Here is a 115,343-nt window from a genome sequence, read left to right as displayed (position 1 = left end):
GGCAATGATCACCAGGCTGGTCAGTAGCTCGACCTGACGGCCGAAGCGCTTGCGGAAGAAGTCGCCGATGGTCATCAGGTTGAGACGATAGAGCGGGCGGGCAAACACCAGGCCCACCAGCATCAGGCAACCGAAGGAACCGAACGGGTCTTCGACGATGCCGGCAAAGCCTTCCTCGAGGAACGTCGCTGGAATGCCCAGAATGGCCTCGGAACCGAACCAGGTGGCGAACACCATGGCGACCACCAGCGGGAACGACATGCTGCGCCCCCCGGAAGCGAAGTCCCCGGCATTCTTGACCCGGGTCGATGCGTAGAAGCCTACGAAGACGGTGATAAGCAGGTAGATCGCGACAAACCAGATCAGCATGTGTTTGTTCCGTGTGTTCGGCCGGTGCAACTGGCCGAGGCCGGTGCACCGCGAATGGCTGTTTATTTTTGTTGGCACGCGGCGAGGCTTGCGAGGCACTGGCGGCACGGAACGGAAGTCTGCCAACCCTGTAAAATATGTCAAACGATATTCGGTAACACAGCTTAAAAAAATAGACAGCCAGGGAGGGGTTCGCTGCCTTGGCCTATGACGACACAGGTGGACGAACAGCGCGAGCGGGGACATGTCCTGACGTCAGGTCACGTCGTCCATCGCAATATTGTTATCCTTCGCGCTTTTGCATCGCCACACGGACGTGGGCCTGATACGAGACCGCCATCGCCATGTTCCCAAGCAGCGCAAGTCCCACCTCGCTCACCCGCGCCGATCACAAGACTCTGGCCCTGGCGGCGCTGGGCGGCGCGCTTGAGATCTACGATTTCATCATCTTCGTATTTTTCATGCTGACCCTGTCGACCCTGTTCTTTCCTCCCGAAATGCCCGAGTGGCTGCGGGTGTTGCAGAGCTTCGGCATTTTCGCCACCGGCTACCTGGCCCGCCCTCTGGGTGGCCTGGTCATGGCCCACTATGCCGATCGCCTCGGGCGCAAGCGGATGTTCAGCCTCAGTATCCTGATGATGGCCGTGCCCTGCCTTTTGGTCGGGATCATGCCGGTCTATGCCGACATCGGCTACCTGGCGCCGTTGGCCTTGCTGGCGTTGCGAGTGTTGCAGGGGGCGGCCGTGGGCGGCGAGGTGCCCAGCGCCTGGGTATTCGTTGCCGAGCATGTCCCCGTCGAGCGCCGAGGCTATGCCCGGGCTTCCTGCAGGCTGGATTGACCTTCGGCTACCTGCTCGGAGCCTTGGTCGCCACGGCCCTGGCACGCTCGCTTACAGCCGAGCAGATGCTCGATTACGGCTGGCGCCTGCCGTTCCTGCTGGGCGGCCTGTTCGGCGTGCTGGGCGTGTGGTTGCGACGCCTGCTCAGCGAAACCCCGGTGTTCCTGGCCATGCGCGAGCGCCGTGAGGCCATGGCCGGGCTGCCCTTGGCCCAGGTGCTGCGGGGGCATCGGGCGAGCCTCCTGCCTGCTGTTCTGTTGACCTGCGTACTGACCACCGCGGTGGTGATTCTTGTGGTGCTGACGCCCACCTTGATGCAGCAGCGCTTCGGCCTGGCGGCGGCGGATACCTTCGCCTTGAGCAGCCTGGGCATTGTCTTTCTGAACATCGGCTGCGTCCTGGCCGGCCTGCTGGTGGACCGGGTCGGGCCGCGCCGTGCGCTGCTGCTCTACAGCTTGTTGCTGCCGCTAGGCACTCTGGCCCTCTATGGCGACCTGATCCTGGATTGGGGCTTGACCGGGCCGGCCTATGCATTGGCCGGTTTGTGCAGCGGGGTGGTGGGGGTGGTGCCGTCGGTGATGGTAGGCCTGTTCCCCGCGCAAGTGCGGGTATCCGGTATTTCTCTGACCTACAACCTGGCCTATGCGCTTTGGGCGAGCCTGACGCCCCTGGCTGTCTTGGCGTTGGTACCCGACAGCGCCTGGGTACTGCCGGGCTACAGCCTGCTCATGGGACTCGTAGGGATCGCCTGCGCCCTGGCCTGGCGCAGCGCCATACTCCCCCAGGCTGAGTTTCAATGAGGCCAGCCGTCGCTGACCAGGAACAACCGTTGAGCCTCGTAGGCGAACTCTCCTTCCGGAACCATGCGAACGAGGAGCTGGGCGGGCGCGTCGGCGGGTAGTGCCTCCAGCCAATGCTGAAGGCTGAACGCATCGGTCAATTGGGCGGTAGGGCAGCGCGCCGGCGCCAGCCAACTGGCCCGAGGGAGCGGCTGCCAGTATCCCCTTGCGGTAGCCGCCACCGCTGGCCACTGGCAGCGGTGCAGCCACTCTCCACGCGCATGCTGCGCATTGGCCCCAGCGGGCGGTTCGCCATGGGCATGCCAGGGGTAGAACAGGTAGCCACCCAGCCAGAGCCAGGGCTGCGGCGCATCCAGGCCGAGACTGTGCAAGCGCTGGCGGGCGGCCGGATGCCTGGAAAGCGTCAGTTGATGGCTGCTCAGGTGCAGCAGCTTGCGGTCCAGGCGATCATCGCGTCCAGGGCCGAGCCAGTGCCAGGTGTCTTCGCCGCTGGCATCGTCGCGGCCCAGGTAGAACTTGACCGCCAGCTCGAGGTGGTGAACCCCGTCGCGGTCGCGCAACAGGGCATCCATCTCCCCGAGGGTCTGGTTGCCGTTGCGCACGGGCAGATTGGCCGCCAACAGCTCCACCCCGGGGGCTTCGCGCAAGGCGAACTGCCAGAGGCGTTCGTAATAGACGCCGAGCCGGTGCGTCGAACTCAGCGCCAGCCAGTCACTCAAAAGCCTGTCGTCGTTGTCCAGCAGGCACACCCAGTGGGCCAGCCGTTCAGGGTCGCGCGCCCAGTCACTGCCCTGCAGCGGGTGGCGTTGGGCCCAGGGAGCCTGGCTGAGTATCGCTGGCGACGTCAGCACCCAGGCCAGGTCCCGTACGGCGGGCCGACGCAGGGCGCGAGGCAAGTGGGCGAGTTCGGAAAAAGGGTTCATTCGGGCAGCATAGCCGCTCGAGCCGGGTTTATCCGCCTCGTCGCTTTTTGTCTGGGATGCCGCTTTGGCTCATAATCGAGGCCTTTGCCTCACCTGAAAGCCCGGGAGCCCCATGGAGCAGTTTCGAAATATCGGTATCATCGGCCGTCTCGGTAGTACTCAGGTGCTGGACACCATTCGGCGCCTGAAGAAATTCCTCGTCGAACGGCATTTGCATGTGATCCTGGAAGACACCATCGCCGAGGTGTTGCCCGGCCATGGCTTGCAGACCTCCACGCGCAAGATGCTGGGGGAGGTGTGCGACCTGGTCATCGTGGTAGGCGGCGATGGCAGCCTGCTGGGCGCGGCCAGGGCGCTGGCGCGGCATCATATCCCGGTGCTGGGGGTCAACCGCGGCAGCCTCGGCTTCCTTACCGATATCCGCCCGGACGAGCTGGAAACCAAGGTGGCGGAGGTTCTGGCCGGGCACTATCTGGTGGAAAGCCGTTTCCTGCTCGAGGCCGAGGTGCGCCGTCACGGCGAAGGCATCGGCCAGGGTGATGCGCTCAATGATGTGGTGCTGCACCCGGGTAAATCCACTCGCATGATCGAGTTCGAAATCTACATCGATGGCCAGTTCGTATGCAGCCAGAAGGCTGACGGCCTGATCGTCGCGACTCCCACCGGCTCCACCGCCTATGCGCTCTCCGCTGGAGGGCCGATCATGCATCCCAAGCTCGATGCGATCGTGATCGTACCCATGTATCCCCATACCCTGTCCGGGCGGCCCATCGTGGTCGATGGCAACAGCGAGCTCAAGATCGTGGTGGCCAAGGACATGACCATCTATCCCCAGGTGTCCTGCGATGGCCAGAACCATTTCACCTGCGCGCCGGGCGACACTGTCACGGTCAGGAAAAAGCCGCAGAAGCTGCGCCTGATCCACCCTCTGGACCACAACTACTACGAGGTCTGCCGCACCAAGCTGGGTTGGGGTAGCCGGCTCGGCGGCGGGGGCGAGTGATGCTCGACCCGTCCCGAAGTTACGACCTGATCGGCGACGTGCATGGCTGCGCCCGCACACTGGAGCATCTGCTCGACACCCTGGGCTACCGGCGCCAGGGTGGGGTATGGCGCCATGCACAGCGTCAGGCGGTTTTCCTGGGCGATATCATCGACCGCGGGCCGCGTATCCGCGAGGCGCTGCACATCGTGCATGACATGGTCGAGGCGGGACAGGCGTGGTGCATCATGGGTAACCACGAATTCAACGCCCTGGGCTGGATCACCCCGGCCCTTCCGGGCTCGGGCAAGGATTACGTGCGTGAGCACACACCTCGCCACCAGCGCCTGATCCAGGAAACACTGGACCAGTTTGCCCAGCACCCGCGGGACTGGGAAGACTTTCTCGAGTGGTTCTATCAGTTGCCGTTGTTCGTGGATGCGGGCCGCTTCCGCCTGGTCCACGCCTGCTGGGATGGCGACCTGATCGCATCGCTGCGCCAGGCGTTTCCGGATGGCCGGGTAGACCCTCATTTCATCCAGGCCTCCAGCGTGGCGGCGAGCTTCGCAGCCAGATGTTTCGACCGGCTGCTGCGCGGCACCGACATGCGCTTGCCGGGCGGGCAGGCCATCGTCGGGCGTGACGGCCTGAGCCGGTCGTTGTTTCGTACCAAATTCTGGGAAGACGACCCGCAAACCTATGGCGATGTAGTCTTCCAGCCGGACGGCTTGCCCGAGGACGTCGCCAGGTTGCCCCTGAGCCCCAGCGAGAAGCAGGCCTTGCTGCGCTACCGGCCAGACGAGCCACTGTTGTTCGTAGGGCATTACTGGCGCAGTGGCCGCCCCGCCCCCATACGTCCCAACCTGGCCTGCCTGGACTACAGCGCGGTGCTGTACGGGAAGCTAGTGGCCTATCGGCTGGATGACGAGACGGTGCTGGACCCGGCCAAGTTCGTGTGGGTGGATGTGGGTCGCCCGGAGCATGGGCAATGAAGCCCACCGCGGCATTACGGCTTCCGGTGGCCGAAAACCTGGCAGGCTTCGTCAAGCTGTTGCGTCGCTTGCAGGTGCCGCACCGTGTCACCGAGGAAGGGCCGGAACAGGTGCTCTGGGTGCCCACCCCACAATTGGCCGAGCAGGTGCGAGCACTGCACCAGCGATATCCGGAAGGGGACAACACCCCAGGCATGGCGCCCGCGGCGCTTCCCGCTCCCCGCCAACCATCCGGCTTGTGGCGGCAATTGCGAGCGAGCCCGGTGACTGCCGTGGTATTGCTGGCGTGCCTGCTGGTGGGCGGTATCAGCCTGCTGGGGGACAACCTGGCGCCGCTGCACTGGCTGACCTTCGTGGATTTCCACCTCGAAGGCGACTACGCCTGGTTCGTGCCCTGGTTGCCGACTCTGGAGGCAGGGCAATGGTGGCGCCTGGTCACGCCGATGTTCATCCATTTCGGGGTCCTGCACCTGGTGATGAACGGGCTCTGGTACTGGGAGCTGGGCCGCCGGATCGAATGGCGCCAGGGGTCGCTGGTCCTGGCCGGGCTCACCTTGCTCTTCGCGACCGTCTCCAATCTCACGCAATACCTGTGGAGTGGCCCTGCCTTGTTCGGCGGGCTCTCCGGAGTGCTCTATGCGCTGTTGGGCCATCTCTGGCTTTTCAACTGGCTCGCGCCCTCGCCTCTGTACCGAATGCCCAAGGGCGTGCTGATCATGATGCTGGCCTGGCTGGGCCTCTGCCTGCTGGGTGCCGCCAGTGCGCTGGGCTTTGGCGAGATCGCCAATGGGGCGCACCTGGGCGGGCTATTGATCGGTTCTATCACTGGGCTCTTGGGTGGGGCGCTCGCGCGCCGTAAAATGGGCTGACTTTCCAATCGCCGGATGCCTCGATGACCACCTTCGCTGACATGATCGAAAACATTACGCCTGAAATCTACGAAAGCCTAAAACTGGCCGTGGAGATCGGAAAATGGTCCGATGGGCGCAAGCTGACCCAGGAACAGAAGGAACTGTCGCTACAGGCGGTGATCGCCTGGGAAGCGCAGAACCTTCCTGAAGAACAGCGCACCGGCTACATGGGGCCGCAGGAGTGCAGCTCCAAATCCGTGCCCGTGGCCAATATCCTGTTCAAGTCGGATGCCATCCATTGATCGAGCTCGGACGTGGTTCCGTCAGCAAAATGGCCGTTCGCATCGAGAACGAGCAGGCCTGCTATGACCTGCGCCTGGGCGAGACGCGGGTGCCCCTCAACCCGCTGATCGGCCGCACGCTCAAGCTGGAGTATCTGGGCGCCATCCATTGCAGTCACTGTGGCAAGCGCACCAAGAGCAGCTACAGCCAGGGGTATTGCTACCCCTGCATGATCAAGCTCGCCGCCTGTGACCTGTGCATCATGAGCCCGGAGCGCTGTCACTACGAGCATGGCACCTGCAGAGAGCCATCCTGGGGCGAGCAATTCTGCATGACCGACCATATCGTCTATCTTGCCAATAGCTCAGGTGTAAAGGTAGGCATTACCCGCGCCACCCAGGTGCCCACCCGCTGGCTTGACCAGGGAGCCAGCCAGGCGCTGCCGATCCTGCGAGTGGCCACCCGGCAGCAATCGGGCCTGGTGGAAGATCTGTTCCGCACCCAGGTGCCGGACCGCACCAACTGGCGCGCGCTGCTCAAGGGCGATGCCGAGGCCGTGGACCTGCCCGCTTTGCGCGAGCAACTGTTCGACAGTTGCGCCGCGGGTATCAGCCTGTTGCAGGAGCGTTTCGGCCTGCAGGCGATCCAGCCGATCCCGGACGCCGAAGTGGTGAACATCCGCTATCCGGTGCAGGCATATCCGGGCAAGATCACCAGCTTCAACCTGGACAAGGCCCCGGTGGCCGAAGGCACGCTGACCGGCATCAAGGGTCAATACCTGATATTCGACACCGGCGTGATCAACATTCGCAAATACACGGCCTACCAGCTCGCCGTGCACCAGTAGAAGGACGAGGCCATGCGCACCGAACAGCCAAAGACGATCTACCTGAAGGACTATCGGGCCCCCGACTACCTGATCGACGAAACCCACCTGACCTTCGAGCTTCACGAAGATCACACCCTGGTACATGCCCAGTTGGTGATGCGGCGCAACCCCGCGGCCGGTCCGGGCCTGCCACCCCTGGTGCTGGACGGCCAGGAACTGGAGCTGCTGGCCTTGAAGCTCGATGACCGGGACCTGGGCAGCGACGAATATCAGCTCGACGACGCACACCTGACCTTGCATCCCAGGGCCGAGAACTTCGTGGTGGACAGCAGCGTGCGCATCCATCCGGAAACCAATACCGCCCTGGAAGGGCTGTACAAATCCGGCAAGATGTTCTGCACCCAGTGCGAAGCGGAAGGCTTCCGCAAGATCACCTGGTACTTGGACCGCCCTGACGTGATGAGCCGGTTCACCACCAGCCTGAGCGCGGACAAGCAGCGTTACCCCATCCTGCTTTCCAACGGTAACCCTATCGCCAGCGGGGAGGGCGAGGACGGCCGTCACTGGGCCACCTGGGAAGACCCTTTCAAAAAGCCCGCCTACCTTTTCGCTCTGGTGGCCGGAGACCTTTGGTGCGTGGAAGACAGCTTCACCCGCGCCTCCGGACGGGACGTGACCCTGCGCATCTATGTCGAACCGGAGAACATCGACAAGTGCCAGCACGCCATGACCAGCCTCAAGAAATCCATGCGCTGGGATGAAGAGGTGTATGGCCGCGAGTACGACCTGGACATCTTCATGATCGTGGCGGTCAACGACTTCAACATGGGCGCCATGGAAAACAAGGGGTTGAACATCTTCAACTCCAGTTGCGTCCTGGCGCGGGCCGAGACCGCCACCGATGCCGCCCACCAGCGCGTGGAGGCGGTGGTTGCCCACGAATATTTCCATAACTGGACTGGCAACCGGGTAACCTGCCGTGACTGGTTCCAGCTATCCCTGAAAGAGGGCTTCACGGTTTACCGCGACGCCGCGTTTTCCGCCGACATGAACTCGGCCACGGTGAAACGCATCGAGGATGTCGCCTACCTGCGCACTCACCAGTTCGCCGAAGATGCCGGCCCCATGGCCCATCCGGTGCGCCCGGCCAGCTACATGGAAATTTCCAACTTCTACACCCTTACCGTGTACGAGAAAGGGTCGGAAGTGGTCGGAATGATTCGGACCCTGCTGGGCGCCGAGGGCTTCCGCAAGGGTAGCGACCTGTTCTTCGAGCGCCATGATGGCCAGGCAGTCACCTGCGATGATTTCGTAAAGGCCATGGAAGACGCCAATGGCGCCGACCTCACCCAGTTCAAGCGCTGGTACAGCCAGGCGGGTACCCCGCGCCTGACGGTAAGCGAAGCCTACGACCAGGCCGCGCAAACCTACACCCTGACTTTCCGCCAAAGCTGCCCGGCCACCCCGGAAAGCGCCGAGAAGCTGCCGTTCGTCATTCCTGTCGCGCTCGGATTGCTGGACGCCCAAGGCCGCGATCTGGAGTTGCGCCTGCAAGGCGAGGCCGTGGCCACCGGCACCGAACGCGTGCTGGCAGTGACGGAAGCCGAGCAGTCCTTCACCTTCGAGGGCGTGACCGCCAAGCCTTTGCCGTCCTTGCTGCGCGGATTCAGCGCGCCGGTGAAGCTGAGCTTCCCGTACGACCGTGACCAGTTGATGTTCCTCATGCAGCACGACAGCGATGGTTTCAATCGCTGGGACGCCGGCCAGCGACTGGCGGTACAGGTGCTTCAGGAGCTTGTGGGCCAGCACCAGGCTCATCAGCCCCTGAACATGGACGAGCGCTTGATCACGGCGCTGGGCACGGTATTGGCCGATACGAGCCTGGATCAGGCCATGGTCGCCGAAATGCTGTCCTTGCCTGGCGAAGCCTACCTGATGGAGCTCAGTGAAGTGGCCGATGTGCAGGCCATTCATGCCGCTCGCGAATTCGCCCGCCAGCGCATTGCCGAGGCCCTGTTCGACGGGCTCTGGAAGCGCTACAGCGCCAACCGGGAGGTTTCACGGGGCACTGTCTACGAAGCCAGTGCCGCGCATTTCGCCCGCCGCAGCCTGCAGAACATCGCCCTGTCCTACCTGATGCTCAGCGGGCGCCCTGAAGTGCTGCAGGCTACCCTCGAGCAGTACGACCATTGTGACAACATGACCGAGCGCCTGGCTGCCCTGGCCGTGCTGGTCAATTCCCCGTTCGAGGCAGAGCGGGCCAAGGCTTTGGAGGCTTTCGCCGAGCATTTCAAGGACAATCCGCTGGTCATGGATCAGTGGTTCAGCGTGCAGGCGGCCAGCACGCTGCCCGGTGGCCTGGAGCGCGTCAAGGCCCTCATGCAGCACCCGGCCTTCAGCCTGCGCAACCCCAACAAGGTACGCGCCCTGGTCGGCGCCTTCGCCGGGCAGAACCACATCAACTTCCATGCACCGGATGGTAGCGGCTATCGTTTCCTGGCAGACCTGGTGATCCAGCTCAATGCCTTGAACCCGCAGATTGCCGCCCGCCAACTGACGCCACTGACCCGCTGGCGCAAGTTCGGTGGCGCCAGCCAGGCGTTGATGAAAGGTGAACTGGAGCGCATCAAGGCCAGCGGGCCGCTCTCCAGCGATGTGTTCGAAGTGGTGAGCAAGAGCCTGGCCTGACGCAGGCAGGCGCCCCGGCGCCTGTCGGACCCTCGAGGGGCACCAGACGCCATGCGATGGGCCACACCTGCTTCATTGCTGGCGTGAATGGGGCCTCCCATGGCCCCTGACTTCGCTATAACCTCTCTCCAGCAGCCACCGATAACAACACAACAAGGGAAGGCTCCATGGGGAAACCCCTTTTTCTTGCCCTGGCACTGCTCGCAGCCTGCGCCTTGCCAATGTGGCCCGCGCAGGCCGAGCTGGCTCCTACAGCAGCGCAGCGCGCGCTGCGGAGCCTATTGGTAGACGTAGCCACGGCGGGCAACCGCCTGGTAGCCGTAGGTGCCCGCGGGCAAATCCTGTATTCCGATGACCAGGGACGGAACTGGCAGTTGGCGGATTCGCCTACCCAGGTCTTGTTGACGGCGGTGTTCTTTGCCGACCCTCAGCATGGCTGGGCCGTCGGCCACGACGCCCAGGTTCTCGCCACTGTCGACGGCGGCAGCCACTGGACGCTTCAGCGGCAGGCACCAGAGCGCGAGGCGCCCTTGCTGGATGTCTGGTTCGCCAATGCCCAGCGTGGCATCGCGATCGGTGCCTATGGAGAACTGCTGGCTACCGAAGACGGTGGAGCACATTGGGAAGAGGCCGGGGCTCGACTCGACAATCCCGATCAGTTGCACCTCAACGCCATCTCCGCCAGTGGCGATGGCAACCTGTTCATCGTGGGCGAGCAGGGCGGATTGTTTCGCTCGCGTGATCAAGGTCTGACCTGGGAACGGCTGGATAGCCCCTATCAGGGGTCGTTCTTCGGCGTACTGGCGACCCATGCTCCTGGCACCCTGCTGGTGTACGGGCTGCGGGGCAATGTGCTGCGCTCGACCGACAGCGGCGACTCCTGGCAGGCGGTGACCATCGTAGGCGGCCAAGGGGCCCTGGACAGTGGCCTGGCGGGAGGGGCGCTGCTGGCTGACGGGGCCTTGGTGATTGTCGGCAACGGCGGCACGGTGCTCTACAGCCAGGATGACGGCGCTACCTTCAGCAGCCGCACTCGACCGGACCGCCAGGCGCTGGCCGCGGTAGCCCAGGCACCAGGTGGCAACCTTTGGCTGGTCGGGCAGGGCGGCGCCCGTCAGGCCCAGCCCACAGAGCTTACGGAGCGCATGCGATGAACCAGGCCCTGGTACCACCCCCGGCGGAGTCGCAGCGTGTCGGTGTGCTCGAGCGCTTGATCTTCAATCACCGCCCCGCGGTCATCGGGCTGTGCCTGCTGACCAGCCTGCTGTTGTTCTGGCAGGCGCTGCAGATCCGGCCGTCGACCAGTTTCGAAAAGATGATCCCCCTGAGTCATCCCTACATCCAGAACATGCTCGCTCACCGCAACGACCTGGCGAACCTGGGAAACAGCCTGCGAATTGCGGTGGAAAGCACGGAAGGGGATATTTTCCAGGCGGGATACATGGAGACCCTGCGCCAGATCAACGACGAACTGTTCTACCTGCCAGGTGTGGACCGGGCCGGGCTCAAGTCATTGTGGAGTCCCAGCGTACGCTGGACCGAGGTCACCGAGGAAGGGTTCGCGGGGGGTGAAATCATCCCGCCAGGGTATGATGGCTCGGCCGCAAGCCTGGCGAGGTTGCATGACAACGTACTGAAGTCGGGCCTGGTCGGGCGGATGGTAGCCAATGATTTTCGCTCCAGCATCATCGAGGTACCTTTGCTGGAACGCTATGCCGACCCGCAAGATCCCGGCTCGGTGACACAGCTGGATTACCGCGCGCTGTCCCATGCCCTGGAAGCCCAGGTACGCGAGAAGTACCAGGCCCAAAACCCGCAGGTTCGCATCCACATGGTGGGCTTTGCGAAAAAAGTGGGCGACCTCATCGATGGCCTGGTCATGGTGGTGATGTTCTTCGCCATAGTGCTGGTGGTCACCCTGGTACTGCTGTTGGGGTTTACCCGCTGCCTGCGAGGCACCCTCGCGGTGCTGTTGGCGACCCTGGTCGCAGTGGTCTGGCAACTGGGCCTGATGCATGTGCTTGGTTTTGGGCTGGACCCGTATTCCATGCTGGTGCCGTTTTTGATCTTTGCCATTGGCATCTCCCATGGCGTTCAGAAAATCAATGGCATCGCCTTGCAGTCCGGTGAGGCCGACAATGCGCTGACGGCTGCCCGGCGCACCTTCAGGCAGCTCTTCCTGCCCGGGATGATCGCCATCCTCGCGGACGCGGTAGGCTTCATCACCTTGCTGGTGATCGATATCGGCGTCATCCGCGAGCTGGCCATCGGTGCCTCGGTGGGAGTGGCGGTGATCGTGTTCACCAACCTCATTCTGCTTCCGGTAGCGATCTCCTACGTTGGCATCAGTCCTAGCGCCGTGGCACGCAGCCGGCGGGACGCCCATCGTGAGCATCGTTTCTGGCGCCTGTTGTCGACGTTCGCCAGCCCGAAGGTAGCGCCGGTTTCGCTGCTGCTGGCATTGATCGCCTTCGGGGTCGGCCTGTGGTACAGCCAGCGCCTTCAAATCGGTGACCTGGACCAGGGCGCGCCGGAGCTGCGGGCGGACTCACGTTACAACCAGGACAACGCCTTCATCATCGGGCATTACTCCACCAGCTCGGACGTACTGGTGGTGATGGTCAAGACCGGTGCAGAGCAATGCTCCAGCTACCCGGTGATGGCGGCCATCGATGAGCTGAGCTGGGCCTTGGAGGGCACGCCGGGGGTGCAATCGGCGGTGTCCCTGGTTACCGTTTCCAAGCAGGTGATCAAGGGCATGAACGAGGGTAGCCTCAAGTGGGAGGCCTTGTCGCGCAACCAGGATGTGCTCAACAACTCCATTGCCCGGGCCGACAGTCTGTATAACGCCAACTGCTCCCTGGCCCCGGTACTGGTGTTCCTCAATGACCATAAAGCCGAGACCCTAAAGGCGGTCACCGCGGCGGTGCAGGCTTTCGCCGCCGATCACGACCGGGACAACCTCAAGTTCCTGCTGGCGGCCGGCAATGCCGGGGTCGAGGCAGCTACCAACGAGGTGATCGCCTCGGCTGAGCGGACCATTCTCGCGCTGGTGTACCTCTGCGTGGCCGTGATGTGCTTCATTACCTTCCGCTCGGTGGCGGCCACGCTCTGTATCGTGTTGCCTCTGGTGCTCACTTCCGTGCTGGGCAATGCCCTGATGGCGGCCATGGGCATCGGTGTGAAGGTGGCGACCTTGCCGGTGATCGCGCTAGGGGTAGGCATCGGGGTGGACTATGGGATCTACATCTACAGCCGATTGTCCACTTTCCTGAAAGCCGGTCTGCCGCTACAGCAGGCCTACTATGAAACCCTACGTTCCACCGGCAAGGCCGTGCTCTTCACTGGCCTGTGCCTGGCGATAGGAGTGGCGACCTGGATGTTCTCGGCCATCAAGTTCCAGGCAGACATGGGGCTGATGCTGACCTTCATGTTGCTTTGGAACATGTTCGGCGCCCTGTGGCTGTTGCCAGCGCTGGCCCGTTTCCTGGTAGCCCGAAGGTCTGAACTTCGGTAGGCCCTTGCCATGCTACCCAGCGCAAGCTGGGTATCCTTGCCGATCACCTAATGATCGAGCCGGGTATCGCTCCTGCCAGGCTCGCCCGCAGTGGGGGGATGGGCAAGGCCGAGCTGTTGGCCCAGCACCACGTTCAGCGCTGTGCGGGCATCGTCCAGTTGAACAAGGGCCGCATGCTGGGCGCCAAGGGGGTCGCGGTTTTCGATGGCGGTGAGAATCGCCTTGTGTCGAGGCAGGGCCAGCTCGTGAAGGTTCGGGCGCTGGTTGGAGTGACGCAGGGCCTCGCGCAAGGCCATGGCCAGCATGTCGCACAGGTGAGCGAGCAGAGGGTTGTGGGTGGCATCGGCGATGCGGCTATGAAAGTCCAGATCCGGCTGCAGCACCGCATCGGGTGTCCTGGCCGCCTCCATGCGCTGATAGGCCTCGCTGATGCCCGTCACATCCTCGTCCGTGGCGTTCTGCGCCGCCAGGGCCGCCGCCGCCGGCTCGATGATGGCCCGTACGCTGGTGAGCAGGGCGAAAAATTCGTTCTGTGGCGTGGTCTGCATCACCCAGTGCAGAACGTCCGGGTCCAGCAGGTGCCATTCCTTGCGCGGCTTGACCACGGTGCCAACCCTGGGGCGCGAGTACACCAGCCCCTTGGCCACCAGCACTCGGGTGGCTTCCCGGAGCACCGGCCGGCTGACGGCGTATTCCTCGCACAGGGTCGCTTCAGGCGGCAGCTTCTGATCCGGTGGAAACCGGCCAGACACAATATGCATGCCCAGTTCCTGGACGATTCGGGCATGCATGCTCTTGCGATCTGAAGGTTTGCGGTAATCCATGGGGTGGGGCGAGACCTGAAACGGGCGAAGCCAGCATGATAGCGCAAGCGGCTTGAGGGCTGTACCAGGGTTTGCCTTGATGTCCAAGCGCTTCGCTGTTCAAACTTCCCGATCGAATACTGAAAGCCATGTAGGCACTGGGAGGCTAAGTATGGAGCATTGTTAACGTCGCCCGTGACCTTCTAAACTTTCGGCCAATCAGCCGCTGCCAACAATAGCGGTAGAAAGTATGCTCGACCCATTTCGAAGTATCTCGATAACGTGTGAACAGGCTGAAATGGCCCACCACATTGTCAAAGCAACTCAGCGCCTGGGTACCCTCATTGCGGAGTGCGTCGTAACGGGTGTCCAGCAGAAAAAGCCCAGTAACCCTTCATGACGGGTTCTGCGCAGGCTGGCATAGCTGACCACTTGGCAGTTGAATCCAGCAGGCGGTAGATGTCTTCACAACTTTCCCTGGCCCCGAGCATCCGTTGAATTTCACGGTTGGCGACCAGTTGGGCTAGTGCCTTGTCCTTCAGGGACGAAGAAGTATTTTCAAGATATATTATTGAATCGCCCCCGGTTTTCTAGACAGCCTCCAAGCTCAGAAAATGGCGTTTCTCATACTCTACCGGCGACAGCTTCATAGCGCTGCCGTGTCGGCGTTTAGGGTTATAGAACATTTCGATGTAATCGAAGATATCACTCCGGGCCTCGTCACGAGTCGCGTAGATTCTTCGTCGGATTCGCTCCCGTTTCAAAAGCTGGAAAAAGCTTTCGGCTACCGCATTGTCATGACAGTTTCCGCGTCGGCTCATGCTGCTGATCACATTGTTGGCCTTAAGGAAGCTTTGCCAATCTGAGCTACTGAACTGACTGCCTTGGACGCCCTTCTAAGCGTCAAGTGGATATCGCGTTTTGATTGATGATGCAATTGCGCCTTTGGATGATGTCGTACACCTCGCGCGCAATGTAGCGCTTGAGGCACCAGATAACCTCCCGCTTCGAATGCCCTTCAGCGATACGTCGGCTGACATAAGCCTGCGTACGGGCGTCTGTCCGAATACGTCCTATGGCGATGATATGCAAAGGACTGTTCGCGGCACGGTCACCACCTCGATTCAAACGGTGTCGCGTTACCTTTCCTGAAGAGGCCTGGACCGGACTCACGCCACAAAGGGCCGCGAAGCTTGACTCTGAGCGAAAACGATCGCTGTTGTCCCCCGCCGTCAACAGAAGCTGGGCAGCTGTCTCGTAACCAATGGCATTGCGGGAAACCAACTCTGGTGCGAGCTCGTCAACCAAGCCAGCAATCATCACATCCAGGTCTGCGATCTCGTCATGCAATTCAAGATAACGTCGACCCAGCGTCTTTAAAGCGATCCGATAGGCAGGTGCAACCTGACGATAGCTTGATAAATCTGGACGCCAGGCTGCCAGTGTGCGGATTAATTGCATACGCGTCAGTTTGCGTAGCGGCTCACGAACCTCATCAGGTGCGCTGACAATGATGTTCTGGATGAGTTGCAACGCAACGCGGCGAGCTTGTATGGCGGTCTTGCGGCAAACCTTGAGCACACGCAGCGATTCGACCATTCCATCTCGCTTTTTGGGAGTCACCGTACGAATACCTGCAAAGGCCGCATGTGCAGCATTCCCGGCATCCAATGTGTCGTCTTTGCCGCGTTTACGCCTATCGCTTTTATCAGGCGCGGTCACTTCGAGAACAGTGATGCCGGCCTGCTCCAGGTAGCGCAGCAGGCCGGCGCCGTACGTTCCGGTACATTCGATGCCAACGCGCGTCAGCTCACCAAACGAGCGCATCCACGTCAGCATTTGCTTGTAACCTTGACGGGTGGTGGCAAAGCTTTCACTGGCCAGGATACGATCCTGTTCGTCCACAACTGCGGCCACGTGCAGATCTTTGTGGGTATCCACACCGCCTACGATTTTCGTCGAAGTATTGCCGGTCTTGACGTCGCCCATGGTTGGTCGCTCCGGTTCTGTAGTCACAGATTGATTCGCTCGAACCGAATACCTGGACAAGACAGTAAAGTGACGTGGCGTCAGGCCCTTCTTGAGTCACACGTATCGGCGAGGCGGTCACCTCAACGTGCAGTGTTCCCGGTTGGCCGACAGATCCAAGGAAAGACACAGAGTCGATCAGAGTGTGGGTCAGACCAGCCGAGACACTTCACGACCAGATCATCCATCATTGGTCCATCGCTGTGTGAGTCAGACCATCCGGAAACACTGGCCATGACATTCTTACTATCTGAGTGAATCATCACTTGCTGCTGAGGCTTGCGTCGCCAAACGGCCATCAACATCGCGTCGATCGCCAGGTCACTGCACATCCTGGGCTTCATTGACCAACCAATCACTTGGCGGGAGAACAGATCCAGCACGACTGCCAGGTACAGCCAGCCTTCATAGCTGCGGACATAGGTGATATCGGTTACCCAGACCTTATTCGGCTCACTGACCTTGAACTGCCGCGCAAGGTGGTTGGGCGAGGCTACTGTTTGTTTTCCGCCGTAAAACCCTGGGCGCCGTCGATAGCCCGTTTGCGAACGCAGCCCCTGCGCCTGCATCAAGCGCCCGACCCGATTTCGCCCACAGGCCTCTCCCAGCTCACGCAGGTCATCGTGAATTTTGCGGTAGCCGTACACGCCTCCGCTTTCCAGCCAAGCATGTTTGATCAAGCCAAGCAGGCGCTGATCTTCCTTTTCGCGGGGCAGATTGAGGCTCGGCCAGCCAGGCGTAGTAGCCGCTGGGGTGCACCCTGAGGGCTTGGCAAAGGCGCCGAACTGGGTAATCAATCGAGTGCTTCTTGATGAAGGCGTACTTCAGCCGCACTCCTTGGCAAAGTACGCGGCGGCCTTTTTTAAGATATCTCGCTCTTCGGTCACGCGCTCGAGTTCAGCGCGAAGCTGACGCAGCTCGGCTTGCTGGTCATCGTTTTGCTGACGCTGCTCCTGGGGCTTGCTATAGCGCTTGATCCAGGCGTAGAGGCTGTGAACGGACATGCCTAGGCGCTGGGCCACATCGGCGACAGGTCTGCCTTTCTCGGTCACTTGCTTGACCGCTTCGATCTTGAATTCTTCGGTATAACGCTGACGACTCATGGCGCCTCCTTTTGGACCTCATTATGAGGCTTGGAGGTGTCTATGAAACCAGGGGCGATTCAGGCCGCTTATCGAACTGGTTGAGCCACAGCTGAGTTTTGTCCTGTTCCCGAAGAGGGGGCTGCATCATCCTGATCCCTTAAATTGCTGGGTGCGTTGGTCAAGCAGGGCTTTGCGCGCCCTAGCATACGCCAACGGCATCGGACTGGTATGAGTTGGCCGTTCTGGTGACAGGAAGAGTTCTGTGATGGCACATTGCAATTTTTGGCAGAGGGCTTAATCTCGGAATCTCTGCGTGCCACGGACAGCCCTTGTGATTGAGAATCTGCTCATACGCGGCGTATCAAGCTATTCGCCTAACGCCCCGACCCTCATCGGCCCTCTAAAGCGTGTGAGCATGCTTTATGGGCAAAATGGCACCGGTAAGAGCACGATTGGCAACTACCTGCAAATGCCAGGCAAGGCGTGCTACCAGAGTTGCAGCATGGCGCCTGCTGACCCCGAACGCGAAATTCTGGTCTACAACCACACCTTCATGGAGATGAATTTCCATGAAGACGTAGCGCAGCCCGGGGTGTTTACACTCAACGCAGGCAACATCGAGGCCGAGAATGCTCTGAATGCTGCGCAGGCCGAAATCAAGTTGCTGTCGACCCAGCAAGAAGAGGAGATGGCCAAGGGCAAGGCGAGTAAGGCGGCCCGAGACACTGAGAAGCAGGCATTGAAAGACGGCCTGTGGAAGCTCAAAACACCATTCGATGGCTCGCCCTTGGCTTACTGCCTTCAAGGTGTGAACACCAAAGAGCGCCTGCTGGATAGGATCCAGGCCACCTCTGAAGTGTCGGATATTGTTACCACTGCCGAATTGATGGCGGAGGCCACTGAGCTTCAGGCGGCAACGGACGCGCAGTTGCCCTCTATTTCGCTTGTCGGATTCCCAAGCTCCGAGCTTGAGCCCAACCCTATTTTCAGGGAGATCATCACGGGCACAGACAACTCCTACTTGGCAGGTCTCATCCACGCGCTCGGCCATTCGGACTGGGTTCAGCATGCGCTGACATTCCCCCCCATAGACGATGATTTATGCCCCTTCTGTCAGCAGCCGTTACCGGAAGGTTTTCATGGCGAGATTGCTAAGATCTTCGATAAGACCTACGAACAGCGCATACGTGACCTAACGAACCTGCAACGCCGTTACGTCGGAGCTGTTGAGCAAACGCTGCAGCGCCTGCGTAGTCCGAGCTATCAGCAACCTTCGTTTCAACTGGCCATCTCAAACCTAACTGCAGCGCTTCAGCGCAACATTCAGACTATCGAGAAAAAGATAGCTAGCCCGTCGATCGTGGTTGAGCTTGAGTCCAGCGCAGGGTTGTTTGAAGCCTTGAATGAGTGCATTGCGGTCGAACAGGAAAAAATCGACGCCTTCAACCTCAAGGTCAAAAACAAGCAGGTTCATCTGGCCCGGATCAAGGATCGATTCTGGAGCGTGCTCAGAACTTCAGCTGGTGCATTGCTGGATCATTATGCTCAAGTGGATCAGGAACTTGCCGAGGCTCAGCAAAAAGCCAGGGACACCATTGAGGCGCTACGGGTCAAGGCCAGGGCTCAACGCGAAATCATCGACCATTCCAGGGCAGCCATAACGAATATTGACCAGTCGGTTGAAAGCATCAACCGCTGGTTGCGCGTCCTCGGCCTCAAAGGTTTTGAGCTGACCAAGGAGGAAGCAGATGTCCCTCAATACAGGTTGCAGCGCCCCGAGCAACGCGCGGGTGTCTTCGAGACGTTGAGTGAGGGTGAGAAAACGCTCATCTCCTTTTTGTACTTTCTGGAAGTCTGTAATGGGGAGCTGAACGCGACTGCGGGAAGGTTGATCAGCGACCGCATCATCGTGATCGATGATCCTATCTCAAGCTTGTCCCACAATTACGTGTATGACATTGCCTCCCTGATCAAGCGCCATGTGATTAGCCCGAGTACCCGCTTCAAGCAGGTGATCATCCTGACCCACAACCTGTTTTTCTTTCACGAGATGGTCAAGCTCATGAATGAAGACGGAGGGCGTGGCCGGGGGAGCGGTGGTCAGCAGGAAGGCCAGTTGGCCCTATTCCGAATCACCAAGTCCGATTTCAGCGCAGTGGTCGCGATGCAACCCAAGGAGATCCAGAACGACTACCAGGCTTTCTGGCAGGCCATCAAGGACGCCTTGAGTGGACGCACATCGGCCACCGTCATCCCGAACATGATGCGAAATATCCTGGAGTACTACTTCACGTTCGTGCACCGCCAGGACAGGCTCGCCAAAGCGCTCGAAGACCTGAGCGATGAAGATCCCCAGTTCCGCTCGTTGTACCGCTACATCAACCGCGAGTCCCATGCTGATGCTGTGAACATCACCGATTTTGGTGAGATCGATCCGGCGGTGTACATCGAGCGCTTCCGCCAGGTTTTTGTCAGAACGGAATTTCAGGAGCATTACGACAAGATGATGGGGTAGCGCTCGCATGCATCCTGATCTAGGGCATGGGAACGACGTGCGTGGCCCCTTGCAGCGGTTTTTTTAGATCGACAGCTGATCCAAGGGCTCATTTGCTGAGAATGCGCCGAGAGTGCATCGTTTTACCCTTTCGCTTGGCTTTCCAGGCCGAGGTTGCACTGATAGCATTGCGCCTGCAGCTACCACCAAGGACTGTCCTTCCTGCCTGTCATTCATCTGCTCGCTTTGCACGTGATGTAAAGGCTATCAGCGGCCCGCTGAGATCAGATGGAGAATACGCCATGAACAATCATGGAAAAGTTGTCCTGGTTCGCCAGTACAACCGGTTCCGGTTCGGGCAGTGGGAGACCGTGTGCATGCACATGCGATCCCTTCCGCGCCGTTAATTTGAACGTACCTAGGTGGTAGCTGCACCGCCCATTCTCATCTCTTCATTGCCAGGTTGCAGCTACGTCAGTCCACACCTACCGCTGCAGCAGGTAGGTGGTGTTGGGGCAGGTTATGGCATGGACTTGCCCCTACCAAACCGGACACCAATTCCCCGTTAAATTGATGCTGCTGCCAAGCGCCTAAATTCTCTCGGCGACCGATATTTCAGAGCGCTGTGCGGATGCTGCTCGTTGTAATGTTCGAAGGCAATCGTCAGATTGCGCAGCGCCGTTTCTCGATCCGGTTTGGGTATGTGCGCCACGTAATCACGCTTGATCGTCTTCACGAAGCTCTCTGCCATGCCGTTGCTCTGCGGACTGCGCACCGGTGTAGTCACCGGCTGCAAGCCGATCTGGCGAGCAAACAGACGCGTCTGCTCGGCGACATAGGCCGAGCCGTTATCACTCAACCATTGCACTGGCGTGCTCGGTAGTAGATTGCCAAAACGCTTCTCCACGCTTTCCAACATCAAGTCTCGAATGTCATCGCCGCTGTAGCCTGTCGGGCTGGCAACCCAGCCGATGGCTTCATCGGTCGCAGCAGTCCAGGGCAAAAGTCACGCTCAACTTTGCACCATCGTCGCAGCGGAACTCGAAGCCATCAGAGCACCAGCGGGTATCGCTGGTGGTAACGGCGATGCGGCCCTCGTGGCGGCGTGGTACGCCCGGTTGCTTGATGCGTCGCGCCAACAGCAGGTTGTGGTCGCGCATCACTCGATAAACCCGCTTCACATTGATCGGGGCCAGCGACTGGACTTCCCGCTCGCGGCGCAGCAAACCCCAGACGCGACGGTAACCATAGCTCGGCAACTCGCTGACCTGTTGCTTGATCTCTGCGACCAATTCTGTATCGTTCACGAGCCGGCGGCGCCGTGCCTTGGGCGATACCGATTGCTTGATTCGAACCGTTAATTGCGAGCGCGACACACCGAGACATTTGCTGACCAGTTTCACTGGTCGTCCCCTTACCGGGCCTCCCCGGCAACAAGGGTGAGTGCGCAATCCATTTTCGCGAGCGAGCGATCTCCACGGCCTCTTTGAGGACTTCCGCTTCCATCGTTTTCTTGCCTAGCATGCGTTGCAATTCGCGGATCTGCTTGAGCGCATCGTTCAGTTCAGATGCCGGTACCACGGCCTCACCAGCACTGACCGCCGACAGGCTTCCATCCTGGTACAGCTTGCGCCACAGGAACAGCTGGTTGGCGTTGATGCCGTTGCGCCGGGCCACCACGGAAACGCTTTGTCCGGGCTCAAGGCTCTCGCGAACCATGGCCAGCTTCTGGTCGGTGCTCCAGCGGCGACGGCGTTCATGGCCGAGCAGCTCACCACCCTTATCGTTGCTGTTAGTCATAAACATACCCGTTTGCCTATCCCTTATCTTAAGGGGGGAACGGTGTCCTGTCTTTCATGGGGCTCGTTCATGGCAACCGACTGCATTCCCTAGCGACTTTCGCTCAGCTCCTCTCGATGATCACCGAGCTCCGGCTTCACGATAGCGCGAATTTGGTAGAGCTTGAGACTCACCTCATGAAGCTTGCTGATGAACTTGTCCAAGAGTTCATTTGTGACGTCGAAGTATCGATTTTTCTCGTCCAGTCGACGGTGCAGTATTTGCTGGTTGGCATCGTCGGTGATGGGGTAGGCATGCACGATGTCTGATCGCCTGGTGTTCAGCGCCTGGAACATGTCGGCGGCGACCCTGCCAATGGGCCCCACCGCCGGCAGTGTTTTTTTGGCTTTTTTAAGGCTAGCGCGGAAACCGTCTAATATGTGGCCGCCGGTTTTCGCTTGAAGCTCCGTACGATCTACGCACGGATCCATATGGTGGGCGACCTCGGCCATGAAGCTGCTCAGCGAAGCGAAACCATACAGCGCGACACCCAGTCGGTAAATGTATCCATCGTCAGCAGGTAGCGCGAGACGGGTGAGCCCTCTGATGCTGTGAATGTTAAGCTCGGTTGTCATGGTCGTATTTCAACTGCCTGATCAGGTACGGTAGAAGCCGGGTTCGGTGCTGCGAGCTCGGACTGTGTATTGCCGGCGGACGACGGGAGTTATTTGAGCTTACTGCGCAGCCAGCTCATCACATCGATCAAGATTTTCAGCTTGCGGTAGAAGTTGTCCGCGTCGATCAGGAAACCCAGCTCCTTGCGAAGCTGCGCTATCTCGCTCATTAAGGCCTTATGCGTATCGGTACCAGCCTGGCCTGCGGCAACCATCTCCTGATCAACCTCGCACAGCCGACGATGCCAGGCAATATCGACTGCGTGGCGCTCGAAATAGCGGCGGTTCAATACCCGGTGCTTGCCGAGCAAAAATAGGTAGGCCCCCAAGCCTGCCAGAAAGACCTGCAGCGTACTGATTTCAAGCCCTTGACCGTTCAGGAACTGGGCGATCTGTGGCGTTTGCCAGCAGCCGACCGCGAACAGCACTGGCCATATGGCAATGGCGAACAGGGCTTCGTTCGTGTGTGGGAAACGTGTAGGTTGACTGGGAATGAATCGGATATGGGTCATAGCAACTCCTGTTGGAAGGCTGTCCTAGCCGAGGGGCCAGGACTCACTCAAGCTTCCGGTTTTGTGTGGGGGCGTTGCAACTCCTGTCGTTGCAGTTGCTACTAACCTCACTCCTGGCTTCTGCTGGTGTGACGATGAAAAAGGGGCGTTCGTGAAATCAGCCGCCTAGACCCCTATTTGGAAGGACTGGAGGACTGGCAGCGGCAGGAGCTGACTGACCAGGGGCTTTGCTTCGAGGTGTTATTTGGTGGATGTGCAACTCCACTCGCCTGACTTGAAGGCTTTTAAGGGGTTGCGACCGGTGGAAAACAGCGATAGGTGCCCCGGAAGAACGGCCTACTATGGCCGTCTGGGGGGCGGCGGCCTTGCAGCCTAGATGGCAGAAAATCAAGGAGTTTCGTCAGGGCTTGAGCAAGGTCACATAAAATGCTCTGGGTACATGATTTTGTTCAACAAATTATCCACTTCGATGTAGAAGAAGTCCTCGTATGATACTCGTCCACCGCTCATCAGTCCAAAGCTGTGGTCAGTTAGTATCTTCTGAAAACACTGAACAACACCTATCAGTTCATAGATGCTTACAGGGTAATCTTCGTCCAGTTTATCCCTGTTCAGAAAATATTGCTTATCGGAATGCGCTAAGAATTTATCCCGGCGTACAGTGATCCGCTTTATGATCTCTTGTTTTTCAGTGATAAGCTCATTGTGTTTCGTTGTTAACTCTGCCGGAATGTTTCCGGTTTTCCACTTTATCGCTAGGCGGTTGCTGTCACTAAAATTAATAAATTTAATAATGTTTCTGTCGGATCGGTTGCCGTCCAGTAGTTTTGCCATGAGCAAAAGGGTGTCGACTTCTAGTGACTGTATTGCGTATACGAGGATGCCGGCTTTGTCGAGAAAGACCTCGTTGTTCTCTTCGTATTTCTTACATAATGAATGGTAAAGAGCAAGTTTGGGAGTCAGGTCGTCGAAGACAATTTGCTGATAACCTTTCAATAAGCTTTCGTACGTCTCTTGCACATCCATGGGTTAGCCTTAATTTTGCAATTTCCCGGTTTCGGAGTCCATCCCGTCTACCTCCCAATGCGGTGTAGGTCGGGCCTAGCCTTTCTATGGATTGAAATGATGGGATGGGTCGAGCCGTACTATGAAGATCGCTGTAATCCCGCGAGCTTCGCCAGATACCAAGTCGGTACTGGGTGACGGTGCAACCTTGCTGAAGGTGCAATTAATACTTCCCAGGGAGTGCCATGCCAAGAAAAATCTTCGGGAAGCGCGGCCTTTTCAGGTGCCTTCAGAGATGCTTCCAGCTCCTCAGCTGACGATGGCTGAAAGCCGGTAAGGCCTCGTGATATCCCAACACCATTCACGTAAGCATCGGAGCAAACCAATGTCTCCAGCGCTCTTTGGGGGTACCAGCGCTCCTTGGTCACACCTTCCAATCTCGGGATGATCTCGTCAGACAGCTGGGTGAGGCTGTCCTGATCACCCAGCACGGCTGCCATGGTTCCTAGCATTGGCACGAGCGTCGTGGTTTTGAAGAATCGTGCCTTGTCAGGCTCCTTTCCGTAGTACAACGCCAATGCGTCTTCCAGGTCATCAGTGTCTACAGGCATGACTCTGTTCTGCCTTAGAGCTGTGTCGAAGCGATCTATGCATTCCTGAAGCATAGAGCGTGCGCTGGTGTGGTCACCAGTTGCCAGGATCGCCCCCATAGCAAGCGAGAGATCGATGGCCTGTCCGTCATAGGCCGGCAGGAGACAGCCATTGTGTTCGTTGACGAGGGACACCAAACAACCATGCGCGGCCACTACGATTTTCCGATCGGACTTCAGAGTTAAGAGCAAAAGAATCGTGGTGCCCAACCGGCCCAGCTCTTCGCAGATCAAGTCCAAATAGAGCACATGATCAGGGCGGTACCGGAGGATGTTCCGGCGGTTGAGAAGTGACGGCATTACGCGTTCGTAGTACCGCAGCAGGGCATCGGCGTGGAGCTGGGCAAGCGTTTCAAATCTCTTGGTGAATTGAGCCTCATTTTGCACCCCCAGCTTGACCGATTCGCCCCACAGGCGGAGTAAGAGGTATTCACCGGCGAGAACACCTGGCTTTTGGTTGCCTTCGCTCTCGCCCCAAACCAGCAGCACTGCCCATCCCACCGCCGCCGCAGCCGCCCGTTTATAGAAGCGGTTCCGACGAGAATTGCCGGATACGTCTTGGTCATCTTCCTTGGCGCTCAAGCAATCATCGACGAACCGCACGAACCTGGAGAATGAGGCCTGCGTGTCTTCTAGGCCTGCCAGTGCTGCTCGGAGGTCAGATTTACCTTTTTCGAGCAGCAGTGCATCGTCAAAGAGGTACTTCTCAATGAACGGGCTCAGCTGATCCATACCCCAAAAATCCAGCGAACACAGGGGGGCCATCTCGGTTACTTGGGTCGACAGGGAGGCATAATCCGACTGGGCATCCTGTTTCAGAACACCGTTTGAGACAAGGACGATCCGCTTCTTGAAACCGCGCAACGCTTCGGGCAATCGGTTCCGGAGGTACTCGGTCGATGCCTGGAGGATGGACGGAAGGATTGCTTGCTGACTACCGTAGAAGTCACCTCGGCTTACGTTCCCAAATTTGATGACAAACATGAAGACTTCCGTGTCACCCTCTTCATTTTCCTTGGTGGACATCACGTCAACCCCGCCTTGGTTCACACCAACTTGGGCGCGGCTCAGCACCGAGTGGCCCATCGCCTGAAGCAAATCCGGGAGGAGGGCGTCTAACTCGTCGCGTTCGCGAAGCCCTGAAAGGTAATGGGATAAAACCAGTTGGATACTCATTGGCCGGCCACCTCCCACAGATCCGCCACCATGTGTCCATAAAGGAGAGGATCGGCGATCCAGGTCTGGGGCAGTTCCACACTCATCTCATGAGTGAACATGGGGATCATGGTCTCTACCTTTTGCTGATTGTTGTGGTGTTCCACTGCGACTTGGTTGGCGTATTTGAAATGCTCCGAAAGCATAAACATGTCGGCGAGGAAGGAATCGCCTTGCGCTCGCTCGGTGACCGCTCGTCTTTCATTTCGGCGCAGGTAGCGGAAGCTCCGGCGCATTTCCGATGACATCCGGAGCTCGACCAACTGGGGCAGCGCTTCCAAGGCATCGAGTTCAGTGGCAAGCCTTCCTGCTAGTTGCTGGGCAACCTGCGAGTCAGCAAACGGCGATGACTTTGAATCCAGAAGGCGTTTACAGGTTGCCGGGTGTTCCGTGGCTAGGAAATTGGTGACCTTGGCTATGGTGCTCGCAATCAGTTGGCTCGGAGGTAGGTCTTCGCTGATGCTCAGCGCCCATCCGAGTGAGACTGCTACCGGGACATCCAGCGCACACAACCTACGGGCTACGGTAGTGGCGCATTCTTCGGTGGTCTCGGATAGCGCAAATTTCAGTAACTCAGGCTGTTGCAGGTAGTGGACGCTAACCTCGTGGGCCAGTGCCTTGCCGAGCTTGAAATGACCCTTTGTCCCGATCCACTCACAGGCAGCCAATAAGAACAAATCCTTGGCCACGATTCGCTGAAGGACGCCCTTGGCTTCTTCGCGGAGAAACTCTGCGTCCACGCCCGAATTTTCCGCTTCCCGCCAGAGGGTGTAGAAATCCTCCAAGATGGCCGGGCCGTCCTGCTTGGCGTCGCCCTTGTACAGGCGGAGATAGAAATCGTTGAACCGCATCATGTCCATCAAAATTGGCTCCGGGGGGGCGTCGCTCGGCGGCTGTTGGCTGGCGGCTGGGTGGCTACGTAGGTGAGCAAGGGGGCGGCCAGGGAGGGCAGGTAACAGAGGGCTACTAAGATAGTAGTAGGATTGGGAGTATTTCTACTATTTTAGGGTTCAGGCTTTGCAGGGGTTGTCGGCCTGATAGTAGTTTTAGTGCGGTGCTTGCGGTGAACCGTTGCGCTGATGGAAAGGATGTTCTCCAGCCTGAATAGTCGCAGTCGGGCCGAACACAACGACGGCGAGCAAACAAGATCGTTGGTTCATTCGTGCACTAAAGAATGAGTGAAATGGAAAACGAGATTCCAGGGCGCAAGGGGCTTGCTCAGGCTGCCTTCGGGCAAGATTACCTGGGCAGGCAACGGCAGTTCACCCGCAAGAAAAAGCCGGAGAGCTGGCCGGGCTGGCGCAAGAAGGTCAAGCGCGCCGTGCGGGACGCGGAGCAGGGCATCCGCACGGCGCCGACGCCAGCACCCACCCCAACGCCGGGCGCCGAAGGCGCATCGGAGGCCAGCAGCGCCCTGCAGCCCTATGCCAGCCCGAACGGCAACAGCGGGGTGGTGGCTTATCGCATCGACGGGGACAGCATCACGCTGCGCTTTGTCGACCGCTCGACCCTTTACCTTTACGACGCCAACCGCCCGGGGCTGGCAGCGGTGTACGAGATGCAGCGCCTGGCCAAGCGGGGTACTGGCTTGACCACCTATATCAACCGGCACGTCCGTAACAACTACGCCCTGAAGTTCGGTTGAGGCAGCTACTGCCTCAGTGCGAGTGCCGCGGCACCTCTGATCCCCGGCAGCCTACCAGGAAATCGAAGTCACAGCCTTGGTCGGCCTGCATGACATGGTCGATGTAGAGCTGACGGTAGCCGCCGGGGATTAGGTTGCTTGTCGCCGGCTGCCAGTCCGCCAGCCGAGCGGCGAGCTCTTCATCGCTGATGTCCAGATGCAAGCGGCCGCTGGCGCAATCGAGCTCGATCCAGTCGCCCTCGCGCACAGCCGCCAGGGGCCCGCCTGCGGCCGCTTCGGGAGCCACATGCAAGACCACAGTGCCATAGGCCGTGCCACTCATGCGGGCGTCTGAAATGCGCACCATGTCGGTCACGCCCTTGGCCAGCAGCTTGGCGGGCAGGCCCATGTTGCCCACCTCGGCCATGCCGGGGTAACCCTTGGGCCCGCAATTCTTCATCACCAGGATGGAATCGGCGTCCACATCCAGATCCGGGTCGTTGATCCGCGCCTTGTACATCTCGAAGTTTTCGAAAACCACGGCGCGCCCACGGTGTTGCATCAGCGCCGGCGTGGCCGCCGAAGGCTTGAGCACCGCGCCATTGGGAGCCAGGTTTCCACGTAGCACGCAAATGCCGCCGTCAGCGACCAAGGGATTATCGATGGCCCGGATCACTTCATCCTGGCCATAGATAGGCGCGGCTTTCACATTCTCCCAGAGCGACCTGCCATTGACGGTCAGGGCGTCGGGGTGGGGCAGCAGATTATGCTCGCCGAGGCGGCGCAGCACCGCGGGCAGCCCGCCGGCATAGTAGAACTCTTCCATCAGGAAGCGGCCCGAGGGCTGCAAGTCCACCAGGGTGGGGGTACCTCGACCGATACGCGTCCAATCGTCCAGTTCCAGATCCACGCCCATGCGTCCGGCAATGGCTTTAAGATGGATGACCGCATTGGTGGAGCCGCCAATGGCGGCATTGATGCGGATGGCGTTTTCGAAAGCCTCCCGGGTCAGAACCTTCGACAAGCGCAAGTCTTCCTTGACCATTTCCACGGCGCGCATGCCGGACATATGCGCCAGTACATAGCGCCGCGAGTCCACCGCGGGAATGGCGGCGTTATGAGGCAGGGAAACCCCCAGGGACTCGGCCATGCAGGCCATGGTCGAGGCGGTGCCCATGGTGTTGCAGGTACCCGCCGAGCGGGACATGCCGGCCTCGGCGGAAAGAAACTCATCCAGGCCGATGAGGCCGCCCTTGTAGGCTTCGTGCATCTGCCAGACGATGGTGCCGGCGCCGATGTCCCGGCCATTGTGCTTGCCGTTGAGCATAGGCCCGCCGGTGACCACTATGGCCGGCACGTCGCAACTGGCGGCGCCCATCAATAGGGCAGGGGTGGTCTTGTCGCAACCGGTGAGCAGCACCACGCCGTCGACCGGATTGCCGCGAATGGCTTCCTCTACGTCCATGCTTGCCAGGTTACGGGTGAGCATGGCGGTGGGGCGCAGGTTCGACTCGCCATTGGAAAACACCGGAAACTCGACCGGAAAGCCGCCGGCCTCGAGCACGCCGCGCTTCACATGCTCGGCGATCTGACGGAAGTGGGCATTGCAGGGAGTGAGCTCGGACCAGGTATTGCAGATGCCGATGATAGGCTTGCCATGGAACTGGTGATCGGCAATGCCCTGATTCTTCATCCAGCTGCGGTACATGAAGCCGTTCTTGTCGTTGGTCCCGAACCATTGGGCCGAGCGCAGGGTGGGTTTTTTGTCAGGCGTATCAGACATGGCGGGCTCTCTTATTGTAAGACTAATGATGGCGCGTGCATCTAAAATAGGCGCAGTCACGGCTAATTGGAAGATCTTGTTGCTCAAATAGTAATACTATATAGTCCAGCGACATCTAAGAGGGGCGTTGGCCATGGCTTCCGGCCGAAGCCCCGCCCTAGACAGGTTCATAACAACAACAGACCTGGAGACCGCCTCATGAGCCAGGAACTCGGGCTTATACGCCGCATCACCTTCAAGCTGATTCCGTTCCTTGTCCTGCTGTACCTGATTGCCTACGTGGACCGCTCCGCGGTGGGCTTCGCCAAGCTCCACATGGGGGCAGACGTCGGCATCGGGGATGCCGCCTATGGCATGGGTGCCGGGCTGTTCTTCATCGGTTACTTCCTGCTGGAAATTCCGAGCAACCTGATGCTGGAGCGCTTCGGCGCGCGTCGCTGGTTCGCCCGAATCATGCTTACGTGGGGCGCCATCACCATCGGCATGGCGTTCATCCAGGGGCCGACCAGCTTCTATGTCATGCGCTTCCTGCTCGGCGCCGCCGAGGCAGGGTTCTTCCCTGGCGTGCTCTATTACATTACCCAATGGTTTCCGGTCCGCCACCGCGGCAAGATCCTGGGGCTGTTCATCCTTTCCCAGCCTATCGCCATGATGATCACCGGCCCGGTTTCCGGCGGCCTGTTGGGGCTGGACGGGGTGCTGGGCCTGCATGGCTGGCAGTGGCTGTTCATCGTCATCGGCTTACCGGCGATCCTGCTGACTTGGCCGGTATTGCGTTGGCTGCCGGACGGCCCAGGGCAGGTGACCTGGCTCAGCGACGCTGAGAAGGCCTGGCTGGCGGCCGAACTGGACAAGGATCTGCGCGAGTTCGGACAAACCCGCCACGGCAACCCCTTGCATGCGCTCAAGGACTTCCGGGTACTGCTGCTAGCGCTGTTCTACCTGCCGGTTACGCTGAGTATCTACGGCCTGGGCCTGTGGTTGCCCACCTTGATCAAGCAGTTCGGCGGCAGTGACCTGACAACGGGCTTCATTTCGGCGGTGCCCTATGTGTTCGGCATCATTGGCCTGCTGATCGTGCCGCGCAGCTCGGACCGCCTCAATGATCGCTATGGCCATCTCGCCGTGCTTTATGTGCTCGGGGCCGCCGGCCTGTTCGGCGCGGCCTGGCTGGCCGGCCCGGCCCTGCAACTGGCGGCCCTGTGCCTGGTGGCGTTCTCGCTGTTCTCCTGCACGGCCGTGTTCTGGACATTGCCGGGTCGCTTCTTCGCTGGCGCCAGCGCCGCGGCAGGCATTGCCTTGATCAACTCGGTCGGCAACCTGGGCGGCTACCTGGGCCCCTTCGTGGTGGGCGCGCTGAAAGAGGCCACCGGCCAACTCGCCAGCGGCCTTTATTTCCTCACCGGCGTCATGCTGTTTGGCCTGGCGCTGACGTTCATCGTGTACCGGGTGCTGGAGAAGCGCCATGCCTTGCCCGCGGAAAAATTCGCCGCCAGCGCCCGTTCCTGACCTGCCAGAGAGAGCCTCACCATGCGTCTAGTACAAGTGCAAACCGCTGATGGCAACCGCCACGTCGGCCTGGTCGAAGAACAACAGGTCCAGTTGCTGCTGGGCGTCGCCAGCACCCGCGAGCTGGCCTTGCAGGCTATCGACGAGGGACGTGACCTGGCAACCCAGGTTGACCGCTACCGTCGAGGCGAACGGCTGGACTACCGGGAACTGCTCGAAGAGCAGCGTATCCTGTCGCCCCTGGATCATCCTGACACTGCCCACGTGCTGGTGACCGGTACCGGACTGACTCACCTGGGCAGTGCCTCCACCCGGGACAAGATGCACCAGCAAGCTCAGGACGACAGCGCCATCACCGACAGCATGAAGGTGTTCAAGTGGGGCGTGGAGGGCGGCAAGCCGCCGGCGGGCCAGGCAGGCGTGCAGCCGGAATGGTTCTACAAGGGTGACGGCAGCATTTTGGTACGCCCGGGCGCTGCCTTCCCGCTTCCGCCCTTCGCCGAGGACGCTGGCGAGGAACCGGAATTGGCCGGTCTGTACGTGATCGGCCCGGACCACCGGCCGTATCGCCTGGGTTACGCGTTGGGCAACGAGTTCTCCGATCATGTGATGGAGCGCAAGAACTACCTCTACCTGGCCCATTCGAAGCTGCGCGCCTGCTCGTTCGGCCCCGAGCTGCGCGTTGGCCCGCTACCCGAGCATCTGGCCGGGACCAGTCGCATTCACCGGGACGGCAAGGTGCTATGGGAGAAAGAGTTTCTCAGCGGCGCGGCCAATATGTGCCACAGCTTCGAGAATCTGGAATATCACCACTTCAAGTACGCGCAGTTCCTCAGGCCAGGCGACGTGCATGTGCACTTCTTCGGCACGGCAACGCTATCCTTCGCTGACGGCATCGCCGCGCGCCCCGGTGACCGCTTCGAAATCGACCTGGATGCCTTCGGCGCGCCCCTGGTCAATGGGATCGTCCCGGCCGAGGCCGTGTTCCACCCAGGCGGCGTGAAGGTTTTGTAACTCGCCGGCACCACGGGGGTAGAATGCCGCCTTTTACCTCTGTGGAGCTTCCATGAGCCTATCCCTGGCCCAAGCGCTGGAAAGCGCTGACATGCTCGTCATCGACGAGCTCTACTGTTTCGAATTCGGCCTGGCCGATGACGGGCTCAGCTTGCTGTGCATGGACGGGCGAACGGAACGGCGCTGGCATTTCGACCTCCAAGCGGTTGCCGCCGCAAGCTTCGACGGTGAACAGGACTGCTGGAAGATTGCCGCGGCAGGTGTCGAACACCGGCTGCGCTTGCTCAGTGCCTTTTCCGCCGACGAAGATGATGACCAAGAATAAGATTCGCTAGCCGTCTGGGCTTCAACTTTTGCGCGCGTGTACGGTCTTCACGAGAGGATTAATTCATGCTGCGAGTACTGATGTCGCTTACCCTTGCCGGCGCCGCCCTGGGCGCCCCACTGGCCCAGGCCAGCTCCTATGACCTCCTGGTTGGAACCTATACCCAAGGCGCGAGCCAAGGCCTTTACCGCCTGACCTTCGACAGTGACAGTGGCCAGATAGCCAGGGCACCCGCGCAGGTGGTAAAGGCAGACAACCCGTCCTGGCTGACACTCAACAAGGCTCAGGACCGACTGTACGTGGTCAATGAAAATGGACCCGGGCAGAAAGACACGATAGGCCGGGTCAGCAGCTACCGTATTGACCCGGCCACCCATGAACTGACCTTGATCAACCAGGTCGAGACCCGTGGGGAGGAGCCGACCCACTCCAGCCTCAGCGCGGACGAGCGTTTTCTCTTCGTTTCCAACTATGCGGTACAGCCGAACCCCGGCGGCAGCCTGGCGGTGCTACCCGTGGAGCGAGACGGGCGGCTGGGCGAGGTGGTCCAGCAGCTCAGCCACGCTCCCAGCAAGGTGAACGCCGAGCGCCAGGCCAGTGGGCATGTGCATTCGGTCGTCAGCAACCAGGGTTTTGTCTACGCCAACGATCTGGGCGCCGACAAGGTTTTCATCTATCGCTACCAGCCTGACGCCAAGGTGCCCCTGAGCCCCGCCAGCCCAGCGGCTGTTACCTTGCCGCCTGGCAGTGGTCCGCGCCACCTGCTGTTCGACCGCAGTGGCGAACGTGCCTGGCTCACCCTGGAGATGCCCGCTCAGGTAGCAAGCTTCAGTTGGCAGGCCGGCAACCTGGTGCGCACGCAGTTGCAAGACCTGGCTCCCGGGGTGACCCCCGCGATCGGTGCGGGGGCCGGCCTTCACTTGTCAGCGGATGGCAAGTTCCTCTATGTCAGCAACCGCGGCAGTGTCAACGAGCTGGTGGTTTATGCCGTGGACCAGGCCGGTGGGCTAAAGCCCATCCAGCGGCGGTCAGTGGAAGGGGACCACCCGCGGGAGTTCAGCCTCGATCCGACCGGCCGTTTCGTGCTGATCGCCAACCAGAAAAGCAATGAAATCGTGGTGGTGGCCCGAGACGTCCGTACGGGGCAATTGTTGGCTACCGTGCAGCGTTACGCCATCGATGCGCCTTCGGACGTGAAATTCATTGGGGCTTCGCATCAATCCCGGTAATAACCGCTAATGGCCCAATGAATTTCAGCGGGCCCGCTTCGGGGAGTAAGTTGGCTTCACAGTCACTTACTTCCCGGAGGAACGCCATCATGAACTTCAATCTTTTCTCTGTTATCGCCGCATCCGCTATCTCCGCTTCGGTCGCCTTGCCAGCCGGCGCCAGCGGCCAAGCCGACAAGAACGGAGCGTCCACCCAGAGCTATACCCAGCAGTACTTGCGCAAAAGCGCCCATTTCTACGCTGCCCTCAGTCACAAGGTCGGCGACGCTCAGTAAACCCCGGGGGGGCCCTGCAGGCGTCAGCGACGCTGCAACGCTGCCCTGATCGCGAGCCGAGCGGCGGGCGCCTGAGTGGCAGCCGCCGTTCAGGGCACCACCCGTACCTCGCTCAAGCCATTACCCTGACGCTGCACCTGAATCTGCACCGGGATGCGCTCGTGCATTTCCTGCACGTGGGAAATGACCGCCACCTTGCGACCTTGGGCTTGCAGGTTATCGAGGGCGTCCATGGCCAATTGCAGTGATTCGGGGTCCAGACTGCCGAAGCCCTCGTCGATGAACAAGGATTCGATCTTCAAGCTGCTCGATGCCATGGAGGCCAGGCCCAGCGCCAGTGCCAGGGAAACCAGGAAGGTTTCGCCGCCACTCAGGGAATGGACCGAACGCACTTCATCCCCCATTTCGGTATCTACCACGAGTAGCCCGAGTGCACTGCCGCCACGCTTGAGCCGGTAGCGACGGGCCAGTTGCAGCAGCTGCGCGTTGGCGTGGCGGACAAGCAAGTCAAGGTTGTAGGCCTGGGCGATCTTGCGTAGCCGATCACCTTCGGCCGAACCGATCAGGGCCGATAGGCGCGCCCAGCGCGTATGTTCAGCCTGGGCGTGGGCAAGCTGCGCGGCGAGCGCATCCCGGGCCTGTCGGCGCTGATCGTCTTCCAATTGCGCGGCACGCAACTCGGCGCATTGTTGCTCCTGCAACTGGCAGGTGCTTTCGATTTCAACGAGTGCCGCGGCCAAGTCTTCGGCGGGCCGGCTGGCCGTGGGCGCCTGCCCTTGATGCGCCTGGACGCGCGCCTGGCGCTCGGCAAGCACAGCCTGAGCCTGTTCCAGCGACCGCTGGGCCTGGCCCAGCCTTGCCTGCATGGCCTCGATGTCGGCTTCGCCCAATGTCAGTAAATGCGCCAGGGTCGAATCGTCCAGGGTTGGATGCCCGGCGCGCCAGCTTGCCAGCCGCTGGGTCAGCTCCGCGTATTCGGCTTCGTTGGCGGTCAGTTGCTCTTCGAGGCTTCGCGCCTGGGCCTGGGCTTGCAGAGCTTGGTCGCGCGCCAGTTGCAGCGCTTGATTGGCCTGCGCCTGGGCATCCCGTGCCTGAGTCACGGCTGTGTCCAGCTGCGCCTGCCAGGCCGTCACGCTCGCATGAGGCGCCAGCTGCTCGGCCAGCGTCTTGCGCAGCGCTTCCAGGCGCTTCTGGGCCTGGTCAACGGCGATGCGCTGTTCCCGCGCCTGCTCGCCCAGCAGGACGAGCTGGGCCTGCGCCACCTGGATATGCTGGGCTCGTTGGCTTTGACTAAGGCTCTGTGCCTGATGCTGTTCTTCCAGGCTCAAGCGTTCAGCCAGGGTACGTTCCAGCGTCTCGCGCGCTTGAACCGGCTCTGCCCTCAGGGCCGCAAGGGTAGCGGCCGGAAGCAGGCTACCGAACCCGTCCAGCTCATCCTCGAAGCGTTGCCGCTCACGCTCGAGCGATGCCTGGTGCTCACGCCACTGTGCAGCCGCCTCGTCGCTGCGCTGCTGCGCCTGGCGCAGCTGTTGCTGCAGCTGCGTTGCGTCGGCCTGGGCGGCGAGCAACGCTTGGAGTTGCTCTTCATCGCGGGAAATCTGTTCGCGCAACCGGGCTACGGCGTCGTTGAGCCAGGCCTGGCGCCGGGGCTCGGGTATCGCCAGCAGTTCGTCCTGGCGCGCAAGCGTTCCCAAGGCATCCAGCGCGGCGGTCAGTTGAGCCTGCTCGCGCTGTTGCTGCTCATGCAAGGCTTTCAGCCGGTCGTTGAGGCCGCGCACCTCGGCACGCAGCTCGGCCAGCTGTTCGGCAAGCGCATTGACCCGCGCCTGGGCCGTTTCGATTTCGGCCAGGTCCTGTGCTTCCAGCGTCTGCAGCGCGACTTCGGCGCTGGTTGCCGTCTCGCCGGGGTGATCCTCGCTGCCGCACACTGGGCAGGGTGCGCCCGGCAGGAGACCGGCGCGAAGCCGTGCCAGATGCTGCCGCTCCAGTACCTGCGTGGTCACGTCCAGGGCCTGGCTGGCTCTTTCGTGTTCCGCCTTGGCAGCCTGGCCTTGCTCGATGCAAGTCTGGCGCTTCCTGGTCAAATCCTGCTGTTGCGCCGCCAGGTCCGCCAGCCGCTCTTGCGCCTGGGCACAGCGGCGCCAATGCTCATCCAGCGAGGTCAGGGCATGCAGGCCGTCGCGGTCGTCGCGTAGCAGATCGGTCAATAGCTTGAGTCGCTCGCCCAGGTCCTCGGTGCCGCCGAGCCGGGCCGCCAGTTCGTGCAAGCGAGCCTGGAGGTCAGCCTGGACCTGGCTCGCCCGTTCCGCGTCCTGCTTCAGCGGCGAGGCTTTGGCCTGGAGTTCGCTGACCCGCTGGGCTGCCTCCACGGCCTGGCGCAGCCGCGGCTGGTAGGCGGTCCAGGCACTGGCCAGGCGGGCCAGCCCGGCGCTTGCCTCCAGGCGCGCCTGTACCGCATGCAGCACCGTATCTCCCTTGGCCTGTGCCTGTTCTAGCGCGGTCAGCGCCGTGCGCCCGGCCTCGAAATCCCGCTCCACCTGGGCCCATTGCGTCTGGCGCGGCGCAAGCTCCTGTTCCAATAGCTGCAGGGTGGCTTGCAGGTCCTGGGCCTGGCGCAAGGCGGGCGCGGCCTCGGCCTGAGCCTCGGTCGCCCGCTGCAAGCGAGCCGTGGCTTCGGCGGCCTTTCCCTGCTCGGCTTCACTGGCCTGCTCGGCGGCAGCCCTGGCTGTCAGGGCCTCGTTGCGCGCCTCGGCCAGTTTCTGGTGATGTACACCCAAGCGACGGCTTTGCTCGAGCACGGCTCTTTGGGGCGCCAGAGCCTGCAGCAGCGCGAGCGTTTGACGCTCCCCCTCCTGCTGTTGCCATTGATGCTGGGCTTGAGCCACGGCCTCGGTGGCGGCATGGGCCTGCGCCAGCAACAGCTCGGTCTCCAACTGGTGCTGTCGCTGGACCTGAAGCATTCGCCGCTCTTCCTGACAGCCGCTCAGGGTTGTCCGGGCCATGACGAGGCGCTCGTCCAGGTCCCGGCGACTGTGTTCATCCAGGGCTTGGATCGCGCCATTCTGAGCCTGCAGGTTTTCCAATTGCTGGCGCGCACTCCGTGCCTTGTCGTAGGCACGGCGGCCAAGGCGGCTGTAGAGCGCGGTGTCGGTAAGCTTCTCCAGCAGTTCACTGCGCTCGTTGTCATTGGCCTTGAGGAAAGCGCTGAACTCGCTCTGGGCCAACAGCACGGCGCGGGTGAACTGCTCGAAATTCAGCCCCAGGCGCGCTTCCAGCAGTGGTCGGTACTCGTTCTTCTGGGTCGCCAGCAGGCGGTCGCTGTCGAGGTCCAACAGGCTTTGCCGGCTCGGCTGCAGCTTGGCTCCAGCCTTGTCCCGGGCGCGGTTGGCTTCCCAACGGGCCCGGTAGCGCACCCCGTCCACCCCAAGGAAGTCCACTTCGGCAAAGCCTGCGCCGGCCCCGCGGCGCAGCAGGTTGCGCGCATCCCAGATGGCAATTTCGCCGTCGGCGTCGGGTACCTTGGCGTCCCGGGCAGTGGCCCCGAGCCGGGGCACCGCGCCGAACAACGCCAGGCAGAGGGCATCCAGCAGGGTGCTCTTGCCCGCGCCGGTGGGGCCAGTGATCGCGAACAGACCGGCGCTGGCCAGGGGTTCGGTGGTGAAATCAAGAACTACGGGCCCGGCCAGGGAAGCCAGATTCCGCAGTCGAATGGCAAGAATCTTCAAGGCTGGTGCTCCGTCTGCTCTTCCTGCAGCAAAGTCAGGAAGTCTGCCAGGGTGGCGTCATCCACCTGGCTTGCGTATTGCTCTTCCCAGGCGCGGCTGAATACCTGCTCCGGGCTGAGCTGTTCCAACTGCTCCAGGGGGCCTTCGGAACCGCCAGCGCTCCGGCCCTGGTACTCGACCGCGATGCGCACCAGGCGCGCGGCCTTGCCATTCAACGCCGCCTCTACCCGGGCGCGCAGTTCGGGCTGGGGTTCATTCAGGGTTACCCGCACTTCCAGCCAGGGATGTTGCACCACCTCGGCGAGCAGGTCAGGCTGGGGTAGCGCGGCCAGCCGCGCCAGTACTTCATCGAGCGGGGCCGGGCCGACCCGTAGCAGGTCCACCGCCCGTGGAACCCGGTGCGGCTGTACCTGCTCCAGGCGGTCGCCGACGAAATCCACCTGCAGCACCTGATGGGGGTAGTCCACTTCTGAGAAAGACAATGGAATGGGCGAACCACTGTAGCGCAGTCGCTGCTCGCCGTTGACCTGCTGCGGCTTGTGCAGGTGCCCCAGGGCAACGTAATTCACGCTGTCGTCGAACAGGTTGGCCGGCAGCGCTTCGGCGTGGCCAATGACCAGGCTGCGCTCGGAGTCCAGGGAAACCGCGCCGCCAGCCATGTGTGCATGGCTGATCGCAATCAGCGGCTGGCCGGGGGCGCGGCGTGCATTGGCCGCGGCGATAAGGCGCCGGTGCACCAGGGCGATGCCGCTCAGGTAGTTCTCACCCAGATGAGGCCCGGTGACCTCCGCCGGGCGCAGGAAGGGCAGCGCCAGGCACCAGCCGGCGATAGCGCCATTGGCACCTGGCAAGGGGATGAGCAACCGTTCGCAATCGAGCTGGCCATCGTCCAGCCAGAGCACGCGTCCCAGGGCGTGGGTGCGCAGGCGACGCATGAGCGGGGCGGGCAATTCGATGCGCGAGCCAGAATCATGATTGCCGGCGATCATCACGATGGTCAGGGAGGGCAGGGCCTCGTGGGCGCTGACGATGAAGTCGTAGAGCCGCTCCTGGGCCTTGAGCGGCGGGTTCACGGTATCGAAGATGTCGCCGGCGATCAGCAGGGCGTCTGGTACCAGCGCCTGGATGCGAGCCAGTAGCCAGCGCAGAAAGGCCTGGTGTTCATAGTCGCGGTCCTGGCCATGGAGGCTCTGCCCCAGGTGCCAGTCGGAAGTGTGCAGCAAGCGCATTGGCGGGCCTCGAGAAACTATTTGGGGTAGAGCGGCGGCAGGCTTTCCTCGGCCCCTGCGGGGCGGCCACCATTGGGTAGGCTACTGACGGCCTGCCACAGGCGCCGGCCTTGCCAGTAGCGCCCGGCTTCGCTGTAGAGCGCGCCGTTGAGGCCATCAAGCGCATCGGACAGCGGCGGATGGCGCACGGCCATCTGCGCCAGGGTCTCGGACTGTTGACGCGCCCAGGCATCCAGCGCCTGGCGCGACGACTGCGGATCATTGTTCAGGCAGGCTCGCTTGAGGTCGTCGAGCAGGCCGCGAGCGCTGGGGCCGGCGGCTGCAAGCCGAGCCACCGCCGGCCGGGAGCGGGCCCGCCACCACAGGCCGAAGCCGAGCAGCGTGGTGAGCGACAATAGCGCGGTTGCCAGTTGCCACGGCCACAACGGGCCCGGCAGGGCGCGCCCCGGCAGCGAAGTAACGCTGGCTGGCTCGGCCGCCGGCTGGACTTCGAACGCACGGGCGGGGAGGCTGGTATGCTCCAGATGATCTTCCCGGGTATTCCACCAGACGATGTCCACGGCAGGCAGCTCGCTGCGGCCAGGCCGGCTGGGCACCAGGGCCTCGCGCTCCTGTCGGCTTCCCACCAGTCCGCGCTCGGTGTGCTGGTCGTCCAGCCGCGGCTGGTCGGGGTAGCGACGCATTGCATCCACGGCGCCATCGGGCAGCGGTGGAAGCTGCGCGCTGGAGAGCCCGTCGGCCTCGAGCGTCAGGGTGCGCGTCAGGGATTGCCCCACCGAGGCCGTCTCCGGAGCAGGGTTCCAGGTTTCGCTCAGGCTCAGGCTGCGGGCCGGCAGCCAGGCCGCGTCGGCCGGGTAAAGGCCGGGCTTGGGCAACACCTTCAGGCTCAGGCTCGCCGAAGCGACCCGCACCTGAGTGCCAGGGCGAGGACGCCCATTGTCATCGCTGGCCACCGTGGTGGCAGTGAACATCAACGCGGGCAGGACAAGCTCCCCACTGCGTTGCGGATAAAGGGCATAGCGGGTTTCGATGACCCCATGGCGCACCCCATTGATTACCTTCTCGTAGGTGCGCCGTGGGCCCAGCGGCTCTACCCGGGCGTCACTGAGTTCAGGCGGGGCGAACAGGCTGTCATCGTACAGGGCCACGCTGTGATAGACACGCAGGGTCAGAACCGCCTGGGCCTGCACATACACCTGCTCCTGGTCCAGGCTGGCCTCGATGAATACCGGAGCAGCACTGGCTGAGGTGGCCGCCGGGGCGTCCAACACCTGCACCACGATAGGCTGGCTGCGCAGCTCGCCGACCTGCAGCGCCGGAATGGTCAGGGTCCCACTGCCAAGCGCGACCAGGGAAACGATCCAGCGGGTACTGGCAGCCCGGTCGTCGGCAATGCTGGCTGGTCGGTTTACCTGGCGAACATCGCCAACGTGAAAGTCCGCTTCCAGGGGCGCGGTGTCCGGCCGGCCGAACAGGGTCACGTCACCGGTTTCAAGGCTTAGCTCGAAGGATTCGCCCACCGCCAGGCGAGCGCGGTCCACGCTGGCGACCAGTACCGCAGCCACTGCCGGGAGCGGCAGCGCCAGCGCTAGCACGCTTAGAAGAAAGGCGTAGAGCCGACTCATCACTATTGTTCCTGCCGTTGTCGCTGTTCATACCAGAATTTGCGCCGGAGCAATTCTGACGGATCGTCCGGTATCTGTCGCAGCCATTGCTCCAGCGATTGCCGGGCTTCGTCTTCCGGGTAGCGCTCCAGCACCGGGCCGTTGTTCTGGGATGCGCTCGCCTCTAGAGCGCCAGTGTGGTTGCCAAGGTGGTCGTCTTTATTGCCATCGACGGTGGCACTGGGCGCTGGGGAGGTAGCAGTCGAGGCTGGGCTGTCCGTGGTCGTCGTGGCTGGGTGAGCTGACGGCATGGCCGCCGATGGAACGCCCGGACCCGGTGACGGCCCACTGGGAGAGCTAGAGGCAGCCGGTGGTTCTTTCGCTGGCGCCGAAGGGGCGGAGGGCGGTGTACCAGGTACCGACGCCTGCCGCGCTTGCAGCATGGACCTGACCAGGGCCTGGTTGTCACGGGCGATGGACAGGGCGGGGTCGCGTTCCAGTGCCTGCTCGTAAGCATCGAGCGCGCTTTCCAGCTTCCCGGACAGCGCCAGTGCGTTGCCACGGTTGTAATGGTCGGCTGCGCTGTCGCCCTGGGCGAAGCGCTTGGCCGCCTCGGCGTATTGTTGGGCCCGATAGAGGGCCACGCCCTGCCAGCGAGGGTCGCTGAACCGCGCGGCCGCTTCGTCTGGCGCTCGAGTGAGCAGACGCTGGCCCTGCTGGTCCGGACGCAACCAGAAGTCGGCCAGGCTGAAGGCATAGACCGGCGAAGGCGCTGCGCCCAAGGCCAGCCAGAGGGGTAGGCACAGCAGCCAGCCACGTCGTCCGGCCAGAGCGGCGAGCCCCAGCAAGGGCAAGAGCAGCCAATACCCCTGGTCGGCCCAACGGTCCGATGGGCTTGCCAGTGCCGCGTCGGCACCGAACGAACTGTGACCGCCATCGAGCATGCCCAGGGCGTGCAGGTCATGGCTGTCGATCCGCGCTGTCTCATAGCGGCCATGGGCACTGGCCGCGGTGGCCGTCAAGGCATCCACGTCGAGGCGGGCGAGGGCGATACCACCACGGGGGTCCTTGAGCAGTTCACCGTTTTCCTGCGGCACCACGGCACCTTCCGGGGTGCCGACACCCAGTATGAGCAGAGGCGGCGCCCGTCGGCCCAGCCAATGATCGATGCCGGCACGCTCCTCGTCGTTCAGGCTGGAAGCGATCAACAGCAGGCGGCCCGGCCCCTGGCCGGCCTGGGCCAGCAGGTCCAGGCCCTGGCGCACGGCCAGGTCGGCGCGCTGCCCGGGTTCAGGCATGAGGGAAGGCTTCAAGGCCTCGAGCAGGTTGGCGCTGGTGGCCTGATCATCGGACAGCGGCACCAGGGTATGCGCACTGCCGGCATAGACGACGATGGCCGTCTGCGCCTCGGCGCGACGCTGCAGCACATCCAGTATCTTGCGTCGCGCCTGGCTCAGGCGGTCTGGCGAGACGTCCCGGGCGAGCATGTCGGGCGTCAGCGCAAGCAGGATCACCAAGGGATCGTCAGGGCGCTGGCTCAGTGGCTGGTCCCGCTGCCAGCCCGGCCCCGCGAGGGCCAGCCCTGCCAACACGGCCGCCATGGCGAGCAGTACCCGCGGCCAGTGCTGAGCCCGAGCCTGGCTGCCGCGCAAAAGCGTGCCGTGAAAAGCCCGCGGCAATAGCGCCTGCCAGCGCCCGCTGCGGCGTCTGCGCAGCCACAGGCCCCAGCACAGCCAGGCAAGCAGCGGCCAGGCAAAGAACCAGCCTGGCCGTGACCAGTGCGGCAAGCATGCAAGCAAGGCGTCGATCATGGGCGGCGCCTCAGCCGATCCAGGCGAGCGCGAAGGGCGGCCAAGGCGGGCAACAGGGGCGCGACCCAGGGCAGGCGTCGGGCGAGGGGGAGCAGCCGTTGGATCATCAAGGCGGCGGTAGCCAGCACGGCCGCTGCCAGGGGCCAGTGATACAGTTCCTGGATAGGTCGTACTCGGGTGGGCTGCTGGTTGACCGGCTCCAGTCGGTCAAGGGCCTGGCCGATGGCATCGAGTTCGCGTCCGTCGCGAGCGCGGAAATACTCGCCGCCCGTAGCGCTGGCGATCGCCTGCAACGCGGCTTCGTCCAGATCATTCCGCGGGCTGACGCCCAGCGGCGGGCCAGCCGCCGCTGCCGTCGGGTCCGCGCCGATGCCGATGGCATGGATGCGCACCTGCTCGGCGGCGGCCAGGCGGGCGGGGGGGCGGGGGGGAAAATGGCCCCCCGTTTTTTCCCCCCCCGGGGGCCCCCCCCCCCCCCGGCCGGCCGCCCGCCCGGGCCCCCCGCGGCTCAATTCTCCCGGGGGGTGGCCCCCGGGGGGGGGCCCGCCCGCCGCTGCGGTGGGGCCCGCGCCGAGGCCGAGGGCAGGGATGCGCCCCTGCGCGGCGGCGGCGGGGGGGGCGGGGGTCGGGGGCAAAATGTGCCCGCCGTTGTTTGCCCCGTCGGTGACCAGCACCAGCACGCGGCTGTCAGCCGGCCGGGCCCGCAGGCGCTTGATCGCCAGCCCGATGGCGTCACCGACGGCGGTAGTCTGGCCGGCGATGCCCACCTGGGCTTCGTCGAGCCAGGTGCGTACCGTGCGCCGGTCGAAGGTGAGCGGTGCTTGCAGGTAAGCCTGGGTGCCGAAGAGAATCAAGCCCACCCGGTCCCCTTGGCGTGCTTCAAGGAAATCGCCAAGAAGATGCTTGACCAGGCTCAGGCGGCTTACGCTTTCCCCATGCCATTGCATGTCGGGGTAATCCATGGAGCCGGAAACATCCACTGCCACCATCAGGTCGCGTCCCGTGGCCGGCATGGGCAACGGTGGCCCCAGCCACTGAGGGCGGGCGCACGCGAACACCAGGCAGAACCACACCAGCGCGTAGGGCAGTTGCTGACGCCAGCCGGGCAGGCCACGGCTGACGCGGCCCTGGCTGAGAGCGGCCAGTTCGTCAAGGAAACCGACCTGCAGCACCTGCTCGCCGGTTTCCGCTGGCGGCAAGGCTCGCCGTAGCACCCAGGGCAGTGGCAGCAGCAGGAAGATCAGCGGCCAGGCGAACTCAAGCATGCTTGCGAATCCAAGTATCCACGGCCTGGTAGAGACCCTGGATCGCCTTGTCATCGAGCCTGCATTCGGGCCGGTAGACCCCCTCCACCAGGATCATCCAGCGTGTAAGGCCTGCTGCCGGGCAGCGATTGTCCAGGAACGCCAGCCAGGTCCGACCGTTGAGGGTATGGCTGTTGGCGTTGGGGTAGTGGTTGCGGCAGATGCGTTTGAGCAGGGCGTTGAGCTGGGCCAGCCAGGCACCGGCTGGGGCGCCGTCATAGGGACGCGGCATCAGCGCCAGCTCGGCCAAGGCTTCCAGGCGCACCGGGTCGATGCCCGGGTCGTTGAGGGGGGCCGGCTGGGCGGGCTCATCCACTGCCGGGGCGGGGCGACGGTACCAACGCAGGGCGGCGGCCAGGGTCAACAGCAACGCGACCGCGAGCAGCCACCAACCGGGCGCTGGGGGCCAGAAGGGCACCGGCGCCGGCTCGATCAAGGGATGCAGGCGGTCCAGGGGGGTCATGGGGCAGTCCCGGCCCAGGCACCCGGGCGTGGGCGGCTACTGGTGTATTCACGCAATTGATCGACCGGGTCGGCCTGGGTGCTGAGCGGCAGCACCAGAACGCCAAGCTTCTGCGCCAGCCGCTGCCAGCGGCCGCGTCGGCGTTGTGCCGAGGCCTTGTAGACGCGCAGCAGCTCAGCGTCATTGGTGTCCACTTCCAGCTGCGCGCTGCCCAGACCGAAGCGCAACAAGCCGGCGGCTGGCAAGGCGTGGTCCATGGGATCGCTGATCGGCAACAGCACCAGGTCGCAGTGTCGTGACAGCAGGCTCAACTGCTGCTCGGCCGCGTCGCTCAGCGCTCGTTCATCGCAGATCACGATGGCTAGGCTGCCAGGGCGCAGCACTTCCCGGGCCCGGCGCAACGCGCTGCCCAAGGGGTCCGAAGCGGGGCGGGCATCGGTGGTGAGCGCGGCATTGACTCGAACCAGGCGGTTGAGCAGTTGCAACAGGCTTTGCTTGCTGCGCCGTGGCTTGATTTCGTAGTGATCCAGGTCTCCGAACACCAGCCCGCCTACCCGGTCGTTATGCTCCAGGGTCGCCCAGCCGAACAGGGCGGCAATCTGCGCGGCCAGGGTGGACTTGAAAGCTCGGGCCGAGCCGAAGAACAACTGCCGGCTCTGCTCTACCAGAATGAAGATCGGCCGCTCACGCTCTTCATGGAACAGTTTGGTGTGAGGCTCCTGGGTGCGCGCGGTGACGCGCCAGTCGATGTTGCGTACATCGTCCCCGGCCTGGTAGACCCGCACCTGATCGAAATCCACCCCGCGGCCGCGCAGCTTGGAGTGGTGCAGGCCGATCAGCGGGCTGCGCTGGCCAGGGCGCGAAAACAGCTGGACCTCGCGCACCCGGTGACGCATTTCGATCAGTTCGGCCAGGCTTACGGCGATGGTGGGCGCGGCCCGGGCAAGGCTCTTCATGGGGCTGACCCTAGGCCACGGCCACGACGTCGAGGATGCGCTGGATGACCCGATCCTGGTCGACCCCCGCGGCCTCGGCCTCGAAGGACAGGATGATGCGATGACGCAGCACGTCGAAGATCATGGCCTGGATGTCCTCGGGGCTGACGAAGTCGCGCCCGGCCAGCCAGGCATGGGCCCGGGCGCAGCGGTCCAGGGATATCGAGCCGCGCGGGCTGGCGCCGTAGGCCAGCCATTCGGCCAGCTCGGCGTCATATTTGGCCGGCGCGCGCGTGGCCATCACCAGCTGGACCAGGTATTCCTCCACGGCATCGGCCATGTACAAGCCGAGTATCTCCTTGCGTGCTGCGAAGATCGCCTGCTGGCTCACCCGGCGTTCCGGCTTGGCTTCGCCGTGAAGCGCCTCGCCACGGGCCTGCTGGAGGATCTTGCGCTCCACCGAAGCGTCCGGGAAGCCAATCTTCACGTGCATCAGGAAACGATCGAGCTGCGCTTCGGGCAAAGGGTAGGTGCCTTCCTGCTCGATGGGGTTCTGGGTAGCCATCACCAGGAACAGCGGGGACAGGTCATACGTACTGCGGCCCACGCTCACCTGCCGCTCCGCCATGGCCTCCAGCAGCGCCGACTGTACCTTGGCCGGAGCCCGGTTGATTTCATCTGCCAGCACCAGGTTGTGGAAGATCGGCCCTTGCTGGAACACGAAGCTGCCGGTTTCGGGTCGGTAGATTTCCGTGCCGGTGATGTCCGCCGGAAGCAGGTCGGGAGTGAACTGGATGCGATGGAACTGCGCCTCGACGCCCTCGGCCAGCTCCTTGATCGCCTTGGTCTTGGCCAACCCGGGCGCGCCTTCCACCAGCATGTGGCCGTCAGCCAGGAGCACGATCAACAACCGGTCGATGAGTTTGTCCTGGCCGAGAATCTGGGTGGAGAGAAAGCTGCGCAGCGCGATGAGCGCTTCACGATGTTCCATCGATGAGTACCTGGGTGGCCGCCGGAAAAGCTGGCGTAACGGGCGAGGCCTTGGCCTCGAGGGCCACTATTTTAATGCATGGCGCGGGGGAAAGGTATTCCGTTGCGCTTGCCGGGCAGCGCTCTGCGGGGCTCAGCCGCCGGTCATGTTCATGAAGCGCACTACCTGTACCTGGTCATCCAGCCTGAAATCATGCCGTGCCGGCTTGATCGCCATGGCCTCGATGATGGCGCGTTCCAAACGCTCCGGCTGGCCGGGATGGGCACGGAGCATGGCCTTCAGGTCGACCGAGTGTTCGTTGCCCAGGCAGAGTAGCAGACGGCCTTCCACGGTGAGGCGGACACGGTTGCAGGTGGCACAGAAGTTGTGGCTGTGTGGCGAGATGAAGCCGATCCGGATATCCGGGGCCTGGGCCAGGCGCCAATAGCGGGATGGGCCATGGGTGGTGTCCGTTGCAGGCACCAGGGTGTAGCGTTCGGCGATGCGCTCGCGCACCTGCTCGCTGGAAAAAAAGGCTTCGGCCCGGCTGTGCTCGGTGATCACGCCCAGGGGCATTTCCTCGATGAAGCTGATATCCAGCCCGCGGTCGATGGCGAAGGCGACCAGGTCGTTGATTTCGTCATCGTTGCGCCCTTTCATCACCACGCAGTTGAGCTTCGTATGGGTGAAGCCCGCCGCGTTCGCCGCGTCTATACCGGCGACCACCTGGGCCAGGTCGCCAGTGCGGGTGAGCTGCCGGAAACGCTCCGGGTTCAGGCTGTCCAGGCTGATATTGAGGCGGGCGAGGCCGGCTTCGCGCAAGGGGGCGGCCAGGCGCGCCAGCTGCGAACCGTTGGTGGTCATGCACAGTTCTTCGAGGCCGGGGAGGGCGGCGATTCGTGCGCAAAGGTCGACCACCCCCGCGCGTACCAGCGGCTCGCCTCCCGTAAGGCGGATCTTGCGCGTGCCCAGAGCCACGAAGGCCCGCGCCATCTCATGCAGCTCTTCGAGGGTGAGGATGCGCTGGCGCGGCAGGAAGGTCATGTCTTCGGCCATGCAGTACACGCAGCGGAAATCGCAGCGGTCGGTCACTGACATCCGCAGATAGTCGACCCGTCTCGCAAAACCGTCGGTCAGATGCCGCTGCGCCATTGAGGCCTCATGAATGATGTTTCGGTTGCGCTGGCTTGACAGGCTGCCCGTAAGGTACTCCCTGACAAGCCGGAAAGATGCCCAGCCACGATGTCACGGTCAGGCCCGCGCCAGACCGTCTGTGGACCTCAGGCACGTTAAGACCGATACCGCTTACCGTCCAATCGCTTGTAGCGATCATCTCATAGACCTTATCAATGGAAGCCGGTTCGTCTTTGCTGAGCCCGGCCATCAAGGCTGGCTCGGTATAGTCGCACGCCATGGATTTTGATACGCATGGCACATGGTTCCGCCTAGCGATTCGTGCTTAACTCGCGACTTCTGTTAAACCGATAGAAGGAATCGCTCCATGGCTCAAGTGACCCTCAAAGGCAACCCGGTCCGCATCGACGGCCAGCTTCCGCAGCCAGGCAACACCGCGCCCGCTTTCTCCCTGGTTGGCGGTGACCTGAGCGACAAGTCCCTTGAGAGCTTCGCCGGCAAGCGCAAGGTACTGAACATCTTCCCCAGCGTGGATACCCCTACCTGTGCCACCTCCGTGCGCAAGTTCAATGCTGAGGCCAGCAAGCTCAGCGATACGGTGGTGCTATGCATCTCGGCGGACTTGCCCTTCGCCCAGAGCCGCTTCTGCGGCGCCGAGGGCTTGGAGAACGTAGTCAACCTGTCCACATTGCGCGGCCGCGAGTTCATCGAAGCCTATGGGGTGGCCATTGCCGAGGGCCCGCTCAAGGGGCTGACCGCCCGCGCCGTGGTGGTGCTGGACGAGCAGAACAAGGTCCTGCACAGCGAACTGGTGTCGGAAATCGGTCAGGAGCCCAACTACGACGCGGCTCTGGCGGTATTGAAGTAAGCTTTTCCTCCGGCGCGCCGCGGTCGTGGTGCGCCCTTCCCTCGGTGTCATCTGAAGTGTGTCGGTTTGGTAACACCCTGTTGCCAATACGTAAAAGACCGGTAAATGCGCTTTGCGAATGGCGCCGCAGTGCTTATCGTTCAGCCTCCCGAAGGAAAGCTGAGCCGCGCCATGGTCGATCGTTCGCATAAATCCCGTTCCCCACTGTTTAGTCGTGGGGCAATCGCTGTCGTACTCCTGGTCGCCATTGGCGCTGCGGCCTGGTACTGGACGCACCGCGGCGCCAACAAGGGCGCTACCGGCGAGCCGGCAGCGGCCAACGGGCAGAGCCATGCGCGCCGGCCGGGCGCCAACCCCATGCGCCCGGGTTGGGGCGATGCTGGCGGGCCCACTCCGGTGCGGGTGGAGGAGGTAGTGCTGGGGGATTTCCCGGTTTACCTGAAGGCCCTGGGTACGGTGACCGCATTGAACACGGTCAACGTTCGCCCCCGGGTGGCCGGCGAGCTGGTCAAGGTGAGTTTCCGCGAGGGCCAGGCCGTCAAGGCCGGTGATCTGCTGGCGCAGATCGACCCGCGCAGCTACCGCATCGCCCTGGAGCAGGCCCAGGGGACCTTGGGCGAAAACCAGGCCCAGCTCAGGAACGCCCAGGTCGATCTGAAGCGCTATCGTGAGCTCTTCGCCCAGGATTCCATCGCCCGGCAGACCCTCGACACTCAGGAAGCCCTGGTCGCCCAGTACCAGGCGACCGTCAAGACCAACACCGCGGCCGTTGAAGACGCGCGTCTGAATCTGCAGTTCACCGATATCCGCGCCCCCATTTCCGGTCGGGTCGGCCTGCGCCAGCTCGACGCGGGCAACCTGCTGTCCGCCAATGACACCACGGCGGTAGCGGTGGTGACCCAGACCCAACCGATCAGCGTGGCCTTCACCCTGCCGGAAACCCAGATCGACCCTGTGCTGGCCCAGTATCGCCAGGGACGCAGCCTGGTGGTCGAAGCCTGGGACCGCGCCGACCGCGAGCAGGTGGCGCAGGGCGTACTCGCCAGTCCCGACAACCAGATCGACACGGCCACCGGTACGCTGAAGTTCAAGGCGCGCTTCGAGAACCGGGATGAGCGTCTGTTCCCCAACCAGTTCGTCAACGTGCGCCTGCTGGTGGATACGCTCCGCCAAGCCGTGCTGGCCCCCGCCCCGGCGATCCAGTTCGGCGCCGAGGGCACCTTCGTCTATGTGCTCGAAGGCGCGAGCAAGGTTCGGGTGCGGCAGGTGAAGGTGGGCCCCAGCGACGGGCAGCGCACGGTTATCGAAAGCGGGCTCGCCCAGGGCGATCGCATCGTGCTCGAGGGCACCGATCGCCTGCGCGATGGTGGTGAGGTGGAAGTGGTCAAGGACAACCGCGCCTTGCCGTCCGGCGCCGGCGAGCAACTGCAAGGCACCCCGGCCAGCGAAGTCGCGCCTGGCGCCAAGGCTGGCGCATGAACCTGTCGCGGCTGTTCATCCTTCGCCCGGTCGCCACCACCCTAAGCATGCTGGCGATCGTGCTGGCCGGCCTCATCGGCTGGCGGCTGATGCCCGTCTCGGCATTGCCCCAGGTGGACTACCCCACCATAAGGGTGATGACTCTTTACCCCGGAGCAAGCCCGCAGGTGATGACCAGCGCCGTGACCGCGCCCCTGGAACGTCAGTTCGGCCAGATGCCCGGCCTGGCCCAGATGACCTCCACCAGCTCCGGCGGCGCCTCGGTGATTACCTTGAGGTTCAGCCTGGCCCTGGACATGGACGTGGCCGAACAGGAAGTGCAGGCCGCCATCAACGCGGCCAACAACCTGTTGCCCAACGACTTGCCCGCGCCCCCGGTGTACAACAAGGTGAACCCGGCCGATACGCCGGTGCTGACCATCGCCATCAGTTCCAAGACCCTGCCCCTGCCCAAGGTGAACGACCTGGTGGACACCCGGATGGCCCAGAAGATCGCGCAGATCGGCGGCGTCGGCATGGTCAGCATCGCCGGCGGCCAGCGCCATGCGGTGCGCATCAAGGTCAACCCCCAGGCATTGGCAGCGGCGGGCCTGAACCTGGCGGACGTGCGCAGCCTGATCGGCGCCTCCAACGTCAACCAGCCCAAGGGCAACTTCGATGGCCCCACCCGGGTGTCGATGCTCGATGCCAACGACCAGCTACGCTCCCCTGAGGAATACGCCAACCTTATTCTTACCTACAAGAATGGCGCGCCCCTGCGCCTGCGCGATGTGGCCGAGATCGTCGACGGTGCCGAGAACGAGCGCCTGGCTGCCTGGGCCAACCGAAGCCAGGCTGTGCTGCTCAATGTCCAGCGCCAGCCGGGCGCCAACGTGATCGAGGTGGTGGACAGGGTCAAGGCCGTGCTGCCTGGCCTGACCGCCAGCATGCCAGCCGGGCTGGACGTGACCATCCTGAGCGATCGCACCCAGACCATCCGGGCCTCGGTGCGCGATGTGCAGAAGGAGTTGCTCTTCGCCATTGCCCTGGTGGTGATGGTCACCTTCCTGTTCTTGCGGCGGCTGAGCGCGACCCTGATTCCTTCCATCACTGTTCCGCTGTCGCTGATCGGTACCTTCGGCGTCATGTACCTGGCCGGCTTTTCGGTCAACAACCTAACGCTCATGGCGCTGACCATCGCCACGGGGTTCGTGGTCGACGACGCCATCGTGATGCTGGAGAACATCGCCCGCCATATAGAAGAAGGTCAGACGCCATTCCAGGCGGCCATCCAGGGCGCCCGGCAAATCGGCTTCACCCTCATTTCGCTGACCTTCTCCCTGATCGCGGTGCTCATTCCGCTGCTGTTCATGGGAGATGTGGTCGGCCGTCTGTTCCGGGAATTCGCCATTACCCTGGCAGTGGCCATCCTGATTTCCCTGGTGGTGTCCCTGACCCTGACGCCCATGATGTGCGCCCGGATGCTCAAGCGCGAGCCGGCCGAAACCGAGCAGTCTCGCTTCTACCGCGCCAGCGGCGCCTGGCTGGACTGGCTGGTGGCGCGCTATTCAACAGGGCTGGGCTGGGTGCTGCGTCACCAGCCGCTGACCCTGCTGGTGGCGGTGGCGACCCTGGCGTTGACAGTGGTGATGTACCTGTTGGTGCCCAAGGGCTTCTTCCCCGTGCAAGACACCGGCTTCATCCAGGCGGTGTCCGAGGCACCCCAGGCGGTGTCCTTCCAGGCCATGAGTGAACGCCAGCAGGCGCTGGCCGAGATCATCCTGCGCGACCCCGCCGTGGAAAGCCTGTCATCGTACATTGGCGTGGATGGCGACAATGCCACCCTCAACAGCGGCCGCTTGCTGATCAACCTCAAGCCCCACGGGCAACGTGACCTGAGCGCCGCCGAGGTGATCGACCGCCTGCAACCCCAGGTGGATCATCTGGTAGGGGTGCGTTTGTTCATGCAGCCGGTCCAGGACCTGACCATCGAGGACAGGGTCAGCCGTACCCAGTACCAGTTCAGCCTGGCCTCGCCAGACGGGGAACTGCTGGCAGAATGGTCCGGCAGGCTGGTCGATGCCCTGCGCCAGCGCCCGGAGTTGCGCGACGTGGCCAGTGACCTTCAGGACAAAGGCCTGCAGGTGTACCTGGATATCGACCGCGATGCGGCCATGCGCCTGGGGGTGAAGGTTACAGATATCACCAACGCGCTCTATGACGCTTTCGGCCAGCGGCAGATTTCGACCATCTATACCCAGGCCAACCAGTACCGGGTGGTGTTGCAGTCCGCGGACGGCGGGCGCATCGGCCCCCAGGCGCTGGAGCAGTTGTATGTGAAGGTCAGCGCCGCCGGCTCGACCAGCAGCGACAGCGGTACCTCGCTGAGCAGCGGTACCGGGTCGGCGGCCAACGGCAGCACCGATGACACTGCGATCACCGCGGCTACCCAGGTACGTCTGTCCAGCCTGGCGCGGATCGAGCAACGCCAGGCCCAGCTGGCCATTTCGCACCTGGGCCAGTTCCCGGCCGTCACCCTGTCCTTCAACCTCGGCGAAGGCGTAGCGCTCGGCGAGGCGGTAAAGGTGATCGAGCAGGTGCAGCAGGACATCGGCATGCCGCTGGGCGTGCAGACGTCGTTCCAGGGCGCGGCGGCGGCTTTTCAGGCCTCTTTGTCAAGTACCCTGCTGCTGGTGCTGGCGGCCGTGGTTACCATGTATATCGTGCTTGGCGTGCTGTATGAGAGCTACATCCACCCCATCACCATTCTCTCGACCCTGCCTTCGGCAGCGGTGGGGGCGCTGCTTGCATTGCTGCTCAGCGGCAAGGACCTGGGCATGATCGCCATCATCGGGATCATCCTGCTCATCGGGATCGTCAAGAAGAACGCCATCATGATGATCGACTTTGCCCTTGAAGCCGAGCGAGGCCGAGGCCTGGCGCCCGAAGCCGCTATCTACGAAGCCGCCTTGCTGCGCTTCCGTCCGATCCTGATGACCACCCTGGCCGCGCTCTTCGGCGCCTTGCCATTGATGTTCGCCAGCGGCTCTGGCGCCGAGCTGCGCCAGCCCCTGGGGCTAGTGATGGTAGGCGGCCTGTTGGTCAGCCAGTTGCTGACTCTGTTCACTACCCCGGTCATCTACCTGTGGTTCGACCGTGTGAGCCGCCGCTTCGCCCGCCAAGCACCGGCCCGGGTACAAGCATGAACCTCTCAGGCCCGTTCATCCGGCGACCGGTAGCGACCATGCTGTTGAGCCTGGCGATCATGCTCCTGGGCGGGATCAGCTTCGGCCAGTTGGCGGTGGCCCCGTTGCCGCAGATGGACTTTCCGGTGATCGTGGTCAGTGCCAACCTGGCCGGGGCCAGCCCGGAAGTCATGGCCTCGTCGGTCGCCACGCCACTGGAGCGCGCCTTCGGCGCCATCGCCGGGGTGACCAGCATGAACAGCCGTTCCAGCCAGGGCTCGACACGAGTGATTCTGCAGTTCGAGCAGGGGCGGGACATCAACGGCGCGGCCAGGGAAGTGCAGGCGGCCATCAACGCCTCCCGCAACCTGTTGCCCAGCGGCATGAAAAGCATGCCTACCTACAGGAAGATCAACCCGTCCCAGGCGCCGGTCATGGTGCTGGCGCTGACCTCGCCCTACCTGGATAAAGGACGCCTGTATGACCTGGCTTCGACCATTCTCTCTCCGACCCTGGCCCAGGTCAGCGGGGTGGGGGAGGTGCAGATCGGCGGCAGCTCGCTGCCGGCGGTGCGCATCGAGCTGGAGCCGGCCCGGCTGAACCAGTACGGTATCGCCCTGGATGACGTGCGCAGCGCCATCGATGGCGCCAATGTGCGCCAACCCAAGGGCTTCGTCGAGGACGCCCAGCATGCCTGGCAGGTCCAGGCCAATGACCAGCTGGAGCAGGCCAAGGACTATCGACCACTGATCATCCGTCAGCAGGATGGGGCCATCCTGCGCCTGGGCGATGTGGCCAAGGTCAGCGACGCCGTGGAGGACCGTTACAACAGCGGATTCTATAACCGCCAGGACGCCGTGCTGCTGGTGATCAATCGGCAGGCCGGAGCCAACATCATCGAGACGGTGGAAGCCATCAAGGGGCATCTGCCGGCCTTGCGCTCGCTGCTGCCGGCCAACGTGGCACTGGACGTGGCCATGGACCGCACCACGGTGATCAAGGCTACGCTGCACGAGGCCGAGCAGACCCTTCTGGTCGCGGTAGTGCTGGTGGTGCTGGTGGTGTTCCTGTTCTTGGCCAATGCCCGGGCGGCGCTGATTCCTACCCTGGCGGTGCCGGTGTCGCTGATCGGTACCTTCGCGGTGATGTACCTGTATGGCTTTTCCCTGAACAACCTGTCGCTCATGGCGCTGATTCTCGCCACCGGCCTGGTGGTGGACGATGCGATCGTGGTACTGGAAAACATCGCCCGGCATATCGACGATGGCGTGGCGCCGGTCGAGGCTGCCTACCGGGGCGCCCGCGAAGTAGGCTTCACCCTCCTGGCCATGAACCTGTCATTGGTAACCGTTTTCCTGTCGATCCTGTTCATGGGCGGAATTATTCAGAACCTGTTCCGGGAGTTTTCCATCACGCTCGCGGCCGCGGTGCTGGTGTCCCTGCTGGTTTCGCTCACGCTCACTCCCATGCTGTGCTCGCGGTGGCTCAAGGCCCGGCAGCCCGGCCAGCCCAACCGCCTGGAGCGTTGGAGCGAGGCGGCCAATCAGCGGTTGATGGCCGGATACGACCGCACCCTCGGCTGGGTGCTACGCCACCCGGTACTGACGCTCCTGTCGCTGCTGGCGACCATCGTGCTCAACGTGGCGCTCTACGTTGTGGTGCCCAAGACCTTCATGCCGCAACAGGATACCGGCCAACTGATGGGCTACATCCGAGGCGACGATGGGCTGTCCTTCACCGTCATGCAGCCCAAGATGCATCAGTTCCGCGACGCCATCCTGGCCGACCCGGCGGTGGCCAGCGTGGCAGCAACCCTGGGCGGCAACAACGGCACCAACAACGCGACCATCCTGGTGCGGCTCAAGCCCCTGGCCGAGCGCAAGGTGTCGGCCCAGCAGGTGATCGAGCGGCTACGTCGCAGCGTGCCGAAAATCCCTGGCGGCCGCCTGATGCTGTTCGCGGACCAGGACCTGCAATTCGGCGGCGCCCGGGACAACGCCAGCTCCCAGTATCAGTACGTGATCCAGAGCGGCGATCTGGCTACCTTGCGGACCTGGTTCCCCAAGGTGGTCGCCCTGTTCCGTGGCCTGCCCGAACTGGCCGCCATCGATGCCCGGGATGGCGCCGGCACCGCGCAGGTCACCCTGGTGGTGGATCGCGACCAGGCCAAGCGCCTGGGGGTGGATATGGATACCGTGATGACCGTACTGAACAACGCCTACAGCCAGCGGCAGATTTCCACCATCTACGACACCCTCAACCAGTACCAGGTGGTCATGGAGGTGGACCCTCGCTATGCCCAGGACCCGATCACCCTGGACCAGGTCCAGGTGATCACCTCCTCCGGCAAGCGAATCCCGCTGGCCAGCATTGCACGCTACGAGAACAGCCTGGCCGACGATACCGTCAGCCACGATGGCCAGTTCGCCTCCGAGGCCATTTCCTTCGACCTGGCGCCGGGCGTGCCCTTGGACCGGGCCACCGCCGCCATCGAGCGTGGCCTGGCGGGCCTGGGCATCCCCGATGCGTTGATCGTCAAGGCCGGTGGCAACGCCAACGCCTTCATGGATGCCCAGAAGAGCCAGCCGTGGATGATCCTGGGCGCGCTGGTGGGCGTCTATCTGATCCTGGGGATTCTTTATGAAAGCTACATCCATCCGCTGACCATTCTCTCTACACTGCCCTCGGCAGGCGTGGGGGCGTTGTTGGCGATTTACCTGACCGGGGGGGAGTTCAGCCTGATATCGCTGCTTGGGCTGTTCCTGTTGATCGGGGTGGTCAAGAAAAATGCCATCCTGATGATCGACCTGGCCCTGCAGTTGGAGCGAGAGCGGGCCCTGCCACCACTGGAGTCGATCCGTCAGGCATGCCTGCTGCGCCTGCGCCCCATTCTGATGACGACCCTGGCCGCGGTGCTGGGCGCGCTGCCCTTGTTGCTTGGCACGGGAGATGGCGCCGAGATGCGCCGGCCCCTGGGGCTAGCGATCATCGGCGGATTGCTGTTGAGCCAGATTCTGACCCTCTATACCACCCCTGTGGTGTACCTCGCCCTGGACCGCCTGCGCCATCGCTATAACCGCTGGCGCGGCGTGCGTACCGATGCCGCCTTGGAAACCTCCCTATGACCCTGCCGCCCCTGTATCGCGTTTCCCGCCTGGCTTTAAAGCCCTTGCTGCTGGCCTGCTGCGCTGGCTGGCTGGCCGGTTGCGCGGTGGGCCCCGACTACCAGCGCCCGGCCGTGGCCACCCCGGTGCAATTCAAGCAGGCCGAGGGATGGCGTCAGGCAGCGCCCGCCGATGAGCTCGAGCGCGGGCAGTGGTGGGCGCTGTACCGGGACGCCCAGCTCGATGCGCTGGTCGCCCGCCTCGATGCCGGTAACCAGACGGTAGCCCAATACGAAGCCCAGTACCGCCAGGCCCAGGCTTTGGTGCGAAGCGCCCGGGGCGCCTTCTTCCCCAGCCTGGGCCTCAACGTGGGCAAGACCCGGGCCGCCCAGGGCAGTGGCAGCAGCGGCTCGAGCCTGAGCAATGCCAGCAGCGGCATTCGCGATACCTATAACGCCCAACTTGGCGTGAGCTGGGAAGCCGACCTCTGGGGCAAGCTGCGCCGTGGGTTGGAAGCCGATACCGCCAACGCTGGGGCAAGCCAGGCGGACCTGGCCGCCATGCGCCTGAGCCTGCAGTCCCAGTTGGTGCAGAATTACTTACAGCTGCGGGTGCTCGATGCGCAGAAGCGACTGTTGCAGGCCACGGTCGACACCTATCGCCGCTCGCTGACCCTGACGGAGAATCAATACCGGGCCGGCGTGGCAGGCAGCGATGCCATTGCCCAGGCGCGCACCCAGCTAAAGACCACCGAGGCCGAGCTGGTCGACCTTCAGTGGCAGCGCGCTCAGCTGGAGAACGCCATTGCCGTACTGGTAGGGGTACCGCCGGCGGATTTCAGCCTGGCGGAAGCTGCCGACGTACCGGCGCTGCCGGCCGTGCCGGTGCAGGTGCCTTCCCATTGGCTGGAGCGGCGCCCGGACATCGCCGCGGCGGAGCGTACCGTGATCGCCGCCAACGCCCAGATCGGCGTGGCCAAGGCTGCCTATTACCCGGATTTCACCCTGAGCCTCAGCGGTGGCTACAGTTCGAGCACCTCAGCGCGCTGGCTCAGCCTGCCGAACCGCTACTGGTCGGTGGGGCCGCAACTGGCCTTGACCCTGTTCGATGGCGGACAACGCTCGGCCGAGGTGCAGCGCACCGAAGCGGCCTATGACCAGACCGTGGCCCAGTATCGGCAAACGGTTCTCGATGGCATGCGCGAGGTGGAGGACTACCTCAGCCAACTGAAGGTGTATGAGGATGAAGCGCTGCTCAGGGATGAGGCGCTGGCCGCGGCGCGGGAATCGTTGCGTCTGACCACCAATCAATACCGGGCCGGCCTGATCGGTTACCTGGATGTGGTCAATGTCCAGGCCACCGCGCTGAGCAATGAGCGCAACGTGCTGGACCTACTGCAGAATCGGCTGGTGGCCAGCGTCAACCTGATCGTGGCGCTGGGCGGGGGCTGGCGCCCTGAGTGAAGGGTAGGCAAACGAAAGCCGGCGGCTGCACGAGGCAGCGAGCCGGCTGAGTGACCTGCGGCCAAGGGTTAGCCTCCCGAGCCGCCACCGCCGGAGCCACCGCCGGAGCCGCCCGCGCCGCTGCCACCGCCACTGGAGCCGCCGCCGTCACCCGCGCCGCCACCATCCGCGCCACCGCCTGTGCCATTGCTCATGCCGCCGGTGCCTGTTCCCGGGGTGCCGGGGGTGCTTTGGCCCATGCCAGCGGCATCGTGGCCGTTGCCACCACCGGTAGTGGAGGGGTTGGTGGTGTTACCGCTCGAAGGCGGGGTGGTGGTGGTCGATTCCGCCGCGACGGCGCCCACCGAGGCCACGCCCAGCAGGCTGGCGAAGACCAGGCCAGCAATCTTGTTCATGTTCATGGGTAAATCTCCGAAGGTGGGGATTACCTTTCATTGGTGTCGCGGCTGCGCTGTAGGTGCCAGGGCGGCGACGGACGGTCCGCCCGCCGCTGCGCTGGCTCTTCTACACAGGACCTGGCGTTGGCCAGCCGCCACCAAGCGCTTTATACAGGCGCACTCGGTCAAGGGCACTCTGGGTTGCGCTAGAGACATGGGCGCTTTGGGTATCCAGCAGGGCGCGCTGCACGTTGAGCACGTTGAGGAAATCGATGGCGCCTTCACGATAACGCTGGCGCGCGGCCGCCAGGGCCAGGTCGTTCTGGTGCACCGCTTCGGCCAGGGCCTGCTGATGGCGCTGTTCGGCGGCGTAGTCGCTCAGTGCGTCATCGACCTCATGCCAGGCATTGAGCACGGTACGCCTATAGTCCAGGGCGGCCGCTTGCTGCTGGTGCTCGCGCAGGGCCAGGGTTCCGCTCAGGCGACCGCCTTGGAACAAGGGCAGGTACAGGCTCGGGCCGTAGGACCAGTCGCGGGCGCCCCAGCTGTCCAGCTGGCTACCTTCCAGCGCCTCGGCACCGAAGCGGGCGCCAAGGGTCACCCGAGGATAGAAGTCGGCCTGGGCTACCCCGACCGCCGCGGTGGAGCGGTGCAGGGCCGCCTCGCTGCGCAGGATGTCCGGGCGGCGGCGCGCCAGCTCCGACGGTAGACCCAACGGGGCCTCGTCCTCGGCTCGAGGCAGCGGCCGCGCAGCGATAAGCTCCTCGCGCAAGGCCCTGGGCGCCAGGCCAAGCAGCGCGCTCAAGGCATTGATCAGACGGGCCTGCTCGGCTTCGAGCACGGGCAGGCGAGCGCTTACCGTGGCCACCTGGGCGGCGGCGTTGGCCACATCCAGTTGAGTGGTCACCCCATTGTCGAAGCGCGCCTGGGTCAACTGCTGGCTTTGCCGCGCGATCTCCAGGTTTTGGCGGGTTACCGCCAGTTGCGCCTGTACCCCACGCAGTTGCAGATAGTCGCTGGCAGTCTCAGCGGCGAGGCTGAGCAACAGGCCATCGCGCTCGGCGCGGCTGATCTGCACCTGTGCGTCGGCAGCCTCTACCTCACGGCGTACCCGGCCCCAAAGGTCCAATTCCCAACTGGCATCGGCGGCCAGGCTCCACATTTCGAACGGTGCCTTGCCTTCGCGCCCGGAAGGGTCGCTCAGGCCTTCGCCACTGTTGCGCTCGCGGGCATAACTTCCAGTGGCCGCCAGGGATGGAAGCTGATCCCCGCTGCTGATAGCCAGTAGCAGACGGCTCTGCTCCAGGCGATTGGCGGCGATCCGGGCATCCAGGTTGGCGCCGGCGGCGCGCTCTACCAGGCTCGCCAGTTGCGGATCGCCCAGGCGCTGCCACCATTGGCTGTCCAGCGTACCCGGGCTGGTACCAGCTTCCCACTGCTCGGGCAACTCGGGTTGCGGTGGCTGAAAGTCTGGCCCGACGCTGCAGCCCGCCAGCATGGCGGCCAATAGCAGGAGAGCCGGGATGCGGCGGCTCATTGGCCACCTCCGCTGACATCCACATCCACCACCACCGACATGCCCACCCGCAGATGCTGTAGAGCGTCCTGGTTATCATCGAAACGAATCTTGACAGGGATACGCTGCACCACCTTGGTGAAATTGCCGGTGGCATTGTCCGGGGCGATAGCAGAGAAGCTCAGCCCGGTGGCTGGTGCCAGGCTTTCCAGATGGCCATGGAAGGGCACATCCGGATGGCTGTCTACCCGGATGCTCACCGGCTGGTCGGCGGTCATGCGGGCCAGCTGGGTTTCCCGGAAGTTGGCGACGACGTAGAGATCATCCACAGGTACCACCGCCATCAGCGGTGTGCCCAGCGCCACGTAGGCGCCGACACGGGCCGAACGCTGGCCGATCATGCCGTCCTGGGGCGCGACTATGCGCGTCCAGGAGAGGTTCAGGTCGGCCTGACGCAGCTCGGCACGGGCGCTGTCCAGGGTCGCCTGGGCCATTTCACGCTGCGCCTTGAGCACGTCCAGGCTACGCGCAGCCGCGACCTGGGCGGCAGCGTCGCGCTCCCGGGCGGCTTGGGCCCCGAGCAGCTCAGCCTCCGAGCGCTGACGCTCCTGTTGAGTTCCCGCGCCGCTATTGGACAGGTTCAGGTAACGCTGGGCATTGGCCTGGGCGTATTTCAAAGACGCCTCGGTCGCACGCAGGGTAGCGCCGGCTTGAGTAATGATAGCCGCCTGGCGCTGGATGCCCGCTTCCAGGTTTTTCAGCTCGGCCAGCGCTCCGGCGACCTTGGCCTGGGCCGCGGCCTGGGCGGCGAGGAACTCGCTGTCGTCCAGCCGGGCCAGGAGCTGGCCTGCCTTGACTTTCTGGTTGTCCTGCACGGCCACTTCGACGATCTGCCCAGCCAGGCGCGGCGCCACCAGCACCGAGTCGGCACGGATGTAGGCGTCGTCAGTGCGTTCTAGGTCACCGGTGGCAGTCAGGCGCCAGCCAGCGTAGGCGACACAGGCTACGATGGCCAGAAAAGCGAGGAGCAGGGCGGTTCTATGTTTCATGGCGTTACCGGGGGTTGCGGTGGATAGGCGCGCACGGGCAGCAGCCAAAGGATCAGCGCCAGCCCGAGGGCAATGGCGACCAGGGCGAGCCAGGCATCGGCGAAGGTTAAGGTGAAAGCTTGCTGGCGTACGCGTTCGGCCAATCCGGCCAGGTCCGCCTGGGGTAACTGGGGCGCGCGCAGGGCCACCTGGTCAAGCAGGTGATTGGAATGCATGTGCTCCCGATGGGTGACGAAGTTCTCCAGTGCCACGCCGGCCAGCACCGAGGCCAGCCCGCGCAGGCTGTTCACCATGGCGGAAGCGAAGGGCCCCTCCAGTGGATGGATCACACCGGTGGCGAGCATCAGCAGGGGCACGACCACCATGGGTTGGCCGAAGGTATGCAGCAACTGCAGGGCGTAGAAATCGTCGCGGATCCAGACACCGGTGACCTGTGAGGCCAACACGGTTGCGCTGGTCAGCAGGGCCAGACCCAGGGCAATGACGTAGCGGGCGTCGACCCAGTTGCGATTGATGACGAAAGCTACCAGCGGGGCGACCACCAGTTGGGGAAGCGCGACGGTCATTGCCAGGGGCATGGTTTGCAGCGGTCGATAACCCTGGACCGTGGCCAGGTAGGCCGAAGGGAGGGCGCTACCGGCCAGGCCGAGGAACATGAACAGCATCAGCGTGGCGATGCCGAACGCGAAATTGCGCCGGGCGAGCAACTGCAGCTTGAACAAAGGCAAAGGGTGAAACCACTCATTGAGCACGAACAGCGGCAAGCACACCGCGGCGCTCAGCAGCAGGCCGGCCACCAGCGGAGAGGCGAACCAGTCCAGGCGTTCGCCCTGGGTCAGGCCAATGACCAGCGAACCCAAGCCAGCGACGCCCAGCAGGGCGCCACGCCAGTCGAACTGGCGCCAGCGCTCCAGGCGCAGCGGGTCTTGCGGCAGGCCATAGGCGATGAGCGCGCCACCGACCAGACAGGACGGGACGATCTGCCACATCAGTAAACGCCAGTCAGCGTTCTCGCTCCACAGCGCCGCCAGAGGCAGCGCCAGGTTTGGCCCGAAGGTGGCGGTCAGCGCATAGGCGGAGAGGCCATACAGTTTGATGTGCCAAGGGAGAAAACGCAGGGCCGCGGTCATCAGCAGGGGTGGCAGGGCGCCGCCCGCCACACCCTGGAGCACCCGCAGCAGTAACAAGCTGGACAGGTTCGGGGCCAGGGGCACAAGCATCCCCAGCAAGCCGAAAGCCAAGGTGGCTGTCACGGCGAAGCGGCGCAGGGAGAATGTCACCGCGAACCAGGGCGCCAGGAGCATGGCGCACACCTCGGCGGCGGCATACAGCGACGTGAACCAGCTTCCTTCGTCATGACCGAGGCCGTAGGCTCCGAGCAGGTCCGCCAGGGCGATATCGGTGACACGGTCGTTGATGCCCGAGGTCAGGGCGGCGATCAGAACGCCCACCAGGCCCAGGGCGAGTCGGGGCTGGAGGGTGGGGCTTGCAGTCACGGAACGTCCTTTACAAATGAACCGGCTTTGCAAAGAAACCGGCAGGTAGCATCAAATTTCGGTACAGTGTACCGTTCAGCAATACAGGGAGCAAATAGCGATGAGTCTTTCCGACGCAGAGCGCGGCGGTATCCAGGTAATTTCCCGCGCAGCGGCGATTCTGCGCTGTCTGGAAGCCGAGCCTCAGGGCCTGAGCCTTGGCGCCATCGCCAAGCGAATCGAGCTGCCTCGCTCGACGGTGCAACGACTGGTCGACGCTTTGGCCGTGGAACAGCTGGTGGAGATCGGTGCCGGCGCGGGGGTTCGCCTGGGCCCGGCGTTGATGCGCCTGGCCACGCGCAGCCATTTCGACCTGACGGCCCGGGCCCGCCCGCACCTTGAGGCCTTGTCTCAGCGCACCGGGGAGACGGCCGTGCTGGCCCATGCCAGCGGCTTGGAACTCATGATCCTGCACTGTGTGGTCTCGAGTCAGGAGCTGCGGGTGGCACCTGGTGTCAACAGCCTGTTGAGCATTTATGCCACCTCCTGCGGCAAGGTCATCCTGGCGCAGATGCCCGAGCGCAGCGTGCGCGAGTTACTGGAAGGCAAGATGCGTCAGCTCACCCCCAATACCCGGACCCTGGCGCAGTTGCTCGAAGAACTCGAGGACGTCCGCGCTCAGGGTTTTTCCTGTGATTATGAGGAGCACATGCCTGGAGTAGGGGCCATGGCGGTAGCACTCGCCACGGCCCAGGGAGTGTATGGACTGAGTCTGGTGGGCCCCGCGGCCCGCATCCGTGCTCAGGAAGCGGCGCACAAGGTGGCCTTGCTCGACTGCCAGGCTGCGATCACGCAAGGGTTGTAGGAACCCGCGAAGCGAGCGGTGCCAGGCCTGTCGATGAGTCCTACCCAAAGCCACTGCGACAAATCACCCCTCATCCTGCCCTTTTCACCAGCGACAACTAAGCTGACCCGGACAATTCCTTTGCAGGGGAGTCGCCATGACTACCACCAAGAAGATGGGCGTGGTGCAGCTTACGCTCTTGACGGCCGTGAACATGCTGGGCTCAGGCATCGTCATGTTGGAAGCAGGCATGCCTTCGCGCCATACCCATAGTGTCCCCAGGATCTAAGGAGCTTCCATGTACGAAAGCAAACACAAGTTGGGGATGCTGGCCCTGCTGGTCAGCAGCGCGCCGGACAAGCGCACCGTGTTCGGCCGGGCGTTGAATCAGCTGATCGCAGGCGTGGAGGAGCGCAGTATCAGTGTCTTGCTGTCCGAGGTACTGGAAGATGCCCGCGCGATCATCCGCACGGACCCGGCCATCCAGTGCCTGCTGCTGAACTGGGGCATCGACGACAGCGAAGGCAACCAACGCTGCATCGAACTGCTCAAGGACCTGAGGGAGCGCAACACCCGCGTGCCGGTTTTCCTGATCAGCGATCGCAGCACCGCGACCAACATTCCGCTGATCGTGATGCAACACGCTGATGATTTCATCTGGTTGCCCGAAGACACCAGCGCCTTTTTGAGTGGGCGCATACTGGCAGCCATCGAGCACTATCGACAAGCGGTGCTGCCGCCGATGTTCAGCGCGTTGCTGCGCTTCTCCCGTGAATACGAATACTCCTGGCATACCCCGGGTCACGCCGGCGGCACGGCGTTCCTCAAGAGCACGGCCGGGCGCGCTTTCTACGAATACTTCGGGGAAAACCTGCTGCGCTCGGACCTGTCGATTTCCGTCGGCGAGCTCGGTTCGCTGCTGGACCACAGTGGGCCGATCGGGCAGGGGGAGCGTTACGCGGCCAAGGTGTTCGGGGCCCACCGCACCTATTACGTGACCAACGGGTCGTCCATGTCCAACCGGGTGATCCTCATGGCCAGCGTGACCCGGGACCAGGTCGCTTTGTGCGATCGTAACTGCCACAAGTCGGCCGAGCATGCGATGACCCTGTCCGGGGCGATCCCTACCTACCTGCTGCCCATCCGCAACCGCTACGGCATCATCGGGCCCATTCCCGCCGCGGCGCTGACGCCGGAGGCGGTCAAGGCCTCCATCGCCAACAACCCGCTGGTATGCGAAGGGCTGGACCCGACTCCGGTGCACGCCATCATCACCAATTCAACCTACGACGGGCTGTGCTACAACGTCGCCCGGGTCGAGGACCTGCTCGGCCGCAGCGTAGACCGACTGCATTTCGACGAAGCCTGGTACGGCTACGCGCGCTTCAACCCGCTGTACCGGGAGCGCTTCGCCATGCATGGCGAGCCGGACCCCGCGGACGAGAGCCGGCCTACGGTATTCGCTACCCAGTCCACCCACAAACTGCTCGCAGCGTTGTCCCAGGCGTCGATGATCCATGTTCGCGATGGTCGCAATGCCATCAGTCATGGGCGCTTCAACGAATCCTTCATGATGCATGCGTCCACCTCGCCCAACTATGCGGTGCTGGCCTCCTGTGATGTGAGCGCGGCCATGATGGAGGCGCCAAGCGGTCAGATTCTCACCAACGAATCCATCGAGGAGGCGATCGCGTTCCGTCAGGTGATCAGCCGGATGCATGCTGATTTCGCCAGCCGGGGGGAATGGTTCTTCACCTGCTGGCAGCCCGAGCAGGTGGAGACAGAGGGCGGCCCCGTGCCCTTCTACGCGGCCGAGCCTGCCCAGCTCAAGAGCGACCCCCGACATTGGGTGTTGCGACCCAACGAGGCCTGGCACGGCTTCGGAGATCTTGAAGATGGCTATTGCATGCTGGACCCGATCAAGGTCTCAGTGCTGACGCCGGGCATGAGCGAGGCGGGGACCTTGGAAGCGTTCGGGATACCGGCGTATGTCCTGACCGCCTACTTGAGCCAGCAGGGCATAGTGGTGGAAAAAACCACGGACTTTACCTTGCTGTTCCTGTTTTCCATCGGTATCACGAAGGGCAAATGGGGCACGCTGGTCAATGCTCTGCTCGACTTCAAGAAGGATTTCGACCAGAACATGGCCCTGGAGAGCTGCCTGCCAGAATTCGTCCAGAGCGCCGAGCGCTACCGCAGCATGGGTTTGCGGGATTTGTGCGAGGAGATCTTCACGGCCATGACCGGCTTCGGCACTACCGCCGCCATGGCCAGGGCCTTCAGCCAACTGCCCCGGGCCGAGCATAGCCCCGTGGAGGCCTACGAGAAGCTTGTGCGCAATGAAGTGGAGTTGCTGACGCTGGAAGAGGCAGCAGGCCGTACGGCGGCCACCGGGATCGTGCCCTATCCGCCTGGCATTCCTCTGATCATGCCCGGGGAGAACCTGGGAGCGCTGGACGGGCCCTTCCTTGAATACCTGATGGCCCTGCAAGCCTTCGACCGGGCGTTTCCTGCGTTCGCCCATGACACCCATGGCATCGAAGTCCAGGAGGGTGTCTACCGCTTGCTGTGCCTCAAGTGAGCGCCTGGCTCAGGTCTGCCGCCCCCTCCGGGGCGGCAGAGGACCGCTCAGAGCCCGTTACGCACCAGCTCCCTGGCAATCAGCATGCGCTGGATCTCGCTGGAGCCCTCGTAGATCTGTGTAATGCGAGCATCGCGGTAGTATTTCTCTACCGGGTAGTCTTCCAGGTAACCGTATCCGCCGTGTACCTGTATGGCCTTGGAGCAGACCCACTCGGCCATCTCCGAGGCGAACAGCTTGGCCTGGGAGGCTTCGGACAGGCAGGGCAGGCCGGCGCTGCGCAGGCGGGCCGCATGCAGTACGAGCAGCCGCGCGGCATTGACCCGGGTGTGCATGTCCGCCAGCAGGTTGGCCACGCTCTGGTGCTCGGCGATAGGCTGGCCGAATTGCACCCGTTCACGGGCATAATCCAGCGCGGCTTCCAGGGCGGCCCGAGCTACGCCCACTGCCTGGGCGGCGATGCCGATTCTTCCGCCTTCCAGGTTCGACAAAGCGATGCTCAGGCCCTTGCCTTGCTCGCCCAGCAGGTTCGCCACTGGCACCCGGCAATCGCTCAGGGTAATGGCGCAAGTGTCGGAGGCGCGGATACCCAGCTTGTGTTCGCTGCGATCCACCACAAAACCGGGCGTGGATGTGGGTACCAGGAAGGCGGAAAGGCCTTTCTTGCCCAGCAGCGGGTCGGTGACGGCGAAGACGATGGCCAGTTCGGCCCTGCGCCCGTTGGTGACGAACTGCTTGGCACCGTTGAGTACCCACTCATCACCCTGGCGTTCGGCGCGAGTGCGCAGGTTATGGGCTTCGGAACCGGCATGGGGCTCGGTCAGGCAGAAACAGCCGATGGCCTGGCCGCTGGCCAGGCGAGGCAGCCAGGCATCCTGCTGGGCCGAAGTGCCGAACTTGAGGATCGGGCCGCAACCCACCGAATTGTGCACGCTCATCATGGCGCCCACGGCGGCGTCGGCGGCGGAGATCTCTTCGACGGCCAGCGCGTAGGCGACGTAGTCCAGGTAGCTGCCGCCCCATTGCTCGGGCACCACCATGCCGAGCAGGCCCAGCTCGCCCATCTGGGCCACCACGCTGTCGTCGATCCAGCCGGCCTGTTCCCAGGCCTGGGCATGAGGCGCGATCTGCCCTTGGGCAAACTGCCGCGCCATGTCCCGGAACATTACCTGCTCTTCGCTCAGCTCGAGGTCTTGCATCGTCCACTCCTTTGAAGACCTCAGCGCCGGAGGCGACGAGGCTAGAGGCCTTCGAACAGTTCTTGTAATTGTCGTGGGCCGGGGGCAGGTTTCCACCGCGGCCGTTTGTCCTTGTCTACCAGCATGGCGCGTACCCCTTCAAGCAGGTCGCCACGCTCGAACCATTGGTTGGCCAGGTGCAGTTCCATCTGGAAGCAGCGCTCCAGATTCAACTGCCGACCGAACAGGATGATTTCGCGGGTGACCGCCATCGCCAAGGGCGAACGCGAAGCCATTTCATCGGCGGTGCGCAACGCCCAGTCGCGGCTGTCGGCCACGTTCACCTGACGTAGCTGCTCAATAGTGCTGGATACCTCCGGTTGGTTGAAAAAATGATCGATGGCCGGCCGCAGTCGGTCCAGGGGCGGCTCGGGCAGCACCTGGGCACCCAGTTTGGCAAGGATGTTCTGAATGTCCTTGAGCGGCATGGGTGACCAGTCGGTGCGGTCCAGTCGCTCCTCGAACTGGGCCAGGCGGTCGTGTTCCACGTACCAGTCCGCCAAGCCGCAATACAGGGCGTCGGCGGCCTGCAGCCGCGCGCCGGTGATTCCCAGGTAGAGACCGATAGCCCCAGGCAGCCGGGAAAGAAAATAAGTCGCGCCCACATCCGGGAAAAACCCGATAGCCGTTTCAGGCATGCCCAGCCAACTGCGTTCGGTGACCACGCGTAGCTCCGCCGCCTGCGCCAGGCCCATGCCACCGCCAAGGGTGAAGCCGTCCATCAAGGCCACTACCGGCTTGCGGTAAAGGTGCAGCAGCAGGTCAAGCTGGTACTCCTCCCTGAAGAAGTTCTTATGCACGGTGTCGTGGCGTTTGTGGCTATCACAAAGGGCCCGGACATCGCCGCCGGCGCAGAAGCCTTTTTCACCCGCTCCGCGTAATACCACTGCAAGCACTTCGGGATCGTCAGCCCACTCGGTCAGACACCGGTGCAATTCGCGCACCATGCTCAAGGTCAACGCGTTGACCCCGGCGGGACGGTTCAGCGTGAGGTAACCCACGCGGTTGCGTACCTGGCTTAGTATCAGGTCATTGAACAGTTCGGCTTCCTGGCCGCGTGCGGAAATAGCCTGTGCAGACATTCGCATAGTCCCTGCTTATTGTTGATGCGGGCCCGCAAAGCATGCCATGACTGGGATGAGGGCATCCTGACAGCCACGACCCTGGGCTTCAACGGGCATCCATGCAGCCTTGGCCTGCGTTTTTGCCAAGACTGGGCCAAACAGTTGGTCAACCTTATCAGACAGGATCCCACTGCCTTGGTTCGGCCTGTCTTCAGCCCAGCATAGGCGGGATGCGACGGCTACGCTTTTTCCGCTGGCGCTTCGCTGGGTGGGTCGCCAATGGCCGGGGCCTGGCCGGGCAGCCCAGGGCTGGGCGTGGGGTCTTGCGAGGGCGTTTCCGGCAGTGCCGGATCGTCGATGTTCGGGTCCGGGATATCCAAGGGTTCAGGAACTGGCAAAGACATGGCGACGCTCCTATGGCATGGGTGAGGTACATAAGAAGACCCTGGCATCGCTTAAAGGCTCCCATCAGTTCAACGGCACTGCCTAGGACACCTTCGCGCCGTCCTGGGCCAGGCCGGAGCGTTCATGAGGCCTCCTTTACAACTTGAACTTTCATTTGGCGCCAGCCTCCGAATTCAAAGGTCGCGGTCAGCGAGTGTCAGCAGCCGCGTCTAGACTGCACATCCTCCACACGGCGCCCGCCGGGGCGCCCCCCAAGGTAGGGAGCGAAGCTCGATGACGGTGGAACAAACCTTTGAAACAGGACCAGGCGCCCCCCAGGCCGAATCTTCGGAACATCGTTTGAATGTCGCCGAGGCACTCCTGTTGCCTCGCATCGCGATCGAAGACGTGTCGCCGATACTCGACGGCGGCGCCTGGGCGATCAAGTCTCTGCCAGGGCGTACGCTGACTGTCGATGCCAAGGTGTTCACCGATGGCCACGATAAACTGGCAGTGCTGTTGCGCTGGCATCGGGTCGGCAGTGAAGACTGGCAGAGCCAAGACATGCGCGAGCTTGGCAACGACAGCTGGCAGGCCGAGGTTACCTTTGACGAGGTCGGTCGGCATGCGTTCGTCATCGAGGCCTGGCGAGACGAATACGCCAGCTATCGCTATGAGCTGGAAAAGAAATACGCGGCCGGCGTGAACATCGATCTGGAACTGGAAGAGGGCCGCTTGCACCTGGCCCACGCCGTGGGCCGCAGCGAGGGTGAGCTGCGCCAGCGCTTGCAGCAGGTACATGACCAACTGGCCGGGCTGGATCGCGACGCACGGGTGCGGCTGCTGCTTGAGCCCGCTACCGCTCGCGACATGCGCGAGGCGGACAACCGCCCGTTCCTCAGCCGCAGCCCGGAGTACCCCGTAGAGGTGGAGCGCAAGCTGGCCGAATTCGCCAGCTGGTACGAGCTGTTCCCCAGGTCGATCACCGATGACCCGAAACGCCATGGCACCTTCAACGATGTGCACACTCGGCTGCCGATGATTCGCGACATGGGCTTCGACGTTCTCTATTTCACGCCCATTCACCCTATTGGCCGGGCCCACCGCAAGGGCCGCAACAATTCCCTGGAAGCCGGCCCAGACGATGTCGGCAGCCCCTATGCCATCGGCAGCCCGGAGGGTGGCCATGAGGCCATCCACCCGCAACTGGGCACTCGTGAGGATTTCCGCCGTCTGGTGAAAGCGGCCGCGGACCATGGCCTGGAGATCGCCCTGGACTTCGCCGTCCAGTGCTCTCAGGACCACCCCTGGCTCAAGCAGCATCCGGGCTGGTTCTCCTGGCGGCCGGACGGCACCATCCGCTACGCGGAAAACCCGCCGAAGAAATACCAGGACATCGTCAATGTGGACTTCTATGCCGCCGAGGCTGTGCCGTCGCTCTGGCTGGAGCTGTGCGAGATCGTCTGGGGCTGGGTCCAGGAAGGCGTGAAGATCTTCCGGGTGGACAACCCCCATACCAAGCCCTTGCCGTTCTGGCAGTGGCTGATCGAGGAAATACGCAGTCGAGACCCGGACGTGATGTTCCTCGCCGAGGCCTTTACCAAGCCGGCCATGATGGCCCGCCTGGGCAAGGTGGGCTATAGCCAGAGCTACACTTATTTCACCTGGCGCAATACCAAGGCCGAGCTGGCGAAGTATTTCACCGAGTTGAACCAGCCGCCGTGGTCCCTGTGCTACCGGCCGAACTTTTTCGTCAACACGCCGGACATCAACCCGTTCTTCCTGCATGAAAGCGGCCGTCCCGGCTTCCTTATTCGCGCCGCCCTGGCCACCATGGGGTCCGGCCTGTGGGGTATGTACTCAGGCTTCGAGCTCTGCGAATCGGCGCCCATCCCTGGCAAGGAAGAATACCTGGATTCCGAAAAGTACGAGATTCGAGTACGGGACTTCACCCAGCCAGGGAACATCATCGCCGAGATTGCCCAGCTCAACCGCATCCGGCGCCAGAACCCGGCCTTGCAAACCCATCTGGGCGTACAGTTCTACAACGCCTGGAACGACAACATCCTGTACTTCGGCAAGCGCACCCCCGACAAGAGCAATTTCATCCTGGTCGCCGTGAACCTGGACCCGCATAACGCTCAGGAAGCGCATTTCGAACTGCCGTTGTGGGAGCTGGGGCTGGATGACAATGCGGCGGTCATGGGTGAAGACCTGATGACCGGGCACCACTGGACCTGGTACGGGAAAAACCAATTCACTCGCCTGGAGCCGCATATGCCATTCGGGATCTGGCGCTTGAAAAAAGCCAACTGACGGACGCATTCAATGGCCAAAAGATCGCGCGAAGCCTTTCTGAACGACCCGCTCTGGTACAAGGACGCGGTGATTTACCAGGTGCACGTCAAGTCGTTCCATGATTCCAACAACGATGGCATCGGAGATTTTCCAGGGCTGATCGCCAAGCTCGACTACATTGCCGAGCTTGGGGTCAACACCATCTGGCTATTGCCGTTCTACCCGTCGCCTCGGCGGGATGACGGCTACGACATTTCCGAATACAAGGCGGTGCACCCGGACTACGGCACCTTGGCGGACGTGCGGCGTTTCATCGCCGAGGCGCACAAGCGCAACCTGCGGATCATCACCGAACTGGTCATCAACCATACGTCCGACCAGCACCCCTGGTTCCAGCGAGCCCGCCGGGCCAAGAAAGGCTCGCGCGCCCGCGATTTCTATGTGTGGTCCGATGACGACAGGAAATACGACGGCACGCGGATCATCTTCCTGGACACGGAGAAGTCCAACTGGACCTGGGACCCGGTCGCCGGGCAATACTTCTGGCATCGGTTCTATTCCCATCAACCCGACCTCAACTTCGACAACCCTCAGGTAATGAAGGCGGTGCTCGGGGTGATGCGCTTCTGGCTGGACCTGGGCATCGATGGCCTGCGGCTGGATGCCATCCCGTATCTCATCGAGCGCGACGGCACCAACAACGAGAACCTGGCCGAAACCCATCAGGTGCTCAAGGCCATCCGTGCCGAAATCGACGCCAACTATCCGGACCGCATGCTGCTGGCAGAGGCCAACCAGTGGCCCGAAGACACCCAGATGTATTTCGGCGAGCGCAAGGGTGACCATGGGGATGAATGCCACATGGCCTTTCACTTCCCCCTGATGCCGCGGATGTACATGGCCCTGGCCCAGGAAGACCGCTTCCCGATCACCGACATCCTGCGGCAGACGCCGGAGATCCCGCCCAATTGTCAGTGGGCGATCTTCCTGCGCAACCATGATGAACTGACCCTGGAAATGGTCACCGACCGTGAGCGGGACTACCTCTGGAACCACTACGCCGCGGATCGCCGGGCCCGTATCAATCTGGGCATCCGGCGTCGCCTTGCGCCTTTGCTCGAGCGCGACCGGCGCCGTATCGAACTGCTGACCAGCCTTCTGCTGTCCATGCCGGGAACGCCGACGCTTTACTACGGCGACGAAATCGGCATGGGCGACAACATCTATCTGGGCGACCGTGACGGCGTGCGTACGCCCATGCAATGGTCGGTGGACCGCAACGGCGGTTTTTCCCGGGCCAACCCTGCCAGCCTGGTGCTGCCGCCGATCCAGGATCCCTTGTACGGTTACCAGGCGGTGAACGTGGAAACCCAGGCGGGCGACCCCCATTCGCTGCTCAACTGGACCCGTCGCTTGCTGGCAGTGCGCAAGCAGCAGCAGGCCTTCGGCCGCGGCACCCTGAAGATGCTCACCCCAAGCAACCGGCGGATCCTGGCCTACCTGCGCGAATATACCGATGCCACGGGCCGGGTCGAGCAGGTGCTGTGCGTGGCCAACGTTTCCCGGGCCGCCCAGGCCGCGGAACTGGACCTTTCCTTGTATGCGGGGATGGTGCCGGTAGAGATGCTCGGCGGCAGTGCTTTCCCACCTATCGGCCAACTGCCGTTCTTACTGACCCTACCGCCCTATGGTTTCTACTGGTTCCTACTGGCTCCGGAAAACCAAATGCCCAGCTGGCACGTGGAGGCCGCGCAACCCATGCCCGATTACGAAACCCTGGTGGTCAAACAAAGGATGCAGGACCTGCTCGACGCGCCGGCGCGCGACGCCCTGGAGCAGCGCATCCTGCCTCAGTATCTGCCCAAGCGGCGCTGGTTCGCCGGCAAGGGCAGCAGCATTGACAACATCCGTCTGGCGTACGGGGTCCGCTTCAGCGACCTGCCCAATCCGGTGCTGCTCAGCGAAATAGAAGTCAGCAGCGGTGGGGTGGTCAGTCGCTACCAGTTCCCCTTCGGCTTCCTGTCGGAAGACCAGAGCGCGAATTCCGGCGCGTTGCCCTCGCAACTTGCGCTGTCCAAGGTGCGCCGCAACAATCGGGTAGGCCTGCTTACCGACGCCTTTGTGCTGGAAAGCTTTATTCGCGCTGTAGTGCGGGGGCTTAAGGCCGACACGGTGCTGCCGTGCGCTGAAGGCGAGCTTCGCTTCACCCACACGGTGCAGATGGAAGCCCTCAACCTGCCGGATGAGCCCGAAATCCGTTACCTGTCCGCCGAACAGTCGAACAGTTCGGTAGTGGTTGGCGGCAATATGGTTCTGAAGATGATCCGCCGAGTCAACGGTGGCATCCATCCGGAACTGGAGATGGGCGCGTTCCTGACCAATGCCGGCTACCAGAACATTTCACCGTTGATGGGCGCCGTGCAGCGCGTCGAGGAAAGCGGGACCGCAAACCTGCTGATGATCGCTCAAGGCTACCTGAACAACCAGGGCGATGCCTGGGAATGGACCCAGAACAGCCTGGAAAGAGCTGTGCGTGATGAACTGGACGCCGCCCAGTCCCAGCAGGCGCAGCACTATAACGCCCTCGAGGAACTCAAGGCCTTCGCCGGCATGCTCGGCCAGCGCCTGGGCGAGATGCATGTGGCCCTGGCCGGTGAAACGGAGAACCAGGATTTCCAGGCTCGGGTCAGCGACGAAAAAGATGTCCAGACATGGAGCAAAAGCATTACCGCACAGGTCGAACACGCGCTGCATCTGCTCGAACAACACAAGGACAGCTTCACGGATGACACTCGACCCAAGGTGGATGAGCTTCTGGCCCAGCGGGAAACCTTGCTGGCCCATGTGGCCAAGCTGGCCCAGGCCGCCAAGGGCGGACTGGTGATGAGAGTCCATGGCGACCTTCACCTCGGCCAGGTGCTGGTGGTACAGGGTGATGCCTACCTGATCGACTTCGAGGGCGAGCCTGCCCGTCCGCTGGACGAACGTCGAGGCAAGTACAGCCCCTACAAGGATGTCAGCGGGGTGATGCGCTCGTTCGACTATGCGGCCGCCATGGCGGTGCGCAACGCACAGGCAGTGGACACCTCCAGCGAAGCCGGTGCCGCTCGCGAGCGCGTGGCCGAGCGTTATCTGAGCGAAGCGCGCCAGGCCTTCATCGAAGCTTACGGCCTGGCCAGTGCCACACTGGCCCACGCGTGGGAAGACCCCGACGGGGAACGCGCCGCGCTTGAACTGTTCAGCCTGGAAAAGGCTGCCTACGAAATTGCATACGAAGCCGAAAACCGACCTGCCTGGCTGGCCGTGCCTTTGCATGGGCTGGTGGGGCTTTTGGCGACCAATGGAGAGCATTCATGAGTGCGCAACAAGGAGAGGCCCGCGCCCAGGGCGTGTTTCCGCCTGACGCGGATATACAGGCATTGGTGCAAGCCGTGCACGGTGACCCCTTCGCGGTATTGGGGCCGCACTCCGACGGTGCGGGCGGCCGCCACGTGCGTGCCTATCTGCCCCATGCCATGAGAGTGGAACTACTCGGCTACCAGCATGATGACAGCCTGGGCCAGCTTGAAGAGCACCCAAGCGTGCCGGGCATGTTCGCCGGCCGTCTCGACGCGGACCAAGGCTATCGCTTGAAGATCCATTGGGCCACCGGAGTGCAGGTGACCCACGACCCCTACAGCTTCGGCGAGCAACTGGGGGAAATGGATATCTATCTGTTCTCCGAGGGCAACCATCGCAACCTGAGCGATGCCATGGGCTCCCAGGTGATCAATGTGGGCGGGGTGGAAGGCGTCCGCTTCTCGGTATGGGCACCCAACGCTCGCCGCGTCTCGGTCGTGGGCCACTTCAACGGTTGGGATGGCCGCCGGCACCCGATGCGCCTGCGCAAGCCCAGCGGTGTGTGGGAGATCTTCATCCCCGGCCTGCAGGCGGGGGAGGTGTACAAATACGAAGTACTCGGCCATCACGGCGTGCTGCCGCTCAAGGCCGACCCCTTGGCCCGCTGGACAGAGCTGCCGCCGGCGACCGGCTCTCGAGTGGCGACTCGTCTGCGCCATCAATGGGCGGACCAGGACTGGATGGAACACCGGGCGCAGCGCACCGGCCTTGACAAGCCGCTGTCGATCTACGAGCTGCACGCTGGTTCCTGGCAAGTGGAAACCGACGAAGCAGGGGAATTCAGCCGTCACTACAACTGGAGCGAACTGGCCGACCGGCTCATTCCCTATGTCCAGGAACTGGGCTTCACCCATATCGAACTGATGCCAGTGATGGAGCACCCCTTCGGTGGCTCCTGGGGCTATCAGCCGCTATCCCAGTTCGCCCCCTCGGCCAGGTATGGCGAGCCTGACGAATTCGCCGCCTTCATCGACCGCTGCCACCAGGCGGGAATCGGCGTGATCCTGGACTGGGTACCAGCGCACTTCCCCACGGACACTCACGGCCTGGCTCGCTTCGATGGCACCGCCCTGTACGAGTACGACAACCCTCTGGAGGGCTTTCACCAGGACTGGAACACCCTGATCTACAACCTGGGGCGCACCGAGGTCCATGGGTTCATGATCGCGTCGGCGCTGCACTGGCTCAAGCACTACCATATCGACGGCCTGCGGGTAGATGCCGTGGCGTCCATGCTTTACCGGGACTATTCACGCAAGCACGGCGAGTGGATCCCCAACCGCTACGGTGGCCGCGAGAACCTGGAAGCCATCGACTTCCTGCGTCACCTCAATGATGTGGTCAGTCAGGAAACCCCCGGCGCCATGGTGATCGCCGAGGAGTCCACCGCCTGGCCAGGCGTGAGCCAGGGTACTCAGGCAGGCGGCCTCGGCTTCTCCTACAAGTGGAACATGGGCTGGATGCACGACACTCTGCACTACGTGCAGAATGACCCCATCCACCGCCAGCATCATCACAACGAACTCAGCTTCGGCCTGGTGTATGCCTATTCCGAAAAGTTCGTGTTGCCGATTTCCCATGACGAGGTAGTGCATGGCAAGAAGTCGCTGATCGACAAGATGCCAGGGGACCGTTGGCAGAAGTTCGCCAACCTTCGCGCCTACCTGGCGTTCATGTGGACTCACCCGGGCAAGAAACTGTTGTTCATGGGCTGCGAGTTCGGTCAGTGGCGGGAATGGAACCATGATCATCAACTGGACTGGTACCTGACCCAGTACTCCGAGCATAAGGGCGTTCAACAGGGTGTCAGCGACCTGAACCGCCTCTACCGCAGCGAGCCAGCCCCGCACGAACAGGACTGCGTGCCCATGGGGTAAACTGTTTTTCGGGGGCGGCGAGTTGGGTCAGGGGGGGGAATGAAACCATGATCATCAACTGGACTGGTCCCTGCCCCAGTCCCCCGAGCATAAGGGCGTTCAACAGGTTGTCAGCGACCTGAACCGCCTCTACCGCAGCGAGCCAGCCCTGCACGAACAGGACTGCGTGCCCATGGGCTTCCAGTGGGTGATCGGTGACGATGCCGTCAACAGCGTGTTCGCCTGGTTGCGCTGGAGTCGCCAGGGCGAGCCATTGCTGGTGGTCGCCAACTTCACCCCAGTACCACGGGAGGAGTACCGCATCGGTGTGCCGGTGCCGGGGCTGTGGCACGAGGTCTTCAACAGTGACTCGGAAACCTATGCCGGGTCCAATGTCGGTAATGGCGGTGGGGTGGCGGCCGAGGAGATTCCAGGCCACGGACAGAGCTTCTCGGTCAACCTCAAGTTGCCGCCGCTGGGTGTGCTCATTCTGAAGCCGGAAAGCCTGCCGCGTCCTTCGCTAGGGCAGGACGAGCATACCGGCCAGGGTTAGCGGCTAGCGCTCAGTGTGTCGGCAACGCCTGGCGGTGTTGCCGACACTCAACTCCCAACCCACTGACTACCGATTTGCCTACCGGTCTATCTACAGGTGGATTTCCACCGCCAGGGGCAGGTGATCCGACAGATGCGTCCAGGGCCGCGTCCCCAGAATACGGGGATCGTGGCTGCTCGCGTTGCGCAGGTAAATGCGGTCAAGGCGCAGCAGCGGGAAGCGCGCCGGGTAGGTCTTGGGCAGGCTGCCCAAGTTGTGCTCGAAGGCTTCGTGAAGGTCGCCATAGCGAGCGAGGGTGGCATTGCCCTTGAGCTGCCAATCGTTGAAATCCCCCGCGATGATGACCGGCGCGTGGGCGGGCAGGGAATCAAGCAATTGCCTGAGCAGCGCCAGCTGCTGTTGCCGATGGTGCTCCATCAAGGACAAGTGCACGCAGATCGCATGCACGCCATCGTCATGCCCCGGCACCTGAAGCACGCAATGCAGAAACCCCCGGCGCTCAGGCCCAGTGATGGACACATCGAGGTTGCGGTAGTGCATGATCGGATATTTCGACAGCAAGGCATTGCCATGGTGGCCATCAGGGTAGACCGCGTTGCGGCCGTAGGCGAATTCCGGCCACATGCTGTCGGCGAGGAACTCATATTGAGACATCTGTGGCCAATTGGCGAACCGGGTAGCGTGTCGGTCGTGCCCGCCCAGGACTTCCTGGAGGAAAACGATGTCAGCGCTGGTGCTGCGGACGGCCTCGCGAAGCTCTGGAAGGATGAAGCGGCGATTGAAAGCGGTGAAGCCCTTGTGGGTGTTGACCGTCAGTACCCGGATTCGGTGCACGTCACGGTCACGTTTGGCGTCCCCATGGGGCTGGCTGGCACCCTCGGCTGGATCGGCGTACACGGCGGCTCCTCAAAACTAATACAGTCCTGATTTAAGACTGGCCGTCTGGAGGGCAGTTCCGAGCGGGGTGAATGCGGGTGTCGCGTCTGGGAATTCGCTTGCTTGGCAAGCTCCCACAGGTGGCGGCCGAAGCTTGCTCGGTTTACCTGTGGGAGCCAATAGAGCTGGCGGAAGCGGACTCAGTCTTCTTTTTCGCGATGAGCCTCGAACAACAGGAACGATCGGCCGGTAACCATGAATTCGCTACCGAAGGCGATCGCCTCGTGTTCATTGAGATCAGGGCGATTGGTATCTACCAGGCAGACCCAGTGCTTGCCTTGGGGTACTTCCGGCAAGCGGAAGTTGACCACGTCATGGTGCGCGTTGACGATGATCAGCAGGGTAGCGTCGTCACCGCGCTTGCGGATACCGGTGGGCTGCGCGCGGCCGTCCAGCAACATGGCCAGGGCACGGCCGTGGGGCTCTTCCCACTGCTGAGGGCTCATTTCGTTGCCTTGGGGGTCGAGCCAGGTGACGTCCTTGACGCCGAGCTCCTCGTTGTAGGTGCCCACAAGGAAGCGATTGCGGCGCAGCATCGGGTAGGTCAGGCGCAATCTGGTCAACCGGCGGACGAATTTGAGCAACTGCTTGCCGTCTTCGTCCAGGTCCCAGTTCACCCAGCCGATCTCGCTGTCCTGGCAATAAGCATTGTTGTTGCCGTTCTGAGTGCGCGCGAACTCATCGCCGGCCACCAACATCGGTGTGCCTTGGGAGAAGAGCAGGGTGGAGAAGAAGTTGCGCATCTGCCGCAGGCGCAGTTCGATGATGTTGCGATCGTCCGTCGGACCTTCTGCCCCATGGTTCCAGGACATGTTGTTGCTGGTGCCGTCCTGGTTGTTCTCGTCATTCTCTTCGTTGTGCTTCTCGTTGTAGGACACCAGGTCCTTCATGGTGAAGCCGTCATGTGCGGTGATGAAGTTCACCGAGCTGAACGGGCGACGACCTCGCTGGTTGAACAGTTCCCCGGAGCCGGTCATGCGCGCGGCGAAGTCCGCCAACTTGCCGTCATCGCCTTTCCAGAAGGATCTCACGGTGTCGCGGAAACGATCGTTCCACTCAGCCCAGCCTGGCGCGAAGCCACCAACCTGGTAGCCACCCGGGCCGCAGTCCCAGGGTTCGGCGATCAGCTTCACGGAGCGCAGCACCGGGTCTTGGCGACAGGCGACGAGGAAGCTGTGGCGTTCGCTGAAACCCTCGTGGTAACGGCCGAGAATGGTAGCAAGGTCGAAGCGGAAGCCGTCCACATGCATTTCACTGGCCCAGTACCGCAGCGAGTCGGTCACCATCTGCAACACGCAGGGATGGCTGAGGTCCAGGGTATTGCCGGTGCCGGAGTCGTTGATGTAGTAACGCTTGTTATCCGGCATGAGGCGGTAGTAGGACGCGTTGTCGATACCCCGCATGGACAGGGTAGGGCCGCGTTCGTTGCCTTCGGCGGTGTGGTTGTAGACCACGTCGAGGATCACTTCGAGGCCGGCATCGTGCAGGTGTGCGACCATTTCCTTGAACTCGGCGATCTTGCCGCTGGCCAGGTAGCGGGCATGGGGCGCAAAGAACGCGATGGTGTTGTAGCCCCAATAGTTGTTCAGGCCCTTTTGCAGCAGGTGCTGATCATTGACGAAGCCGTGGATGGGCAGCAGCTCGATGGATGAAACGCCCAGTTTCTTCAGATGGTCGATGACATCAGGGTTGCTCAGCCCGGCGAAGGTTCCGCGTACAGGTTCCGGCACTGAAGGGTGACGCATGGTCAGGCCGCGCACATGGGCTTCATAGATAACCGTCTTGTCCCAGGGTACCCGCACGGGCTGGTCCTGGCCCCAGGTATAGGCCGGGTCCACCACTTTGCACTTGGGCACGAAAGGCGCGCTGTCGCGCTCGTCGAAGCTGAGATCGTCGTCAGGATGGCCGATGGTGTAGCCGAAGAGGGCTTCGGACCATTTGAGCTCTCCCACCAGTTGCTTGGCGTAAGGGTCGATCAACAGCTTGTTATGGTTGAAGCGATGGCCATTCTGCGGATCGTAAGGGCCATAGACCCGATAACCGTAGATCAGGCCGGGGTGCGCGTCAGGCAGGTAGCCGTGGAAGATCTCATCCGTATACTCGGGCAGTTCGATCCGGGCGATTTCCTGCTCGCCCGCCGAATCGAAGATACAAAGTTCGACCTTGGTGGCGTTGGCTGAGAACAGGGCGAAGTTCACCCCCAGGCCATCCCAGGTCGCTCCCAGGGGGAAAGGAAGGCCTTCGCGGATGCGGGTCGGGTCGATCAAGGAGGTAGTGGCGGATGCTTCGGGTGCTTGAGCTTTCTTTTGCCGGCTCATGGGGAGTCCTTCACGTAGGTACGCTAGAGTAAAGTTAGGTCAGAGATCGAGAGAGGGAGGTACCGCGAAGAGGGCAAACCCTGAACTGCCACGCGGCCGGCCTGGCTCACGCTATTGGCCCGACGGAAACCGACCGGGCCATGAGCGCTGCAGCTGTGTTCAGCTGGCGGCGGGCTTGCTGCGGCTAGCGCGGGGCTTCTTCTCGGCGGTGGCCGCCTTCGGTGCCGCTTTGCTTGTGGAAGCCGGCTCCTGCGCGGCCTTGCTGGTGGCTGCCTTGGGCGCAGGCTTGGCGGCCTTGGCCCGAGGCGCCGCAGGCTCCTTGACGGCAGCGGCTGGCGCGTCGTCCTTCGGCTTTTTCGGAGCCTTGCGGGGCAGGCGTGCCGGGGCCTGGTCCTCAGCCTCCGCCAACTTGCGAGCCTTCTCCCAGTGTTCCTTGTCCTTGCCATCGGGGCGCCCTTCGGATTCCCACAGATAGTAGGCAAATTCCTCGATGCGCTTATCGCTTACGCTCATATCCATTGCTCCTGATCACGAGTCACTTTGTAGATAGAGATTGACGGGGAACTCCTGTAGCGCCGCGCTCATCCGCAAGTCCTTGTCCAATGTGACTGCCTGAGCTGAAAAAAGTCCCTTAAATCTGTGCTGCGCAAGATGTTCAGGCAACAGAACAGCGGTGTCGCCCCATTTATCCGCGGGGACCAGCAGCTCGCCACCTTCGAGCAGCTCGCTGCACACCCTTGGCACCACCACTATGGCGTGGCGGCCTTCGTGCTGGCGGGCGAATGCCAACACCCGGTGCGCCTGTTCACCCTGAACCTGCAGCGGCAGGTAGTCTCCCTGCAGGAACAGTGCCGGTTCGCTGGCCCGGGCGTGGAGCAGGGCCGCGATCAAGGCTTGCTTGACGCGGCCATCGCGCCAGTCCGCCAGCAGGGCGGCAGGTGAATCCAGATGGGCCAGCGCTTCGCTTCGGGCAGTGTAGTCCACCGGGCGGCGGTTATCAGGGTCCACGAGGCTGAAGTCCCAGCGATCCGTGCCCTGATATAGGTCGGGAATCCCCGGAACCGTCGCCTTGAGCGTGCACTGCACCAGACTGTTCAAGGCACCGCCGGGTGCAAGGCTATGTACGGCGCAGACGATGGATTGACGCAAGGCAAGGGCGGACTCACCGGTAAGCAGGCCTTGGAGGAAATCGCGACAAGCGCTTTCATAGGCTTCGTTGGGCGCGCTCCAACTGCTGACCAGTTTCGCTTCGCGCAGGGCCTTCTGTTGCCATTGCCACATACGCTCGGCATAGGCCTGTAACCCTGCGCTATCGTCAGCCTCCAATTCGAGCGGCCAGCTACCGAGCAAGGCCTGGTAGAGCATGGCCTCATCACCACCCGCAGGCGCGGGGCCGTCACCGAAGGTACCGCGCAGTGGGCTGGCCAGGGCCTGCCAGTGGGTAACAAGGGCACCGTACCAGGTACTGCGCTCACTGATCACTGCCAGCCGCGCCCGAGTGTCCTCGCCGCGTTTATGATCATGGGTGGCCGTGGCGAGCAGGTTGCGTGGGAACGCCTGGGCCCTGACCCGGCAGGCTTCATGGAAGGCTTCCACCGAAGCGCTGAACACCTCAGGGTCGAAGCCAACGTCATTACGCGACAACAGTACCGCGCTGCGGTAGAAAGCGGTGTCTTCCATGGCCTTGGCGGCGGTAGGGGAAGTCAGTTGCTGGAAGCGTATGCAGGCCTGGCGCAGGTTCTGGCGTCGACGGCCGACTGGCAGGCTACGCCATGGCTCCCCACCGAGCCAACGGATCAGGAAGTCCAGTACCGGCCAGTCTCCCTCGCTCAGGTCTGCGCGCGCGCCTTCCACCGCTTGCTTGAAGAACGGCTCGTCCTCCGCAGGTCGGCCACACGGCGTGATGTAGGTGCGGTAGACGGTGTAATGCACGATCAGGGCTTCGAGGGCGCGGCGAATTGCGCCCAGAGTGAAGTCCCGGCTCATCAGGTCGCCACGGGCGACCTGCAACAGTGCTTGAGCCACAGATTCGAAGTCGCCGGCCAGGGTGCCGTGCAGCACGAAGCGACGCCCCGCGCGAACCTCTTCCATGAAATCCGGAGTGCGCCCGCTCAAGCGCACCCACAGGTCGGTCAGTGATTGCTGGCCACGTCCGTCGTGCTGTAGCAGCGATACCTGGTTCATGAATTCGTAGCCGGTGGTGCCGTCCACCTGCCAGTCACGGTGCAACTGTTCGCCGTTGCCCAGGATCTTCTCGACATAGATCGGGAAATGATCCAGCTGAGTGGCCGCTGGCCGCTGCGCCAGCAGGCCCTGCACACGACGACGCAGGCGGCGGCAGTAGGCCCTTGGGTTGGCCAGGCCGTCGACATGGTCTATGCGCAGGCCGTCGACCAGCCCCTCGGCTACCAGCTCAAAGATCTTGGCATGGGTGGCTTCGAAGACATCGCCGCGCTCCACCTTCAAGCCGCCCAGTTCGTTGATGTCGAAGAACCGCCGCCAGTTGATGTCGTCCGCCGCGGTACGCCAGCTGGCCAGCCGATAATGCTGGCGCTCGAGCAGGCGGTGCAGCCGTTCGAAGCCCTCCGGTGTAGTGGAGTCATACAGCTTGAGGACGGTTTCCAGCGCGCGGAACGCCGGGCCCTCGGCCGCTACGTTGGCCAACTCGCTACGCAGACCTTGCGCCGCGCTGTAGGCGTCTGGACCATGGGACAGCTTGCCGAACCGCTCGCCCAATGCCTCGAGGCGGTTGTCCACCGCAATGCTGAGAATACTGGCGTAGTCCGGCGGGCTGATAGGGAAACGGTGCTCGTAGTGCTCGACGTAGAAACTGCCCGTCTCGGCGTCGAAGCGCAGCGGGATTTCGCCCTTCTGCAGCGCACTGCCATAATCGCTGCCCAGGAAAGGAATCAACAGTTGCCCTTCGAGCAGCGGGTCGGGGGAGTTCCACTGAATATCGAAGAAGTTGGCATAAGGACTGCGCCGTCCCCACTCGAGCAGGTCCAGCCACCAGGGGTTGCTGGCCCCGCCCACCGCCATATGGTTGGAGACGATATCCAGGATCAGGCCCATGCCGTGCTCGCGCAGGGCGGCGACCAGCCGCCGCAGGGCCGGCTCGCCGCCGAGTTCCGGATTGATCCGGGCAGGGTCGACCACATCGTAGCCATGCATGGAGCCGGCCCGGGCGGTCAGCAGGGGCGAGGCATAGACATGACTGATCCCCATCTTCTCGAAATAGGGAACCAGGGCCACGGCGTGGTCCAGGGTAAAGTCCTTATGGAACTGCAGGCGGATACTGGCGGTAAATGGCTTCATCGGTCGCGCTCGTGGGCTTGTCGGCGGGCTACGGCAAGGAGTTCCAGACGCCGCGCCGGGTCGGGCTGGTCCAGCAGGTCGGCAGCGTCGGGGCTCAGACGGCGCCGCCAGTTCGGGTGTTCGTTGACGGTGCCAGGCAGGTTGGGCTGCTCGACCACGCCCAGGGCGTCCTCCAACGGCAGCAGCACCAAAGGTGCCCGGGTATGCCCGAGGAAACGGACGCTGGCGTCGATCACCCGGTCCGCCAGGTCTTCGGCCCGCTGCTCGTCGCTGAAGTTTTCGGGATCCTGACGCAGGATGTGCTCAAGACCGTTCTTCTCATGCACACGGGTCTGCCGCCATTCCTCTTCGGTCTGCGCGTCGATCAGTTCCAGCCGTCGCGTCCAGTCGATCTCGTTGGCGCGCCACCAGCCCTTCAGCGGCGGCAGGTCATGAGTGCTGGTCGTGGCCAGGGCATTGTCCGGGTAGTCGAGCAAGGGCTTGAAGGCACCAGTATGATGCTGTTCGAACAGCAGCACTCGCATGCCAAGGATGTCCCGGGCAGCCAGCTTCTCGCGCAGGCCGTCGGGCACCGTACCCAGGTCCTCGCCCAGCACGATCGCCTTGTGCCGATGGGACTCGAGCGCCAACAGGCGCAGCAGGTCGTCCAGAGGGAACTGCAGGTAGGCCCCATGGGTAGGTTTTTCGCCCTGGGGGATCACCCACAACCGGTTGAGCCCCAGCACGTGGTCGATGCGCAGGCCCCCGGCATGGGCGAAATTGGCCCTGAGCATCTCGATGAAGGCGCGGAAACCGTTGCGCTTGAGCCCTTCGGGTGAAAATGCCGAAATGCCCCAGCTTTGCCCGGAGCGGTTGAGGATGTCGGGCGGGGCGCCGACCGTGACCGCGGCCAGCAACTCGTCCTGGCGGCTCCAGGCCTGGCTGCCAGCGCCGTCGGCACCCACGGCCAGGTCGGCGATCACGCCAATGGCCATGCCCGCGTCACGGGCGGCCTGCTGGACACGGTCGAGGCTGCGCGCGATCAGCCATTGGCCGAAGGCATAGAACTCGATTTCCTCACGGTGGGCCTCGGCGAATCGCGCGACCTCAGGGCTGCGCGGGTGGCGCAGGGCCTCCGGCCACTGGCGCCAATCCTGAGATTCGCCCAGGCGCGCGCGTTCGGCCTGCAGGGCTTCGAAGCAGCAATGATCGGCCAGCGCTTCCCCACCGGCATGGCGGAAGTCGCGGAAATTGCCCGCCAGGGGATGGTCGCCGCCGCTGAAGGCTGAATGAAGCTGACGAAGGAGCTTGAGCTTGGCTTCAGCGGCGCGGGGCCAATCCACCAGCTCCAGCCGGGCGAGCTCTTGCAGACCGGGCTTGAGGTTGGCCGCTTCGATGGCCGTGTCTACCGCGTTGGCACCCAGCACCTGGGCTGGAGAGGCATAAAGCACATTGAAGAACAGCCGGCTGGACGGCGAATAAGGGCTGTAGCGTGAAGTGTCACTGCTGAACATGGCATGCATCGGGCTGATGGCCACGGCATCGGCGCCTCGCTCCCCGGCCGCCTTGACGAAACTTTCCAGGGCCTGGGTATCGCCGAAGCCTTCGTCTTGAGGCCGCCGCAGGGAATACAACTGCACGCCCAGGCCCCAGGCGCGAGCCGCCGGGGTGCCAAGCGCGTCGGCCACGTTGTAGCAGCGGGCAGGCGCCACCGCCACGGTGAAATGACGGTCGCCGATCTGCAACTGCTGATAGCCTACCGGTAGCAGGCCCGGCAGCGCGCCATCCGCATCAAGCCTAAGCTCCATTCGCTCGCCGCTTTCCAGCGAGGCCACGCAGGGAGCACCCGGGCTGAACCAGTCTTTGAGCGCAAGCGACTTCCCTTGGTCGATCGTCAGCAGGGGCGGCAGTGCTTCGCCACCTTCTTGCTGGAACGCTGCCAGGCTTCGCTCTGCCTGGGCCTGATCGTTGGCGGGGTGGCCCAGGGCGCTCAGTACCTTGCGCAGAACTTCTTCTGATACCCGCTGTGGGCGGTTGTTGGCATCGTTCCAGTCGATGGCGATGCCGACGTGCCGGGCAAGCGCCTCCAGGGTTTGATCCAGTTTCTCGGTCATACCCCTGCCTCCGTCACGTCAGCCGGGATCAGGCTCACCAGCGCGGTATAGCCAGGCAGCTCCCCGACACGTTCGAAGCGTGCGTTCGGACCACGACTGTCGAACAGCCAGTGGCGCTCGAAGGGCAATTGCGCCGCAACGGGCTGCTCGGCCAGGTTCAGGTCGATCTGCCAGATGCTGCCGTCGCCGAGCCTCCAGCGTGCTGATACGGCTTTGTCCCCCAGAACAGTCACGCCCTTGGCCACGCTCCCCGGGAGCCTGGGCCAGAGGTCACGCCGACGCATGCTCAACAGATGCACGTAGAGTTCGACCCAGGGCCCACGCTGGTGTGCCTCGAAATGGTCGAAGGCCGGGCGAGAGGCATCGAAAGTGGATTCAGCGTTAGGGTCGGGAATCCTTTCGCGCCGCTCGGGGTCCTGGAAGGCGCTGAATGCCTCGAATTCGGCGCGACGGCCTTTGCGAACAGCCTCGGCCAGCTCACCATGGAAGCTGGTGAAGAACTGGAAGGGCTCGGCTGCGGCCCATTCGTCCCCCATGAACATCAGGGGGATCATCGGCGAGGCCAGCAAGAGCGTAGTCGCGGCCCGCAGAGCCGGTTCGGGGGCAAGCTGGCTCAGGCGCTCGCCGAAGGCGCGGTTGCCGATCTGGTCGTGGTTCTGCAGGAAGAGCACGAAAGACGTTGGGTTCAGGTGGCCGCTGGGCTCGCCGCGGGCTACTCCATGGCGGTTGGTGTGCCCCTGATAGACGAAGCCCTCGCCGAGGCAACGAGCAAGCTTGCCCGTGGTATCTTCGGCATAGTCCTGATAATAGGCCTCGGTTTCGCCAGTGAGCAGCACATGCAGGGCGTTATGGCCGTCGTCGTTCCATTGGGCGTCATAGCCTTTCTGCAGCAGATGCGCCTCGTTATGCTCGTTTTCCAGATTCAGCCAAACGTGGCGCCCGGCTGGAATGGCCTTGCGGATACGCCGCGCCATTTCTTCGAGGAAGTCAGGATCTTCGATGGCATGGACCGCGTCGAAGCGCAGGCCGTCGAAGCGGTAGTCCAGCAGCCACATCAGTGCATTGCCGATGAAGAATTCACGTACCTGCGGGCGGCGAAAATCGATGGCGGCGCCCCAGGGCGTATGCTTGTCTTCGCGGAAGAAGCTCTTGGCATAGCTGTTGAGGAAATTGCCGTCCGGCCCGAAGTGGTTGTAGACCACGTCCAGGATGACCATCAGGCCATGCTCATGGGCCGAGTCGATCAGCGCCTTGAGCTGGTCGGGGCTGCCGTAGCTGTGTTCAGGCGCATAGGGCAGCACGCCATCGTAGCCCCAGTTACGGTCGCCTGGGAACTCGGCGATAGGCATCAATTCGATGGCGGTAATGCCCAGGGCGGCCAGGCGGGGCAGGTGCTTGGCCACCCCCTCGAAACCACCCATCAGGCCTACATGCACTTCGTAGATCACCGCTTCGTGCCAGGGCCGACCCTGCCATTGACGGCGCCACTGATAAGCAGCGGGGTCAACCACTACGCTGGCTGAATGAACATCGCTTTGCTGGGCTCGGGAGGCCGGATCCGGGACTTCCAGTTCACCATCGATTCGATAGCGATAGGCTGTGCCCGCCGCGCAATTGGCCTGGCTCACGAACCAGCCATCTTCTTCGGCGGTCATCGACAGGGACTCGCCATCGTCGAACACCACCTCGACGGCGTTCGCATCAGGCGCCCACAGGGAAAAGCGAGTCAGGTCGTCGCCCACGAGGACAGCCCCGTGGGCCCTGGTAACAGGTTGCAGGTCAGCCATTGCGGCGCTCCTTGATGATCAGTAGTGCCGCCCGGCACGTCCATGTGAGCGGTTCACCAGCTTGGTGTACAGCTCGGCATAGGGTTCCACCGCTTGCGACCAGTTGAAGGGCTGTGTCATGGCCCGGCAGCGCATGGCATTGAGTAGTTCCGGCTTGCTGAAGGCGTAGAAGGCGCGCTGCAGAGCCGCTTCGTAGGCTGCGACCGAGGGCTCGTCGAACAGGAAGCCGGTCACGCCGTCCTCGATGGTATCGGCCAGCCCGCCCGTGCGTCGTGCCACCGGCAGGGAGCCAAAGCGTTGCGCGTACATCTGGCTCAGGCCGCACGGTTCATAGCGCGAAGGCATCAGCAGGAAATCACTGCCGGCGAACATGCGACGGGCGTCGGTCTCGTTGAAGCCGATGCGCGCTGACACCTGCCCGGGGTAGCGCTTGGCCAGGTCGCGCATGGCCTGTTCTTCTTCCGGCTCGCCACGGCCAATGATCGCGATCTGGCCGCCGTTGCGGACGATGTAGTCGGTGACGCCTTCGGTCAGGTCCAGTCCTTTCTGGTAGACCAGGCGGGACACCACGGCGAACAGAGGCCCCTGTGAAGGCGCCAGCTCGAAGAGCTTGCGCACATGGTCGGCGTTCACTGTCTTGCCTTCCCAGTCGTTCAGGCTGAACGGGCATACCAGGTGGGCGTCGGTGGCTGAGTCCCAGCTTTCATCGATGCCGTTGGGTATGCCGCTGAGCAGACCTTGCTGCGCCTTGCTGCTGAGGAAACCATCCAGGCCACAGCCAAAATCAGGGGTGGTGATTTCCTGGGCATAGGTCGCGCTCACGGTGGTGATATGGCTGGCGTAGGCCATGCCGGCCTTCAGGAACGACAGCTTGCCGTAGAATTCCATGCCTTCCTGCTGAAGCGCATGTTCCGGAATGCCCAGCTCGGGGCAGCACGCCAGGCTGACCACGCCCTGGTAGGCCAGGTTGTGGATGGTGAACAGGGTCGGTACCTTCACACCACGCCAGTGCATGTACGCGGGGGCCAGGCCGCTGGGCCAGTCATGGGCATGGACCAGGTCCGGCTTCCAGTGAACCATGCCGTGGCCGGCAGCGATGTCACAGGCGGCCATGCCAAGGCGGGCGAAACGGATATGGTTGTCTGGCCAGTCACGGCCGTTGATGGCGCCATAGGGGTTGCCATCGCGCTCATAGAGCTCAGGGCAGATCAAAACGTAGATCACCAGGCCGTCGGCGGTATCCATGCGGCCGACCTTGCAGGGGGGCAGCGCCGCGTAGCCGCTGAGCTCCCCTACGATGTGAATGGGGTTGTCGCTTTCCAATACCTGGGGGTAGCCAGGAATCAGGATACGTACGTCATGCAGATGGCTCATGGCGCGGGGCAGGGCGGCGGACACGTCACCCAGGCCGCCGGCCTTGATCAGGTCAGCCATTTCCGAAGTGACGAACAGTACTTTCTTGCGATTGGGATTCGCAATATGTTCGGGCTGCAGCACCTTGCTGGTCGAAGTAATGGCTGGCAGCGAGGTGACCTCGCTGACTTGCTGGTTGAAACGCTCTCCGTGGGTTTCGACAGCGGCACTGATCATCAAACTCTCTCCCGTCGCGTAAAGGACTACTGGCAGACTTCTAATGTTTTCTAATCCATTCCCCAAGCCGACATCCGTCGGCCAACCGGTATGAAAACCGGGGTATCACACGCTCCTGGAGGGGTGGGCGAGGGTCGCTGTGAATAGGCGCGCCGCTCACTGTTAAGCTGACCCGGTGGTGCGGTAGAAGTTTCGGATTTCTTTGCTAAACCAGCGGCTAGCGCATGAAGAAGTGTAGGAAGCTTTGCGGACTTCGCTATGCGCAAGCGAAGCGGTACAGGATTACCGCATCGCGTGGAAGCTCAGGCGGTGACATAGGCGTTTTCCACCATCGCGGAGCGCGCTCCATGTCGCAACCTTCCAGCCTGTTTCAAATGCTCAGTGATAACGCCTCCCTTAGCGGTGAGGCCATGCAGCGATTCAAGGATCAGCCAACCCTGGAGGATACCGCCGCGCAGTTGGTTGCTCAGGTGCTGAGCCGGCTTACACCGCCCCTCGAGCAAGGTCCCTGGGACATTGCGCTTGGCTGGCCCATCGAGACATCCACCACCGGCGAACCTGAGCACCTGCGCCTCCCCAGGCTGCTCATCCAGCTGTTTGTCAGCCAGACGCCTTTGACCGTAGTCCCGGGTTACCAAATGGCGCTACAGAAGCAGGGTGACCGGTGGGTGCCTTTGTCCATGAACCTGCAACGCTTCGCCGAGGAGCTGGATGCTGTACGGCCATGGCTCATGCAGGCGCATTGGGAGGCCTTGTGCCGCTACTGGAGCGAATTCGACGGGCATGGCGCCACGCCCTGGCAGTGGATGGCCGATTATCTACGACGCGCCTACCGGAGGGAGCTGGACCTGGCTCATGCGCAGCACCGTATCACCCATGAGGCCATCGAGGTGGCGCTGAGCCTGGTTGGCGATGTCGAAGGTGACCTGCCAGCGGGCGCGGCTCCGGCACGCGGGTTACTCATGCACATCATGAATGGCTCGCAGGCGATGCCTTACGATGTGCGCCTGGATCCCCACCTATTGGTCATCCTGCCAATGTCGGACAGCAGGGAAAGCTATCTGCTGTTTTCGCCAAACGCTGGCCTTCGTTATTTCTTGCAGGCCCATGGCCTGAAAGCCTTTCTCGACGCGCGCCTGGCGGAGGATGGGATACTGGAGCGCGTCCGCTTTCAAGTGCTGGAGCCCGAAGGCGACCTCTTCGTCGCCCTGGCCAGAACGCTACTTCAGACCCAACTGTTGCAACTCGACAGCGTGACCGAACGGGTGCGCGCCAGCGTATCGGCCGGAGCTCCGGAATGGCTTGAGTGGAGCAGTGATGCGCTTACCGGTTTTTTCCAACTCGATGGCCATGCCCAGGCCGCGCAGGTTCGTCGCTTGCAAGCAATGCTGCCCGACTGGCTGCGGCGGGCTCGGCTGGCCGATCGTTGGCGTTACGGCAAAGCGTTGCTGCAACTGACCCAAGCGGACATTCTCAGCGGACACGCCTGGTTCCTTGAAGGCATACCGACGATCGAAGCCTATGCGCTTGATCGGCTGCGTACCGTCGCTGCCAGAGCGTATCCAGGACAGCAATCGCTCGAGCCGGAAAACATTCGGCTGAGCCTGGAGCATGTGGTGCCAGACCCGACTGCCGTCGCGGGAGGGCCAGCTCGCACGGAAATCATTACAGAGCCTCTGGCGCTTACCGCGCTGCTGATCGACAACCTGGCTGCGCACAGCGGCGCATGGTTACAGGTCAGCGCCAAGCCGGGCACCACCTTGCCTGCCTGGCTGAATGGCGACGTGATGCGCGACCTGGTACAGCGGGCCGATGTCGGCGGCCAGTATCCTAAATTGCTACGTGAAAGCCTGCTCGAGGGACCGGGAGCGGCGAAGCGGAAAGCTGCATTCGTGGACCAGATCAGATTGCAGTTACCATTACTGGCCCAGGAACTTGTCTTGCGTCAGGCCTGTGACATGGACAACGATGGCGCTCACCTGGTGTTTTCCGGCCTGGATATGGATCCAGCCAGCAACCCCGGACGCATGATGAGACTGGGCGTTACCGCGGGCGACGCTTATGGCGTGGACGCCATCGCGGTTACCTATGTGTTCGTAGCGACTGAACAGAGCGGTGGGCCTTGCGTGCTGTATAGGCCCTTGCATGCTCAGCCGCTACGTCAATTCTGTTCGCTGGATGCCTTGCTGGAAGACCTTGCCGCCCCCGGCGAGGTTCAGGATGACGCGTTGCGCTGGATGACTGACCTGGGACGTGCCCGATACAGCCATGGGGGGGTCCGCGAGCCCCGGGTAGCGCGCTTCGGCCAGGGCAGTGAATTCGCTCCCGTGGAAACCGGCGCGCCGGCGCGCCTGGTTCTGACCCCCATGGCGCCTCCTGTCCTGGACTCGCTCTATGCGCAGGTGGTAGAGGCACTGATCAGCGTGGCGGAGCAGCGATCGGTTTCCAATGCCGAGAACTTCTGGATCTCGCTTTCCCAATTGGGCTGGACCCTTTTCAATGGGCTGTTGCCCATTATGAACGGCCCCTTGGCCACGGCCGGTTGGCTGTTCCAGCTCAGTGAAGCCTTTGTCCGCTTTCTGGAGGCCGAAGCCAAGCCTACCTCGGAGCGCGACGGCGCGCGACGCGACCTGCTGCTCACGGTCGTCATGCTTCTGCTCAGCGAAGCCATTCGCTGGCCCGGGGACGAAGAGCTCGGCGCGGTCGGTGACGAGCCGGGGACCTCGGCGCCTCGGGAGGAAACCGATGACACTCAAGAGGTACCAGGCCTACAGGAGGTGCCGGCTCCGAGCGTGGAGCAGACGTTCTTCGAGCCGGGACCGTTGCCACGGCTGAGTGAGCTCGCCGTGTCCGAAACGGTCGGTGTACCGACGGCCATGGGCTTCGAGCTGGGCTGGGCGTCTCCTGAGCTGAGCTTGAGCGCAACCCAGCGGCAGGCATTGCGCCGACTGCGGGTAACCGCGTCCATTGGTACGCCTGCCCTGGTGCCCCACGGGCCGACCAAGGACCTCTACCTGTCTTCCGACCGCCTCCTGGTGAAATGGGGGCAGGATTTCTTTACGGTCAACTTCGACCCTGAACCCCGAATCGTTGGGCCACAGGGGGAACCTGGGCCTTACCTGCGGCGCGACGAGGCGGGGCGCTGGATATTGGATACGCGCCTGCATCTGCGGGGTGGCGGCCCGAAAAGACGGATCGAGGCCCGCCGCCAGCAGAACATGCAGGTCCGTCTCGCGGGCGAGCAACTGTATCACCAGGCTGTGGAGGAGTTCGACAGCTTGCTGGAGATGACCAATCCGCTGGCCAACGAGCTGGATAACCGTACCGAGGCAGGAGAGGCTTTAGTAGAAGAGCGGGAAAAGCTTCATGCTCTCTTCGACGAGGGTTATCGCCGCATGGAGGCCCGCCTCAAGGAATACAAGGGCCTTCAGGAACAGACCCCATTGCCAGACTTCGCCGACCGCGCATGTGGGCTGCTTGGAAGGCTACTAAGTACGTCCAAGGCCATTACCAACAACCTTTCCGAGCTAAACCGCGCCTATGTTCTCAGCTCTCCTTTCGTACGTGCCCAAGAGGAGGAATTGAACCGTGTTATCGATGAGGACCTTCCGGCCTGGCAGCAATTTCTTGAGCGCCAGGCCGAAAACAGTCAACGTGAACTGGACTATGTCCTGGCTCATCAGGAAACCATCGCTGAAATAAAAACGTTTCCGGGACTTGGGGCCAGAGCGCTCAAGCAAAATGAGGGCATAGTGCCGCTGGAACATTCAGCGCTCGACCTCTACGCCAACCAGGTCTATTGCCGGATCGGGATCATTATCGAACCTGTGCGTGGATTACCTGATCTTTCCAGGCAGATGCAGGATGCCTTGGAACCTGCCCTCATTTGCGCCGAGTCCCATTCGCGGGTCGTCGACCGCCCTGAGGTCAGCCGGGAGGAAAGCATCCAGGTATTCGACACTGCGATCAGCGAGTATCAGCGCGCAGAGGACGCACTTGCGCTCTTGGAGCAAACTCTGGAGCCTCAATTCCAATCCTCAGCCATGGGCAAGCTCAGAAACACCCTTGCTGCCTTGGTGAGCGATGCGGAAAGCCGACTGGGCGACTTGTTGCGCGAAACCATGGTCGACATGCCCCAAGGTAATGACAGTCATCTACAGGGCGCCGCCAGGGTTCCGCAGGCCATCAGGCCCACCTCCTCTAGGCGCAGGAAGGGCAAACAGCCTTCACGCCCGCCGAAAGGGGCCGGAAAGAGCAAGGGGCAGGCCGGTTCCGCCGCCACGCAGTTGCAGGTGATACATACCGTCGATGGTCAGGCCCTGATGGCTGAAGTGCGTACCGATATACAAAGCGGTACGCGCACCGCCAGCGTCACCTCCAATAACCAGGTAGTCGCCACCTGGCACCCTGACCCCGAGACCGGGCTTTGGGCCAAACCCGTGCGGCGAAAGCCGGTTGCACCGGAGCGCGTCGAGCAGCTCGGCACTTGTATGCGCGAGGCCGAGCGTGCTTTGGCGACGGCTCGTAAAGAAATCGTTCAGATCAACCGTCTCAAGAGAGTCACTCGCATACCTGCTGACCTGGAAGACCAGTTCCACAACCGTGCCCGCCAGCTTGAAGAAGCGGCCGAACATATCGACCGGGCCTTGACCCGGTTGAATGAGACTGATGCAGCAATCGACAGGCAATCGGCTGAACTGAAGGCACGTCAGCTGCGTGAAGAAGCCAGGCGCGCGCGCAGCCTTGGCACCGAAGCAAGAATCGAGCTGACCCTGAACCTGCCGCCAACCCCTGGCCGGTTGCAGTTTCTGGTGAATCAGGGGCGCGCGACCATTCATCGTCTCGGTAAGCGGGTACCACTGAAGCGAGCAGGGCGCCGGGATTTCGTCCAGGAATACGAGATTCGCGACAGTACAGGCCACTCGTTGTGGTATGCGCATTTCCATTACGACACCATGACCGCTCCGGCCGATGGTTACACGGCGGCGCACTTGAAAACCCCCACCCAGCGTTTCGATGGCTACCACAAGCAACTTGAACAAGCGAGAAACGATCAGGAGGTGGTCAGCATCTACCGCAGTCGAATCGAGCCTAACCTGGCCCGGACGCTGTTTTTATCGCTACTGTGAGGACCACTAGGCCAACCCGGGCGTAGTACAGGGTTACCGCCCCTGGCTCGTATCGCAGGGCAAAGATGAAGACTTCTTTGCACAGGAGCCTTCATCTTGACTCTCTCCCATACGTCATCGCAGCAACAAGTTTCGCCAGGCCAGGTAAGCCAGCGTCTGGCGAAGCGGCCGCGTATCGCCAGCGTCGCCCTTGAGTTCTTGCATGGCCCGCTGGCGGCCATTCGCTTGCCTGCGTTATCCACTGCCAGCCTGGCGACCGGCATTTGGCGCCGGGTCGATCAGCAGTTCGGTTTCACCGGATATGCACTGCGCCCGCTGGCCTATGCCGTTTACCAGCGGTATCTGACGGATAAACCCGTTGATCTTGCCGAAGAGTTCAGCTTCCTGACGCTTCATCCCGGCAGCGAATATCCGCAGCGGGCACAGGTTGACCAGTCTGCCCTGGCGAGCGAAATCGATCTGGCTGGCGCGGGCCTGATCGATGCCTGGTGTGAGCGCTTGACCCGCTATTGGTCAGAGCCCCAGGAAGACGGAACGAGTTTCTGGGCTTGGCTGGCCCAGTACTTGCGACAACAGATCACGCGAGCGCGCCAAGCCGCCCTGACCCAAGGTCTGATAAGCCTGCGAGAAGCAGAGTGGGTTGCTAGCGCTTTAGCGCTCGCTGCGTCAGAGACTTCCGTTCCTGGTATGGGTCGACAGGCGACCGCTAGGGTATTGCTTGAAGATGCCTCTCCTGTCCCGCGCTTGGCGATCAGCGTCGGGCGGCCGGACAGCGGTTGGCTGCTGTATTCGCCTTTTGACGGGTTTTCTCGTTTCGACAGTCTGGCTGACCTCGAAGCGCACCTTGTCCGGCCTTTGGGAAGTGCCGAACGCGAGCCAGTGACAAACGCTCATGACCTATTCCACCGCTGGGCTTATGGCATTCTCGATCGGCATCTCAGCCACTTGCGGGCGCTGGCCGTCACCCTGCGCCAGCAACATGCCGAGCCAGCGCTGTTCGAGTCGCGGATGAATGAAATGCCGGCGGCTACGCTATTGGACCACGCTAACCAGGTGTGGCGCAGCGAAGCCATGCGTCGGCATCTACCAGACTGGCTTCGCCAGGCTAATGAGGCCCAGCGCCTGTGCTACGCCGATGGGCTAAAGGCGCTCATCCAGGCCCAGGCCAGTCGCCGCGATGCCCCGTTGCTCGGAGACATCCCCACCGCCAGTCAATTCGCTAGCAAGCGCTTGATCGCGGAAACGGCTCGCCTGCATCCCGAGGCCCCCCTGACCAACCCTGAGGATGTGGTCATTCATATCCACCGTCGGGACGACGAAGCGCTCCTTTCCATCGCAGGTGGCGGGGCCACCATCACCTTCACTGAGCAACGGATCAGCTTGGTGGACTTCAGCCTGGTCAATGTCGGCGGTCGTCCCCGCGGATGGATGAGTGTTGGCTCCCGACCGGGCAAGGGGCTGCCCGGTTGGCTGGACGAAGACGCAGCCACAGCCCTGGTCGTCCAGAGCAACGTGGGCGCCACCTACCTGTCCTTTCTCAGGGAACATCTGGCGGGGGGCGGCGACGCTGACAAGCGTCGTCAAACTTACCGCACGCTGGCGGCTGCCCAATTGCCGCTGCTAGCCCTTGAACTCCACTTGCGCAGGCAAAACGACTTCGACGAGCGAGGCGTAGACCTGGTGCGACGCATATTCAGCCGGAGCGAGCCGGCGGGAACTGCGGCGGTTACTCAGTTGGCCTTGCGGGCGGAGGCTGATCTGCCACCCGATCCGATCGCCGGCGTCTTCATTCTTTCCGACCTGCCCGTCAGCGATGTCCTGGTGCTCTATTCGCCGCTGGGTCTGGAGCCCTTGCGGCAATTTTCCAGCCGCAGGGTATTACACGATTGCATCCTTTCCGAACCGCCCTTGCGGCAGGCAGTGCTCAATGGGCTGAGCGATACCGCCAGGGACCGCTACACCCATGGCGGCCTGGAAGCCCCGCGTTGGGCGCGCTTCGGGATTGGCGACGAATTCGCGCCGCTGCCTGCACCGCGCCCGGCGCAGCTGGCTGAGTTGCCGATCGGCAGCGCACCGCTGGATGCTTTCTATGACAGCGTGGTAGAAGTCATCACCCGCACCGCTGATCGCCAGACCGTTTCCAATTGGGAGAGCTTCTGGATGTCGGCGCAGCAAGTCAGCTGGCTAGCATTCAACCAATTGTTGCCGCTGTTCAGTGGCGTGGGCGCCACCGCGGCCTGGCTGATCCAGTTGAGTTACGAGATCGACGCACATTACAACGATGCGCAGGCGCGGGCTCCGCAGCCTCCGGATGAAATCGATAGCGGGCAGGTGTTGCTAGACCTGATGCTGGCCTTGGTCAGCGAAGGTTTTCATTTGACCGTAGGCAAGAGCGCTGCGCTCGAAGGTTCCGAATTGCCGAAGGGCACTTCGTGGCACCAAATTAGCGCCTTGCCACTATCGGACTTGCGCTGGTCGACACCAGAGGCTGAGCTGACGCCCGCCATGCGGGAACAATTGAACGGGCTGGCGGTAGCCGCGCCTGTGTCGCCGCCCGTGGCGGCGACCGAGGGTGTGCACCAAGGGCTGTATTTGGTGGAAGGGCAGTGGCTGGCGCCGGTGGGCGACCACTGGTTCCGCGTGCACGTGATCAATGGCGACATCCGGGTGGTCGACCCGACAGGGGCTGAACGCTCAGGCCCCTGGCTGCGCCCGGTAAGCGGCGGCCAGTGGCAGGTGGATCTTCGCTTGCGTCTACGCGGCGGTGGGCCGAAGAGACGCATCGATAAGCAGCGTGAGGAGAACCAGCGGCTGCGGGCCGAAGCCAGCCAGCACCTGACGGAGATCGAACGCGTATATCGAAAGCTCCAGCAGGTTGGAGGGCCGGTCGAAGCACAAATAAAAGCCGACCTCGACGCAGGCAACGCAGCCGAAGCCAAAGCTCGGCATTTGGCGGAACTGGAGCGTGTAGAGCATGCCTACGCCGATTTACAACAAGCCTGCCAGGGTTATGAGGCCATACATGCCAAGGTCGCCCTGGCGGACTATCACGAACGACTGTCCATGGCGCTTGCCGCCGAGATCAACACCTGTGGCTACTACCTGAGCCTCAACCGCCAAGCGCTCAAGTTCTTTCTCGCCGAGCATCCAGCGTTTTCCGAAATCCTGCGGGACGGGTTACCCATGAGCCTGGAGCAAAGAACCATCTGGTTCGAGTTCCTTCGTGACTATGTGCATACAGTGGAAGCAGGTGTGTCCTGGCGCAGCCGCCTGGAGGATCACGTGCGTCGATTGGAAGAAGTCCCCATCCATGGCGCGCGCTGGCTGGACCGCTTGAAGCCGAAATTCGCGAGCTATCGTCCATTGATCGAATATCAGGCCTTGCGCTTGTATACCCAGCTGAGCGTGCTTGACGCCCCCATGGTGGAGGACGAGGCAAACCTTCAGCTTTTCCATCAGGCCATGAAGCCCTTGGTATTGGCGCTCAATACCCATAAGCAAATGATTCTGGACCCTGATCTCGGGGTGGTGGCCGCAAAGGAACTGCTCGATGGAGTGGTCAATGCCTATCAGGGCGGTGAGGAAATGGTACAGGTGCTCAAGCACTCCCTGCGCCCTGAATATGTTACGCCGGGTATGGACCGCCTGCGGGAGATCATCAGTGAGCAACGAATAGCAGCCGAAAACTGGCTTGGCCGATTGTTGGTGGACGCTCAAGCCCAGGCCCCGGAAGTCGTGAAGGTCGCGCCTATCAAAGATCCGAGGCAAAGAGTGATTCGAACCCGTAATCGGGGCCCCCTGGTTGCGCGGGTGCGTAAAAAGCCGGGGCACCCTGGCACGGAGATCGCTGAGGTCATTTCCCCTCTGGACGACAGGGTGGTTGCCAGGTTCGAGCCAGACGAAGCAGGGGGCGATTGGGTTGAGCGCGCGGTCCCGGCGCCGCCGCGCAAAACTGAACATGGCGACATCAACCGGCTTGCCCAGGAGGCTGACCGCCGCTTGGCCGATGCCGCTCGCCAACTGGCCCAGGCGCCGCGCTTGGCACAAGCCACTCATATTCCCATCGAGCTTGAGGAACTGCTCTTGGGTACGGCCCATGACCTGAACGCCCTCGCGGAAAAGATCGAGCGCAGCCTCACGCAAATGAATGAGACGGACGTGGCCGTGGAGGGGGTTCAGAGCGCTGAAGGCAAGGTGCGCTCGCTCAGAACCATGGCCGCTAGCATCAAGCGGGAAGCGCGCGCGCTGCGAGTTCGCCTGACCAAGATGGCACTGCCCACGGTCGCGCGTGTTCGCTATCTGGTCGAGGAGGGCGAGGCGCATATCCGTCGTCTTGGTGGGCGCGTGGCGCTCAAGGGGCAGGGCAAACGCAAGGACCTGGTGCAGGAGTATGTAGTGGAAGAGCCTGGCGGCACCCCCCTATGGTATGCCCACTTCCATTACGCCAACGCAGGCGTCGGGGATCAGGACTACCTGGCCGCGCATTTAAAGACGGTGAGCCAACGATTCGTAGGCTTGAGCCAGCAAATGGCTCAGGCGGCCGACAATGCCGAGGTGGTGAAGGTCTATCGCAGCCGGATCGACTTGCAGAGCGCGCGGGCGCTGTTCCTGAACCAGCCCTAGACGCAAAAAAGCCAGGCATGAGGGGCATGCCTGGCTTTTCAAGTGTTCAGTGGGCCGATCAGGCGAGGCGAGCAACCGGTGCGAAGTCCAGGGCGCCGTGGGTAGCCTGGCTCAGCATGGCTGACAGTTGGGCAACCTTGCGCTTGAGCTGGTCGCGCTCTGCCTTGATGTCGTGCAGTTCGTCACGGCGGATGGTGACATACAGCGTTTGCGGTTGTTTTGCGACGACTACGTTGCCCATGGCGCACCTCGAGATGGTGGATCACTACGTTAAGGATGTACCGTAAGGGCTGTTCCCCGCCGGGTTACTTCCTTGATCGGCTCCGATTCTGAATTCTTTAAATCGATTTGGGAACTTTTTTATTTGAGGTTGTCGCCGATGTCGGCAGGTAAATGGCGCCAAACCCCCGTCGCACGTGGCTTTGAGCCACCTTGCCGCTGGTCGGGAACTTTTAGCGTGGTGCCGGAAACCTTCCCATTGCGCTTCGGACTAACCTTCAGCGGCGGCCTGCTATAAGCTGTAACGGCTTTTCTTACATTTTTTGGAGTTACCGGCATGCAATTGGGAATCGTGGGACTGGGTCGCATGGGTGGGAATATTTCTAGACGCCTCATGCGCAACGGCCATGACACGGTGGTATATGACCGTAACGAGCAGGCAGTGCAGGCGCTGGCGCCGGAAGGCGCAAAGGGCGCCGCAAGCCTGGCCGACCTCGTCGCCTCACTCGATCGCCCACGGGCGGTATGGGTCATGCTACCTGCCGGAGCGCCCACTGAAGATACCATCAACGAGCTCGCCGCCTTGCTCGAGCCGGATGATGTGATCATCGATGGCGGTAACACGTTCTACAAGGACGACGCCCGTCGCGCCAAGGCATTGCTGGACAAGCAACTACATTACGTGGACGTAGGTACTTCCGGAGGTGTCTGGGGTCTGGACCGCGGATACTGCATGATGATCGGCGCAGAGACGTCCATCTTCGAGCGCCTGGAGCCTTTATTCGAAACCCTGGCGCCAGGTGTGGGAGAGATCCCTCGCACCAAGGGGCGCGAAGCCGAGTACAGCCGCGCCGAGAGGGGCTATATCCACGCTGGTCCGGCTGGCGCGGGCCATTTCGTGAAGATGATCCACAACGGTATCGAATACGGAATGATGCAAGCTTTCGCGGAAGGTTTCGACATTCTCAAGACCAAGAACTCTACTCAGTTGCCAGAGGATCAGCGGTACGATCTGAACCTGGCGGATATCGCCGAGGTGTGGCGTCGTGGCAGCGTGGTCTCCTCCTGGCTGCTGGACCTGACCGCTGACGCCCTCGTCGCCGACCCTGACCTGGCCGGTTATTCCGGTTCGGTTTCAGACAGTGGTGAAGGCCGCTGGACCATCGACGCCGCAGTTGAGCAGGCGGTTCCGGTGCCGGTGTTGGCCAGCTCGCTGTTCGCCCGATTCCGCTCGCGTCAGGAGGCCACCTACGGCGACAAAATGCTGTCGGCCATGCGCTTCGGCTTCGGTGGTCACGTGGAAGTGAAGAAGTAAGCCCTGCCACCATGGCCCTGGCGGCGCGCCGGGGCCATGGTGTAATGACGTTGCCCGCGCCATCCGGCCGCGCAGCGCCTGCCCATGACTGGAGACAGCTGCATGAAGCGAGGCAAGACCAAGGCCGAGCCGGCTCCGCCGGCAACCCTCTTTCTGTTCGGCGCCCATGGCGATCTCGTCAAGCGACTGCTGATGCCGGCGGTGTACAACCTGGCCCGTGACGGCTTGTTAGACCCGAACCTGCATATCGTGGGCGTCGACCATAATGAGGTGGGCGATGCCGAGTTCGCCCAGCGCCTCAGGGCTTTCATCCTCGACCAGGCCCGCGCCAAGCAGCCGGACCAGGTTCTGGACGAAGCCAGCGTGATCGACCCCGCGGTATGGGGCCCCCTCGCTGAACGAATCAGCTATGTGACCGGGGATTTCACCAGCGACGATACTTACCAGGCCATCGCCCGCACACTGCAGGCCAATGGCACCGGTAATGCGGTGTTCTACCTAGCCACGTCGCCTCGTTTCTTTACTGAAGTGGCCTTGCGGCTCAATCGTGCCGGCTTGCTGACCGAGCATGCCAACGGGTTCCGTCGAGTGGTCGTGGAAAAACCGTTCGGCTCCGACCTGGCCAGCGCCGAAGCCTTGAATCATCAGCTCCTGGAATTGATGAGCGAGCGGCAGATCTACCGCATCGACCATTACCTGGGCAAGGAGACGGTCCAGAACATTCTGGTCAACCGGTTCTCCAATGGGATCTTCGAAGCCTTCTGGAACAACCATTACATCGACCATGTGCAGATCACGGCCGCCGAAGCCGTGGGCGTGGAAACCCGTGGCAATTTCTATGACCAGATAGGCGCGTTGCGCGACATGGTTCCCAATCATCTCTTCCAACTGCTGGCCATGGTCGCCATGGAACCGCCCGCGGCCTTCGGCGCCGACGCTGTGCGTAGCGAGAAGGCCAAGGTGGTCGGCGCAATCCGGCCCTGGACACCCGAAGAGGCGCTGGCCAACTCGGTGCGTGCCCAATACGTGGCGAGTTCCGAGGGCACCAAGGGCTATCGGGAAGAGGACCGGGTGGACCCGGACAGTGAAACGGAAACCTACGTGGCCCTTAAGGTGATGATCGACAATTGGCGCTGGATGGGCGTGCCGTTCTACCTGCGTACCGGCAAGCGGCTGACGGTGCGTGACACCCAGATCGCCATTTGCTTCAAGCCGGCGCCCTATGCCCAGTTCCGTGACACCAGCGTGGACGACATCAAGCCCAATTTCCTCAACATCCAGATCCAGCCGGACGAAGGCATGTGGTTCGATCTGCAGGCCAAGCGCCCCGGGCCTGCCTTGGTCATCGATAATGTGAAGCTTGGCTTCGCCTATAAGGATTTCTTCCAGATGCAGCCCTCCACCGGCTACGAGACGCTGCTCTACGACTGCTTCATCGGCGACCAGACCCTGTTCCAGCGCGCCGACAATATCGAGAACGGCTGGCGCGCGGTGCAACCTTTCCTCGATGCCTGGAAAGAGCAGCGGGCGTCGCTGGCCCAATACTCGGCCGGGAGCGACGGGCCGACCGAGGCCGATGAACTGCTGACGCGTGATGGTCGCGCCTGGCATACCCTGGGATGAGCGCGCCTATCAGGTTTGCCTTGAGCGACATGGACGGCACCTTGCTGCGGCCAGACCACCAGTTGGCGGGGCCAGTCATCGAGGCGGTCCAGCGGCTGCAGGCTGCGGGCGTCCGTTTCAGCCTCGCCAGTAGCCGGCCGCCCCGTGCCATGCTGGAGCAAGCGCGCCTGCTCGGCATCAGCGCGCCTATCGCGGGCTTCAACGGCGGGCGGCTGGTATATCCGGATGGTCGCCTGCTGGAGGCCTATCCCCTGGCCCCGACGGCAGCCCGGGCGGCATTGACCTTCCTGGCCAGGCACACGGTCGATATCTGGGTGTTCGCTGACGAGCAATGGCTACTCAAGGACTTCTCGGCGGCCCACGTGCCGACCGAGCGACATGCCTTGGGTTTCGACGGTACCTTGGTGGTCGACTTCGACCCCTATCTTGACCGGGTGGACAAGATAGTCGCTACCACTGACGATCATGCCTTGCTCGCCCGCCTGGAGGCCGAGTTGCAGCCTCGGCTCGTCGATCAGGCCCATGCCGCGCGATCCCAACCGTATTACCTGGATATCACCTCCATCGAAGCTGACAAGGGCAAGGCTTTGACCCGGCTGGCCCGACATCTCGATGTGCCATTGAGTCAGACCGCCGCACTGGGCGACAGCCATAACGACATGGCGATGTTCGCGGTGGCTGGCCTGGCCATAGCCATGGGCCAGGCCAGCGCCGAGGTCAGGGCGGCAGCTGATGTGGTCACCGTCAGCAATGCCGAGGATGGCGTCGCTTTCGCCATCGAGCGATACCTGCTTTCCAGTGACGCGCTATGACCGCACCAGCGCCGGTTGCTATAGTCCTGGTTCATAACGACAGAGAGCAGGCGATGAGTTCATACAGCGCGTTTCTCATGGAGCGGCGGGGCAGCGTGGCCCATGTGCAGATCAACCGGCCGGAAAAGCGCAACGCCATGAACGCGGCCTTCTGGCTCGAAGTTCAGGCCCTCTTCACAGAGCTGGATGCTGACGAGAGTGTGCGCGCGATCGTGCTCAGCGGCGCCGGCGCCCACTTCAGCGCCGGTATCGATCTGGCGATGCTCGCTCAGGTAGCCAGCGAGCTCGGACCGGACGTGGGTCGAAACGCGCGCTTGCTGCGCCGCAAGATACTGGCTCTGCAGGAGGCGCTGAGCTGTATCGAACGCTGCGCCAAGCCGGTGCTGGTGGCGGTGCAGGGCTACTGCATCGGAGGCGCGGTGGACTTGATCGCCACCTGCGATATGCGCTATTGCAGTGCCGATGCCAGGTTTTCCATCAAGGAAGTAGACATGGGCATGGCCGCCGACGTGGGCACCCTTCAAAGACTGCCTCGGCTGATCGGCGATGGCTTGCTTCGTGAGCTGGCTTACACGGGGCGGGAAGTGGATGCGACCGAAGCGCTGCGCGTGGGCTTGGTAAACCGGGTATTCGACAGTCCGGAGGCACTGCTGGAGGGTGTGTTCGAACTGGCTACCCAGATCGCCGACAAATCCCCGCTGGCGGTCAGCGGCACCAAGCGCATGCTCGGCTATATGCGTGACCATTCGGTGGCCGACGGCCTGGAATACATTGCTACCTGGAACGCGGCCATGCTGCAGGCGCCGGACCTGCGCATCGCTCTCGCGGCCGCCATGAGCAAACAGACGCCGCGTTTCGAAGACTAACGCGGCCTTGCCAAGCAGGGATCGAGAAATGCCTCACCAGTGGATCGCCGCCGTACTGGATACCGCGACAACCGGGGGCTGGGCGATCGCCCGCAGCCCGCAAGGCTTCATGTACGACAGCCAGGGCGTGCTCTTCGCCCGGGATTGGCTCAAAGGCCTGGGCTTGCCGATCCTGTTCGAACATGGCATTGGTCGGCTTGACGGACAGCCGGTCTACCTGATCGAGCTAGAAGGGCCGGTGACCCTTGAAAACTGTCAATGGCAGGGGCTGCGCCAGTTCATGCTGCAGGCCGACTTCGAGCATTACCGGATGCTGGCCTACGCCGCGCAGGTCGGCACCTGGGCGCGGGAGCACCGATTCTGTGGTAGCTGTGGTAAAGCCATGGTGCAGGTGCCAGGTGAGCGGGCGATGCACTGCGACCGCTGTGACCTGCGCAACTACCCGCGGATTTCGCCGAGCATGATTGTGCTTATCACCCGCGGTGACGAGGTATTGCTGGCGCGCTCGCCACGCTTCGTCAGCGGCATGTATAGCACCCTGGCCGGTTTTGCCGAGCCGGGCGAGTCCGCTGAAGAGTGCGTGGTCCGGGAAGTCCGTGAGGAAGTTAGCCTGGAAGTGCGCAACATCCAGTACAGGGGTAGCCAATGCTGGCCGTTTCCCCATTCCATGATGCTGGGCTTTCATGCTGAGTACGCCAGCGGCGAGATCGTTCCACAGGCCGACGAGATCGAAGACGCTCGCTGGTTCTCGATCCATGCGTTGCCGCCGCTGCCCGCGCCGCGCTCCATCGCTCGCTACCTGATCGATCTTTATGTCGCTCAGCGCCTAGGCCTGCCCGAACCAGTGCTGCCAGGCTAGGCGGACCGTCAGGGCCAGGACGACGCAAATGAAGACTGGACGGATAAAGCCCGCGCCGCCGTTGATAGCGGTGCGCGCGCCAAGGAAAGCGCCCACCATCAGGCTGCTGCCCATCGTCAGGCCGATGATCCAGTCCACCTGGCCGGAAAAAATGAAGACGGCCAGCGCGGCGATGTTGCTGACGAAGTTCATGCTGCGCGCTACGCCGCTGGCCTTGACCAGGTCGATGGGGTAGAGCAGCAGGCTGCTGACGGTCCAGAACGCCCCCGTGCCTGGCCCGGCCACGCCATCGTAGAAGCCCAGGGTAAGCCCCTGAGGGGCCTGCCAGCGACGAGGGATCGGCGCGTTGCTATCCAGCGGCGCCTTGGGCGTGCCGCCGAACAGTAGGTAGAGGCCACAGGCGAACACGATCACCGGCAGCATCTTGTTGAGCCACTCGGCGGGCAGGTAGTGCGCCACCACCGCGCCGATGAGCGAGCCGACCCCGGTACATACCAGGGCGTGGCGCCATTGGCTCGGATTGAAGAGCTTGCGCCGGTAATAGGTGAAGCTGGCCGTGGCCGAGCCGAAGGTGGAGCTGAGCTTGTTGGTGCCTAGCACCAGATGCGGCGGCAAGCCTGCGGTGAGCAAGGCCGGGGTAGTGAGCAAGCCGCCCCCGCCAGCGATGGCGTCGATGAAACCGGCCAGGAATGCGACCGCGGCAAGAATGGCCAGGGTGGTGGGGGCAACGCTGAGATCGAAGGGCATGGCACACGAGCGAGGCTGGAAAGAGAGGCGCATTCTAACTGGCCTCGCCCTTGGCTGCTCGTTCGCCGTTACGCCTGAACCAGCGGTGAGCCAAAGCCTTCTTCAGGCAAGATAGCCGCCATCGACGTTCAGCGCTGTTCCAGTGGTATAGCTCGAGGCCGCGCTGGCCAGGTAGAGCACGGCCCCGGCCATCTCGCTTGGTTCGGCGACCCGGCCCAGAGGGATGTGGCGCAAGGCCTGGGCAAGGATTTTCTCGTTGCTGACCAAAGCCGAAGCGAACCTGGTATCGGTCAAGCCCGGTAGCAACGCATTGCAGCGGATGCCTAAGGCCGCGCATTCCTTGGCGAAGACCTTGGTCATGCTGATTACCGCGGCCTTGGTCATGGAGTACACCCCTTGAAGGGCACCGGGGGATACCCCATTGATGGATGCTACGTTGATAATGCTGCCGCCGCCTTGTTCGCGCATGAGCCTGCCGGCTTCGACGGACATGAAGAAGTAGCCGCGTATGTTGACGTCCACGGTCTTCTGGAACGCGGCTGAGTCCGTGTCTAGCACATGGCCGAACTGGGGGTTGGTGGCGGCGTTGTTCACCAGAATGTCGAGGCGGCCGAATCGCTCGCGCAGCCCCGCGAAGGTGGCCTGGATCTGTTCAGGCTCGCCGATATGGCAGGCCATGGCGGTGGCTTGCCCGCCATTGGCGAGGATGCTGTCGGCCACGGCCTGGCAGCCTTCGAGCTTGCGGCTGGAGACGATCACGTGGGCGCCTTGCTGGGCGAGCAAGCGTGCAATGGCTTCGCCGATTCCACGGCTGGCTCCCGAAACGAAGGCGATTTTATCGGTCAGGTCGAACAGATCAGTGGGCATGTAACCTCCTGTCAAAGGGTAGAGCGATCCAGGACGCGTAGACTCATCTGCTCGAGCAGCGCGTTCATGGCGGCGAATTGGGCGAAGCGTGGATCGCGAGTCTGCCCGTGGTAGAAGCGGTAGTAGATCTGCTGGACGATCCCGGCCAGGCGGAACAGGCCTTGTACATAGTAGAAATCGAAGTTGGCGACTGCGATGCCCGAACGCTCTGCGTAGTAGGCCACCATCTCGGCCCGGGTCAACATGCCTGGCGCGTTGCTCGGCTGGCGCCGGGTCAGTTGTACAGGGGCGGGGTCCGTGGCTTCGACCCAGTACGCCAGGCAGTTGCCCAGGTCCATCAGCGGGTCGCCAAGGGTAGCCAGCTCCCAGTCCAGCACGCCACTGATCCGGGTAGGCGCCGCCGGGTCCAGAATGACGTTGTCAAGCCGATAGTCGTTGTGGATGAGGCTGGCCCGGCCGCTGTCTTCAGGCAGCTTTTCACGCAGCCAGGCGATGACGCGTTCCCATGTCGGTACATCAGGGGTAAGGGCGTTGGCGTAGCGCTCGCTCCAGCCCTCGACCTGTCGGCGCACGTAGCCCCCGGGGCGGCCCAGGTCCTCGAGGCCGCAGGCCCGGTAGTCCACCTGGTGAAGCTCTACAAGCCGGTCCACGAAGCTGAGGCAGAGCTCGCGTGTTTGCGCCGGCCCCAGGTCAAGCGCGGCGGGGATATCCTTGCGCAGGATCACGCCTCGCAAACGCTCCATGACATAGAATTGGGCGCCGATGATGCTTTCGTCGGTACACAGCAGCACGGGGCGTGGGCAATAGGGGAAGTGCCGGCTGAGTTTGTCCAGGATGCGATACTCGCGAGCCATGTCATGGGCCGAGCGCGCCTTATGCCCGAAGGGTGGGCGGCGAAGCACCAGTTCTCGATCCGGATAGGCCAGCAGGTAGGTCAGGTTGGAGGCCCCGCCCGGGAACTGCTCGATGGCAAGGCTGCCGCTGAGGCTTGGCAGGTGCGCCTTCAGGCAGGCGTCTACCGCCTGGGCGTCAAGTTCTTCCCCTTCACGCAAACGAATCGTCTGGTCGCTGATCGGCATCGTGTCCCCCGCGCTGGTAGCTCTTGGCTGGGCAGCCTAATGGCATGGTCAATGAGGGACAAGGTTAGCAGGGACGTTATCAGTGGGGGTGTTGTCGGGGTATAGGCGTGACCTTGGCGCGAGTTCGACAACGTCTGCGAGTAGCTGGCGAGGCCAGGCGGGATCCAGGCGCTCAGGGATGCCTGTGAGGAGGCGGCATGCTCGGTAATGGCTTGACGCCAGGGCATACGTCGGCCGTCTGGCTTCGAATTGAGCCTTCCTATTGCTGCTTCCCCGTCGCGCCCGTAGACTGCCGCCCCTCATTTGACTTCACCCGCCGCCTAGCGTAACCACGCGGCCGGCCCGATCCGTCTCATCAGGTTTATCGAGATATCAATGACGAAGGAAAAGTTGCTGGCCATGCCGGCCGATGACTACATGAATGCCGAACAGCACGCTTACTTCACCAAGCTGCTCCAGGCCATGAAGGTCGAAACCCAGGCGCGCATCGACGAAAGCCGGTCAGCCATTGAAAGCCTGGACTCCCCGGCCGACCCGGCTGATGCCGCTTCCGTGGAAGAAGAGCGCCACTGGCTGGTCAACGCGATCGAGCGCGATCAGCGTTTGCTGCCCCAATTGGAGCAGGCCCTGGGGCGTATCGCCGAAGACACTTTCGGCTGGTGCGAAGACAGCGGCGAGCCCATTGGCTTGAAGCGCCTGCTGATCAGCCCCACGACCAAATACTGCATCGAGGCCCAAGAGCGGCACGAGCAGATCGATCGCCACCAGCGTCAGGCCTGAAGTCGCCTGGCCTGGGGCGGCTCGACGATGCGAAGCCGCCCCGGGCCGGTCGCGGTCACGCTGTTGTCCAGGGAGCATCCCCTTGGAGGCAGCCCTCGGCGTCAACTGGCTTGCTGGTTGGCATCATGGTGCAAACGGGTATTGAGTTCATCGACCCAGGGCGCTTCCTCGCCGTCCGCCATGATGGCCTCCTTCAGGAAGCTGGCCTGGGCCTGGCTCCAGAAGGGCGCTTCGGACACTTTCACATCGCCTGGCAGTTGATGCTCGTCGATGAACCGGTCGATTTCCTCGGCGCTTGTGCCAAGGCCCAGTTGAGCGAACAGGCTTTCCAGGTCGTGATGCACATCTTCCATTTCAGGCTCCCATTAAAAGCTTGGTGATCATTGTGGTGTCGCTGGATTGGAACCCATATCCCGGAAGGGAGTTCGCGCGGGGGCTGTGATTTGTCCAGATTTTCCAAAAGGGCTTTTCTTCGCCGGGCCTTTTGGATGAGAATCGACGTTACCGGCTGTAATGTTTTTCAGAGGCAATCCGCTCGTGGTTGCGCTCCGTATGCCGGATCATTTCATTCAGACCAGCGCTTGTCCCGCTCCCTGTGCTTCAGGCAATAGGCCCTGCCGGGAGCGGGGCGACCGGTTCTTTCATCTGGTTGAGGATCTTTCGTTGGCCGTCAGCAATCTGGATATGCATGCGCTCTTTGTACTGGGCGACTTGCGAGCTAAGTTAGTCAAGTTGTTTCAATCACGTTTCGTGTATATCGCCGAACAATCCGCCGACAGTCTGTACATGGCGGAAATCGACACCGAAGTAGCCTTGGTGGTAGATGACAAGCCTGGGTTGCAGTTAAAGGTAGGTGACCATTTCCGCGCCGCGGTATTGCCCAGTCGCGAAGGTGGAAAATTCGAAATCAAGTTTCGTGACCTGAAGTTCACCATCTACGGCCTGGGCGAGTATGCCTTCGTGGATACTCCCTCTGGCAGTGGCGTTGTCTTTCGCCAGGGGCAAAGTGTGATGCTGGTTTTCGCGGCCAACGAGCAACTGGTGGGCGGGTTGACGCGGCCATTGAAGGCTGCGGTCGCCAAGGCGGCCAAATGGCGTGCTGGCGAACTGCAGTTCAAGGCCAGCGAACAGTAGCGCCGATTGGCGGCGCTTCGACTAGGCTTCAGGCTCCGATCCGCTGAAGCGACGAGGTGCTGAATGACTAAACGATGTTCGTGGTGGCTTGGCCTTTGGGCGGCCCTGGGCCTCAATGCTCTGGCCAGCGCCGCCGAACCGGTGCGCTTCGCTGACCTCAATTGGGAAAGCGGCAGCTTGATCACCGAACTGCTTAGGTACGTGGTGGAAAAAGGCTACGGTCTGTCCACCGAAACCGCACCGGGCACGACGGTGACGCTTGAAGCCGCGCTCGCTCGCAATGATATCCAGGTCATTGGCGAAGAATGGGCCGGTCGCAGTCCAGTGTGGAACAAGGCCGAAGCCGCTGGCCAGGTGCAAGGGCTGGGCGACATCGTAAAGGGGGCGACCGAGGGCTGGTGGGTGCCTGCCTATGTGATCAACGGCGACCCTAAGCGTGGCATCGAAGCCAAGGCGCCGGGCCTGAAAAGCGTCGCTGACCTGTCGCGTTACAAGGATGTTTTCCGCGATCCGGAAAGCCCGGGCAAGGGGCGCTTCCTCAACAGCCCTATCGGCTGGACGTCCGAAGTGGTCAATGGACAGAAGCTCAAGGCCTACGGTCTGGTTGACAGTTTCAGCAATTTTCGGGCGGGATCGAGTGCAGCTCTTGACGCGGAGATCACTTCGGCAGTGAAGCGGGGTGAGCCGGTGCTTTTCTACTACTGGAGCCCGACGCCCTTGCTGGGCCGTTATGATTTCATTCAGCTTCAGGAGCCACCTTTCGACGCCGAGGCCTGGAAGACACTGACCGATCCTGATAATCCCGCTCCTAGGCCGACCCGCTCTCTGGCCTCGAAGCTTTCCATTGGAGTGTCCAGCGCGTTCGCCCGTGAACATGCCGATGTCGTCGGCTTCTTTGCGAAGGTCGAACTGCCCATCGAACCGCTCAACCAGGCCCTCGCACGTATGAGCGAAAAGCGTCTGGAGCCACGGGAAGTGGCATTGGGGCTATTGCGCGAGCATCCTGAATGGCTTCGCGCCTGGCTACCCGCACCGGTAGCCGAGAAGGTTCAGGCCAGCCTCTGATCGTACGCGCGCCAGGGCCAAGGATATCCCTCATGCCCCGCTGGCTGGCGGGCCTTGACTGCTGGCCGTCACCGGCCGGCACCGCACCGCCCTTGGGTGGAAGGCACCAGGGCGGGCGAACGGCATTGAGGTCAGGAATAGACCGCTGAGTGGTGCGGGTAGTTTTCCAGGCGTGAACCCACGATCATTTCGCTGACCCAGCCACCCAGGAGGGTGCTGTATGCCTTTTGCCAGGCCTCCTGGGTCAGGCCATGGTCAGCACCGTCGATGATCCGATGGGTCAGCGAGTGAGCGCCAACAAACGCCGACCGGTAGCTCATCACGGTTTCATGGGGCACATAGTCATCGTGTTGAGACTCGACCAAGAGCACATCGCCCGCAAATTCCCCGCAGGCGGCCAGGGCGCGGTTGTCCGCTGGGCTATGAAGGGTGCGGCGGTAGTGTGCCAGGCCCTCCCGATTCAACGCCGCCTTGGGCAGCTCCCAGTCCTTGTCCCAGTACAGCGCCGGCACCCGCAGTGCCAGCCAGCGCACTCGACGTTGCGCGGTAAGCAGTGCCGCCAGGTATCCCCCATAGCTGCTACCGACCACCGCGATGGACTCGGGGTCCACATCGGGATGGCTGACCAGCCGGTCATAGGCAGTCAGCACATCGGTCAGGCTTTGCTCACGGTTGACCGTCTGGCGTTGATCCTCTGTCCTGGCGTGACCGCGCAGGTCGAAGGTGAGGCAGACGCAACCCAGCCCTGTGATGCTCTCCGCGCGCCCAAGGTCGCGTTGCTGGCTGCCGCCCCAGCCATGGACGAACAGCACGCCTGGCAGTTTCGGGCTGGGGCTGAGAAGGGTGCCGGCAATGGTCTGGCCTTGCACTGGCAATTCGATGGGTTCACTGACTATCGCCATGGGTCTTTATCCGTGCGTATTTAAGAAGGCGGCCCACCTCGGGGTCATCGCCCTGGAAGAACAGCTCGGCATCCGCCGGGCAACAGGTGCCGCCGAATACCTCGTAGGTGCTGGCGTGTACTTGACGCAACTCAGGGTCACGGTGAAATGCCCTCAGGGCTAGCAATTCGGCGCTGCTGGCACCACCCACACGCCAGGACTGTTCGAGCACGCCGGTAAGCCGCTCGCCGTCATGGGCAAGCCCGGTGGCGATATCGTAGTTCCGACGAGACGCCATGAAACCCGGATAGTGCTGTAGCACAGCGCCCTCATAGATGCGTGCACAGCGCACGGCCTGTTTCTGTAATGGCTGCAACTGGAGGCAGAGGAGCGCCTCATAATCCCCCTTGTGAACGTTGAGGTCCGACCCGCCATAGACCCAGGCGCCGCCATTGTCCTGGGTCAAGCGTTGAGTGCCCACGTAGCTGGCTACCAACCCTCCGACCCGCACCTGACCCACACTGTAGGTTTCTACCTGTTCAAGGTTCTCTTCCAGAACCAGCCCCCATTCGGCCAATTCATCGTCAGCCATGGCCGCCAGCGCTATTTCCAGCGCGCCGCGGCTATCTATGACTTGTTGTCCCCGCCCGCCAGTGGCCCTTACCGGTTTGAGCCGCACCGGCCTGGTTACCAGGAACTGCTCCGCAGCTCGACGCGCGTCGGCTTTGCTGAATACCGTCCAGCCGGGGAGCAGGGCGGCGCCTGCTGTGTCGGCGAACCCGTGGGCCCAGGGCGCCGGTGCCTGGCTACCTGGGAAAAGCGGGTGCGAGATGGCCTTCGTAGCGATGAAGGGGTTACTGACCCAGCCACCGAAGAAGTCGGTTTCCGATGCGATGCCGAGGTCTTCGGCCATCGGCCCGGTCAGCGTGCGTGCTGGGAGGTAATAGGAATGCCGGCCAGCCATGGCATGCGTGGGCAACACCTGTGAAGGGGTTATGCCAAGGAGCTCGCAGAGTATGATGCCGAGTTTCTCATGGACCTGGCGCTCATGCTCCGAGGTGGCGCGCTCCGAGGCGTGAAGTTGCACACAATCGAAGGGAGGGGGTGTGCTCATTTCCGCGGCCTCAGAAGGTTTTGCCCAGGGCTGGGGTCAGCGACTGTCTGTCCTCGGTCAACAGGGCGAGTTTGTGCCTGGCCTGAGCTTTTCTCTCTGTGCCCGGTATGTCTATGCCTTCATGTCGGGCTTTGATAGCCGCAGCCTGGTTCTTCTGCTTTTGGCCGTATTTCTCCCTGCTTGCGCTCGCCATGCTGTACCCCCTGCCACCTGGTTGAGATCAAGCTTCGGTCGCCTGCCGTGAGCGGGCCTCTTTTTGTATGAAGAAGCCTTTGCCTGTTAGTTCAGCGCGATCTCGTTCCCGGCTTGCCCGAGTACGCGGGCTGCCGCATCATGATTCTTTGAGTGTCCAGTGGAGCTGCAATGACGCCTTCTTCCGTTTCTACGACCACCGTGCCCGCTCGCGTCGAGGCTGTTCGTGCCCTGCTGGAGCGCGAGCACCTGGACGCGCTACTGGTTCCTTCGGCGGATCCTCATCTGTCGGAGTACCTGCCTCGCCATTGGCAAGTCCGCCGTTGGCTTTCCGGCTTCAACGGCTCGGTAGGAACGCTGGTGATCACTCCGACGTTCGCCGGCTTGTGGGCCGACAGTCGCTATTGGGAGCAGGCGGAAAAAGAACTCAATGGTACGGGCATCGTGCTGATGAAGCTTCAGCCCGGCGCGCCCGGGCCGCTGGACTGGCTGGCCGCACAGGTGCGCGAAGGCGGCGCCGTGGCGGTGGATGCTCGGGTCCTGGCGTTGCAGAGCGAGCGCACCCTCAAACAGAAACTGGCTGCCCGAGGCATCGCCCTGCGTGGGGAGCGAGACTGGATCGCCACCTTGTGGAGTGACCGTCCAGGCCTGCCCGGAGAGCCGGTGGTGGCTCACGAGCCTCCTTTCGCTACCGAGTCAGTGGCTGAAAAGCTGGGCCGGGTGCGCCAGGCCATGGCCGAGGCCGAGGCTGATGCCCACTTCATTGCCACGGTGGACGATATCGCCTGGCTATTCAACCTGCGCGGCAGCGACGTTAATTACAACCCGGTGTTTCTTTCCTACGCCCTGGTGACTGCCGAGCAAGTGGTGCTGTGGATAGGGGAAAACAAGGTACCTGCTTCATTGCAGGAGCAACTGCAGGCTCAGGGCGTGCAAGTCCGCCCTTACGAAGAGGTGCTGTCGGACCTTGCCAGGCTGCCGCCGACGACGCGTTTGCTACTGGACCCGGCACGGGTGACCGCTGGTGTGGTGGCCAGCGTTCCAGCGTCGGTGCGCTTCATCGAGCAGGTGAATCCCACTACGCTCTTCAAGGCTTGCAAGGGGGAAGCCGAACTTGGCCATGTGCGTCGCGCAATGGAGCGAGATGGCGCAGCCTTGTGTGAGTTCTTCGCCTGGCTTGACTCGGCGCTGGGCCGGGAGCCGGTGACCGAAGTGACTGTCGACGAGCGTCTGCTCGAGGCTCGCGCTCGGCAACCCGATTTCGTTTGCCCCAGTTTCGCTACCATCGCCGCTTTCGCGGCCAACGGCGCGCTGCCTCACTATCGGGCAACCGCCAAGGCTCACGCCGTGATCGAGGGCGATGGCTTGCTCTTGATCGACTCTGGCGGACAATACCGGGGTGGTACCACTGACATTACCCGCATGGTTGCGGTGGGTAAGCTCAGTGAAGAGCAAAAAGCTGACTGTACGCGGGTGCTGCAGGGCATGATTGCGCTTTCACGGGCGCGCTTCCCCTCAGGCATCCTTTCGCCATTGCTGGATGCTATCGCCCGGGCGCCCTTGTGGGCGGACAACATTGACTACGGTCACGGCACTGGCCATGGGGTGGGCTATTTCCTCAACGTACACGAAGGTCCCCAGGTTATTGCCTACCAGGCAGCGCCCGCACCGCATACGGCCATGCGCGAAGGCATGATCACCTCCATCGAGCCTGGTACTTACCGTCCAGGTCGCTGGGGCGTACGAATCGAGAACCTGGTTGCCACCAGGGCAGCGGGGGAGGGGGAGTTCGGCAGTTTCCTGAAGTTCGAAACCCTCACCTTATGCCCCATAGACACGCGCTGCCTGCTGCTCCAGCGGCTGACTCAGGAAGAACGAGCCTGGCTGAATGCTTATCACGCCGAGGTCAGGGCACGCCTGTCTCCCTTGGTTGACGGAGAAGTGCTGGCCTGGCTGCATCACCGCACGGAAGCCGTGTAGACGACTTCAATCCGCGGCTGCCGTTGCCGCGGGTTGCCGGGGTAAAGTGAGCGTGGCACCCACGGATGCCGTGATGATCGCAGCGATGGCCATCCACTGGTTGAGTGCCAGCTTCTCGCCAAGGAAAAGCAAGCCGCTGAGCGCGCCTATGGCTGGCTCCAGGCTCATGAGGATACCGAACGTGCGTGCCGGCATGCGGGTGAGTGCCACCATCTCCAGGCTGTAGGGCAGGGCGGTGGACAGTATGGCCACTCCCACGGCGGCCGGCAGGATGCCGAGATTCAGGAGCTCGTTTCCGGCGCTGTAGATACCGAAGGGGGCAATGCAGATCGCTGCGATGGCAACACCCAGCGCGGCGGTCTGTATACCGTGTGCTTCGCCTGCCTTCTGGCCAAAAAGAATATAAAGAGCCCAGCAGACGCCGGCGCCGAGTGCATACAGCGCCCCGGTAACATCTATGCCACCTGCTGAATGCACGCCAGGCACCAGCAACACCATGCCGGCGATCGCCAGGCCGACCCAGCAGAAATCCACCCTGCGTCTGGAGGAAAACACCGCCACTGCCAGCGGGCCGGTGAACTCCAGTGCCACTGCGATTCCCAGCGGGACGGTGCGCAATGACATATAGAAGAGGAAGTTCATCAGGCCCAGGGAGATGCCGTAGACAAGTACATGCCGAAGGTTGCGCAGCGTGATCCTGGTCTGCCATGGACGCAAGACCGCCAGCAGGATGAGCGCGGCAAAGATCAGGCGAACGGCGGTAGTGCCTGGCGCGCCAATGACCGGAAACAGGGACTTGGCCAAGGAAGCGCCAGACTGAATGGACGCCATGGCAATCAGCAGCAGGCCGATTGGGAACAACAGGTCGCGCAAGGAAGTAGACGTGGACATTATCGAACCATAGGGTGGACGGCCTGCCATGATCACTGCTGAGAACAGGGTGATCAATGACGGTTTTCAACGCAGCGTAAAAATAAGTGTTGACGGCCTTTCGAAACCCCTTATAATGCGCCCCACTTCCAGCGACAACGGAACGGCAAACTCCTTGAGAATCAACGAGTTAGCGGTCCAGGCAAGCAGGAAGTGGCTTCGGTCTGCGGATCGGATGCGGTGAAAAAGGTGGTTGGCAGCAGGTTGTAGTGCTGTAGAATTCGCCTCCCGCTTCGAGAGGTAAGTGAAGCGGTCAAGTGTTTGAAGTTGAACGAGAAATTCTGAAAACTTCCGAAATAAACGCTTGACACGATGTGAGGTTAGCGTAGAATGCGCGCCTCGGTTGAAGCGAACGGCTCAACCAACCGCTCTTTAACAAATGAATCAAGCAATTCGTGTGGGTGCTTGTGAGTTGGACTGATTGTCACAATGATTATCAGCATCACAAATACTCAGACGAGAATTCGAATGAGTGGCTTCCTTCGGGAAGCATTGCGATTGCTGAGCCAAGTTTAGGGTTTTCTCAAAACCCAAGCAGTATTGAACTGAAGAGTTTGATCATGGCTCAGATTGAACGCTGGCGGCAGGCCTAACACATGCAAGTCGAGCGGATGAAGGGAGCTTGCTCCCTGATTCAGCGGCGGACGGGTGAGTAATGCCTAGGAATCTGCCTATTAGTGGGGGACAACGTTTCGAAAGGAACGCTAATACCGCATACGTCCTACGGGAGAAAGCAGGGGACCTTCGGGCCTTGCGCTAATAGATGAGCCTAGGTCGGATTAGCTAGTTGGTGAGGTAATGGCTCACCAAGGCGACGATCCGTAACTGGTCTGAGAGGATGATCAGTCACACTGGAACTGAGACACGGTCCAGACTCCTACGGGAGGCAGCAGTGGGGAATATTGGACAATGGGCGAAAGCCTGATCCAGCCATGCCGCGTGTGTGAAGAAGGTCTTCGGATTGTAAAGCACTTTAAGTTGGGAGGAAGGGTCGTTGCCTAATACGTGACGGTTTTGACGTTACCGACAGAATAAGCACCGGCTAACTCTGTGCCAGCAGCCGCGGTAATACAGAGGGTGCAAGCGTTAATCGGAATTACTGGGCGTAAAGCGCGCGTAGGTGGTTTGTTAAGTTGGATGTGAAATCCCCGGGCTCAACCTGGGAACTGCATCCAAAACTGGCAAGCTAGAGTACGGTAGAGGGTGGTGGAATTTCCTGTGTAGCGGTGAAATGCGTAGATATAGGAAGGAACATCAGTGGCGAAGGCGACCACCTGGACTGATACTGACACTGAGGTGCGAAAGCGTGGGGAGCAAACAGGATTAGATACCCTGGTAGTCCACGCCGTAAACGATGTCAACTAGCCGTTGGGATCCTTGAGATCTTAGTGGCGCAGCTAACGCATTAAGTTGACCGCCTGGGGAGTACGGCCGCAAGGTTAAAACTCAAATGAATTGACGGGGGCCCGCACAAGCGGTGGAGCATGTGGTTTAATTCGAAGCAACGCGAAGAACCTTACCAGGCCTTGACATCCAGTGAACTTTCCAGAGATGGATTGGTGCCTTCGGGAACACTGAGACAGGTGCTGCATGGCTGTCGTCAGCTCGTGTCGTGAGATGTTGGGTTAAGTCCCGTAACGAGCGCAACCCTTGTCCTTAGTTACCAGCACGTTAAGGTGGGCACTCTAAGGAGACTGCCGGTGACAAACCGGAGGAAGGTGGGGATGACGTCAAGTCATCATGGCCCTTACGGCCTGGGCTACACACGTGCTACAATGGTCGGTACAGAGGGTTGCCAAGCCGCGAGGTGGAGCTAATCTCACAAAACCGATCGTAGTCCGGATCGCAGTCTGCAACTCGACTGCGTGAAGTCGGAATCGCTAGTAATCGCGAATCAGAACGTCGCGGTGAATACGTTCCCGGGCCTTGTACACACCGCCCGTCACACCATGGGAGTGGGTTGCACCAGAAGTAGCTAGTCTAACCTTCGGGAGGACGGTTACCACGGTGTGATTCATGACTGGGGTGAAGTCGTAACAAGGTAGCCGTAGGGGAACCTGCGGCTGGATCACCTCCTTAATCGACGACACAGCCGCCCATAAGCTCCCACACGAATTGCTTGATTC

The 115,343-nt window shown here is 62.5% G+C and carries 76 protein-coding genes, 1 rRNA gene and 8 pseudogenes (1 of these 85 running past the window's edge); 40 read left to right on the top strand and 45 right to left on the bottom strand.

Translation table 11 applies throughout. The annotated features are described in order from the left end of the window. Positions 1–369, bottom strand: partial view of a high affinity choline transporter 1 gene (locus BN1188_RS06595; protein WP_040260650.1) — the beginning only. Its footprint begins 1,080 nt before the window's first position; 369 of the gene's 1,449 nt are visible here — the first part of the coding sequence; its start codon is at positions 367–369; its stop codon lies beyond the left edge, outside the window. Positions 370–713: 344 nt separating this feature from the next. Between BN1188_RS06595 and BN1188_RS06590 the strand changes: the two are divergent. After that, positions 714–2,008, top strand: a pseudogene (locus BN1188_RS06590) (MFS transporter). On the opposite strand, the gene BN1188_RS06585 reads toward BN1188_RS06590, so the two are convergent. Beyond that, the gene (locus BN1188_RS06585) at positions 2,002–2,931 is read right to left on the bottom strand and encodes a DUF1853 family protein (RefSeq protein ID WP_040260649.1); all 930 of its coding nucleotides are present in this window, start codon (positions 2,929–2,931) and stop codon (positions 2,002–2,004) included. The pseudogene BN1188_RS06590 and the gene BN1188_RS06585 sit on opposite strands and share 7 nt — an antisense overlap. A gap of 112 nt (positions 2,932–3,043) precedes the next feature. On the opposite strand from BN1188_RS06585, the gene BN1188_RS06580 reads away from it, so the two are divergent. From BN1188_RS06580 to BN1188_RS06545, 8 genes are all read left to right on the top strand, one after another. Next, the gene (locus tag BN1188_RS06580) at positions 3,044–3,934 is read left to right on the top strand and encodes an NAD(+) kinase (protein WP_040260648.1); all 891 of its coding nucleotides are present in this window, start codon (positions 3,044–3,046) and stop codon (positions 3,932–3,934) included. Beyond that, positions 3,934–4,905 (top strand): metallophosphoesterase, encoded by a 972-nt coding sequence (locus BN1188_RS06575; RefSeq protein WP_040260647.1) that lies wholly within the window; start codon positions 3,934–3,936, stop codon positions 4,903–4,905. Before BN1188_RS06580 ends, BN1188_RS06575 begins: the two co-directional genes overlap by 1 nt. Beyond that, complete coding sequence (locus BN1188_RS06570; RefSeq protein ID WP_040260646.1) at positions 4,902–5,774, top strand: rhomboid family intramembrane serine protease; 873 nt, start codon at positions 4,902–4,904, stop codon at positions 5,772–5,774. The genes BN1188_RS06575 and BN1188_RS06570 overlap by 4 nt, the downstream gene beginning before the upstream one ends. A 23-nt stretch (positions 5,775–5,797) precedes the next feature. Continuing rightward, positions 5,798–6,058: a YeaC family protein gene (locus BN1188_RS06565; RefSeq protein ID WP_040260645.1), complete on the top strand. Its 261-nt coding sequence runs from the start codon at positions 5,798–5,800 to the stop codon at positions 6,056–6,058. Further along, a complete protein-coding gene (locus BN1188_RS06560) occupies positions 6,055–6,885 on the top strand; it encodes a DUF2797 domain-containing protein (RefSeq protein WP_084596166.1) in 831 nt (276 codons plus the stop codon). The genes BN1188_RS06565 and BN1188_RS06560 overlap by 4 nt, the downstream gene beginning before the upstream one ends. Positions 6,886–6,897: 12 nt before the next feature. Further along, positions 6,898–9,555, top strand: coding sequence for an aminopeptidase N (gene pepN / locus BN1188_RS06555; RefSeq protein ID WP_040260643.1), 2,658 nt, complete (start codon positions 6,898–6,900; stop codon positions 9,553–9,555). A gap of 167 nt (positions 9,556–9,722) precedes the next feature. Next, complete coding sequence (locus BN1188_RS06550; protein ID WP_040260642.1) at positions 9,723–10,709, top strand: WD40/YVTN/BNR-like repeat-containing protein; 987 nt, start codon at positions 9,723–9,725, stop codon at positions 10,707–10,709. Beyond that, positions 10,706–13,072 carry an efflux RND transporter permease subunit gene (locus BN1188_RS06545; RefSeq protein WP_052469183.1) on the top strand — a complete coding sequence of 789 codons (2,367 nt, stop codon included), beginning with the start codon at positions 10,706–10,708 and terminating at the stop codon, positions 13,070–13,072. Before BN1188_RS06550 ends, BN1188_RS06545 begins: the two co-directional genes overlap by 4 nt. A 47-nt stretch (positions 13,073–13,119) precedes the next feature. On the opposite strand, the gene BN1188_RS06540 is transcribed toward BN1188_RS06545, so the two are convergent. The 4 genes and pseudogenes from BN1188_RS06540 to BN1188_RS06530 form a co-directional block, all read right to left on the bottom strand. After that, positions 13,120–13,896, bottom strand: a complete 777-nt coding sequence (locus BN1188_RS06540) for a FadR/GntR family transcriptional regulator (RefSeq protein WP_052469182.1) — start codon at positions 13,894–13,896, stop codon at positions 13,120–13,122. Positions 13,897–14,465: 569 nt separating this feature from the next. After that, positions 14,466–14,762 (bottom strand): annotated as a pseudogene (locus tag BN1188_RS21490) (IS3 family transposase); the annotation flags it as partial. Positions 14,763–14,778: 16 nt separating this feature from the next. Beyond that, positions 14,779–15,864, bottom strand: coding sequence for an IS110 family RNA-guided transposase (locus tag BN1188_RS06535; protein ID WP_052469181.1), 1,086 nt, complete (start codon positions 15,862–15,864; stop codon positions 14,779–14,781). Positions 15,865–16,118: 254 nt separating this feature from the next. Beyond that, a pseudogene (locus BN1188_RS06530) lies at positions 16,119–17,006 on the bottom strand (IS3 family transposase); the annotation flags it as partial. A gap of 313 nt (positions 17,007–17,319) precedes the next feature. Here BN1188_RS06530 and BN1188_RS06525 point away from each other — a divergent pair. Continuing rightward, positions 17,320–19,503 (top strand): AAA family ATPase, encoded by a 2,184-nt coding sequence (locus BN1188_RS06525; RefSeq protein ID WP_040260639.1) that lies wholly within the window; start codon positions 17,320–17,322, stop codon positions 19,501–19,503. 544 nt (positions 19,504–20,047) lie between these two features. On the opposite strand, the pseudogene BN1188_RS06520 reads toward BN1188_RS06525, so the two are convergent. The 6 genes and pseudogenes from BN1188_RS06520 to BN1188_RS06495 form a co-directional block, all read right to left on the bottom strand. Continuing rightward, positions 20,048–21,282 (bottom strand): annotated as a pseudogene (locus BN1188_RS06520) (IS3 family transposase). A gap of 89 nt (positions 21,283–21,371) precedes the next feature. Next, positions 21,372–21,896 (bottom strand): hypothetical protein, encoded by a 525-nt coding sequence (locus BN1188_RS06515; RefSeq protein WP_052469180.1) that lies wholly within the window; start codon positions 21,894–21,896, stop codon positions 21,372–21,374. 89 nt (positions 21,897–21,985) lie between these two features. Further along, complete coding sequence (locus BN1188_RS06510; RefSeq protein ID WP_040260637.1) at positions 21,986–22,447, bottom strand: hypothetical protein; 462 nt, start codon at positions 22,445–22,447, stop codon at positions 21,986–21,988. A 417-nt stretch (positions 22,448–22,864) separates the two neighbouring features. Then, positions 22,865–23,473: an AbiU2 domain-containing protein gene (locus BN1188_RS06505; RefSeq protein ID WP_040260636.1), complete on the bottom strand. Its 609-nt coding sequence runs from the start codon at positions 23,471–23,473 to the stop codon at positions 22,865–22,867. Between the two features lie 119 nt (positions 23,474–23,592). Beyond that, a complete protein-coding gene (locus tag BN1188_RS06500; protein ID WP_040260635.1) occupies positions 23,593–25,278 on the bottom strand; it encodes a hypothetical protein in 1,686 nt (561 codons plus the stop codon). Further along, positions 25,275–26,177 (bottom strand): hypothetical protein, encoded by a 903-nt coding sequence (locus BN1188_RS06495; RefSeq protein ID WP_040260634.1) that lies wholly within the window; start codon positions 26,175–26,177, stop codon positions 25,275–25,277. Before BN1188_RS06495 ends, BN1188_RS06500 begins: the two co-directional genes overlap by 4 nt. 323 nt (positions 26,178–26,500) lie before the next feature. On the opposite strand from BN1188_RS06495, the gene BN1188_RS21915 reads away from it, so the two are divergent. After that, positions 26,501–26,962, top strand: coding sequence for a hypothetical protein (locus BN1188_RS21915; protein ID WP_232430906.1), 462 nt, complete (start codon positions 26,501–26,503; stop codon positions 26,960–26,962). Between the two features lie 13 nt (positions 26,963–26,975). Here BN1188_RS21915 and BN1188_RS06485 read toward each other — a convergent pair whose 3' ends face one another. After that, on the bottom strand, positions 26,976–28,724 hold the full coding sequence (locus tag BN1188_RS06485) for an IlvD/Edd family dehydratase (RefSeq protein ID WP_040260633.1): 1,749 nt from the start codon (positions 28,722–28,724) through the stop codon (positions 26,976–26,978). Between the two features lie 198 nt (positions 28,725–28,922). On the opposite strand from BN1188_RS06485, the gene BN1188_RS06480 reads away from it, so the two are divergent. The 5 genes from BN1188_RS06480 (at position 28,923) to BN1188_RS06460 (ending at position 33,076) form a co-directional block, all read left to right on the top strand. After that, the gene (locus tag BN1188_RS06480; protein ID WP_040260632.1) at positions 28,923–30,233 is read left to right on the top strand and encodes an MFS transporter; all 1,311 of its coding nucleotides are present in this window, start codon (positions 28,923–28,925) and stop codon (positions 30,231–30,233) included. 21 nt (positions 30,234–30,254) lie between these two features. Next, on the top strand, positions 30,255–31,247 hold the full coding sequence (gene araD1, locus BN1188_RS06475; RefSeq protein WP_040260631.1) for an AraD1 family protein: 993 nt from the start codon (positions 30,255–30,257) through the stop codon (positions 31,245–31,247). A gap of 52 nt (positions 31,248–31,299) precedes the next feature. Further along, on the top strand, positions 31,300–31,572 hold the full coding sequence (locus tag BN1188_RS06470; protein WP_040260630.1) for a DUF5629 family protein: 273 nt from the start codon (positions 31,300–31,302) through the stop codon (positions 31,570–31,572). Positions 31,573–31,637: 65 nt separating this feature from the next. Continuing rightward, positions 31,638–32,801 (top strand): lactonase family protein, encoded by a 1,164-nt coding sequence (locus BN1188_RS06465; protein WP_040260629.1) that lies wholly within the window; start codon positions 31,638–31,640, stop codon positions 32,799–32,801. An 89-nt stretch (positions 32,802–32,890) separates the two neighbouring features. Continuing rightward, positions 32,891–33,076 (top strand): hypothetical protein, encoded by a 186-nt coding sequence (locus tag BN1188_RS06460; RefSeq protein ID WP_040260628.1) that lies wholly within the window; start codon positions 32,891–32,893, stop codon positions 33,074–33,076. A gap of 89 nt (positions 33,077–33,165) precedes the next feature. Here the strand turns inward: BN1188_RS06460 and BN1188_RS06455 are convergent, their stop codons facing one another. The 10 genes and pseudogenes from BN1188_RS06455 to moaA form a co-directional block, all read right to left on the bottom strand. Then, positions 33,166–36,801: an AAA family ATPase gene (locus BN1188_RS06455; protein ID WP_040260627.1), complete on the bottom strand. Its 3,636-nt coding sequence runs from the start codon at positions 36,799–36,801 to the stop codon at positions 33,166–33,168. Further along, positions 36,798–38,030 carry an exonuclease SbcCD subunit D C-terminal domain-containing protein gene (locus BN1188_RS06450; protein ID WP_040260626.1) on the bottom strand — a complete coding sequence of 411 codons (1,233 nt, stop codon included), beginning with the start codon at positions 38,028–38,030 and terminating at the stop codon, positions 36,798–36,800. The genes BN1188_RS06455 and BN1188_RS06450 overlap by 4 nt, the downstream gene beginning before the upstream one ends. Before the next feature lie 17 nt (positions 38,031–38,047). Next, the gene (locus tag BN1188_RS06445; protein WP_040260625.1) at positions 38,048–39,655 is read right to left on the bottom strand and encodes a BatD family protein; all 1,608 of its coding nucleotides are present in this window, start codon (positions 39,653–39,655) and stop codon (positions 38,048–38,050) included. A gap of 2 nt (positions 39,656–39,657) precedes the next feature. Further along, entirely contained in the window at positions 39,658–41,445 is a 1,788-nt protein-coding gene (locus tag BN1188_RS06440) for a VWA domain-containing protein (protein ID WP_040260624.1), read from the bottom strand. A 143-nt stretch (positions 41,446–41,588) separates the two neighbouring features. Beyond that, a pseudogene (locus tag BN1188_RS22245) lies at positions 41,589–41,864 on the bottom strand (BatB protein); the annotation flags it as partial. Positions 41,865–41,912: 48 nt separating this feature from the next. Next, positions 41,913–42,710: pseudogene (locus tag BN1188_RS22240) on the bottom strand (VWA domain-containing protein); the annotation flags it as partial. Then, on the bottom strand, positions 42,703–43,212 hold the full coding sequence (locus BN1188_RS06430; protein ID WP_040260623.1) for a DUF4381 domain-containing protein: 510 nt from the start codon (positions 43,210–43,212) through the stop codon (positions 42,703–42,705). The pseudogene BN1188_RS22240 and the gene BN1188_RS06430, both read right to left, overlap by 8 nt. Then, complete coding sequence (locus BN1188_RS06425; protein WP_040260622.1) at positions 43,209–44,168, bottom strand: DUF58 domain-containing protein; 960 nt, start codon at positions 44,166–44,168, stop codon at positions 43,209–43,211. The genes BN1188_RS06430 and BN1188_RS06425 overlap by 4 nt, the downstream gene beginning before the upstream one ends. A 10-nt stretch (positions 44,169–44,178) precedes the next feature. Next, positions 44,179–45,138 carry an AAA family ATPase gene (locus BN1188_RS06420; protein WP_040260621.1) on the bottom strand — a complete coding sequence of 320 codons (960 nt, stop codon included), beginning with the start codon at positions 45,136–45,138 and terminating at the stop codon, positions 44,179–44,181. 132 nt (positions 45,139–45,270) lie between these two features. After that, a complete protein-coding gene (gene moaA, locus BN1188_RS06415) occupies positions 45,271–46,269 on the bottom strand; it encodes a GTP 3',8-cyclase MoaA (RefSeq protein WP_040260620.1) in 999 nt (332 codons plus the stop codon). A gap of 349 nt (positions 46,270–46,618) precedes the next feature. On the opposite strand from moaA, the gene tpx reads away from it, so the two are divergent. The 5 genes from tpx to BN1188_RS06390 all read left to right on the top strand — a co-directional run bounded on the left by tpx (position 46,619) and on the right by BN1188_RS06390 (position 56,329). Further along, positions 46,619–47,119, top strand: coding sequence for a thiol peroxidase (gene tpx, locus BN1188_RS06410; protein ID WP_040260619.1), 501 nt, complete (start codon positions 46,619–46,621; stop codon positions 47,117–47,119). A 171-nt stretch (positions 47,120–47,290) separates the two neighbouring features. Continuing rightward, positions 47,291–48,598 (top strand): MdtA/MuxA family multidrug efflux RND transporter periplasmic adaptor subunit, encoded by a 1,308-nt coding sequence (locus tag BN1188_RS06405; RefSeq protein WP_040261370.1) that lies wholly within the window; start codon positions 47,291–47,293, stop codon positions 48,596–48,598. Beyond that, positions 48,595–51,783 carry an efflux RND transporter permease subunit gene (locus tag BN1188_RS06400; protein ID WP_040260618.1) on the top strand — a complete coding sequence of 1,063 codons (3,189 nt, stop codon included), beginning with the start codon at positions 48,595–48,597 and terminating at the stop codon, positions 51,781–51,783. The genes BN1188_RS06405 and BN1188_RS06400 overlap by 4 nt, the downstream gene beginning before the upstream one ends. Then, the gene (locus BN1188_RS06395; RefSeq protein ID WP_040260617.1) at positions 51,780–54,887 is read left to right on the top strand and encodes an efflux RND transporter permease subunit; all 3,108 of its coding nucleotides are present in this window, start codon (positions 51,780–51,782) and stop codon (positions 54,885–54,887) included. The genes BN1188_RS06400 and BN1188_RS06395 overlap by 4 nt, the downstream gene beginning before the upstream one ends. Continuing rightward, positions 54,884–56,329 (top strand): efflux transporter outer membrane subunit, encoded by a 1,446-nt coding sequence (locus tag BN1188_RS06390; RefSeq protein WP_052469178.1) that lies wholly within the window; start codon positions 54,884–54,886, stop codon positions 56,327–56,329. The genes BN1188_RS06395 and BN1188_RS06390 overlap by 4 nt, the downstream gene beginning before the upstream one ends. Before the next feature lie 68 nt (positions 56,330–56,397). Here the strand turns inward: BN1188_RS06390 and BN1188_RS06385 are convergent, their stop codons facing one another. The 4 genes from BN1188_RS06385 to BN1188_RS06370 form a co-directional block, all read right to left on the bottom strand. Continuing rightward, positions 56,398–56,730 carry a hypothetical protein gene (locus BN1188_RS06385; protein WP_040260616.1) on the bottom strand — a complete coding sequence of 111 codons (333 nt, stop codon included), beginning with the start codon at positions 56,728–56,730 and terminating at the stop codon, positions 56,398–56,400. Between the two features lie 103 nt (positions 56,731–56,833). Next, the gene (locus BN1188_RS06380; protein WP_040260615.1) at positions 56,834–58,243 is read right to left on the bottom strand and encodes an efflux transporter outer membrane subunit; all 1,410 of its coding nucleotides are present in this window, start codon (positions 58,241–58,243) and stop codon (positions 56,834–56,836) included. Further along, positions 58,240–59,271, bottom strand: a complete 1,032-nt coding sequence (locus tag BN1188_RS06375; RefSeq protein ID WP_040260614.1) for an HlyD family secretion protein — start codon at positions 59,269–59,271, stop codon at positions 58,240–58,242. Before BN1188_RS06375 ends, BN1188_RS06380 begins: the two co-directional genes overlap by 4 nt. Beyond that, positions 59,268–60,767, bottom strand: coding sequence for an MFS transporter (locus BN1188_RS06370; RefSeq protein WP_040260613.1), 1,500 nt, complete (start codon positions 60,765–60,767; stop codon positions 59,268–59,270). The genes BN1188_RS06375 and BN1188_RS06370 overlap by 4 nt, the downstream gene beginning before the upstream one ends. 100 nt (positions 60,768–60,867) lie before the next feature. Here BN1188_RS06370 and BN1188_RS06365 point away from each other — a divergent pair, with 100 nt between their 5' ends. The 3 genes from BN1188_RS06365 (at position 60,868) to BN1188_RS06360 (ending at position 64,171) form a co-directional block, all read left to right on the top strand. Continuing rightward, on the top strand, positions 60,868–61,611 hold the full coding sequence (locus tag BN1188_RS06365; RefSeq protein WP_040260612.1) for an IclR family transcriptional regulator: 744 nt from the start codon (positions 60,868–60,870) through the stop codon (positions 61,609–61,611). Positions 61,612–61,747: 136 nt separating this feature from the next. Next, on the top strand, positions 61,748–61,879 hold the full coding sequence (locus tag BN1188_RS22090) for a hypothetical protein (RefSeq protein ID WP_267904435.1): 132 nt from the start codon (positions 61,748–61,750) through the stop codon (positions 61,877–61,879). A gap of 9 nt (positions 61,880–61,888) precedes the next feature. Next, positions 61,889–64,171 carry an Orn/Lys/Arg family decarboxylase gene (locus BN1188_RS06360; RefSeq protein ID WP_040260611.1) on the top strand — a complete coding sequence of 761 codons (2,283 nt, stop codon included), beginning with the start codon at positions 61,889–61,891 and terminating at the stop codon, positions 64,169–64,171. Between the two features lie 47 nt (positions 64,172–64,218). Here the strand turns inward: BN1188_RS06360 and BN1188_RS06355 are convergent, their stop codons facing one another. The 3 genes from BN1188_RS06355 to BN1188_RS21485 form a co-directional block, all read right to left on the bottom strand. After that, complete coding sequence (locus tag BN1188_RS06355) at positions 64,219–65,370, bottom strand: acyl-CoA dehydrogenase family protein (protein WP_040260610.1); 1,152 nt, start codon at positions 65,368–65,370, stop codon at positions 64,219–64,221. Positions 65,371–65,411: 41 nt separating this feature from the next. Next, positions 65,412–66,491 (bottom strand): enoyl-CoA hydratase/isomerase family protein, encoded by a 1,080-nt coding sequence (locus tag BN1188_RS06350; protein ID WP_040260609.1) that lies wholly within the window; start codon positions 66,489–66,491, stop codon positions 65,412–65,414. 221 nt (positions 66,492–66,712) lie between these two features. After that, positions 66,713–66,877 (bottom strand): hypothetical protein, encoded by a 165-nt coding sequence (locus BN1188_RS21485; protein WP_157395806.1) that lies wholly within the window; start codon positions 66,875–66,877, stop codon positions 66,713–66,715. 274 nt (positions 66,878–67,151) lie between these two features. On the opposite strand from BN1188_RS21485, the gene BN1188_RS06345 reads away from it, so the two are divergent. The 4 genes and pseudogenes from BN1188_RS06345 to BN1188_RS06330 form a co-directional block, all read left to right on the top strand. Beyond that, complete coding sequence (locus BN1188_RS06345) at positions 67,152–69,173, top strand: alpha-1,4-glucan--maltose-1-phosphate maltosyltransferase (RefSeq protein ID WP_040260608.1); 2,022 nt, start codon at positions 67,152–67,154, stop codon at positions 69,171–69,173. Positions 69,174–69,185: 12 nt separating this feature from the next. Beyond that, positions 69,186–72,512 carry a maltose alpha-D-glucosyltransferase gene (gene treS, locus BN1188_RS06340; RefSeq protein ID WP_040260607.1) on the top strand — a complete coding sequence of 1,109 codons (3,327 nt, stop codon included), beginning with the start codon at positions 69,186–69,188 and terminating at the stop codon, positions 72,510–72,512. Continuing rightward, positions 72,509–74,428 (top strand): annotated as a pseudogene (gene glgB, locus BN1188_RS06335) (1,4-alpha-glucan branching protein GlgB); the annotation flags it as partial. The gene treS and the pseudogene glgB, both read left to right, overlap by 4 nt. A 94-nt stretch (positions 74,429–74,522) precedes the next feature. Continuing rightward, positions 74,523–74,963, top strand: a pseudogene (locus tag BN1188_RS06330) (alpha amylase C-terminal domain-containing protein); the annotation flags it as partial. A 90-nt stretch (positions 74,964–75,053) separates the two neighbouring features. Here BN1188_RS06330 and BN1188_RS06325 read toward each other — a convergent pair. From BN1188_RS06325 to glgA, 7 genes are all read right to left on the bottom strand, one after another. Further along, positions 75,054–75,797: an endonuclease/exonuclease/phosphatase family protein gene (locus BN1188_RS06325; RefSeq protein WP_052469232.1), complete on the bottom strand. Its 744-nt coding sequence runs from the start codon at positions 75,795–75,797 to the stop codon at positions 75,054–75,056. Between the two features lie 242 nt (positions 75,798–76,039). Continuing rightward, on the bottom strand, positions 76,040–78,217 hold the full coding sequence (glgX, locus tag BN1188_RS06320; protein ID WP_040260605.1) for a glycogen debranching protein GlgX: 2,178 nt from the start codon (positions 78,215–78,217) through the stop codon (positions 76,040–76,042). 159 nt (positions 78,218–78,376) lie between these two features. Beyond that, positions 78,377–78,730 (bottom strand): DUF2934 domain-containing protein, encoded by a 354-nt coding sequence (locus BN1188_RS06315; protein WP_040260604.1) that lies wholly within the window; start codon positions 78,728–78,730, stop codon positions 78,377–78,379. 15 nt (positions 78,731–78,745) lie between these two features. Further along, positions 78,746–81,532 carry a malto-oligosyltrehalose synthase gene (locus BN1188_RS06310; protein ID WP_040260603.1) on the bottom strand — a complete coding sequence of 929 codons (2,787 nt, stop codon included), beginning with the start codon at positions 81,530–81,532 and terminating at the stop codon, positions 78,746–78,748. Then, the gene (gene malQ / locus BN1188_RS06305) at positions 81,529–83,625 is read right to left on the bottom strand and encodes a 4-alpha-glucanotransferase (RefSeq protein ID WP_040260602.1); all 2,097 of its coding nucleotides are present in this window, start codon (positions 83,623–83,625) and stop codon (positions 81,529–81,531) included. Before malQ ends, BN1188_RS06310 begins: the two co-directional genes overlap by 4 nt. Beyond that, positions 83,622–85,412, bottom strand: coding sequence for a malto-oligosyltrehalose trehalohydrolase (gene treZ, locus BN1188_RS06300; protein WP_040260601.1), 1,791 nt, complete (start codon positions 85,410–85,412; stop codon positions 83,622–83,624). Before treZ ends, malQ begins: the two co-directional genes overlap by 4 nt. Before the next feature lie 18 nt (positions 85,413–85,430). Continuing rightward, positions 85,431–87,002: a glycogen synthase GlgA gene (glgA, locus tag BN1188_RS06295; protein WP_040260600.1), complete on the bottom strand. Its 1,572-nt coding sequence runs from the start codon at positions 87,000–87,002 to the stop codon at positions 85,431–85,433. A gap of 347 nt (positions 87,003–87,349) precedes the next feature. Between glgA and BN1188_RS06290 the strand changes: the two genes are divergently transcribed. Together BN1188_RS06290 and BN1188_RS06285 are read left to right on the top strand one after the other, a co-directional pair. After that, positions 87,350–92,131, top strand: coding sequence for a dermonecrotic toxin domain-containing protein (locus BN1188_RS06290; RefSeq protein ID WP_040260599.1), 4,782 nt, complete (start codon positions 87,350–87,352; stop codon positions 92,129–92,131). A gap of 96 nt (positions 92,132–92,227) precedes the next feature. Continuing rightward, the gene (locus BN1188_RS06285) at positions 92,228–96,754 is read left to right on the top strand and encodes a hypothetical protein (RefSeq protein ID WP_040260598.1); all 4,527 of its coding nucleotides are present in this window, start codon (positions 92,228–92,230) and stop codon (positions 96,752–96,754) included. A 58-nt stretch (positions 96,755–96,812) separates the two neighbouring features. On the opposite strand, the gene BN1188_RS06280 is transcribed toward BN1188_RS06285, so the two are convergent. Next, positions 96,813–96,995, bottom strand: a complete 183-nt coding sequence (locus tag BN1188_RS06280) for a DUF6026 family protein (protein WP_040260597.1) — start codon at positions 96,993–96,995, stop codon at positions 96,813–96,815. Positions 96,996–97,310: 315 nt separating this feature from the next. Between BN1188_RS06280 and gnd the strand changes: the two genes are divergently transcribed. The 5 genes from gnd (at position 97,311) to nudC (ending at position 102,448) form a co-directional block, all read left to right on the top strand. Next, positions 97,311–98,288 (top strand): phosphogluconate dehydrogenase (NAD(+)-dependent, decarboxylating), encoded by a 978-nt coding sequence (gene gnd, locus BN1188_RS06275; protein ID WP_040260596.1) that lies wholly within the window; start codon positions 97,311–97,313, stop codon positions 98,286–98,288. 102 nt (positions 98,289–98,390) lie between these two features. Further along, a complete protein-coding gene (gene zwf, locus BN1188_RS06270) occupies positions 98,391–99,911 on the top strand; it encodes a glucose-6-phosphate dehydrogenase (protein ID WP_088776194.1) in 1,521 nt (506 codons plus the stop codon). Next, positions 99,908–100,723 (top strand): Cof-type HAD-IIB family hydrolase, encoded by an 816-nt coding sequence (locus tag BN1188_RS06265; protein WP_040260594.1) that lies wholly within the window; start codon positions 99,908–99,910, stop codon positions 100,721–100,723. The genes zwf and BN1188_RS06265 overlap by 4 nt, the downstream gene beginning before the upstream one ends. A gap of 53 nt (positions 100,724–100,776) precedes the next feature. After that, on the top strand, positions 100,777–101,589 hold the full coding sequence (locus BN1188_RS06260; protein ID WP_040260593.1) for a crotonase/enoyl-CoA hydratase family protein: 813 nt from the start codon (positions 100,777–100,779) through the stop codon (positions 101,587–101,589). A gap of 28 nt (positions 101,590–101,617) precedes the next feature. After that, complete coding sequence (gene nudC / locus BN1188_RS06255; RefSeq protein WP_040260592.1) at positions 101,618–102,448, top strand: NAD(+) diphosphatase; 831 nt, start codon at positions 101,618–101,620, stop codon at positions 102,446–102,448. On the opposite strand, the gene BN1188_RS06250 is transcribed toward nudC, so the two are convergent. From BN1188_RS06250 to BN1188_RS06240, 3 genes are all read right to left on the bottom strand, one after another. Continuing rightward, positions 102,416–103,195, bottom strand: a complete 780-nt coding sequence (locus BN1188_RS06250; protein ID WP_040260591.1) for a TSUP family transporter — start codon at positions 103,193–103,195, stop codon at positions 102,416–102,418. The genes nudC and BN1188_RS06250 overlap by 33 nt on opposite strands. A gap of 102 nt (positions 103,196–103,297) precedes the next feature. Further along, entirely contained in the window at positions 103,298–104,062 is a 765-nt protein-coding gene (locus tag BN1188_RS06245) for an SDR family oxidoreductase (protein ID WP_040260590.1), read from the bottom strand. Between the two features lie 11 nt (positions 104,063–104,073). Then, positions 104,074–105,141, bottom strand: a complete 1,068-nt coding sequence (locus tag BN1188_RS06240; protein WP_040260589.1) for a phosphotransferase family protein — start codon at positions 105,139–105,141, stop codon at positions 104,074–104,076. A 375-nt stretch (positions 105,142–105,516) separates the two neighbouring features. On the opposite strand from BN1188_RS06240, the gene BN1188_RS06235 reads away from it, so the two are divergent. Next, entirely contained in the window at positions 105,517–105,921 is a 405-nt protein-coding gene (locus tag BN1188_RS06235; RefSeq protein WP_040260588.1) for a TraR/DksA family transcriptional regulator, read from the top strand. 101 nt (positions 105,922–106,022) lie between these two features. Here the strand turns inward: BN1188_RS06235 and BN1188_RS06230 are convergent, their stop codons facing one another. Further along, a complete protein-coding gene (locus tag BN1188_RS06230) occupies positions 106,023–106,274 on the bottom strand; it encodes a DUF2789 family protein (RefSeq protein WP_040260587.1) in 252 nt (83 codons plus the stop codon). A 310-nt stretch (positions 106,275–106,584) separates the two neighbouring features. Between BN1188_RS06230 and BN1188_RS06225 the strand changes: the two genes are divergently transcribed. Together BN1188_RS06225 and BN1188_RS06220 are read left to right on the top strand one after the other, a co-directional pair. Further along, positions 106,585–107,055: a hypothetical protein gene (locus BN1188_RS06225; RefSeq protein ID WP_040260586.1), complete on the top strand. Its 471-nt coding sequence runs from the start codon at positions 106,585–106,587 to the stop codon at positions 107,053–107,055. Positions 107,056–107,118: 63 nt separating this feature from the next. Next, positions 107,119–108,120, top strand: a complete 1,002-nt coding sequence (locus tag BN1188_RS06220) for an ABC transporter substrate-binding protein (RefSeq protein WP_052469177.1) — start codon at positions 107,119–107,121, stop codon at positions 108,118–108,120. Between the two features lie 131 nt (positions 108,121–108,251). Here the strand turns inward: BN1188_RS06220 and BN1188_RS06215 are convergent, their stop codons facing one another. Both BN1188_RS06215 and BN1188_RS06210 read right to left on the bottom strand, forming a co-directional pair. Next, the gene (locus BN1188_RS06215) at positions 108,252–109,022 is read right to left on the bottom strand and encodes an alpha/beta hydrolase family protein (RefSeq protein ID WP_040260585.1); all 771 of its coding nucleotides are present in this window, start codon (positions 109,020–109,022) and stop codon (positions 108,252–108,254) included. Further along, positions 109,006–110,115: a DUF3182 family protein gene (locus BN1188_RS06210; RefSeq protein ID WP_040260584.1), complete on the bottom strand. Its 1,110-nt coding sequence runs from the start codon at positions 110,113–110,115 to the stop codon at positions 109,006–109,008. The genes BN1188_RS06215 and BN1188_RS06210 overlap by 17 nt, the downstream gene beginning before the upstream one ends. A 363-nt stretch (positions 110,116–110,478) precedes the next feature. Here BN1188_RS06210 and BN1188_RS06200 point away from each other — a divergent pair, with 363 nt between their 5' ends. Continuing rightward, positions 110,479–112,287, top strand: coding sequence for an aminopeptidase P family protein (locus BN1188_RS06200; protein ID WP_040260582.1), 1,809 nt, complete (start codon positions 110,479–110,481; stop codon positions 112,285–112,287). A gap of 6 nt (positions 112,288–112,293) precedes the next feature. Here the strand turns inward: BN1188_RS06200 and rhtA are convergent, their stop codons facing one another. Next, the gene (gene rhtA, locus BN1188_RS06195; protein WP_040260581.1) at positions 112,294–113,178 is read right to left on the bottom strand and encodes a threonine/homoserine exporter RhtA; all 885 of its coding nucleotides are present in this window, start codon (positions 113,176–113,178) and stop codon (positions 112,294–112,296) included. 581 nt (positions 113,179–113,759) lie between these two features. On the opposite strand from rhtA, the gene BN1188_RS06190 reads away from it, so the two are divergent. Continuing rightward, a 16S ribosomal RNA gene (locus tag BN1188_RS06190) occupies positions 113,760–115,296 on the top strand. Positions 115,297–115,343: the final 47 nt, after the last annotated feature.

It is taken from the genome of Pseudomonas massiliensis (assembly GCF_000826105.1).
Lineage (GTDB): Bacteria > Pseudomonadota > Gammaproteobacteria > Pseudomonadales > Pseudomonadaceae > Aquipseudomonas > Aquipseudomonas massiliensis.
The sequence above is the reverse complement of the archived record's forward strand: the minus strand, read 5'-3'. Positions and strand labels throughout refer to the sequence as shown.

What these genes read in the sequence shown, in the direction of transcription:
- BN1188_RS06585 (WP_040260649.1), bottom strand. Translation starts at nt 2,931, where the DNA reads ATGAACCCTTTTTCCGAACTCGCCCACTTGCCTCGCGCCCTGCGTCGG.
- BN1188_RS06580 (WP_040260648.1), top strand. Translation starts at nt 3,044, where the DNA reads ATGGAGCAGTTTCGAAATATCGGTATCATCGGCCGTCTCGGTAGTACT.
- BN1188_RS06575 (WP_040260647.1), top strand. Translation starts at nt 3,934, where the DNA reads ATGCTCGACCCGTCCCGAAGTTACGACCTGATCGGCGACGTGCATGGC.
- BN1188_RS06570 (WP_040260646.1), top strand. Translation starts at nt 4,902, where the DNA reads ATGAAGCCCACCGCGGCATTACGGCTTCCGGTGGCCGAAAACCTGGCA.
- BN1188_RS06565 (WP_040260645.1), top strand. Translation starts at nt 5,798, where the DNA reads ATGACCACCTTCGCTGACATGATCGAAAACATTACGCCTGAAATCTAC.
- pepN (WP_040260643.1), top strand. Translation starts at nt 6,898, where the DNA reads ATGCGCACCGAACAGCCAAAGACGATCTACCTGAAGGACTATCGGGCC.
- BN1188_RS06550 (WP_040260642.1), top strand. Translation starts at nt 9,723, where the DNA reads ATGGGGAAACCCCTTTTTCTTGCCCTGGCACTGCTCGCAGCCTGCGCC.
- BN1188_RS06545 (WP_052469183.1), top strand. Translation starts at nt 10,706, where the DNA reads ATGAACCAGGCCCTGGTACCACCCCCGGCGGAGTCGCAGCGTGTCGGT.
- BN1188_RS06540 (WP_052469182.1), bottom strand. Translation starts at nt 13,896, where the DNA reads ATGGATTACCGCAAACCTTCAGATCGCAAGAGCATGCATGCCCGAATC.
- BN1188_RS06535 (WP_052469181.1), bottom strand. Translation starts at nt 15,864, where the DNA reads ATGGGCGACGTCAAGACCGGCAATACTTCGACGAAAATCGTAGGCGGT.
- BN1188_RS06515 (WP_052469180.1), bottom strand. Translation starts at nt 21,896, where the DNA reads ATGACAACCGAGCTTAACATTCACAGCATCAGAGGGCTCACCCGTCTC.
- BN1188_RS06510 (WP_040260637.1), bottom strand. Translation starts at nt 22,447, where the DNA reads ATGACCCATATCCGATTCATTCCCAGTCAACCTACACGTTTCCCACAC.
- BN1188_RS06505 (WP_040260636.1), bottom strand. Translation starts at nt 23,473, where the DNA reads ATGGATGTGCAAGAGACGTACGAAAGCTTATTGAAAGGTTATCAGCAA.
- BN1188_RS06500 (WP_040260635.1), bottom strand. Translation starts at nt 25,278, where the DNA reads ATGAGTATCCAACTGGTTTTATCCCATTACCTTTCAGGGCTTCGCGAA.
- BN1188_RS06495 (WP_040260634.1), bottom strand. Translation starts at nt 26,177, where the DNA reads ATGGACATGATGCGGTTCAACGATTTCTATCTCCGCCTGTACAAGGGC.
- BN1188_RS21915 (WP_232430906.1), top strand. Translation starts at nt 26,501, where the DNA reads ATGGAAAACGAGATTCCAGGGCGCAAGGGGCTTGCTCAGGCTGCCTTC.
- BN1188_RS06485 (WP_040260633.1), bottom strand. Translation starts at nt 28,724, where the DNA reads ATGTCTGATACGCCTGACAAAAAACCCACCCTGCGCTCGGCCCAATGG.
- BN1188_RS06480 (WP_040260632.1), top strand. Translation starts at nt 28,923, where the DNA reads ATGAGCCAGGAACTCGGGCTTATACGCCGCATCACCTTCAAGCTGATT.
- araD1 (WP_040260631.1), top strand. Translation starts at nt 30,255, where the DNA reads ATGCGTCTAGTACAAGTGCAAACCGCTGATGGCAACCGCCACGTCGGC.
- BN1188_RS06470 (WP_040260630.1), top strand. Translation starts at nt 31,300, where the DNA reads ATGAGCCTATCCCTGGCCCAAGCGCTGGAAAGCGCTGACATGCTCGTC.
- BN1188_RS06465 (WP_040260629.1), top strand. Translation starts at nt 31,638, where the DNA reads ATGCTGCGAGTACTGATGTCGCTTACCCTTGCCGGCGCCGCCCTGGGC.
- BN1188_RS06460 (WP_040260628.1), top strand. Translation starts at nt 32,891, where the DNA reads ATGAACTTCAATCTTTTCTCTGTTATCGCCGCATCCGCTATCTCCGCT.
- BN1188_RS06450 (WP_040260626.1), bottom strand. Translation starts at nt 38,030, where the DNA reads ATGCGCTTGCTGCACACTTCCGACTGGCACCTGGGGCAGAGCCTCCAT.
- BN1188_RS06445 (WP_040260625.1), bottom strand. Translation starts at nt 39,655, where the DNA reads ATGAGTCGGCTCTACGCCTTTCTTCTAAGCGTGCTAGCGCTGGCGCTG.
- BN1188_RS06440 (WP_040260624.1), bottom strand. Translation starts at nt 41,445, where the DNA reads ATGATCGACGCCTTGCTTGCATGCTTGCCGCACTGGTCACGGCCAGGC.
- BN1188_RS06430 (WP_040260623.1), bottom strand. Translation starts at nt 43,212, where the DNA reads ATGACCCCCCTGGACCGCCTGCATCCCTTGATCGAGCCGGCGCCGGTG.
- BN1188_RS06425 (WP_040260622.1), bottom strand. Translation starts at nt 44,168, where the DNA reads ATGAAGAGCCTTGCCCGGGCCGCGCCCACCATCGCCGTAAGCCTGGCC.
- BN1188_RS06420 (WP_040260621.1), bottom strand. Translation starts at nt 45,138, where the DNA reads ATGGAACATCGTGAAGCGCTCATCGCGCTGCGCAGCTTTCTCTCCACC.
- moaA (WP_040260620.1), bottom strand. Translation starts at nt 46,269, where the DNA reads ATGGCGCAGCGGCATCTGACCGACGGTTTTGCGAGACGGGTCGACTAT.
- tpx (WP_040260619.1), top strand. Translation starts at nt 46,619, where the DNA reads ATGGCTCAAGTGACCCTCAAAGGCAACCCGGTCCGCATCGACGGCCAG.
- BN1188_RS06405 (WP_040261370.1), top strand. Translation starts at nt 47,291, where the DNA reads ATGGTCGATCGTTCGCATAAATCCCGTTCCCCACTGTTTAGTCGTGGG.
- BN1188_RS06400 (WP_040260618.1), top strand. Translation starts at nt 48,595, where the DNA reads ATGAACCTGTCGCGGCTGTTCATCCTTCGCCCGGTCGCCACCACCCTA.
- BN1188_RS06395 (WP_040260617.1), top strand. Translation starts at nt 51,780, where the DNA reads ATGAACCTCTCAGGCCCGTTCATCCGGCGACCGGTAGCGACCATGCTG.
- BN1188_RS06390 (WP_052469178.1), top strand. Translation starts at nt 54,884, where the DNA reads ATGACCCTGCCGCCCCTGTATCGCGTTTCCCGCCTGGCTTTAAAGCCC.
- BN1188_RS06385 (WP_040260616.1), bottom strand. Translation starts at nt 56,730, where the DNA reads ATGAACATGAACAAGATTGCTGGCCTGGTCTTCGCCAGCCTGCTGGGC.
- BN1188_RS06380 (WP_040260615.1), bottom strand. Translation starts at nt 58,243, where the DNA reads ATGAGCCGCCGCATCCCGGCTCTCCTGCTATTGGCCGCCATGCTGGCG.
- BN1188_RS06375 (WP_040260614.1), bottom strand. Translation starts at nt 59,271, where the DNA reads ATGAAACATAGAACCGCCCTGCTCCTCGCTTTTCTGGCCATCGTAGCC.
- BN1188_RS06365 (WP_040260612.1), top strand. Translation starts at nt 60,868, where the DNA reads ATGAGTCTTTCCGACGCAGAGCGCGGCGGTATCCAGGTAATTTCCCGC.
- BN1188_RS22090 (WP_267904435.1), top strand. Translation starts at nt 61,748, where the DNA reads ATGACTACCACCAAGAAGATGGGCGTGGTGCAGCTTACGCTCTTGACG.
- BN1188_RS06360 (WP_040260611.1), top strand. Translation starts at nt 61,889, where the DNA reads ATGTACGAAAGCAAACACAAGTTGGGGATGCTGGCCCTGCTGGTCAGC.
- BN1188_RS06355 (WP_040260610.1), bottom strand. Translation starts at nt 65,370, where the DNA reads ATGCAAGACCTCGAGCTGAGCGAAGAGCAGGTAATGTTCCGGGACATG.
- BN1188_RS06350 (WP_040260609.1), bottom strand. Translation starts at nt 66,491, where the DNA reads ATGTCTGCACAGGCTATTTCCGCACGCGGCCAGGAAGCCGAACTGTTC.
- BN1188_RS21485 (WP_157395806.1), bottom strand. Translation starts at nt 66,877, where the DNA reads ATGTCTTTGCCAGTTCCTGAACCCTTGGATATCCCGGACCCGAACATC.
- BN1188_RS06345 (WP_040260608.1), top strand. Translation starts at nt 67,152, where the DNA reads ATGACGGTGGAACAAACCTTTGAAACAGGACCAGGCGCCCCCCAGGCC.
- treS (WP_040260607.1), top strand. Translation starts at nt 69,186, where the DNA reads ATGGCCAAAAGATCGCGCGAAGCCTTTCTGAACGACCCGCTCTGGTAC.
- glgX (WP_040260605.1), bottom strand. Translation starts at nt 78,217, where the DNA reads ATGAGCCGGCAAAAGAAAGCTCAAGCACCCGAAGCATCCGCCACTACC.
- BN1188_RS06315 (WP_040260604.1), bottom strand. Translation starts at nt 78,730, where the DNA reads ATGAGCGTAAGCGATAAGCGCATCGAGGAATTTGCCTACTATCTGTGG.
- BN1188_RS06310 (WP_040260603.1), bottom strand. Translation starts at nt 81,532, where the DNA reads ATGAAGCCATTTACCGCCAGTATCCGCCTGCAGTTCCATAAGGACTTT.
- malQ (WP_040260602.1), bottom strand. Translation starts at nt 83,625, where the DNA reads ATGACCGAGAAACTGGATCAAACCCTGGAGGCGCTTGCCCGGCACGTC.
- treZ (WP_040260601.1), bottom strand. Translation starts at nt 85,412, where the DNA reads ATGGCTGACCTGCAACCTGTTACCAGGGCCCACGGGGCTGTCCTCGTG.
- glgA (WP_040260600.1), bottom strand. Translation starts at nt 87,002, where the DNA reads ATGATCAGTGCCGCTGTCGAAACCCACGGAGAGCGTTTCAACCAGCAA.
- BN1188_RS06290 (WP_040260599.1), top strand. Translation starts at nt 87,350, where the DNA reads ATGTCGCAACCTTCCAGCCTGTTTCAAATGCTCAGTGATAACGCCTCC.
- BN1188_RS06280 (WP_040260597.1), bottom strand. Translation starts at nt 96,995, where the DNA reads ATGGGCAACGTAGTCGTCGCAAAACAACCGCAAACGCTGTATGTCACC.
- gnd (WP_040260596.1), top strand. Translation starts at nt 97,311, where the DNA reads ATGCAATTGGGAATCGTGGGACTGGGTCGCATGGGTGGGAATATTTCT.
- zwf (WP_088776194.1), top strand. Translation starts at nt 98,391, where the DNA reads ATGAAGCGAGGCAAGACCAAGGCCGAGCCGGCTCCGCCGGCAACCCTC.
- BN1188_RS06265 (WP_040260594.1), top strand. Translation starts at nt 99,908, where the DNA reads ATGAGCGCGCCTATCAGGTTTGCCTTGAGCGACATGGACGGCACCTTG.
- BN1188_RS06260 (WP_040260593.1), top strand. Translation starts at nt 100,777, where the DNA reads ATGAGTTCATACAGCGCGTTTCTCATGGAGCGGCGGGGCAGCGTGGCC.
- nudC (WP_040260592.1), top strand. Translation starts at nt 101,618, where the DNA reads ATGCCTCACCAGTGGATCGCCGCCGTACTGGATACCGCGACAACCGGG.
- BN1188_RS06250 (WP_040260591.1), bottom strand. Translation starts at nt 103,195, where the DNA reads ATGCCCTTCGATCTCAGCGTTGCCCCCACCACCCTGGCCATTCTTGCC.
- BN1188_RS06245 (WP_040260590.1), bottom strand. Translation starts at nt 104,062, where the DNA reads ATGCCCACTGATCTGTTCGACCTGACCGATAAAATCGCCTTCGTTTCG.
- BN1188_RS06240 (WP_040260589.1), bottom strand. Translation starts at nt 105,141, where the DNA reads ATGCCGATCAGCGACCAGACGATTCGTTTGCGTGAAGGGGAAGAACTT.
- BN1188_RS06235 (WP_040260588.1), top strand. Translation starts at nt 105,517, where the DNA reads ATGACGAAGGAAAAGTTGCTGGCCATGCCGGCCGATGACTACATGAAT.
- BN1188_RS06230 (WP_040260587.1), bottom strand. Translation starts at nt 106,274, where the DNA reads ATGGAAGATGTGCATCACGACCTGGAAAGCCTGTTCGCTCAACTGGGC.
- BN1188_RS06220 (WP_052469177.1), top strand. Translation starts at nt 107,119, where the DNA reads ATGACTAAACGATGTTCGTGGTGGCTTGGCCTTTGGGCGGCCCTGGGC.
- BN1188_RS06215 (WP_040260585.1), bottom strand. Translation starts at nt 109,022, where the DNA reads ATGGCGATAGTCAGTGAACCCATCGAATTGCCAGTGCAAGGCCAGACC.
- BN1188_RS06210 (WP_040260584.1), bottom strand. Translation starts at nt 110,115, where the DNA reads ATGAGCACACCCCCTCCCTTCGATTGTGTGCAACTTCACGCCTCGGAG.
- BN1188_RS06200 (WP_040260582.1), top strand. Translation starts at nt 110,479, where the DNA reads ATGACGCCTTCTTCCGTTTCTACGACCACCGTGCCCGCTCGCGTCGAG.
- rhtA (WP_040260581.1), bottom strand. Translation starts at nt 113,178, where the DNA reads ATGTCCACGTCTACTTCCTTGCGCGACCTGTTGTTCCCAATCGGCCTG.